Raw genomic sequence first — 109618 nt, 5'->3', positions numbered from 1 at the left:
GGCGAGCCGCCCGGCAGCCGATGCCGCCGCCGCCCTCGACGGTGTCGAGAAGGTGCTGCTGGCCGAGGATGCCGCCTACGACCACGCCCTGGCCGAACCGACGGCGGCGCTGATCGTCTCTCTCGCGGCCGATTACGACGTGATCATCGCCGCCGCCTCCACCACCGGAAAGAACGTGCTGCCGCGCGTGGCCGCTCTTCTCGACGTGGCGCAGATCTCCGACATCATGAGCGTGATCTCGCCCGACACGTTCGACCGGCCGATCTATGCCGGCAACGCGATCCAGACCGTCCAGGCCGCCGAGGGCAACAAGGTCATCACGGTCCGCATGGCGGCGTTCAAGGCCGCTGCCGCCGGGGGATCGACGGCTCCGGTGGAGCCCGTCACGGTGAGCGCTCCCGCTTCGTCCAAATCCACCTTCAAGGGCGAAGAGATCGCCCAGTCCGACCGGCCCGAACTGGCCGCCGCCAAGATCATCGTCTCGGGTGGCCGCTCGCTCGGCTCCTCGGACAAGTTCAAGGAGCTCATCGAGCCGCTGGCCGATGCCCTCGGCGCGGCCGTGGGTGCCTCGCGCGCCGCCGTCGACGCAGGCTACGCTCCGAACGACTGGCAGGTCGGCCAGACCGGCAAGGTCGTGGCGCCGGACCTCTACGTGGCGGTGGGCATCTCCGGAGCGATCCAGCATCTGGCCGGCATGAAGGATTCGAAGGTCATCGTCGCCATCAACAAGGACGAGGATGCGCCGATCTTCCAGGTGGCGGATTACGGCCTCGTCGGCGACCTGTTCCAGATCGTCCCCGAGCTTCAGGCCGAGATCGCCAAAGCCAAAGGTTGATCCGGACCGGATCAGAACGATGGAGCTCCGCCGCAGCCATCCGCGGCGGAGTTCTTTTCCCATTTAAGCGCTTGCCCGGGCTGCACCTCAGCGAGAAAATGATCTAGGAATTTTGTGCGCCGCATTTCAATTGCGGCGCCAACGCCTCGATCGCTAGGCGGGCGTTCTGCGGCCGAACCGGCCGCGCCTCAGGGGTGCGAGTTCAAGCGATGGCCATCGAGATCAAGACCGTCGGAATCATCGGCGCCGGCCAGATGGGAAGCGGCATCGCCCATGTCTGCGCCATGGCCGGACTGGACGTGCGGCTGAACGACCGCGACACCGCCCGTATCCATAGCGGGCTCGCGACGATCGACGGCAATCTGGCGCGACAGGTCTCCAAGGGTACGATCACCGACGAGCAGAGGCGCAGCGGCGTCGCCCGTATTCAGGCCGCCGAGAGCTATGACGACCTCGCCCCCTGCGATCTCGTCATCGAGGCGGCGACGGAGGACGAGGCGACCAAGCGCCAGATTTTCACGGCCCTGTGCCCCTCTCTGAACCCCGACGCCATCGTGGCGACGAACACGTCGTCGATCTCGATCACCCGCCTCGCCGCCGCGACCGACCGGCCGGAGCGGTTCATCGGCATCCATTTCATGAATCCGGTCCCCGTCATGCAGCTCGTTGAGCTGATCCGGGGCATCGCGACGGCGGACCCGACCTACGTTTCGGCCAAGGCCTTCATCGCCAAGCTCGGCAAGACCTCCACCATGTCGGAGGATTTCCCGGCCTTCATCGTCAACCGCATTCTGCTGCCGATGATCAACGAGGCGATCTATACGCTCTATGAGGGCGTCGGCTCGGTGGAGGCCATCGACACCGCGATGAAGCTCGGCGCCAACCATCCGATGGGACCGCTGCAGCTGGCCGATTTCATCGGCCTCGATACCTGCCTGTCGGTGATGCAGGTGCTCTACGAGGGGCTGGCGGATTCGAAGTACCGCCCCTGCCCGCTCCTGGTGAAATATGTCGAGGCCGGCTGGCTCGGCCGGAAGACGAAGCGCGGCTTCTACGATTATCGCGGTGAAACGCCGGTTCCGACCCGCTGAGAGTCGGCGGGCGACGCGCGGAGACCTTCGAATCGGCTTTCGAGGGCAAGGATCGAAAGCCGATCGGAGCACGTGAGGTCAGACGAAGAAGCCGGACTCCACTCCGCCGGGCGCGATGTCGTTGAGCACCACCGTCCCGCCGCCCGACAGGGTGATAAGCGCGTCACCGTAGATGTCGTGGCCGACGGTGTAGGACTGTCCCGATAGGTCGATGCGATCGCCGTCACCGAATCTGAAATCGATGATGACGTCGTGGCCGGAAGCGGTCTCGAACACGAAGCGATCGGCGCCGTTGCCTCCTGTCAGCTGGTCCGCGCCCGCGCCGCCGACGAGGACGTCATTGCCGGCGCGCGCATGGATCTTGTCGTCGCCGGCGCCGCCCCGCATGACGTTGGCGGCGCCGTTGCCCCAGAGGAAGTTGTCGAGGGTGTTACCACTCACATTGATCGCGTTGGCCCCCTGAAGAACCACGTCCTCCACATGCGTACCGGAGATCGCGAAGGAGACGCTCGTTAGGAGACGGTCATGTCCCTCGCGTCCGGCCTCGACGACGCGGTCGCCCCTGTTGTCGGCCGTGAAAATGTCGTCCCCGGCACCTCCCACCATCAGATCGGCCCCCTGCCCGCCGTCGATGGAATCGTTGCCCCGGCCTGACTTGATCGTGTCGTTTCCTGCCATCCCGAAGATGGTGTCGCTCCAGATCGTACCGTGGAGGGTCTCGGACGCGACGCCGCCGTTGATCATGTTGAGGCCGTCATCGGTCAGCCGATAGATGGTGACCGCCTCCGGGTTGGCGTCCGACTGATATTCGGTCCAGTGTGCCGCGATCTTGTCCAGGCCGTTATCGACCACCTCCATCGTTCCGGTCTGGTTGTGACTGGAAACCACCGTGAAGCTGTGGGGACCACCGTTCTGCCAATGCAGCCGCACCACGTCGCCCGGCTGAAGCTCGGATTGCCAATCGGTGTCCTCGGCGGTTCCGCGATGGGCGATGCGCCAATATCCCCCTTCGACGTTCTGCGAGGGCAGGCCGTAGGAATGGTTCGGCAGCGGGGCGCCGGCGGAGGCCGCGATGGTGTCGGCGATAAAGTAGCAATCGTTGCCGTTGGGAACATCGTGCTCGGCGACCGCCAAGGCGCGTGCGGCGGCGACGATGTCGGAGGGGTTCACGATGCCATCGTGCGCGTCCTGGCCCTTCAATTCCCCGGGGACGGTCTGAAGACGAAGATTCTGGTACTGGCCGGCGCCGGTTTTCACCGCGATCTCGACATTCGCGAAGATGAGGTTGCCGGCCTTCAGCGAATAATCGTCGAGCTGGGTCTGATTGAAGATCGTGTAGGTCTTGTCGTCTTCGAGGGTCTTGCCGTTGCGCAGCACAGTCGTCGCCGATGGTATGTCGGGGTTCCAGTAGCTGAACGGCGTATAGCCTGGCGTGGTCGCGTAGGAAATCTGCAGCTTCGTGAATTCGGCCACAGCTTCCTTGCCGTAAGCCTGTTCGAGCAATGCTCGCAGGCCGATCGTGGCTCCAGGATTGCCGAAGAAAGGAACAGGCAGGCTTGCTGGTGTGTAGGTAATCATCGGCAGTTCTCGAACGCATCGAAAAGACGCCGAGAACTCTGCGGATGAAGTCCTAACAGAGACTGACTATAAGTAGCGAGAATGATCGAGCTCAAACAATTTCCACAGCGTGGATTGTCGGCTTCGATTCTTTTACCGTACAGAAAAGTGCCACGGTATTGCGTCCGGGACGTACCCCTTGGCGTTACCGTGGCACGGCTTACCCCGAGCTTAGGATATGCTTATTTCTGGCCGCCATTGGCCGAAGGTTGGGCCGGCGCCGGGTAGGCTGGGTTGCCAGCGGGAACGTTGCCGGTATTCGCCGACGAGGTTCCGTTTCCAGACCCGTTCACGGAGCCGGTGACCTGACCACGGGAGGCGTCCTGGCTCTGCGAGGCGTAGTCTTTCGGAGAGTTCGCACCCTGCCAGGTCATCAGACCGGTGATGGCGATGGCGAGGAGGACGAGGCTGCCGATCAGGACATAGAGGACCGGCTTGCCCTTCTTGCCCTGACGCGCGTCCTGGCCGTCGAGTCGTTCTGCCATGGGATACCTTTCGAAGCTCGGCCGGGGACGGCCGTCATATTCAACCTGAGACGCGGATGTCCCATTTGGTGGATTGAACGCGACGGCCGAGCTCCCTGTTCCGAGTCGATTGGCCCTGCTCGCCGCATATGACGCAAAAGCCGCAGCTACATCCAGGTTAACCCCTGCGTCACCGCCCGGTCGTCAGCATGATCTTGCCGAGATGCGCACTGGATTCCATGAGCGCATGGGCCTCGGACGCCTTCTCTAACGGGAAGGTGGCGTGGATGATCGGCTTCATCCGGCCATCGGCGAGGAGGGGCCAGATGTCCCGGCGCAGGCCCTCGGCGATGGCCGCCTTCTCCGCTTTGGGACGCGCCCGCAGGGTCGCACCGGTGAAGGTGAGCCGCTTCATCATGATCGGCGTCATGCTGAAGCTCTCGACCTTGTAGCCCTGCATGAAGGCGATCTGCACGAGGCGTCCCTCGATCGCCAGGGAGGCGAGGTTGCGGGCGAGGTAAGGTGCACCCACCATGTCGAGGATGACGTCGACGCCCTTGCCCTCGGTGAGGCGCTTGATCTCCTCGGCGAAATCCGCCTCCCGGTAATTGATCGCCTCGTCGGCGCCGAGCTCCTTGCAGAAGGCGCATTTCTCGGCGGATCCGGCGGTCGCGAAGACACGCGCGCCGTGGAGCTTCGCCATTTGGATCGCCGTGGAGCCGATGCCGCTCGATCCGCCATGAACGAGGAAGCTTTCGCCCGGCTTCAGCCGCCCGCGCTCGATGACGTTGCTGTAGACGGTGAAATAGGTCTCCGGCAGCCCGGCGGCCTCGATCAGTGAGAGCGGCGCCGGGCGCGGCAGGCATTGTCCGGTTTCGGCCACGGCGAATTCGGCGTAACCGCCGCTGATGGTGAGGGCGCAGACCTCGTCGCCGATGGCGAAACCCTCCGCCCCCTCGCCGAGGGCCGCGACCCGGCCGGCGACTTCGAGGCCCGGGATGTCGGTGGCCCCTTTCGGCGGCGGATACTTGCCTTCGCGCTGCTGGATGTCGGGCCGGTTCACGCCGGCCGACACGACTTCGATGAGCACCTGGCCGGAACCGGGCTGGGGCAGCGGCACCGTCTCGAGCGTCAGGACGTCCGGCCCACCTGCTCCCGCGAACCGGATCTGGCGCATGGTCTCGGGTAGGTCTGGGCTTGACGTCATTGCATCACATCTCCGGTTGGCGTGACCCGTCATGTGCGGCCGGAGGGCAGGTTGGCAAGGGCGTAGTCGGTAAGCGAGGAATGTCTCAGCGGGTGCCGTACATCCGGTCGCCGGCATCGCCGAGGCCTGGCACGATATAACCGTGGTCGTTGAGGTGGCTGTCGATGGAGGCGGTCCAGACCGGCACGTCGGGATGCGTCGCCTGGAGCTTGGCGACGCCTTCCGGCGCGGCGAGGAGGCAGACGAAGCGCAGGTCGCGCGCGCCGCGCTGCTTCAGGAGGTCGATGGCCGCGATGGCCGAATTGGCCGTGGCGAGCATCGGGTCGAGGACGAGGACGGTGCGGTCGGCGAGGTCGGACGGCGCCTTGAAGTAATATTCCACCGCCTCCAGCGTCTCCGGGTCGCGATAAAGCCCGACATGGGCGACGCGCGCGGAGGGCACCAGCGACAGCATGCCGTCGAGGAAGCCGACGCCCGCGCGCAGGATGGGGGCGAGAACCAGCTTCTTCCCGGCGATCTGCGGTGCCTCCATCGCCTGGATCGGCGTTTCGATCGTCACCCGCTCCAGGGGAAGGTCGCGGGTGACCTCATAGGCGAGGAGCATCCCGATCTCGTTGAGGATCTGGCGAAAGCCTTTGGTCGAGCGCTCCTTCTGTCGGAGGAGGGTCAGCTTGTGCTGGACCAGGGGATGGTCGACCACCGTGACCGTCGCGCGGGTCTCCGCGCCGGGACCGTCCGTATTCGCCATCGCCTTCACTCCCCCGAGAACCGGCCCACCGCACCACGGACGGCACCGGACCGACCCCACGCTCTTTTGAACTCCCGCCCTTATGGCCCCCCGGGGCATGAAAATCCGATAAAGAAGCGCGGCCATGACGCGGTGAGGGGCGCGTCCCGGTCGTCGGAGCGATGCAAACAGGGTGGTCCGGGTCGTCGATGAAACTTATCCGAAACAGTACGCCCATGAGCAAGTCCGCCCGTAACGACAGGGTCCGCTATCGCGCCACGTTCCTCAATACGCTCGGGGCGTCTCTGGTGATGGTCGGCTTCTTCCTGCCGGGGATGCGGCTCTACGAAGGGTTTGACCACCGCCTGTCCCGCTCCGAGGCGTGGAGCGTCTCGCTACGGTTCTTCCAGACCGAGCCGGGTGCGGTGAGCGTGACGGCGCTGATCCTCGGCTTCTGCCTGCACTTCATCGCCCTGCATCACCTGAAAAAACTGCAGGATTGATCTCGCCGCCGAACAAACGAAAAAGGACTCCCGGCATCGCTGCCGGAAGCCCTCTTTGCCCCGAATGGGGGATCGGTCAGACGCTCTGCGTCGGGCCGCTATTGTTGCGCTTGGCCATGAAGGCGTCGAACTGCTCGCGGTCCTTGGCGCGCTTCAGTTCTTCCACGAACTCGGCGAAGGCGCGGCTCTCCTCCTGCAGCGCCTTGCGCTGGGCATTGAGCCGGTCGAGTTCGGCGCGGCGGTAATCGTCGAAGGCAAGGTTGCCGGTGCCGCGCAGGTCTGCGGCCTCGAACGCCTGGGCGAAGCGCGATTTGCGCATGCCCGCCTGCCAATCGGATCCACGGCCGATCATGCCGCGCAGTTCGGACAATGCCGGGTAACCCGCCACCTTCCAGGCGATGTAGGCCGCCGCCAATGGCCACCAGTAGAAGAACGCGACGACGACGGCGCCGATCTCGAAAGAGCGGCGGGGAAACGGACCGCTGCGGCAGGCTTTGCCGGTGGCCCAGGGAGAGGTCGAGGAAAAGCTCACGGCTCACAGCTCCGATGTTAATGTGAACCACATTTACTTGCGAATGCGACGTGGCGGTTTCAAGGGTCGTTTTCAGGAGAGTGTCAGGCCGAGGGTCGGGGGCGTCCCGCACCATGGACGAGGGCCAGCACGCCGGCGCGTAGCAGCTCGTACTTGTCTGGCATTCCGGGCCCTTTCGGCAGATGTCCGGAAGCCGAGAGCGTGGCGAGCCCGTGCGAGAGGGCCCAGACTTCCAGGGCGACGAAACGAGGCTCGACTCCGCCGAATCCGTCCGGAAACGTCGATTTCAGCGCTTCGAGCAGAAGGTCGAAGGGGCTGGGCCTGGGCGGGACGTCGGAGGCTGCAGAATCCGCTGCCATCGGTGCGCCACGCGTCTCGAAGATCGCGGCATAATAGCCGGGCTCTTCCTCCGCGAAGGCGAGATAGGCCTCGCCCATTCGGGTGAAGCGCTCGAGAGGTGTTCCGCGTGAGGTGAGGGAGCGTGCCAGGCGCTCGGCGAGGTCGGTGAAGCCACGGCCGGCCACCTCCTCCAGCAGAGCTTCGCGACCCCGGAAATGACGATAGAGCGCGGCCGGAGTCACTCCGACGAGGCGTGCCGCATCGACCAGGGTGAAACCGCCCACGCCGCGTTCGGCGATGAACCGGCGCGCCGCTTCGATCAGCGCCTCTTTGAGGTTGCCGTGATGGTAGCTGCGCCGGTCTCCCGGTCCTTCTCGCCAGGGTCGCACTGGATTCCATCCTCGGGCGATCGCCGGCCAGCGGCTGCACCTTTGCCGCGACTCTGCCGGGATGGCCCTCCCCTAACACGCGGAGCGCGCTTTTCGACCCTCCTCTGTCTACCCGTGGACAGAGATTTTCAAACGGCGATTGACAGGGACGATCCCACGAATTGTAATAGTATTACATTACATAGCGGATTTCCGATGAGCCAGCGCGATCACCGTCTCCCCGTCACCGTCCTTTCCGGCTTCCTCGGTGCCGGCAAGACCACGCTGTTGAACCACATTCTCAACAACCGCGAGGGACGACGCGTCGCCGTGATCGTCAACGACATGAGTGAGGTGAACATCGACGCCGCCCTGATCCGTGAGGGCAGCGCCAACCTCTCTCGCACCGACGAACGCCTGGTGGAGATGACCAATGGCTGCATCTGCTGCACGCTGCGGGACGACCTTCTGGCCGAAGTCCGGACGCTCGCGGAGGAAGGGCGGTTCGATTACCTCCTGATCGAAGGCACCGGCATCGCCGAGCCGCTGCCGGTGGCGAGCACCTTCTCCTTCCGCGACGAAGACGGGGCTGCGCTGAGCGACGTCGCCCGCCTCGACACCATGGTCACCGTGGTCGACGCCGTCGGTCTCCTGCGCGATTACGGTTCGACGGCGTTCCTGCGCGACCGGGGCGAGAGTGCGGGCGAGGAGGATGCCCGGACCCTTGTTGACCTTCTCGTGGAGCAGATCGAGTTCGCCGATGTGGTCGTCCTCAACAAGGCCGGTGATGTCGGGGCGGATCAGCTCGCTTTGGTCCGCTCGGTGATACGCGGGCTCAATGCCGATGCCCGCATTGTCGAGGCCTCCTATGGCCGCGTCCCCCTCGATCGGGTTCTGGATACCGGCCTGTTCAGCGAGGAGAAGGCGCAGGAACATCCGCTCTGGTTCAAGGAGCTCTACGGCGCCGCCGATCACGTGCCCGAAACCGAGGAATACGGGATCGGCTCCTTCGTCTACCGGGCTCGCCGTCCCTTCGCGCCCGAGGCGTTCGATGCCTTCACCAAGGCGACATGGCCGGGCCTCATCCGCGCGAAGGGGCATTTCTGGCTGGCGACGCGCCCGGACTGGGTCGGCGAATTCTCCCTCGCCGGTGCCGTCGCCCGGGTCTCCCCGATGGGGGCCTGGTGGGCCTGCGTGCCGAAAGCCCGCTGGCCGGAGGATGCAGAGTGGCGCAGTCATCTGTCCCGGAACTGGAGCGAGCCCTGGGGCGACCGCCGCCAGGAACTCGTCTTCATCGGGACGGCTCTCGACCAGGAAGCGATCACCGCCGCACTCGACGCCTGTCTGGTCGGTTCCGAGGAGGTGACGCGGTTCGATCCGGCGCCCTACCGCGCCCTGCCCGATCCGTTTCCCGCCTGGCAGCGTGCCGCCGCCTGATGGCATTCTTTTCCCTCAAGGATGCCCGCGCCCGCTCGGCCGCACGGTCGGCCGATGCGGCGAGGCTCAAAGGCGCGCTTCGCCTGGGTCTCGGGCTCGGCGAGGATGACGTCCTCGCCGTCAACGAAATCGCCTGTGGCGAGCCCGGCTGCGCCGATCGCGAGACCATCGTCCTGGTGATGCGGGTCGGCGAGCCGACGCGGGCGCTGAAGATCGCGCGTGGACTCGAGACGGTCGTGGCCGACGACATCGCCCGGCTGGGCGAGGAAGAGGAGGCCATGAGGCGGGAGGGCGCGGCCCCGCCCGGGGAGTCCGCGCCTACAGTTTGAAGATCGAGGATGCCCGGTCCAGCGCGGACTTCTTGCCGGTTCGGGCCGATTCCAGGCGCTCGATCTCGGCGCGCAGCAGGGCGATCCGCTCGGCGATCTCGTCGAGGGAGAGGGTGTCGAGGCTCTCGCCGATCGTATGGGAGACCGTGCGCTTCGGCCGGTCCGTGTCGTCGTCGCGCATGGCTTGTCCCCCTGTCTTCCGGCGCTCGCCTAACGGTCCCACCGCGAGACCGAGCGAACGTGCTGTTGAGTGCCGGCATATTGCTTGAGGAATGTCGTCATTTCCGACAGTTCCGGCGCTTTCGAGCGGAAGGTGACCGAGAGGGCCAGAAGCGTGTCGGCATGGTCGAGGCCGGGATAGATCCGCTCCTGCACCGGCACGCGCATCGCGCGCAGTCGCGCCGCGAGGCTCTGGGTATTCTGCGGACGGACGATGGTGTCGTTGCCGCCCGTGGCCAGGAATGCCGGCGGTGAATGAGGGCTGGCGAAGGTGATCGGCTGCGTCGCCGCCGGGTCGGGGGCCTGTCCGAACACGTCCCGTGAGGTGTCCTGGTCGAAAGGATGGAAGTCATAGGGGCCGGACAGACCGGCCACGGCCCGGATCACCTTCGGGTCGACGCCCGCCTTGCGCAGGTAGCGCGGATCGAGCCCGAGCATCAGGGCATTATAGGCCCCGGCCGAATGGCCCGCGAGAACGATGCGGCGCGGGTCGCCGCCATAGTCTGCGATGTTGTCGCGGACCCAGGCGATGGCGGCGGCGCCGTCATCGAGGAAGTCGGGGAACCGCACTTCCGGATAGACCCGGTAATCGGGGATGACGGTGACGAAACCCTGGGCCGCCAGGGCCTGACCGACGAATTCGTAATCGTCCTTCGCGCCCGATTTCCACGAGCCGCCATAGAAGAAGACCAGCACCGTCGCATCCGCCGCGCCGCCGACGGGCGTAAAGACATCGAGGCGCTGCCGCGGATGGGTGCCGAAGGCGGCGCTCTTCTGGGCGAGCCGGCCGCCCTGGTCGCGCGGACCAATGGCATCGAAGAGGGCGAGGGGGGAACAGGCCGTGACCCCGAAGGCGGCCAGTGCGAGGCAGGCGAGAGTGGCGAAGGCGGCGAAGGCGCGGGTCATGCATCTCTCAAACGGGGAAACGAACACCCGAATGACACGGGCCGCACGGCGGATTCATGACCGGAAAAAGGGTTTTTCGGATTCAGGTGCGCAGCACGATGCAGGCGCCGCCAACCTTCCGGATGCGGCCGCACAGGATATCGCCCGCCGCCCGGCTCTCGGCCGGGATGCGGATCCGGTAGAAGGCGCGCGTGCCGCGACTGCGCAGGCGCGTCCCGATGATCATCGGCCGCACCTCGCCGATCACCCCGGCATAGAGTTTCCGGGTACGGGAGAAGCTCTGGAGGGCGAGGGATTTCGAGAAATTCCCGGCGAGCTGAATACCCCACGGGGCGGCCGGCCCCTCGTTGCCGCCAAGGGCGAAGCGATCGCCGCGCGAGGGAATCCGCAACGCGGCGGTGACCTGCAGGCAGGTCTTCGGCGCTTCCGCCTTCGATGCTTCCTTCTTGGAGGCATCAGACTCTCCGTCGGCTCCGTTGACGGCCGCGCCCCCCCGCCAATCCTCCGCCGGCGCGCCGGTGATCGCCATCACGTAGGCGCGTGTCTCGGCGGGCAGGCCGCCCGTTCCGGCGAGCCAGCCCGAGACCCGGCCCGCGCCGCCATTATAGGCCGCCGCCGCGAGGCCGAGATTGCCGAACTGGCGATTGAGATCGGCGAGGAGATGGGCGGCGTGGGGGATCGCCTGTTCGGGATCGAACGGGTCGGTCAGTCCGCGCTCACGTGCCGTTCCCGGCATGAACTGCGCGACGCCCTGCGCACCGACCGGGCTCACGGCCGTGACGCGAAAACTGCTTTCCCGCCAGATCAGCCGCGTCAGGAACGGCACGGGCAGGCCGCGCACCCTGGCCGAATCCTCGATTAGGCGGCAGAGCGCCTGCTCCACGGTTTCCGTCGCCACCTCGGCCGAGGCCGGCGCGGCGGCGAGGAAACAACAGGCGAGGATCAGGCTGCGGAGGGATGTCACGGGGCGTTTGTAATGCGGTCTGGCGCCGGATCAATCGCCGTTCGCCGATCTCATCGCGCCGCGCTATAAGAACCTCGGCTTCCCCAATCCGCGGACCCGGTGCCCTTCCCTCGATGACTGACACGCTGCTCGACGTCCAAGACCTGTCGGTCGCCTTTCGCTCGCGTGAGCGTGAGACGCTGGCAGTGGATCGCGTGAGCTTCACGATCCACAGGGGCGAGACGGTGGCCCTGGTGGGCGAGTCCGGGTCGGGCAAGTCGGTGACGGCCTTGTCGATCCTGCGTCTCCTCGATGGCAGCGCCGTCCATCCCGGCGGTCGCATCCTGTTCAAGGGGCGGGACATTCTGGCCTTGCCGGAGCCGGAACTGCGCAAGATCCGTGGTGCCGACATCACCATGGTGTTCCAGGAGCCGATGACCTCGCTCAATCCTCTGCACACGATCCAGCGGCAGATCGGCGAGGTTCTGGAGATCCATCGCGGCCTGTCCGGCCGCAAGGCCCGCGCCCGCATCCTCGAATTGCTCGAACTCGTCGGCGTCCGCGACGCCGAGCGGCGCATGGGCGCCTATCCGCACGAATTGTCCGGCGGCCAGCGCCAGCGCGTCATGATCGCCATGGCGCTCGCCTGCGAGCCGGACCTTCTGGTGGCGGACGAGCCGACCACCGCCCTCGACGTCACCGTCCAGGCGCAGATCCTCACGCTTTTGGCCGACCTGCAGAAGCGCCTCGGCATGTCGATGCTGTTCATCACCCACGATCTCGGCATCGTGCAGCGCATCGCCTTGCGGGTCTGCGTGATGCTCGCCGGCCGCATCGTCGAAGCGGGGCCGGTGGACGAGATTTTTGCCAGGCCCAAACACGAATATACCCAGCGCCTGCTCGCCTCGGAGCCGAAGGGGCGCGCCAACCCGGTGGCGGACGACGCTCCGCGCCTGTTGGAAGCCGGCCCGCTCAAGGTGTGGTTCCCGGTCCGCGAGGGGCTTCTTCGGCGCACGACCTTCCATGTGAAGGCGGTGGATGGCGTGTCCCTTGCCGTCCGCGAGGGAGAGACGATCGGGATCGTCGGGGAATCCGGATCGGGCAAGACCACTCTGGGGCTCGCCCTGCTGCGCCTTACCGGCAGCGAGGGCCCTATCGTCTTCCTCGGCCAGTCCATTGCCGGGCTCGGCCCCGGACCGATGCGACCGTTCCGGCGCGACATGCAGGTGGTCTTCCAGGACCCTTACGGCTCGCTCTCGCCGCGCATGACGGTGGCCGACATCGTCGCCGAGGGCCTCGTCGTGCAGGGGGCGGTGAAGTCGCGCATCGAGCGGCGCGCCGTGGTCGCCAAGGCACTGACCGATGTCGGTCTCGATCCGGCGACGATGGATCGCTACCCGCACGAATTTTCCGGCGGCCAGCGCCAGCGCATCGCCATCGCCCGCGCCATGGTGCTGAAACCGCGCTTCGTCGTCCTCGACGAACCGACCTCGGCCCTCGATCGGTCGGTGCAGGCTCAGATCGTCACCCTGCTCCGCGACCTGCAGAAGGAGCGCAAGCTCGCCTACCTCTTCATCAGCCATGATCTCAAGGTCGTGCGCGCGCTGGCGAACTACGTGCTGGTGATGCAGAACGGCCAGGTCGTGGAGGAAGGCCCGGCGGAGGCCATCTTCGCCCGGCCGCAGACCGAGTACACGAAGGCCCTGTTCGCTGCCGCCTTCGATCTCAACAGCGCCACCACCGAAGACGTGGTCCCGGCCTGAACACGACGAGACCCATGGCGCGCGTCTTTCTCATCGTCCTCGATTCGGTCGGCATCGGAGGAGGGCCGGACGCTGCCCGCTACGGCGACGAGGGGTCGGACACGCTCGGCCATATCGCGGAATCCTGCGCCGCCGGGGCGGGCGATCGCGCGGGCCTTCGAGCCGGCCCCCTCGCTCTGCCGAACCTGACGCGTCTCGGCCTCGGTCTCGCCGCCGAGGGGGCGAGCGGCCGCATCCCGCCCGGGCTCGAGCCATCCGGTCCGGTCGATGGGGCCTACGGACATGCCGTCGAGACCGCGCCCGGCAAGGACACACCCTCCGGCCATTGGGAGATCGCGGGCGCCCCCGTCACCGAGGATTGGGGCTACTTTCCCGACAGGGTGCCGGCCTTCCCCGCCGCCCTCACTCAAATGCTGATCGAACGGGGCGAACTCCCCGGTATCCTCGGCGATTGCCACGCCGCCGGTATCCCGATCGTCGAGCGTCTCGGGGCAGAGCACGTCCGGACGGGCAAGCCGATCTGCTACACCTCGGCCGACAGCGTCTTCCAGATCGCCGCTCACGAGGAGACGTTCGGGCTGGATCGGCTCTACGAGCTCTGTCGGATCGCCCGCGAAATCTGCGACCCCTACCGAATCGGCCGGGTCATCGCCCGCCCCTTCCTCGGCTCGGAGGAGACCGGTTTCCAGCGTACCCCGAACCGCAAGGATTTCGCCACGCAGCCGCCGGGCGAAACCCTGCTCGACCGCCTCAGTGAGCGGGGACGCCCTGTGGTCAGCGTTGGCAAGATCGGCGACATCTTCGCCCACCGCGCCACGGGCCGCGAGATCAAGGCCGCCGGCAACGTTGCCTGCCTCGATGCGGCGCTGGCCGCGTTCCGCACCCTCCCCGAGGGCGGGCTGGTCTTCCTGAACCTGGTCGATTTCGACACGGAATACGGCCACCGCCGCGATGTGCCCGGCTACGCCGCCGAGCTGGAGCGTTTCGATGCGCGTGTGCCCGAGATCCATGCGGTGCTCGAGGCGGGTGATGTCTGCATCGTCACCGCCGACCACGGCAACGACCCGACATGGTCGGGGACGGAGCATACCCGCGAGCAGGTGCCGGTTCTGGCCTTCGGTCCCGGTCTCGGCGCCCGGTCACTCGGGCGTAGGGAGACCTTCGCGGATATCGGCGCCTCCATCGCGCGTCATCTCGGCATCGGCGAACTGGGACGCGGCACGTCGTGGTGGTGAGGCGGTCCCGCCCGAACCGGGTGGGATCGAAACTCAGACCTCCCAGGTCTCTTCCACCTCAGGCGGGATCGGCCTCGGGCGGCGGTCGCTGCCGATGGCGACGAAGGTGAACAGGCCTTCCGTCACCTTCATCGTAGTCTCGCTCTCGCGTTCGCGGCGCCAGACCTCGACCTGGATGCGAAGCGAGGTGCGGCCGACCTTCACGATCCAGGCATAGATGCTGACCTCGTCGCCGACGATGACCGGGCGATGGAAGGTCATGGCATCCACGGAGATCGTGGCGCAGCGGCCCCGCGCTCGCCGCGCGGCGACGTTACCCGCCGCCAGATCCATCTGCCCCATCAGCCATCCGCCGAAAATATCCCCGGCCGGATTGGTGTCCGCGGGCATCGCGATCGTGCGGACCACGGGGGAGCCGCGGTCGGTGGGCTGTCGTGGCTCGGAAACATCGGTCGACATGGGGTGGTGCGGTCTCTTGTGATCTCGGCTCTGCCAATGCAAGCGGCGCGCCGCCTGTGTCGTCCTGTCACATCCGGCCGGGCGCGAACAGGTGACCTGCTTGAAGGGTAATGGCGGTCGTCACGCCTTCATCACAGTCCGGACCGTCCCGTTCCTCCCGGCGGCGGCGAAGGCGGGCGCCTGCGCAGCATCACCGACCCGCCCGCCAGCAGCGCGATGCAGAGCAGGGCGTAGGGCAGGCCCAACAGCAACAGGAAGAACCCGGCGCTTGCCTCGCCACCACTGGCACCACCGGAATCCCGGTCGAGAAGCCAGCCCAGGACGCCCGTGACCGCCAGCAGGACGATGCCGTTCAGCAGGATGGCGCCCCCGACGGCGAGGCAGCCCCAGCCGATGCGTCGACGCTCGTCGCCCACGCGGGCAAGGAGGAGCGTCACGGCGATCACCACGCTGGCCTGAAGACCGATGGCGAGGAAGGGCAGCATGTCTAACGCCGGTCCCGGCCAGGTTATGGCGGCATCCCGCATGCCGGGGGTGGGCCGGACCATCATACCGATGAGGGCCGTCAGGGCGGGAAAGATCACCCCGCCGATCGCCCAGCCCACGAACAGGCCGAAGACGCTACTGATGACCCATCGCCGGGTGTTCGGGTTCATGCCGTCACTTCCTGCCGCCGGGCAAATACGATTGGCCCCGCTATCGACGACAGCACGCTACTCGCACGCCGTCTACGCGATGATAGCGATCCTCGACCCCCAACACGACGGTCAACCATCGTGCTGGCCAAGCTTGTGGGGGGAGCATGTCCGGCAAGGAGTCGATGACGGAGGCGCTCCTCGGCCCATCGAGGCGGATATGCGAAGTGACGAGATAACCGTCAGTCCGGCAGGGCAAACACGACGAGCGCGTCGCCGGTGCCGAAACCCGAGCCCTTGGTGAACGAGGCTCCGCCGGCCGCCACGGCCACGTATTGCCGGCCGTCCAGCGAATAAGTGATCGGCGGCCCGCCGATCCCGGCACCGCATTGGAACCGCCACAGCACCGTGCCGGTCGCCGCGTCATGGGCGTCGAGATGGCCGTCCTCCTCGCCGGAGAAGACCAGACCGCCGGCGGTGGCGAGCGTGCCGCCCGAAAGGCGGCTTCCCGCCTTTACCGACCATTTGATCGCGCCGCCCTTGGCGAGGTCGACAGCCGTGAGCGTGCTGAAGGAAGGCTCTCCCTTCGCCTCGCTCGTTTCGGTGAAACGGATCTGCGGCCTGCCGGCGGCGGCGGGAACAGTCCTCACCGTGTAGGTCGTCGCGCCGTGACGGACCTGGGCATAGGCCATGCTCGTCGTCGGATCGAAGGCGACCGGATGCCAGGAGATCGCCCCGAGGGGACCGGGGCTGACGACGGTTCCGGTCTCGGTGGGCGGTGCGTAGAGGTTCTTCTGAGTGGTCAGCGGCGCGGACTTGCCGAGGAGCGTGCCGGTCGCCCGGTCGTGGACGTAGAGCCAGCCGGTCTTGCTCGCCTCGGCGACCGCCTTCACCGGACCTTGCGGCGTCGCGTAATCGAGCAGGAAGGGCGGGCTCGCGACGTCGTAGCCCCATTCGTCATGGGGGACCTGCTGGTAATACCAGCGCAGCTTTCCGGTCTTCACTTCCAGGGCGACGAGGCTCATCGTGTAGAGGTTGTCGCCCGGCCGCGAGAGGCCGAAATTCTGCGGCGCGGGGTTGCCGGTGCCGACATAGATCAGGCCGAGATCGGCATCGTAGGCCGGGGTCATCCAGAGCGAGCCGCCGCCGACCTTCCAGGCCTCCCTGTGCCGGGGCGCGGCCGCCTTCTCGGCGGCGATATCGCGATTGAGCGGCACCCCATCGGCGGTCTTCTCCACGAAGCCGCCTTCCCAGCCGTCCTCCTTGGTCACGTACCAGCGCCAGCGCTCCTCGCCGGTGGCCGCATCGTAGGCAGCGAGCCAGCCGCGCCGGCCGTAGCCGCCCTCAATCCCGACCACGGCGCCGCCGTCGAGCCCGCCCTTTTCGTCCTCCACGTGGAGGCCGTAGCCGGCACCGGCCACGCCGACGATGACCAGTCCGTCGGCCACTAGGGGCGGCATCTTGAAACCGAGCCGGCTCGACCCCTGGATCGCGCCCGCGCCCAGCTTTCCCGCCAGATCGGACGCGGTCTCCGACTCGCCCTCCTCAGGGCGGACGGCCTCGTGGTCCCACAGGACCTTGCCGGTCTTGGCGTCGAGGGCGATGACCCGCCCGTCCATGGTCGCCTCGAAGACCTTGCCGCCCGAGACCGCGACGCCGCGATTCGAGGGCGGTCCGAAGATCTTCTCCGTCCGCGCCTTGTGGGTGTAGGTCCAGATCACCCGGCCGGTCTTCGCCTCCAGGGCAGCCACGTGGTTCTGCGTGGTGGAGACGTACATCACGCCGTCCACCACCACCGGCTCGGCCTGGAAGTAGCCGGTGATCCCGGTCTGGAAGATCCAGGCCGGACGTAGCTTGGCGACGTTGCCCCGGTCTATGTCCGTCAGCGGCGAGAAATGCCGGTTGGTATGGTCGCGGCCGAACATCGGCCATTCCTCGGCACGCGCTCCCGGGGAGATTGTCAGGGCGCCTACCATCAGCGGAAAGACGGAGCGGCGGAGCATCGCCAGCGATTTGATCATCCCGTCACGCCCCATCCATCGATCGGTTGGCTTCAGTCGACGCTCAGCCGGGCGAGCCGGATGGCCGCCTCGAGCTGAAACGGCGTGTCGGCGGCGTTCATGGAACGGGCGAGATCCGCAGCACTTTGCCCGTTGCCGTCGCGCCTGGCCGGGTCCGCACCCCGCGCCAGCAGGAGTTCCACCATCTCGGTGCGGTTGAACATCGCCGCCGTCATCAGCGCGGTGCGCGTGCCGGTTCCGGTGCCGTCGATAGTGGCGCCCTTCTCCAGCAGTAGCTCGACGATGGCCATGTCGCCCTTGAAGGCGGCGCCGGCGAGCGGGGTCTGTCCGCGGTCGTTGGAGAGTTCGGGGTCGCCGCCGTTCTCGAGGATGAGGCGCGTGGTCTCGACCTGCCCGTTATAGGCAGCCAGCATCAGCAGGCTGTCGCCCTTGTCGTTGAGGAGGTTCGCCGGGAGTCCCTGAGCGAATAGCTCTTCGAGCTCGTCCACATGCCCTGCCCGCGCATATTGGAAGACCCGGCCCGCGAAGGCCAGGGTCTCCGAGTCGAGTTCGGGAAGCGCAGGGTTGGGCGAAGCCGGCGTTTCGGATTGCATCGTCACTTTCTGTCTCAGTGAATGCTGTGTCAGGGAATGACTTTTTCGGTCCGCAACCGGCCGAACAGGTCGAGGAAACTGTCGTCGCTGGGCTGATAATCGAGGAAGCCGAGCCGGCGGCTGCGCGCCATGTCGGTGACCACCTCGATCGGTCGGCCGAGATCCGCATCGGTGTGCCATGCGGAGGCGAGACGGTCGAGGTCGGACTCGACCAACCCGTGGCGTTCAGCCAGATCCCTCCAGACCGGCCCGTCCTTGGCCATCTGCTCTTCGAGGGGTGTCGCCGCACCCGGATAGGGCGCCGGCTCCAGGCCGAACCATTCCGCGATGCGGCCCCACATCCACGACCAGCGGAAGACGTCGCCGTTGACCACGTTGAACGCGGTGTTCGCCGCGGCGGGATCGGTAGAGGCCCAGGCGAGATGACGGGCCAGCAGCCGCGCGTCGGTGACGTCGGTCAACCCGTTCCATTGCTGCGGTGAGCCCGGGAACAGGAACGGGCGTCCGGTCTCTCGACAGAGGGAGGCGTAGACGGCCAGCGTCACGCCCATGTTCATGGCGTTGCCGAGGGCATAGCCGACGATGGTGTGCGGACGGTGCACGCTCCAGCCGAACCCCTGGCGTTTGGCGGCAGCGAAGACCTCGTCCTCCTGTACGTAGTAGAAATTCTCCACCGGCAGACGGTCCTGGTCCTCGCGGAACGGCGTCTGCGGCAGCGTGCCTTTCCCATAGGCTTCGAAGGGCCCGAGATAATGCTTGAGGCCGGTCACCAGGGCCACGTGGCGCAACGGAGCCGCTTGCAGCGCGTCGAGAAGGTTGCGCACCATGGCGCCATTGACGCGGCAATTCTCGGCCTCGGTCGCCTGCCGCATCCATGTGGTGATGAAGACATGCGTCGGCGCGAGCTTGGACAAGGCCGCTTGCAGGGAGGCGGGATCGGTCAGGTCCGCCGTCACCGGGGTCACGCCCTCGATATCCACGGGCCGGCGCGCCAGGCCCAGGACGTTCCAGCCCTCGGCGACGAGGTGACGGGCGAGGTTGTTGCCGACGATGCCGCTCGCACCGGCGATGAGCGCCGTACCCTTGATCCTGTCCGACATGCTGTCTCCAATAGAGGTGCATTCCTCCTCGGCCTATCCGATGGAGGGACCGGCCGAAGAGGGAATGTGTCTATCGGAACGCGGGAGGCCGGATGTCGATCCGGCGTGGATCCGCTTCAGGCGATGGGGGTCAACTCGCCGGTCTCGCTGATCTCGTCGGTATGCACGTCGAAGCTCGCGAGCAGGGCCGTGCTGAAGCTCGTGGAGATCGCCACGTCGGTGGCGTCGCGGCCTCGCGCGATGAGGATGCGGCCGATGCGGCGCTTGTTGTTGCGGGCGTCGAAGGTGAACCAGCGCCCGTCGAGATAGACTTCGAGCCAGGCCGAGAAGTCGCCCGGCGGCACCACGGGCACGCCGATATCGCCGAGATAGCCCGTGCAGTAGCGGGCCGGGATGTTCATGCAGCGGCAGAAGGCGACGGCGAGATGCGTGAAATCGCGGCAGACGCCGATCTTCTGGGTGTAGGCTTCGAAAGCCGTGCGGGTGGCGTCGGCCTGCTGGTAATCGAACTTGATGTGCCGGTGCACGAAATCGTGGATCGCCTGGACCCGTGCCCAACCCTCGGGTGTGGTGCCGAAGAGACCCCAGGCGATGTTCGAGAGCTTGTCGGTCTCACAATAGCGGCTGCCGAGCAGGAACGGCATGACGTCGTCCGGAAGATCCTGCACCGGATACTGTTTCGCCTCGGGCACGAGTTCGTCGAGCTCGCCAGAATCCTCGACCATGAAATCGGCCGAGACCGTGATCCGACCACCGGGGGCGAGGATGCGGGTACAGACGTTGCCGAACGGATCGAGGTAGCTGTGAGCCTCCACCGGCGGCTCGATCGTCATCGTTTCCGGTGTCAGCAGATCACCAGCCCTGGATGGGTGGACGTTGAGCATCAGGGTGATCGGCGTCGGGCCGAACGTGTCGTAGCCGATCGTGTAGCCGGTCCGGATTTTCATGGGGTCGCTCGCATCGGGCAAAGGGGGGCGCGGCTCGTCTCCACCCGCCGCCGCCCTGCGCCCGAGACCGTGGGCCTCGAGCGAGCGGGTGGCGTCGAGGCGGCGACGATCTGGTGCCGCCATGCCCGCCTCGGCCGCCCCCGTTCGAGAGCGGCATCGTCTCGTCACTGGTTAGCACACGGAAAGGTTGCCACCTAACGTTTTGGTGCTCCTCAGGTTTCATCCAGGGCGGCCCGGAGATCGGCGAGGTCGAGGCGGCGGGTGAACATGGTGAGGCCGCCCTCGGCATCGCGCGGCCATTCCGCTTCCGGCCTGTCCCTGTAGAGTTCGACTCCGTTCATGTCCGGGTCGCGCAGGTACAGTGCCTCGCTCACACCGTGGTCGCTGGCCCCGTCGAGGGCGATGCCGGCCGCGTCGAGACGCTGCAGGGCATCGGCGAGGGAGGCGCGGGTCGGATAGAGGATTGCGAGGTGGAATAGGCCGGTCGTGCCGGGCGGCGGCGGGCTGCCGCCTTCGCTCTCCCAAGTGTTGAGCCCGATATGGTGGTGGTAATCCCCCGCCGCGATGAAGGCGGCCTGGGTGCCGTAGCGAGCCTTGAGGGAGAATCCGAGCACGCCGCAATAGAAGGCCAGGGCCCGGTCGAGATCGGCGACCTTGAGATGGACATGGCCGATCCGCGCCTGCGGATGGATCGGGTTCGACGTCGTCGTCATGATGGGTCTCGCTCCTGATTGGCGCGAAGCGATGGGCCGCCCTTTCCCCTTTCGTTCCGCGGGGCCATATTCCACCCATGCCTCCTGCGAACAAACCCCGCGTCTCCTCGGCGAAGGCTTCGAAGCCCGAGCTGAAACCGCTCGACGAGCACCTGGCCGCCCTGCTGAGCCCGGCGCTCAACCGTAACCGGCTGCCCGCGGTCGAGAATCCTGCGCCGCCGGCTCCGCCGAAGAAGCCCGGCAGGCCCAAGAAAGCCGCATCGCCGCCCGGCGGTTTCGGTGAAGCGCCGCAGGCCGGGTTTACCCTCGGCGACGCGGCCGAGGTCGACCCACGCCTCGCCCAGGCGCTGGGAATCACGCCGCCGGAAGACGGTCCGGCACCCGAGGCGCTGGCGAACGAGGATGAAGGTTCGCTGGCCACCGACGGCGTATCCGCCACGGTGGATGCCCTCTCGCGCCTCCTCACCGAGGGCAACCCGCTGTTCCGGGATGGCAAGACCTGGGCGCCGCATCGCCCGGAGCGGCCGAAGAAATCCGAGGGCGGCCTCGCCTTCACGTTGAAATCCGAGTTCGAGCCGGCGGGCGACCAGCCGCGCGCCATCGCCGAACTGGTGGAAGGGGTGAACAAGAACGAGCGCGATCAGGTGCTGCTCGGCGTCACCGGCTCCGGCAAGACCTTCACCATGGCCAAGATCATCGAGGCGACGCAGCGCCCCGCCCTGATCCTGGCGCCGAACAAGACCCTGGCGGCGCAGCTCTACGGCGAGTTCAAGAGCTTCTTCCCCGACAACGCGGTGGAGTATTTCGTCTCCTACTACGATTACTACCAGCCCGAGGCCTACGTGCCGCGCTCCGACACGTTCATCGAGAAGGAATCCTCGATCAACGAACAGATCGACCGGATGCGCCACTCGGCCACCCGCGCTCTGCTCGAGCGCGACGACGTCATCATCGTCGCCTCGGTCTCGTGCATCTACGGTATCGGCTCGGTGGAGACCTACACCGCCATGTCGTTCACGGTGTCGCTGAACGAGCGGATCGAGCAGCGCCAACTGGTCGCCGACCTCGTGGCGCTCCAATACAAGCGCATCCAGTCCGACTTCGCCCGCGGCACCTTCCGGGTGCGCGGCGACGTGATCGAACTCTGGCCTGCCCACTTGGAGGATCGCGGCTGGCGCATCGGCCTGTTCGGCGACGAAATCGAGTCGATCACCGAATTCGATCCGCTCACCGGCAAGAAAATCAATGACCTCAAATTCGTGAAGGTCTACGCCAACTCGCACTACGTCACGCCGCGTCCGACCCTCCAGCAGGCGATCAAGGGCATCAAGACCGAGCTGAAGCTTCGGGTGGACGAGCTGACCAAGATGGGCCGGCTCATCGAGGCGCAGCGGATCGAGCAGCGCTGCACCTTCGACATCGAGATGATCGAGGCGACGGGCGCCTGCAACGGTATCGAGAACTATTCGCGCTACCTCACCGGCCGCAAGCCCGGCGAGCCGCCGCCGACGCTGTTCGAATACCTGCCCGACAATGCCATCGTCTTCACCGACGAGAGCCACGTCACGGTTCCGCAGATCGGCGGCATGTACAAGGGCGACTTTCGCCGCAAGGCGACGCTGGCCGAATACGGTTTCCGCCTGCCCTCCTGCCTCGACAACCGCCCGCTCCGTTTCGAGGAATGGGACGCCATGCGACCGCAATCGGTCCACGTCTCGGCGACCCCGGCGAAATGGGAGATGGAGCAGACTGGCGGCGTCTTCGCCGAGCAGGTCATCCGCCCCACCGGCCTCGTCGATCCGGTGATCGAGATCCGCCCTGCCCGCTCTCAGGTGGACGATCTGTTGGGCGAAGTGCGCGAGGTCGCACAGGCAGGCTACCGCACGCTGGTGACGACGCTGACCAAGCGCATGGCCGAGGACCTGACCGAGTATTTGCACGAGAACAGCGTCCGCGTGCGCTACATGCACTCGGATATCGACACGCTGGAACGGATCGAGATCATCCGCGACCTGCGGCTCGGCGCCTTCGACGTGCTCATCGGCATCAACCTGCTGCGCGAGGGCCTCGACATCCCGGAATGCGCCCTCGTGGCGATCCTCGACGCCGACAAGGAAGGCTTCCTGCGTTCCGAGACCTCGCTGATCCAGACCATCGGCCGCGCCGCCCGCAATGCCGACGCCCGTTGCATTCTCTACGCGGACAACATCACCGGCTCGATGGAACGGGCCATGGCGGAGACCGAGCGCCGCCGCCAGAAGCAGCTCGCCTATAACGAGGAACACGGCATCACGCCGCAGAGCGTGAAGCGCGGAATCTCCGACATTCTCAGCAGCGTGTTCGAGGGCGACCACGTCCAGGTCGATACGGGTCTGGCCAAGAACGCGGCCACGATCGGCCACAACTTCAAGGCCGTCATGGCCGATCTCGAGAAGCGCATGCGCACGGCCGCCGCCGATCTCGATTTCGAGGAAGCGGCGCGCCTGCGCGACGAGCTGAAGCGCCTCCAGGCGACGGAGCTCCTGCTTTCCGACGACCCTATGGCGCGCCAGGGTGACGTGGAGCGCGATGCCGGAAAGTACGGCGCGAAGCGGAGTCGTATCTCGAAGCCGAGCCTCGACAGTATGGGCCCGGGCACCGACCGCGAATTACCCGTGGGAGGCGAAGCGCCCCTCTGGGCCGAGCGCCCGAAGGCGCGCTCGACCCAGGGGCTCGGCGGCCAGAAGCCGAAATACAAGGGCGGCGGCGGGCGCAAGCGCGACTGAAACCCGCACCGGCGTCGGAACCCCCGGCCTAGGCTCGGGCTTGGAGAAGCATGTGACGGCGCCCGAACCCGGGCGCCCCCGTGCCTCGAACCGACGGAGCAATCCCATGCGCAAGGAACCTCTCATCCGGGCGAGCCTGCTCCTCGCTGCCGGCATCTTCCTGGTGCAGACCGCGCCTGCCCAGGCAATCTCCGATCGCCGCGACCAACCGACGGCCGCCGACGTGCCGTCGGAAACCCGATCCGGCGAGACATCCGGTTCGAAGCCCATCGGCGACGTGAAGCCGCCGAGCGCCATCCGCCCCACGACGGCTGTGACCGAGGATGACGGCAAGTCGTCTCGGACCAACCCGCTCGATCATCTGCCCGCGCGCGACCGCGCCGGGACCGGCGGACGCCGGGAATAGAATTCGCCGTCAAGGCTCGCTGCTCAGGAGGAACGACCATGGGATTACTCGATCAGGTCATCGGCGGTGTGCTCGGCAACGTCCTCGGCGGTGGCCGGGGCAGCGATCACCAGCAAGGCGGCGGTTCCGGTGGCGGAGCGCTCGGAGGCTCCCTGTCACCCATCGTGCAGGCTTTGCTGATGCTGCTCCTGCAGAAGGGCGGCGGCGGGTTGAGCGACATCCTCGGCGGCGGTCGGGGAGGCCAGCCGGAAATGGAGCAGGGCCGGCGCGGGCCGCCCGAGCCCTATGACGACGGCGACCAGGGCGGCTTCAACCAGGACCCTTACAATGAGGGCCGAGACCGTGGCGGCTATGGCGGCGGATCACGCGGATCGTCGCCGGAAGGCGATTTCAGCGACCTGTCGGGGATGCTCGACGGACCCGGCGGCGGCCAGGGCTACCAGGGCTCTCGCGATCAGGGTCATTCCTCCGGCGCGGGGCCTTACAGCCGCCTCGACCAGGAGCAGGGCGACGATCTCGGTGGGTTCGACGGGTTGATCGACCGGCTCCAGCGGGGCGGTCTCGGCGACGCCATCGGTTCCTGGATTGGGCATGGACAGAACCAGCCCGTCGAGCCGAACCGGCTCGCGGACGCCCTCGGTTCGGACACGGTGAACACGCTGCAGAGCCGCACCGGCCTCTCCCGCGACGATCTGCTGTCACAGCTTGCCCAGGCGCTACCGGGCGTCATCGACGGACTGACCCCGCAAGGACGGAAGCCGGATCCCGAGGAGCGTCGCGGCTGGTAATACCGAGTCAGGCCCGGCGAACAGCAGGTTTGCCGGGCTTCGCAGGCTGGCAGGTCGCACAATAGAACGTCGAGCGTCCCGATTGCACGATCCGCGCTATGGTGCCGCCGCAGCCTTTCGCCGTGCAGGGTTCGCCGGTGCGGTCGTAGACCCGGAACGCATGCTGGAACGAGCCCGACCCGCCATCGGTATGGGCATAGTCGCGCAGGGTGGACCCGCCGGCGGCGACGGCCTCGGTGAGCACGTCGCGGATCATCCGTGCGAGCAACCGCGCTTTCGTCGTCGGGCGCCCATCGTCTTTCGCCAGGATTCCCGCCGGCAATTCGGGATGCAGCCCGGCGCGGTGAAGCGCTTCGCAGACATAGATGTTGCCGAGACCGGCAATCAGCCGCTGATCGAGGAGAGCGGCCTTCAGCGGCGTAATCTTGTTGCGGAAGAGGAGCGCCAGGCTCTCCGGGCTCATGGCCTCGCTCAGCGGCTCGATCCCCATCGCGGCGAAATGCTTACAGCCGGCGAGGTCCAGGGTCGGCACGAGATCCATGAAGCCGAAGCGGCGCGCGTCGTTATAGGTGACGGTGGCGCCGTTCGACATCGCCATCACCACATGGTCGTGCTTGGCGTTGCCGAGTGCCCCTTCGAGATAGAAATCTCCCGGCGAGACGTTTCTCCCGTCCGGCAAGGCCACGTCGAAGCGCCCGCTCATGCCGAGATGCAGGATCAGCGTCTCTCCCGTGTCGAGACCGGCGGTGAGGTATTTCGCCCGTCGCGCCAGATCGGTCACCGTGGCGCCTTCGAGCCGCTGGGCGAAGCGCTCGGGGAAGGGAAACCGCAGGTTCGGCCGGCGCAGGGTCACGCGGGAGAATCGTGCACCCACCATGGCGGGGGAAAGCCCGCGACGGACGGTTTCGACTTCGGGCAGTTCTGGCATGGAGGGGGCGAGGCTCTGGATCGGGGGACGGCGCCGACACGGCGAGGGTCGGCATCCGCCACCGATCGTCATGCACCTGTCTAACCCGGCACATGGCGATCCTTGCCGGCTTTCGCTATGACGCTCGCGCAAGAGGATGGTGACATGAGTTCGGCCGAGCGTTCGAAGGACGAGACCAGCACGCATTTCGGGTTCGAGCAGGTTGCGCTCGACGAGAAGCAGGGGCGTGTCGACGACGTGTTCCGCTCCGTGGCGAAACGCTACGACCTGATGAACGACTTGATGTCGGGCGGGCTCCACCGCGCCTGGAAGTCGCATCTCATCTCGATGCTGCGGCCACCACGCAACCGGCCTTTCCACCATCTCGATGTGGCCGGCGGCACCGCCGACATCGCTTTCCGCTGCCTGGAGGCGGGGGGTCCCGAGACCCATGTCACAGTGCTCGACATCAACGAATCGATGCTGCGGGTCGGCGCCGAGCGGGCCGGCCACCGCTATGACGGGCGGATCGATTTCGTCACCGCGAATGCCGAGTCGCTTCCCCTGCCGAACGAGGCGTTCGACGCCTACACCATCGCGTTCGGCATTCGGAACGTGCCCCGGATCGACCTTGCCCTGGCCGAGGCGCGCCGCGTCCTGAAGCCCGGCGGGCGCTTCTTGTGCCTCGAATTCTCCAAGGTAGACCTGCCGGTCCTCGACCGGATCTACGACGCCTATTCGTTCCACGTAATTCCTCGCTTGGGCGCCAGCGTGGCCGGCGACGCGGATTCCTACCGGTATCTCGTGGAATCCATCCGCAAATTCCCGACCCCTGGTCGATTTGCCGGCATGATCGAGGAAGCCGGGTTCAAGCACGTCACCCACCGGCCCCTGTCCGGCGGGATCGTGGCGATCCATTCCGGCTGGAAGATCTCGTGAAACCAGAACGGATCGATCTGCCCGATCTGGTCTTACACAGCTCCCTCATCCTGAGGTGCCGCGATAGCGGCCTCGAAGGAGGCCTCCAGATCGCAGGGCGGCCTCTGGAAACCTCCTTCGAGGCCGCCGCCGAGCGTCGGCACCTCAGGATGAGGTTCAGTGGTGGGCCGAGTGCTGGTCCTGCCGTGATCACGCACGTCGAAAGCATCCCATGCTAGGCGCCATCGTCTATCTCATCCGTGGTGCCGGGGTCGGCTTTGTGCTGGCGCGCGAAGGCGGGCTGTCGTTCATCGACCCCACCGAGCTGCCGCCGCATCTTCGCCTCGCCCTGAAGCTCGGGCGGATGCTGGAACGGCCGGGCCTCGGTGCAGGGGCGGGTCCGTTGCAGCGCGCTCTGACACGGCTCGGCCCCTCCTACGTCAAGTTCGGCCAGTTCCTGGCGACGCGGCCCGACATCGTCGGCATGAATGCAGCCCTCGATCTCGAGAAGCTGCAGGACCGGGTTCCGCCTTTCCCACAGGAGCAGGCGATCCGCGTGGTCGAGGCCGCCTTCGGCAAGCCGGTCCGCGAACTGTTCCTGTCCTTCAGCGAGCCCGTGGCCGCCGCGTCCATCGCCCAGGTCCACAAGGCCCATATCCTCGACGCGAACGGCGTCGAGCGGGTGCTGGCTGTGAAGATCATGCGGCCGGGCGTGCGGGAGCGGTTCCAGCGCGATCTTCAGGTGATGCGGTTCATGGCCCGCGTGGTCCATGCCCTGTCGCCGAAGGCCGAGCGCCTGCGCCCGCGCGACGTGGTCGAGATCCTGGCCCGCTCCGTGATGATGGAGATGGATTTCCGGCTCGAAGCCGCGGCCATGTCCGAGCTGGCGCAGAACACCAAGGACGATGCCGATTTCCGCGTGCCGAAGCCCGAATGGGAGCTGACCGCGCGGGACGTCCTGTCGAGCGAGTGGATCGAGGGCATCCGGCTCAATGATCGCGCCGCCATCGTCGCCGCCGGCCACGACCCCAAGGCGCTCGGCCTTGCGGTCATCCAGTCCTTTCTACGGCAGGCGATTCGCGACGGCTTCTTCCACGCCGACATGCATCCCGGAAACCTGTTCGTGGATGCGAGCGGCACGCTTGTGGCGGTCGATTTCGGCATCATGGGCCGGCTCGGGATCATGGAGCGGCGCTTCCTCGCCGAGATCCTGCTCGGCTTCATCCTGCGCGACTACAAGCGCGTGGCGCAGGTGCATTTCGAGGCGGGCTACGTGCCGGCCCACCATTCGGTGGAGGATTTCGCCCAGGCCATCCGCGCCATCGGCGAGCCGATCCACCAGCGACGGGCCGACGAGATCTCGATGGCCAAGGTGCTGACCCTTCTCTTCGACATCACTGCCCTGTTCGACATGAGCACGCGCACCGAACTGGTGATGCTGCAGAAGACCATGGTGGTGGTGGAGGGCGTCGCCCGGTCCCTCGACCCGCAGCTCGACATGTGGACCGGGGCGGAGCCGGTGGTCCGCTCGTGGATCGCACGCAATCTCGGCCCCCTCGGGCGAATCGAGGGTGCGGGACGTGCGGCCCTGACATTGTCCGACGTCGTCACCGACCTGCCCGATCTCGCCCAGCGCCTGCGCCGGATTCTCGTGCGTCTCGACGAGAGCGGAACCGGCGACCGCAAGGCTCTGGAGAGCATCGCCCGCAAGGAGCGTCGCCGGGCGCTCTGGTCCACGGCGGCGCTCTGGGCCATCGCGGTAGGCGCGCTGGTGATGGCGTTCCGGTAAGGGCCGGGTGAACGGGGTGGCGCGGACACCGCTGTTGTAGTCGCAGTGCCATATCCGTTCGCTGTGGACGATCACGAAGCGCGGGAGTAGCCCTCCATCATGACCCTCCCCCTCCAGAACCGACGCATCCTGCTCGTCATCGGTGGCGGTATTGCCGCCTATAAGTCGCTGGACCTGATCCGCCGCCTCCGCGAGCGCGGGGCGCGGGTGCGTCCGCTGCTCACGTCGGGGGCACAGGAATTCGTGACCCCCCTCGCCGCTGCCGCCCTCGCCGGGGAGCGTGCCCATACCGACCTGTTCGACCGGGCGGAGGAGGCCGATATCGGCCATATCAAGCTGGCACGCGATGCGGATGCCATTGTGGTCGCGCCCGCCACCGCTAACCTGATGGCACGGATGACGAGCGGCGACGCCTCGGATCTCGCCTCCACGGTTCTCCTGGCGACGACCCTCCCGATCCTGATCGCTCCGGCGATGAATGTCCGCATGTGGCAGCATCCGGCGACGCGTCGGAATCTCGCGACCCTGAAGGGCGACGGTGTCCGGGTGGTCGGACCCAATGACGGCGCCATGGCGGAAGCGGAGTTCGGTCCGGGCCGCCTCGCGGAGCCCTTGGAGATCGCCGACGCGGTCGAGGCCATGCTCGGTGAAATCTCGAAGGCATCCTCGGCGGCGACCGGGGGATTCGGATTTCTGGCCGGTCGTTCGCCGCAGAAGCCTCTCGCGGGCCGGCGCGTCCTCGTGACGTCCGGTCCGACGCATGAACCGATCGACCCCGTGCGCTACCTCGCCAACCGCTCGTCGGGGCGACAGGGCCATGCCATCGCCGCCGCTGCCGCAGAAGCGGGCGCGGAGGTCACGCTGATCTCCGGTCCCGTTTCCATCGCCGATCCGAAGGGCGTCACGATGGTGCGTGTGGAGACCGCGCGGGAGATGCTGGCGGCGGTGGAGGCCGCCCTCCCCGCCGACCTCGCCATCTTCGCCGCTGCAGTGGGGGACTGGCGCCCGGCACAGGATCACGCGTCCAAGATCAAGAAGGACGGGGCGGCCGTGCCTCCCCTCTCGCTTGTGGAGAATCCGGACATTCTCGCCACCATCGCCCAGCGCAGTGAAGGACGCCCGACGCTGGTGGTCGGCTTTGCCGCCGAAACAGATTCGGTGATCGCTCATGCCCGGGCGAAGATCGCCCGCAAGGGCTGCGATCTGCTCGTCGCCAACGATGTCTCCGCCGAGGGCGGTGTCATGGGCGGCACCGCCAACACCATCCATCTGCTCGACCGGGATGGGGGTCTGGAGACATGGCCGACCCTCGACAAGGACGAGGTCGGGCGACGACTGGTGGAGCGCTTCGCCGCGCGGCTTGCATCGTGATGCGGATCAATCCCGCGGATGCCACGTTAAGGCTTGACGAACCCTTCGCACCGCATCATGTGGGCGCAACCGCCGTTGCCCGGCATATGCTCGGCTCGGTGGATCACAGGAACTTTCGAACCCAATGCCCAGCGACAGTAGTCGATGGACCGCGCCGACTTCGGCCGACAGCGTGTTGAGCGCCTGATCGCTTGATCGGGTTCACCCGCGATCGGCCCTGACGGCCGGTCGAACGAGGTGAGCCCATGACCTTCCAGACCCTTGCTTTCCGCCGTGCCCGCTCGCGCGCTGCTTCGCCCTCCCGCGACAACAGCGTGGCGTTGATCCTTCTCGTGATGATGACCCTGGTCTTCGCACCCGTCGTCGGCATGCATCTGGTGGCGGCCTTCGCCCCCTCTTCGCTTCCTTCGACGATGATGACGCGCTCGACCGGCACGGCGATACCGCCGGGCTGAGCCCGGCGGCCGGATGCACGTCTCAGGATTGCGGCGGAATGGCTGCCGGATCCATATGCATCAGCTCCCAGACGTGGCCATCCGGATCCTGGAACGAGCAGCCATACATGAAGCCGTAATCCATGTTCGGCTTCCAAGGCTTGGCCCCGGCCGCCAGCGCCTTGGCCAGGGTATCGTCGACCTCCTGACGTGATTCGCAGGAGAGACAAGTCAGCACTTCGGTGGCCTTCGATGCATCGCAGATGTCGCCGGTGATGAAGTCACGGAAGCGCGCTTCCGTCAGCAGCATCACGAAAATGCTGTCCGACACCACCATGCAGGCCGCACTCTCATCGGTGAACGCCGGATTGAACGTGAAGCCCAGGGCGTCGAAGAACGTCTTCGAGGCTTCGAGATCCTTCACCGGCAGATTGACGAAGATCATCCGCATGTCTGTGGCTCCTTCTCATGAAACCGATGTGCATGGTGGGTCGCGAACAGTGATCAGTCCGCTTCTTGCTGCTTGGCCGCGAGGGCGAATTCGTCGGCCGTGATCTTGCGGAAGGAGGGGCGATCCTTGATCCGGGCCACGTAGGCGACGATCACGGGTTCTTCCGGGACGAGTTTGAACGCGGTCATCCAGCCGAGTGCGGCACCCCAAAGGATGTCGGCGGCGCTGAATCGCTCGCCCAGAAGATACGGCCCCTTCGACAGGCCCGCGACGATGCTGTCGAGAACCGCGTCGAAGCTGCCATAGGGCGACATCGCCATCGGGCCCGGTTCTCTTTCGAGCGCGCGGTCGATCACCGCCGGCTCGAAGCACGACCCGTAAAGGATCATCCAACGAAGATAGGGACCGCGCAGCGGGTCCCCGACCGGCGGCGCGAGGCCCTTCTGGGCGAACTCGTCGGCGAGATAGAGATAGATCGCGGCCTGCTCGGTGATGACCGCATCCCCGTGCCGGATGGCGGGGACTTTCCCCAGGGGATTGATCGCCAGATAGGCGGCCTGGCGATGCTCCCCCGCCCGCATATTGAGGACGTGCAGGCGATAGGGCACCGCGAGCTCGTCCAGCAGAATTCGGACGCCAGACGAGCGCGTGTTGGGTGAATGATAGAGCGTGATGTCGGAGGTCATCTATTCCGTTTCGCGTGCGAATCGTGGAAGGCCACTTTCTCCGAAGCCCGGTCCCGGTCAAACGTCGTCTCATCGTCGAGCGAAAAAAGACAGTCGCCGGATGATCGTGTCGGGAACGAGAGGGCTGTGTCGGGGCGCCCCGTTCGACTGTCGAGGCTGCGGATAACCTGTTCGTAGTCCGATACAATACTTGCTGTCAGCCGATTGTTTTGTTCGACCGGCGTCATTCAGTGCGGAATGTCGATGGCCCGAGCGAGGGTTCGGCAGCATCGGCGGTACGGACATTCGCGCCTGTCGCGTTGACGGAATGCCGGGGCGTGTCTATAGAGCGCGCTTCGCCGACAGGCCGCACTCACGCAGCCCGTCGGCTTCGCCATTGCCCGAACAACCTTCGCGCGTAGACCGACACACCAAGCCCGCGGGCTCGTCGGCATCGCCCTACATGAACGAGGATGCCCCATGGCCAACACCGTGTCGGCCAAGAAAATGACCCGCAAGATCGCGAAGCGGACCGCTGTGAACCGCTCGCGCCGCAGCCGTATGCGTACCTTCCTCCGCAAGGTCGAAGAGGCGATTTCCGGCGGCGACCAGTCCGTTGCGCTGACCGCCCTGCGGGCAGCCGAGCCCGAGATCATGCGGGCCGCTCAGCACGGCATCGTTCATAAGAACAACGCCTCCCGGAAGGTTTCGCGCCTCGCGGCGCGGGTCAAGGCTCTCGCAGCCTGATCCCTTCCTTCCTTGGATGACGCGAAAGAAGCCCGGCCTCAGTGCCGGGCTTCTTTCGTTTCAGGCCGTGTTTTCCCGCCTCTGTCCCAATGCTTCCGTCGTGCGAGCCCGCCGGATGTTTCGTCGCGGGTCATTGCCATCCCGGACTGTCCGGTGGGCTGTTGGTCGCTCCAATCCGAGTCGAACCGTTAACCCTACTTGCGAATCTGCCGTGTTGCGGAGTCTAGGAGGGCTGTGTAGATTAATGATGTCTCGCCAAAAGCGGGAAAATTCACACTTAATTCAAACCTATCCGAATCGTCCGCAAGGTTTCGGGCGGCTCAGGACTCGGTGCGGATCAGCGAGACTCTCAGGGCACCTCACGCTGCTTTCCCCGCAACCCCCGTTGTTAGGAGAACCGTAGCTTATTGTTGATAGGGTCTTCTCATCGGCAAAAGCCTGCGGTGGAGGTGTTGACTCCGCCGGATCTCTATGGGTTCCGCGAATTCCTTGCGGGGCGTGAAGTCAGTCCAGTGTGCGTACGTTCCGGGCGGCGGCTTCCGCCCTCGGCGCGAGGAGAGCGATGATGCATGTCGACGGTAGCGTGGCGGGTAACGCCGAGACCGGCATGAGTGGCGCAGGGGGATCGGACACGGTTGCTGCCTGGGCGCGCGTGAAGCGGCGCCTGCGGGCGGAACTGGGCGAAGACGTCTTTGCCAGCTGGTTCGCGCGTCTCGAATTGGTGGAGGTGGTCTCCGGGACCGCCCGCCTCAGCGTGCCGACTCGGTTCCTCAAGAGCTGGATCGAATCCCATTATCTCGACCGTGTCCTGGCCACGTTCCGCAGCGAAGTCGAGAGCGTCTCGCTCATCGAGGTGGGCGTTCGCGGGGCCGGTGCTCCCCCACGCGTCGTTTCGGGTGCGGTCAAGTCCTCGGCTCCCGCGAGTCCCCTCGCCCGTCTCCAGGCCGCCAGCAGCGCGCAGCCCTCATCCGGCGAGATGAGCTTCCCGGCCGAGGCGGAATCCTCCTCTCAGGCGCGCGGCGAAGCCTCCGGTGACCTCAACGGCGCGCCCCTCGACAATCGCCTCACCTTCGCGAGCTTCGTCGTCGGGCGATCCAATGCCCTGGCACACGCCGCAGCCGAGCGCGTGGCCCGTCATGACGGCCAGGGTGCCCTCTACAATCCGCTCTATTTCCATGCCGGCGTCGGCCTGGGTAAGACCCACCTTCTCCACGGAATCGGCCACGCCGCGCGCGAATCCGGCCGCCGGGTGATCTACCTCACCGCCGACCGCTTCATGTACGGCTTCGTCAACGCGCTGAAGACCCAGAGTGCGCTCGCCTTCAAGGAGAAACTGCGCGCCATCGATCTGCTGATCCTCGATGACGTCCAGTTCATTCAGGGCAAGTCGATTCAGGCTGAGTTCGGGCACACGATCAACTCGCTCATCGATGCGGGCCGTCAGGTCGTCGTCGCCTCGGATCGTCCGCCCACCGAACTCGAAGCCCTGGAAGAGCGGGTGCGGTCGCGCCTGGCTGGCGGCCTCGTGGTCGAGATCGGCACGCTGGACGAGCAGCTGCGCATGTCGATCCTGTCCGCACGGCTGGCCGCTGTGCGGGTGGCGCATCCGAATTTCGAGGTGTCGCCCACCGTCGCCACCTATGTCGCCCGTGCGATCACCGCCAATGGCCGCGATCTCGAAGGCGCCGTGAACCGGCTTCTCGCCCATGCCACGCTCACCGGCACCGCCGTGACCATGGAGACGGCGGAGACGGCGATCCGGGACCTCGTGAAGAACCGCGAGCCGAAGCGCATCAAGATCGAGGACATTCAGAAACTGGTCGCCTCGCGCTACAACGTCTCGCGTTCGGACATCCTGTCGGAGCGGCGGACCGCCGCCGTGGTCAAGCCGCGCCAGATCGCGATGTACCTCTCCAAGGTGCTGACCCTGCGGTCGCTGCCCGAGATCGGCCGCCGCTTTGGAGGGCGCGACCACACCACCGTGCTCCACGCGGTCCGCAAGATCGATAAGCTGATCGGCGAGGACAATGTGCTGAACGACGAGGTCGAGCTCCTCAAGCGGATGCTGCAGGACTGAAAGCCTGGACGAGGCGAAGCCGCATGAGCAGCTTCGCCTCGAGCTCGAGCGAAAGCTCCGGTTCGCGGTCACCGGCATTGCCGACCGAGGGCGTCGAAGAAAGCCGGGGCAAGCGCTCGGAGCGGTTGCCCTGGAGGACGTCTCTTCCGCATTGCCCTGGATAGAGCGTTTCGCGCTCTTGCGTTCGGACAGGGCCTTCGCCAAGTTCACCGGCCAAGCCGCCGGCTCCATCCGTCATCGTTTTCGGGGTCGGCGACGTTTTTCCGACTGACCACGAGTTGTTGCGATGAAAGTCACTGTCGAGCGCGCGGCCCTCCTTCGATCGCTCGGCCACGTGCATCGTGTGGTTGAGCGGCGCAATACGATTCCGATCCTCTCCAATGTGCTCCTGCGCAGCGGAACCGACGGATTGGAGTTGAAGGCGACCGATCTCGACATCGAGGTGACGGAATCCGTGCCGGCCGACATCGTCGATCCGGGCGCCACCACGGTGCCCGCCCATGTGATCTACGACATCGTACGCAAGCTCCCCGACGGGGCGCAGGTCTCGCTGGAGACCAGCGGCGAGACCGGGCAGATGACGATCCGTTCCGGCCGCTCGCGCTTCTCCCTCGGTGCCCTGCCCGAAGGTGACTTCCCCGATCTCGCCGCCGGCGAACTCGGCACCAGCTTCGCCATCGGCGCGAGCGACCTCAAGCGTCTGATCGAGAAGACCCAGTTCGCCATCTCCACGGAAGAGACGCGGTACTACCTCAACGGGATCTACCTCCACACGATCGATGTCGACGGCGCCCTCAAGATGCGTGCGGTCGCCACCGATGGCCATCGCCTCGCCCGCGTCGAGATCGACGCTCCCGACGGCAGCCGTGGCATGCCGGGCATCATCGTGCCGCGTAAGGCCGTGGCGGAGATTCAGAAGCTGGTGGAGGATGGCGGCGAGACCGTCGAGATCGACCTGTCGCCGGCCAAGATCCGCTTCCGCTTCGCCAGCGGCGTGACGCTGATCTCCAAGCTCATCGACGGCACCTTCCCCGACTACCAGCGGGTGATCCCGTCGGGGAATGACAAGTTTCTCACGGTGCAGCGCGACGAGTTCGCCCGTGCGGTCGACCGTGTCTCGACGATCTCGTCCGAGCGCGGCCGCGCGGTGAAGCTCGCCGTGCAGGAGGGCCGCCTCGCCCTTTCCGTCAACAACCCGGATTCCGGCAGCGCCACGGAAGAGCTCGACGTCGATTACGAGGCCTCCGCCCTCGATATCGGCTTCAACGCTCGCTACCTCCTCGACATCACGAGCCAGCTCGAGGGCGACACAGCTCTGTTCAAGCTCGCCGATCCCGGCTCGCCGACCCTGATCCAGGACCGCGAGGGCGCCTCGGCGCTGTATGTGCTGATGCCGATGCGGGTGTGATCGAGGTCGTTTCGCCGATTACCCTAGAAAGTTCGGGCATCGTGGATCCATCCACCGACGAACCGTCCGTCGTCGGTCTGCGCCTCACCCGTGTCATCTGCCGCGACTTCCGCAACCATGCCGATCTCGACCTCGCCGTCGGGAGCCGCTTCGTCGCGCTCGTCGGAGAGAACGGGGCGGGGAAGACCAACCTCCTCGAATCGATTTCGCTCTTCTCCCCCGGCCGTGGCCTGCGGCGCGCGGACCTGTCGAGCATGGCGCGCAATGCCGGCTCCGGCGGGTTCGCGGTCTCCCTCGCGCTCAAACAGGGCGAGGAGGAACATCGCATCGGCACGGGCTTCGAGCCCGCCGTGGGCGACGGCCGGGCCACGCGTCTGTGCCGGATCGACGGCGAGACGGTAGGTTCCCCCGTTGCCTTCTCCGAGTTCTTGAGGGTGGTCTGGCTGACGCCGGATCTCGACGGGTTGTTTCGCGGCCCCGCCGGCGACCGCCGCCGCTTCCTCGACCGTCTGGTCCTTGCCGTCGACGCGACGCACGGCGCCAGGGTGAACGCGCTGGAGCGGGCACTTCGATCCCGCAACCGCCTGCTCGAAGAACGGCCCAGCGACGGGCAATGGCTCGATGCGGTCGAGCGCGAAGTCGCCGAACTCGGCGTCGCTGTGGCGTTGGCGCGGCGCGAGACCGCCGAGCGGCTGGATCGTCTCATCGCCGAGACCCGCGACGACGCGCAGCCCTTTCCATGGGCGGGGCTGAGGCTGGAAGGCGACCTAGACGATCTCGTGGCCGTCTGGCCGGCCCTGGAGGCGGAGGACCGGTTCCGCGCCGCCCTGCGCCAGGGCCGCCACCGCGACCGTGCCGCCGGGCGCACCCTGGTCGGCCCGCAGGCCACCGATCTCGTGGTCCGCCACGGACCGAAGGACGTGGCGGCCGCGACCGCTTCGACAGGTGAGCAGAAGGCGCTGCTCATCGGCCTCGTCCTGGCCCATGCGGGCCTGGTTCAGGCCATGTGCGGCATCGCTCCCGTCATCCTGCTCGATGAGGTCGCGGCGCATCTCGATCCGCGGCGGCGGGCGGGCCTGTTCGATGCCCTGGCCGCCCTGCAGGGGCAGGTCTGGATGACCGGCGCCGATCCGGCGTTGTTTGCCGAGCTGGACGGCCGGGCTGACATGGTTTCGGTGTCCGACGGGCGTATCGTGCCTGCCTGAATCACCGCGCGATCAGCCGCTCGAACATCTCGTAATTTACCGGATTGTCGGGACACAGGCCGAACCCGCATTCTGCGAAGGTCGAGCCGGCATTGGCCAGCGCCACGACGAGGAACAGCAGGACCACGGATAGGCCTAGCGCTCCGGCCCTTGTGCCGGGAAGAACTGTCGGCGCCGTTCCGGTGGGCTGCCCGAGGACCGAGACCGTCTCCGAGCGCGACACGGCGGCCTCAGGAGTGAACTGCCGATCCCACAGGCACAGGATCGCGACGGCGACGATGATGCCGGTGAAGGCGATGAGCGCCCAGACATAGAAATGGAAGCCGAACAGATCCGAGCCGTAGGTCCCGGTTCCGGGGATGATGTGCAAAGCCGTCTGACGGGCGGAGACCGCGCCTCCCACCACGGCGCTCAGGATGACGATGGCATAATGGGACGGTCTCGGCCGGTCGCAGATATTGAGGACGAGCCCTAGGCCGACTGCCGTGAAAGCGGCGCGCTGGAGCACGCAGAGCGGGCACGGCAATTCTCCGAGGACGATCTGGAACCAGAACGCCACGAGAAGGATGAGGCTGCAGCCGAGGAGTCCCGCTGCGTTCAGCGCGCGGGCGAGGGACGATGCGGACATTCCGGGGCCTTCAGAAGACGAGCGGCAGGGCGTCGGTGGCGTGCTCGCGGAACAATGCCAGCAGCACGCCCAGGGACAGGCCCCAGAGCAGCAAGGCCAGGCCGCGTCTCCCGGCGATCGCCGCCCCCGTGGCGCCAGCGAAACCGAGGAAGGGAAGGACCATCATGGGATAAACTCGCCGGTCTTTCATCGGCCCGCGATGACGACCCGCTGACCCTTGCCCAATCTGAGCAGACATCTCCTTTCGGGTGACTTAAGATGTGAAGTCTTTGTATGCCCTGTATTGCAACTGTCGACCGGAGCAGGCGTCATTCCCATCGCGCATCTTGTCGTCTTTGCCGCCATCTATGCCGCCGCCGTAGCCTCTCCCGGACCCGGCATCGCAGCCCTGGTGGCGCGTGTCCTCGCCGAGGGCACCCGCGGCATCGGTGCCTTCGTCGCGGGCTTCATTGTCGGCGACCTGATATGGTTCGCCGTGGCGGCGAGTGGATTCGCCCTGGTGGCGCAGACCTTCGCGCCGCTTCTCGTCGCCCTGAAATATGCCGGCGCGGTCTATCTCGCTGTCCTGGCTTTCAAAGCCTGGACATCCCGGGTCGGCGTGATCGACGCGGAGCCTCTTCCTGACGAGGGAGCCTTGCGTCTGTTCGCGGGCGGCCTCGCCATCACCCTGGGCAACCCGAAGGTGATCCTGTTCTTCCTGGCCCTGCTGCCGACGGTGGTCGATCTCGACCGGATCGATGCTCTGGGGCTGGTGGAACTTGGCGCCACCATCGTTCTCGTCCTCGGCATCATCCTCTCTGGTTACGTCCTGGCGGCCGAACGGACCCGGCGCGTGATGACCTCTGCCAGGGCGCGGCGACTGCTCAACCGTGGAGCCGGAACGGTCATGGCCGGTGCCGCTGTCGCGATCGCATCCCGCTGACACGTTCGCGATCGAGGCGAGGCGGCGATCCCGACGATTGACCTCGGAGCCCGAGGCCGTCAAAGCCACCATCCTGGCAAATGACGGCCGCGACGGCGGCATTGCCGTGCCGAGGATGGCCGGCGCGACGTCCGCCTGCCGCCCTTCCCTGACTGCGATGACGGGCCCTGCATGACCGACCGCCTCGACGAAGCTCGACGCGCCCTCAAGAAGACCTTCGGCTACGACGATTTCCGGCCCGGACAGGACGAGGTGATCGGTGCCGTCCTCGATGGGACAGACGTGTTCGCGGTGATGCCGACGGGCTCGGGCAAGTCGATGACCTATCAGCTGCCGGCCCTGGTCGAATCCTCACTCACGGTGGTCGTGTCGCCGCTGATCGCCCTGATGCACGATCAGGTCCAGCAGATGATCGGTTTCGGCGTCGAAGCAGCGACCCTGAACTCATCGGTGGCGGAGGCGACGTCGCGGGAGACCTGGCGCAAGATCCGCAGCGGCGATCTGCGGCTCCTCTTCGTCTCGCCTGAGCGGCTGATGATGGAAGGGCTGATGGATGCCCTGCGCGGGGCCGGCGTCCGGCGGCTGGCCGTGGACGAGGCTCATTGCGTCTCGCAATGGGGGCATGATTTCCGCCCGGAATACCGCGATCTCGCCAAGGCGCGCGAGGCGTTGGGGAATGTCCAGACCGTGGCGCTCACCGCCACCGCTGACAAGGCGACGCGGGCCGACATCACCGAGCGGCTGTTTCCGGCCGGCCGCGACCTGAAGGCCTTCGTGCATTCCTTCGACCGGCCGAACATCCGGCTGACCTTCACGCCGAAGGACAACCCGACCCGCCAGATCGAGCGCTTCCTGCGCCACCGCCGCTCCGAGAGCGGGATCATTTACTGCTCGTCGAGGAAGCGCACGGAGCAGCTCGCGGAGGTGCTCGCCAAGGATGGGTTCAACGCCCTCCCCTACCATGCCGGCCTCGACCAGGGCACGCGCATGAAGAACCAGGACACGTTCCTGCAGGAGGATGGGGTGGTGATGACCGCCACCGTCGCCTTCGGCATGGGCATCAACAAGCCGGACGTGCGCTTCGTCTGCCACGCCGACATGCCCTCCAATGTCGAGGGCTACTATCAGGAGATCGGCCGCGCCGGCCGCGACGGCCTGCCCGCCGACACGCTCACGATCTACGGCCTCGACGACATGTCGCTCCGCCGCCGGCAGATCGACGAGAAGGACGTTCCGGACGAGCGCCGCCGGGTCGAGCGGCGCAAGCTGGAGGCGATGATCGCGCTTTGCGAGGGTGCGACCTGCCGGCGGCAATCGCTGCTCGGCTATTTCGGCGAGGCGAGCGAGCCCTGCGGGCGTTGCGACCTCTGCCGCAGCGGCATCTCGCTCATCGACGCCACCGTGCCGGCGCAGAAGCTGCTCTCGGCCATCGTCCGTACGGGGCAGCGTTTCGGCGCCGCCTATGTCTGCGACGTCGTCCACGGCAAGGAGACCGACACGATTCGGCGCAACGGCCATACGGCGCTGAAGACCTTCGGCGTCGGTGCCGACAAGCCGCTCCCGGCATGGCGGGCAATGCTGCGCCAGCTCTTTGCAGCCGGGGCCGTGGCGGAGAACGATGACGGGTTCGGCGGGCTCTCCCTGACCGAGAAGGGCGAAGCCATCCTGTTCGGCCGCGAAGCGATCCAGATGCGGCCGGACCCGGAGCCGAAGGTGGCCGAGCCGCGTGACCGCAAGCGCAGCGGCGCGGCGCGCGAGGATGCGACCCTCGATCTCGATCCGGCGACGGAAGCTTTGTTCCAGCATCTCAGGGGCCTGCGTGCCACCATCGCCCGCGGCGAAGGCATCGCCGCCTTCATGGTCTTTCCCGACCGCACGCTGATCGAGATGGCCAAGGCCAAGCCCGTCGACCTCTACGCCTTGCGGACGGTGCATGGCGTCGGTGAGCGCAAGCGCGACGCCTATGGCGACCGCTTCGTCACCGCCATCGCGGAATACCTTACGCACGGCTAGCGCTGGGCCCGAGCATGTCGGGCCGGACACAGCTCCAGCCCCTTGTTGTGCCGCGCTCTTTTCCGCCGAACTGGCATCCACGTCGGCGGAGAGCGCTCTCGACCGACACAGCCTGATGCGGTTTCGCACTCGTATCGTGCCGGCCAGTTCGTGTAGGCAGCGGATTCGGCGCCCCACTCGCGCCTGTCTTCCACACAGTCACGGATACCAGCCCCATCGCCTCCGACCCGCCGGCCCCCGACACCTTGCCTCGCCAGGTCTTCTACATGCCGGGTTTCGACCCGCGTGAGCCCGAGACCTATTGGGGCCTCTTCCGGCGGGAGAGCCGGCTGACCGCCGTCCGGCGCGGCATGACCATCACCGTGAGCGATCCGGAACGGTCCGCCGACGGATTGCGTCTCGACTGGCGCGTGGAGGCGGATGGCGCGCCGACGCGCTACACCCTGCTGCGCTGGGACGACATCGTCTGCGCCCGGTTTCCACGTTCGACCCTGCGCCGGCTCGTCGAGGTGCCCGCACTCTGGTGGCGGCTCTTACGGGACGGCTACCCGAAGCGATTCCGTCGCGAGGCGAAGCGCTTCGCCCGCGTGATCATCGGCGTCCACGCGATCTATGCCGCCCTGGTGGTCCTCTCCCTCGTCCTCGCGGCTTTGCCGGCCTGGCTCGGACCGGAGCAATGGCGACCCTGGAGCCTCGCGGCGATCCCCATTCTCGCCTACGGGATTCATCTCGGCCTGATGGCGGTGACACGGGGCAAGCCGTTCTACGTCGCCCATCTGGTGGACGACACCGCCTTCACCTACGACCATGCCAGCGGCGCCGAGACCCGGATGCGCGTGCGCCTCGACGCCTTCGCGACCGAGATCCAGGCCGCCGAGGGCCATGCCTCCGAGATCGTCGTCATCGGCCATTCCTCGTCGAGCTTTCTCGGCATCGAGGCCCTCGACCGGATCCTCACCCGCGATCCGGATTTCGGCTTGCGCGGCACGCCCGTCTCCTTCGTCAGCATCGGCAGCGTGATCCCCTGGATCACCCTCGATGCGCCGGCCAAAGAGATGCGCGCAGCGCTCTCCCGGGTGGCGGCGGCACCGGCGATTCGCTGGATCGACGTGCGCGCGAAATGGGACTGGCTCTCGGTCCACGATCGCGACGTGCTCACCGCCTCCGGTGTCCCGTCGCTTGCCGGGCACCAGCCGGTGGAGATCCATGTCCGCATTACCGATCTGATCGAGCGCAAGATCATCGCCCGGCGCAAGTGGAACCTGTTCCGCATGCATTTCCAGCTTCTGATGTCGAGCCTGAACCCGGAGGCGTTCGATTACGTCGCCTTCGTCGCCGGGCCGGAGCCTATCCACAGCATCATCGACCGCTGTCGCGGAGCGGGTGTCCTGCCCCCGTCCAAAGCGGCCTGACGGCGCTTTTCCACGAGAGCGCATGGCCGGACGCCGCGATGACGTGTTGCCAGCACAGGCGCTTACACTCTAGAGCCGATCCAACTAGGTTCACCTCGCGCGACTTCCGTCCATGGGAGGCCGCCCGAGTGGAGCCTGAGCGGTCGAGAGGGCTCGCATGTTCCGCAACGATGTTCCGATCACCCCTGAACTGGTGCGCCAGCATGGCCTGACGCCGGACGAGTACGAGCGTTTTCGTGCCCTCATCGACCGCGACCCGACGCTGACCGAACTCGGCATCGTCTCGGCCATGTGGAACGAGCACTGCTCCTACAAGTCCTCCCGCAAGCATCTGCGCGGGCTGCCTACCTCGGCGCCGTGGGTGATTCAGGGGCCGGGCGAGAATGCGGGTATCATCGATATCGGGGACGGTCTGGCCTGCGTCTTCAAGATGGAAAGCCACAACCACCCGAGCTTCATCGAGCCCTACCAAGGCGCGGCGACCGGGGTCGGCGGCATTCTGCGTGACGTGTTCACCATGGGCGCCCGGCCCATCGCGGCGCTGAACGCGCTCCGCTTCGGCTCGCCGGACCATCCCCGCACACGCCACCTCGTCTCCGGCGTGGTGGCGGGCATCGGCGGCTACGGCAATTCCTTCGGCGTTCCCACCGTGGGCGGCGCCGTCGGCTTCCACCCGCGCTACGATGGCAACATCCTCGTCAATGCCATGGCGGTGGGCCTCGCCCGCACCGATGCGATCTTCTACGCGGCGGCGACGGGCGTCGGGAATCCGATCGTCTATCTCGGCTCGAAGACCGGCCGCGACGGCATCCACGGCGCCAGCATGGCTTCGGCCGAATTCGACGACGCCTCTGAATCGAAGCGGCCCACGGTGCAGGTCGGTGACCCCTTCGCCGAGAAGCTGCTGCTCGAAGCCTGCCTCGAACTGATGGCGACGGGGGCCGTCATCGCGATCCAGGACATGGGTGCGGCCGGCCTCACCTGCTCGGCCGTCGAGATGGGCGCCAAGGGCGATCTCGGCGTGGAACTCCACATCGAGAAGGTGCCGGCCCGTGAAGAGAATATGAGCGCCTACGAGATGATGCTCTCGGAGAGCCAGGAGCGCATGCTCATGGTGCTCAAGCCCGGTATGGAAGCGGAAGCCGAGGCCATTTTCGTGAAATGGGGCCTCGATTTCGCGATCATCGGGCACACCACCGACACGCTGCGCTTCGTGGTGAAGCATGACGGCGTGACCATGGCCGACCTGCCGATCAAGGAACTCGGTGACGAAGCCCCGCTCTACGACCGGCCGCATATCGCCAATACGCACCAGCCGGTCATCGCCGCTGCCGACGTGCCCGCGCCGATCGGCAATGCCGAGGCCCTGAAGAAGCTGGTCGGCTCCCCCGACCTGTCGTCGAAGCGCTGGGTCTATGAGCAATACGACCACTTCATCGGTGGCAACACCGTGCAGAAGCCCGGTGGCGACGCCGCCATCGTGCGCGTCGAGGACGGCCCCAAGGGACTCGCCCTCACCGCCGACGTCACGCCGCGCTATTGCGAGGCCGATCCGGTCCAGGGCGGTCGTCAGGCCGTGGCGGAAGCCTGGCGCAACATCACGGCGGTGGGCGCCAAGCCTCTCGCCATCACCGACAACCTGAATTTCGGCAACCCGGAGAAGCCGGAAGTGATGGGTCAGCTGGTCGGCTGCCTCAAGGGCATCGGCGAGGCCTGTCTCGCCCTCGACTTCCCCGTCGTCTCCGGCAACGTCTCGCTCTACAACGAGACCAACGGCGTCGGCATCCTGCCGACCCCGACGATCGGCGGCGTCGGCCTCCTCGACGACGTGACGAAGCATGCCACCCTCTCGCTGAAGCGCGACGGCGACATGCTGGTCCTGGTCGGCGCGACGGAGGGCTGGCTCGGCCAGTCGGTCTATTTCTCGGTGGTCTCCGGCCGCGAAGACGGTGCGCCGCCGCCGGTCGACCTCGCGGTCGAGCGACGCAATGGCGATTTCGTCCGCAGCCTCATCGTCTCCGGACTCGTCGACACGGTGCACGACCTGTCAGATGGCGGCCTTGCCGTGGCCTTGGCCGAGATGGCCATCGCCGGTGGCATCGGCGCGACGCTGCCGGAAGCGCCGGCGGGTCTACCTGCGCATGCCTATCTCTTCGGAGAAGACCAGGCCCGCTATCTCCTCAGCGTGGATCCTGAAAACGTGCCGGACCTTCTCTACAGCGCGAACGCGCAAGGCATCCCGGCCGCTGTCATCGGCCTCACCGGGGGGCAGGATTTGACCTTGCCCGCGGGTGAAACCATATCCGTCGCGGATCTCCGCGAGGCGCATGAAGGCTGGCTGCCGACCTACATGGCGACCCGGCCTGCCGCGGTCTGAACGTCACTCGAAAGGGATTAAGTCCGATGCCGATGGATGCGCGCGATATCGAGGCCATGATCCGCGAGGCGCTGCCCGACGCCACGATCGAGATCAAGGACCTTGCCGGCGACGGCGACCACTACGCCGCGACGGTCATCTCCTCGGCCTTCAAGGGCAAGACTCGCGTGGCGCAGCACCAGCTCGTCTACGGGGCGCTCCAGGGGCGGATGGGGGGCGTGCTCCACGCCCTTGCGCTCACGACGGGCGTCCCGCAGGATTAAGGGCGATCAACGAGGCGTCCCCATGGACCAGCCGAGCCTTTACGACGACGGTGCCGTGGCCTGGGCGATGGAACAGGCTGTAGCTCTGCGCGCGCTTGGACAGCGCCCGAAATTATCGAATGTTCTCGATTGGCATAATGTAGTCGAGGAGATCGAGAGCGTCGGGCGATCCGAGATCGATCGTGTCGAGAGCGCGCTTTCCCAGGTGCTCATTCACATTTTGAAGCACGTCTCTGCGCCTATGGCTCAATCGACCCGGTCATGGCGCAAGGAGGTCATCGTTTGGCATGCGTCGGCCGCGCGCAATTACAGGCCCTCGATGCGTCAGCGGATCGACTGGCAACGCTTGTGGAGCATATCGGTAAAGCTCGCCGACGCGTCGCTCAACGTGTTTGGAGAATCCCTGCCCGGCGGCCTCCCGGACATCATGCCTTTCACGCCCGAGGAACTCACCTCGCTCGACTTCGATATGGACCGCGGTCTCGAGCGTCTTGCAGCCGTATTGAAACCGGCGCCCGACCATCACTAGATCAGGCCAGTAACAAGGAACATCGCAATGACCGACGCCAACACCGCCATCAAGACCGAAATCGATTCCCAGGACGTGGTCGTGTTCATGAAGGGCACGCCGCAATTTCCCATGTGCGGCTTCTCCGGCCAGGTCGTGCAGATCCTCAATTACCTGGAAGTGCCGTTCAAGGGCGTGAATGTCCTCGACGACATGGCGATCCGCGACGGCATCAAGGCGTTCTCGAACTGGCCGACCATTCCGCAGATCTACGTGAAGGGCGAGTTCGTCGGCGGATGCGATATCACCCGTGAGATGTTCCAATCCGGCGAATTGCAGCAGTTCCTGACGGAAAAGGGCATCCCGGTGAAGGCGACCGCAGTCGCCTGACACCAGCGAAGTCCGAATGGAGACGTCGATCAAGGGCGCGAAAGCGCCCTTTTTCGTGTCGAATACCCAGAGGAGGCGACGTCCCGATCTCGACAGGGCGACCTTTCCCAGGATCATCGCCGTGATCCCCAACGAGCTGCCGAGCTTGCTCGAACCATTGCGGTGACCATGCCCAGTGATTGAATTCGAGGTCCGAATATAGGTGTGCTCAGCGTCGATTCTATTTTTTTGACGTCTTATTAAGTCACGGTCATGTCTAGGATGCCGGGACGTACGGTTCCTGACGCAATGAGCAGAAGAATACTTGTCTTTAATCGTAAATTTTGACCGGATGACGGTTCCGTGTTCACGGCCAGGGGGCGGTCTGCATTGGAGACTTGCCAAAGAAGCGATGGCTTTACTCGGATAAGATTTTCGAATGGCGAGAACTCTGGGTCGTCGCAGTTAGAGCTTTGATCCGGTGCGCTTTCGCACTGCGAAAACTTCGTGGCAGTGCAAAAGCAAATTAAGCGTAAATAATCAGGGTGATCGGGAACTTGTTGCCGCAATCCCCATTATTCGCTTATACGAGCCCAACGACCCCTGCGAATCCGCACGGCTCAAGGTCCGGTGACCGCAATGCCAGTGTTCGAAGCCAAGAATCTCGACGCCGATCTCGAAGGCCAAGCCCTTTTGGCGGCAATCCTGTTTCCGACCCTGGAAAGCCAGGACCGTGCTCTGACGCATGGTCGGACCCGCATCACGCGTGCCAGCGCGATGGTCCATCCCATGACCATCGAGCCGCGCTTTCCGCATTCTCTGCGTGATCCGGAAATCGAGGTTCAGGTTTCCTGAAGCCGCACCCTCGCGCTCATTTCGTTCCCATCACCACGTCTGGTTCGTGATCAGCCCTTGCTTCGTCACGACGGTCCAGCCACGACCGCGCCGTTCCACCGCATCGACCTTGCCGATACCGGGAATCGTATCGCCCGGACCGACTTCCACCAGACGATGGCGACGGTCTTCGATGACGGCAACCCCGTTATAGACCTCCCGCACGGCCCAGGTTTCGATCACGGCCGGGGCGGCGACCTTCGGTTTATCCGGGATCGAGCCGGTTTCAGTCGGCTCAGCCTGATGAGGTTTTGCGGCTTGCGGCGCCACCACCGGTGCGGCCGGAGCGGGTGCCACGGCACGCTTTTCGATCTGAGCCGTTAGGGCCGCGATCTTCGCCGTCTGGTCGCGCTCGGTCTGGTCCTGGCGATCGGCGAGGCTCGTGATCTTCGTCACGATGGCCTGTTCCGATTTTCCGATCCGGTCGTTGAGCGTCGCGGAGCGATTCTTCGCTTCGCTGCGAACCGATTCGGTCGCATCCTGCACCTGAGCGAGGACCCTGCCGAGTTTCTCGATGTCGGTCTGCAGACGACCGAGATCCGCGTGGCGGGCATCGAGACGGGATTTGATCTGCGTCAGGGATTCCGAGGAAAGGTCACCGTTCGGGGATGCGAGGCTCATCGCGCCCGCACCCATGGCGAGGCCGAGAACGAGAGCCGCCGCGGCGACACCGGCGAGAAGCGGATCGATGGCCGGCAGGCGCTTGCGTGCCTCCGGTACCGGCGCCGGCCTCGTCTTGGCGCCGCTCACCGCCTGTTTCAACAGCGCTTCCGGCGACCGATCGGACGCCGCCGCCCCGATGACCTTATCCGCCATGACCCATGCTTCCCGTTTGACTGTGTCAGAAAGCATTAAGGACGTTTGTTTACCGAAAGGTTACCGTCTCTCTGTGGCGAGGTGGCATCGATCCATCGTTAAAGCTGAGCTATCCAGCATGATCGCTCGGGAATGGCGGCGAGGGAGAGGCATGGCGAGGACGATCGGGACCTATGGCCTGCTCTTCGGTATGGTCCTGACGTCGGCCGCGCCTGCTCTCGCGCTCGAGCCACTCCGCCCCGAGTCGCAGCAAGCGGCGAAACCCTGCCCCCGCCACGGCTCTGGCTTCATTCGTATTCCCGGCTCGGACACGTGCATTCGCATTGGTGGTCGGGCGACGACGGGCCTCGCTCTCCGCTCTCGCGAAGACGGTCCCGACTCGCGGCCGATCACCGGCGGCCGACTGGCCGTGGATACGCGCGTGGACACGGCTTACGGTCCGATCCGCACCTATGTGAGGATCGACGCGGGCGGGCGTTGAGCCGTCAGAGGCTGCGGGACAGAACCAGCGGCTGGCTCCGCGCAGCTGCGCCCCTGCCGTAGGGCGAAGGCGGCTGCGAGGGACGGCCGTAGACGGTCGCCGTCCTCGACCGGCTCATATCCTCGGCCAGGGACTTGACCAGGCTCTCCGACACCGTGCGCGCCGTCGCCAGGACGATCTGGCTGGTCTCGACCACCTGAGCGAAGCGCTGGTGCGCGGATTTAAGTCCCTCGATCGAGTCCGGGGCAAAGCGCGCCAGCGCGATGGCATTGGCCTTCGCGACTTCGAGGCCCTGCATATAGGACGCACCGAGAGCGGTCTTCCGCTCCGTGTCCGACAGCCCCTGGCGCAGCCGACCGGCCCTTACGTGGCTACCCTCTTCGACAAGGATGGCCTCCAGCGACTGCATCGTCTCCATGATATGGGCGATCAGCGCGTCCGCGCCGGCCTTGTCGACGATCCGTAGCGTTCTGGTCTCAGATCCGGGGTGCATTGCCGGCCTCCTGCATCTTGATCATCTCACGGTAAACCTGATCGGCAATGCCGATTCCGCCGCTCTTCACCATCTGACCCGCATATTCTTTGGTCAGCATCGAGCGGTAGACCGCTCCGCCGGTGCCGTTATCGCCTAGCGGACCGTCGGTTCCCTCCGAGGTGGTGAGGCGCTCCAGGGTCTGTTCCAGGAACATCGTCTCGAACTCGTTGGACGCTTTCCGGGCCTTGACCTCCGCCGGGGTTTTGGCGGCCGTCGCCGACAGTCTGGCAGTCGCTGACGTCGATGCGGATTTGGCGCTTTCCTTGGCCGCGTCTTCCTTCAGGCCGTTGCCGACGGTCTTGGCGATGTCGCCGATGAGCGCGCGGCCGACGCCAATGGCGGCCTTGGCGGCGAGGGGGGCGAACAGCATGGTCAGCGCCTCTTGGGTGGGAGGAAGGAAAGGGGTTGCATCACATCACCTCGATATCGGCCTGGAGGGCGCCGGCGGCCTTGATGGCCTGGAGGATCGAGATCAGGTCACGGGGCCCGACCCCCAGCGCGTTGAGGCCATCCACCAGCTCGCGCAGGGTGACGCCTTCCTTGACCATGGCGAGCTTGTTGCCGTCGCCGGTATCGACCTTGACCCCTGTGCGAGGCACGACGGTGGTGGTGCCGTTCGAGAGGGGTGCGGGCTGGCTCACCTGCGGTTGCTCGGTGATGGTGACGGTGAGGTTGCCCTGCGCGATGGCGACGGTGGAGACGCGCACGTCGCGGCCCATCACGATGATGCCCGAGCGCTCGTCGACGACGACCCGCGCCGTCTGGTCGGGCTCGATCTTCAGCTGCTCGATCTCGGTGACGAGGCGGATCATGTTGCCGTTGTATTTGGCGGGAATCTGCAGGGTCACGGTGGCCGGATCGGTGGGCTCGGCGGTGTCGGCGCCCATGAAGTCGTTGATCGCGGCCGCGATCCGCTTCGAGGTGGTGAAGTCGGGGTTGCGCAGGGACAGGCGCAGGGAGCGCATGTCGTTCATCTTGAACGCCGTCTCGCGCTCGATCATCGCCCCGTTGGGGACGCGCCCATTGGTGGGAACGCCGCGGGTGATCTTCGCGGCATCGCCTTCGGCCGAGAAGCCCGCAATGGCCACCGATCCCTGCGCCAAGGCGTAGACCTCGCCATCGGCACCGAGCAGGGGCGTGACCAGGAGCGTGCCGCCTTGGAGCGACTTGGCGTCGCCCAGCGACGACACCGTGATGTCGATGCGGTTTCCCTGCGTGGCGAAGGGCGGCAGGCTCGCCGTGACCATCACGGCCGCGAGGTTCTGGGTGCGCATGGTGGCGCCCCGCGTATTCACGCCGAGGCGTTCCAGCATCGCCTGAAGCGATTGCCGGGTGAACGGGATGTTGTTGAGCGTGTCGCCGGTACCGTTGAGACCGACGACAATCCCATAGCCGACCAGCTGATTCTGTCTGACCCCCTCGATGCTCGCGAGATCCTTCACGCGTGACAGGGCGGAAGCCTGCCCGTTCATGGCGAAGACCAGCGTCAGCAGCGCGGCTGCGCAGGCAAGGAGAGCGGAACGTTTGGGCCGGGCGATCGCGAGTGGCATGAGTCGCTTTGCTGGTCGACGGAGCATGTCGGTCAAGTCGGACATACCGGTGGGTCTGCCAGGACCGTGCCAATCGATCTTGTCGGATAAGCTATTGATAATAAATGGTTTTGTTAATTATCTCCGGTGATGCCAAGGCATGGAAGGGGCGGCCTTCCCTGCCGACCCGGCAGGTTCTGCCGGCTTGTTTACCGATGATTAACCATCGAGGGCGGAATCTGCTGGGCGGAACGATCGTCGTGCCGATGCGCGAAACGACGCCCTGATTTTCGGAGACGGCCCATGCGCGTCGATAACCGCCTCGTCTCGCAGGCTTCGGCCGCTGCCTCGCCGACCATTCGCAAGGCGGATGCGTCGCCATCCTTCATGCTAGGCCATGATACCGCGGCGACTTCCACCGCCGCCTCCACCGCATCGACCACGTCTCTGGCGGGGCTCGACGCGATCCTGACCCTTCAGGGCCAGGACGAGCAGCCCGGCGAGCGTCGCCGTCGTTTCGCCAGGCGCGGCCATGACCTTCTGGACGGTCTCGACCGGCTCAAGGCGTCGCTGGTGATGGGGCGGGTGTCGACACGTGAACTTCAGTCCATCGCGAGTCGTCTCTCGGAACGTGCGGGAACGAGCGGTGATCCGCGCCTGGATGGGCTCATCGCCGATATCGAGCTGCGTGCGGCGGTGGAACTCGCCAAACTGCAATCGGCGCAGGACAGCTGAGGGGCTACGAGCGCTCGACGACGCGCCCTCCGATCAGCTTTCCATCATCTCGCGGATGCGCCCAGCCAGGATCTCCACGGGGAACGGCTTGGTGATCATCTGCATGCCCGGATCGAGCTGGCCGTTGCCGAAGATGGCGTTCTCGGCATACCCCGTGATGAACAGCACCTTGAGGCCGGGCCGGGTTTCACGCGCCTGATCGGCGAGTTGGCGACCGTTGAGGCCGGGGAGGCCGACATCGGTCACGAGCAGGTCGACGCGCTCCTGGGTCGTGAGAATCTTGAGGCCGGACAAACCGTCGGCGGCGGAGATCGCACGGTAGCCGAGGTCTTCCAGCACATCGACGATGAGGTCCCGGACCACAGTCTCGTCTTCGACGACGAGAACCGTTTCCCCGGCGCCGAGGCGAGCAAGTTCCGCGACGGCGCCGACCGCGTCCACCTCCACGACCGCTTCGATGGAGCGGGGCAGGTAGAGCTTCACTGCCGTGCCGCTCCCCACTTGGGAATCGATCTTGGCATGCCCGTCGGATTGTCGGGCGAAGCCGTAGATCATCGACAGGCCGAGGCCGGTCCCCTGCCCCAGGGGCTTCGTCGTGAAGAACGGGTCAAAAGCACGGGCGATGACATCGGCCGGCATGCCGGTGCCGGTATCCGACACGACGATGCACACATAGGGGCCCGGCTCCACCCCCGGATGCAGCCGGGCATAGGCTCGGTCGAGTTCGGTGTTGCTGGTCTCGATGCGGAGCCGGCCGCCATCCGGCATCGCATCGCGGGCGTTGATCGCCAGATTGAGGATGGCGTTCTCGAGCTGGTGCGGATCGCACAAGGTCGGCCAGAGCCCCTTCCCCATGGCGATGTCGAGAGCGATCGTCTCGCCCATCGTCCGGCGCAGGAGATCTTCGAGCGACGCGATGAGCGCGTTGGCATCCACCAGTTTCGGATCGAGCGGCTGGCGCCTTGCGAAGGCGAGAAGCCTGTGGGTCAGCGCGGCTGCCCGGTTGGCCGAGGACATCGCCGCCTTGGCGTAGCGCTCGATATTCTCCATCCGCCCCTGCGACAGGCGGGTCTGCATCAGGTCGAGGGAGCCGACGATCCCGGTCAGGAGGTTGTTGAAATCGTGGGCGATGCCCCCGGTGAGCTGGCCCACGGCCTCCATCTTCTGGGCTTGGCGCAGGGCATCCTCGGCGAGTTCCAGGGCGGCGGCCTGTTCGCGCTCCGCCGTGGTGTTGCGCCCGCTGGCATAGATCCGCCCGTCCTCGAACGCCCCCGTCCAGGCGAACCAGCGATAGCTGCCGTCGGCATGGCGCAGGCGGAGGTCGAAAGGAGCGGTGAGCGGTTCGGCGACAATGGCCGAGAAGGTCGAGCAGACGGCATCGCGGTCTTCGGGATGGGCGAGTTCCGCGAAGGACCGTCCGGTGAGAGCGTCGGAAGTCCAGCCGAGAAGCGTCGTCCACGCCGTGTTCACCGCCGCGATCCGGCTGTCGGCTTCGGTGACCATCAACAGGTCCTGTGACAGGCGCCAGGCCCGGTCGCGCTCCTCGGTCCGCTCCTGCACCTCCTTCGTGCGGGCCTGGACCTGCTGTTCCAGCGTCTCGTTGAGGCGTCTGAGGGCATCCTCGGCCTGGGCCCGGTCGGTGACGTCGTGACCCTCGGCGAAGATGCCGCTGACCGTTCCGTCGGCTTCCGTGATCGGCTGGTAGACGAGGTTGACGACGCGCTGTTCGAGGCCGCCCTCCCGTCCGAACTGAACCGTCACGGTCATGTTACGCCCGATGAAGGGCCTACCCGTCGCATAGACCTCGTCAAGGAGCTCGAAGAAGCCCTGGCCCTCGACCTCGGGCAATGCCTCACGGACGGCGATCCCGATGATGTCGCGATGGCCGATGAGCTGGAGATAGGCCTCGTTCGTATACTCGAAAACGTGCGTCGGGCCGCTCAGGACACACATGAAGCCGGGCGCGTCCTTGAACAGAGACCGCATGCGGTCGCGCTCGGCCGTCCGCTGCCGCACCTCGGAAAGAAGGGCGTCGTTGGCCTGCCTCAGGGCTTCGGCCGCCTCCTGCCGCATGCGGACGGCTTCGGCCAGGACGGCGTTGCGCCGCCGCTCGGCCTCGTAGGCGGAAACGCTGGCGAGGCTCGACGAGATCTGGCCGGCGAGAAGCTTGAGGAAGCTGAGATAATCCGCGTCGAAGGGCCGGTGCGGATTGAGGCCGACCGTGACGATGCCCAGCGGTGCGCTTCCACCCTGTCCGACGAGGGGCAGCGTCACTGCCCTCGCCGGCGGCCTCGACCAATCGCCCGTGGGCCAGTTCTGCGCCTGATCGAGATCGATGATCCTCTCGCCTTGGGTGCCGCCGAACCATTCGGCGAGGGGGCCCGCAGGATCGATCACACCCGGCAATGCGGGATGGTCCCGGGATATTCCGGTGGTGGAGGCGAGATGGGCGAGGTTGCTCCCCTCGAAGAGATGGATGGCGCTGAAGGGGAGATCGCGGCGCGCCTCGCCTAAACTGGCCTCGACCGCACTGAGAACGTCGGGGCGGGATTCCGCACGCGCGAGGCTCTCTCCCAGAAGGCGCAGGATACCGAGCCGGCGCTCGCTGATGACCCGGTCGGTCTCTTCGCTGACCGCGCAGAACAGGCCGCCCACCGATCCGTCATCGTCGATGACGGGGCTGTAGGAGAAGGTGTGATAGGTCTCCTCGGGATAGCCGTTGCGCTCCAGAAGAAGCAGCAACCCACGGTCCCAGGTCGCTTCGCCGTGATCGTAGACGCTGCGGATCCGTGCCTCGATGTCGTCCCAGATCTCGGCCCAAAGGATCCGGGTGGGTTTGGCCAGGGAATCCGGGTGCTTGAGGCCGAGGGTCGGGCGGTAGGCATCGTTGTAGAAAAACGCGATGTCCGGCCCCCAGCCGAGCCACATCTCGAATCTCGAGGTCAGCAGGATCCGCAAGGCGACCTTCAGCGCCTCCGGCCAGCCTTCCGGCGGGCCGAGAGGGGTCAGTGACCAGTCCTTGGCCCGCATCAGGGCCGCCATCTCGCTGCCGCCTACGAAGATCTCCGAATGTTCTTTGATCGGCTTCGGCAAAGATCGGCTTTCCGGCACTCTTAGGGCCTCGGTTGCACGCTTAAGGCGAGATCGAGCCGTCGGTCACCGGACCAGCGCGAACGAGACAGGTATAGGTCACGACGGTCCAGCCGCATACCTGCGGGACTGCTCCGGCGACAGCCATTCGCGCAACCTGTCCGACTGCGTACGGTCTCGATTGCCACCGCTATGGGCCAATCTGACGCGCCGTGACCCGACCCCGAAATTCCTTGGTGACCGGTTGGAATCGCCGCCGACGGACCCGCCACCGGGGGGATGCACCCGTTGCGTGTTTGTCGCATGGTATACGCATCATGAAATCAGATGAGGTTCGGGACGTCGGGTGCGTTGTAGTGTGGGGCGCCCTCAAGTATAGGCACGCGAAACATCGCCGCGTACCGGCTGTGACGGACTTGCGAAGGGGCGAGGATGGCGACAGTCAAGATCGAAGACGGATATGTTCCGTCTGAGAACGAGCCGTTCATGAACGATCGGCAGCGTGAGTATTTCCGCCGCAAGCTGGTGGGTTGGAAGGCCGATATCCTGCGCGAGGCTCAGGATACACTCGTCGCACTTCAGACCGAGAACGAGAACCATCCCGATCTCGCCGATCGCGCGTCGTCCGAAACCGATAGGGCCATCGAGTTGCGGGCGCGGGATCGGCAGCGCAAGCTCACCGGCAAGATCGACGCGGCGCTCGCCCGTCTCGAGGACGGAAGCTACGGATTTTGCGAGGAAACCGGCGAGCCGATCTCGTTGAAGCGGCTCGATGCCCGGCCCATCGCCACCCTGTCCCTGGAAGCGCAGGAGCGCCACGAGCGGCGCGAGCGCGTCTATCGGGACGAGTAGCACCGAACCTCACGTCATCAACCGGCTCTGTCGGGGATGGCATCGGTGATCAAGCATTGCGGATACCGGAGCCCGAGCTTTCGATCCGATGATCGGGGCCCGATATCCGGCGTAAGCTTGGCAGGGCATTGATTTTCAGCGCCGGAACCTTCGCGCTCATCTCGTGATTACTGATACGACTTCGCGTCGATCAAGGATCCCGAAATGGACAATGAAGTTCTGATCCTGGTGCTTGCGCTCGCCACCTTCGCTCTCGTGATCGGGGTGGCGATGTGGCAGCGCCGCCGTGTCGCCGCGCTCAAGAAAGATCCCGAACGCTCCGCCTTCGTCGACAATCACGGTACCGCTCCGCGCCCGAACCGGCCCGGCACCGACCATTGACCGGCCTCTTCCGGCTTAGAACGGAAGCAGGATGTCGACGAGCTGCTGGCCGTAACGGGGCTGCTGCACATCGGTGATCTGACCGCGACCGCCGTAGGCGATGCGGGCCTGGGCGATCTTCGAGGAATCGATCGTATTGTCGGATTCGATGTCCTCCGGCCGGACCACGCCGGCGACGATGAGTTCGCGCACCTCGAAATTGATGCGGATTTCCTGCTTGCCCTCCACGACGAGGTTGCCGTTGGGCAGGACCTGGTTGACGATCGCCGCGATGTTGGTCGTCACCGTCTCGTTGCGCTGGACCGACCCCGAACCATCGCTCGATGAGGTCGATGTCCCGGCAATCAGCTTGTCCGGGCTGATCCCGGCGGCGGCGACGGCGGCGCTGCTCTCCAGGCCGAAAGCGTTGGGAAGGCCCATTCCTTCCGCATTGGAGCGGGAGCGCTTCGTCTCGTTGTTCAGGTTGGCGCGGTCGGTGACGTTCACCTTGATCGTCACGAGATCGCCGATCCGGGCGGCGCGCTGATCCTTGAAGAAGGCACGCGATCCCGTCCGCCACAGGGAGTTCGGTGCGTAGGAGACCGGCTGGACGTCCGGCATCGGCAGGCGCACCGGGCGGTAGCCCGGCTGCGAAGTCGGGTCCTCGATGGCCGAGAGCGTAGGCGTGGCGCCGACCTGCGACAGCCGATCGACCGTATTGCAAGCGCCAAGGGCCGACGAGACCAGCACGGCAGCGGCAAGCGAGAGCGGCTTGAAGGTGAGGCGGGTGGTGCGGTTGGTCATGGGAGCCAGCTTTTTTCCTAGAGGCGATCGGGTGGGATCAGCGGGCGGCGTCGAACGCCGCGCTGGCCTGGCGGCCGAGGCTGGCGGGCGAGCTGACCGAGACGCGGCCGGGGCCGATCACGGTGGCGGCGAGGGATTTCTTGGAGACGGGATTGGTGACGGTGATCGCGGCACCGAGGCGGCCGTTCTCGTTGGCCTGGCCGCGCAGGGAGAGGTTGAGGCCGGGGGCATCGAACACGATGGTCACGGCCTCGCCACGCTGGACCATATCCGCCGGTGCGACGTCGCCGGATCGAAGAATGGAGCCGGCACTCAGGCTGCGCTGTGCGACCTGGCCGATGGAGACGACCGACCCGGCCTGGGCGTCGGGGGGCGTCGCCTCCCGGGGGCGGCGCTCGATGGTGACGTCGGCGGCGCTCACCGTGTCGCCGCGATTGAGCGTGCGGGAGAGAATCTGGACCTCGCGGATTTCCTGCACGAGTCCGGCGACGCGCAGGGATGCCTGACGTTCACCTAGGGTGATGAGGGCGGCGACCCGCTTCAGGCGCGGATCGTAGGTGACGTCGAGGGCCGTCGCCTGTCCGTCGAGATCGAGGGGGGCGAGGAGAACGGTGTTCTCTCCATCGATGCGGATCGCGAGGTTGCGTGGATCGAGCCCGTAGGACGTCTCCAGCACGCGCTTGATCGCGGCCTCGATCTCGGTCGGGCCCACGCGCCGAGCGGCGCGCTGGACCGAGACCTGAGCCCGCCCGCCCGTCTCGATCTCGCCGAGCCCGAGGGGCGCGATCGCGTCGGCGATGCGGCGAGCCTGGATCGTGCCGGACGCCCCGAGCGCCGGCGCGTGGAACAGCGCGCGCTGAGCGAGATCTGCCGGCGCACCTTCCACGAGATCACCGAGGGTCAGGATGTCGCCGCGCGCCGTGACGTCGCCGCGGAGGCGGAGCCGCTGGCCGTTGTTCTCCGCGAGAACCTGCACGGTCATGAAGCAGAGGGCCGCCAGGGCGAAGAGGGCGCGCACCACGATGCCGGGGGTGAGCGTGGCGGCGCGCCGTGACTCGGCGGCGGGGATCTGTCTCAGGGCGTACATGGCATGACGCTTTCGGAGGCGGGGTAAAATGGAAGGACGAGGCCGGGACGTCAGGGGAGTGAGGCGCCCGCACCGTCAGGCGCGGAACATCTGCGACGTTGTCGAGAGCATCTGGTCGGCCGCCGTGACGACCTTCGAGTTCATCTCGTAGGCGCGCTGCGCGGCGATCAGGGACGAGATCTCGTTGACGGCGTTCACGTTCGCCTCTTCGAGGTAGCTCTGCTGCAGGTTGCCGAAGCCCTCGGCGCCCGGCAGGCCGTTGATGGGGGGGCCGGAGGCGGCGGTTTCGACGAATAGGTTGTCGCCGATGGATTCGAGGCCGACCTTGTTGACGAAGCGGGAGAGCTGGAACTGGCCGAGATTCTGCGGCGCGGTCTGACCCGGCACCGTGGCCTGGATCGAACCCTGCGCGCTGATCGTCACGCTGGTCGCATTGTTGGGGACGGTGATCCCCGGATCGACGAGGTAGCCGTCGCGGGTCACCAGCTGTCCCTGTGCGGAGAGGTCGAACGAGCCGTCGCGGGTGAAGGCGATGCGGCCATCGGGCATCGTGACCCGGAACAGACCCTCGCCGCGGATGGCGACGTCGTATTCCTTCTCCGTGGATGCCAGCGGACCCTGCGACATCGTCCGGGCGGTGGAGGTCGTCTTGACGCCCGAGCCGATGGCGAGGCCGGCGGGAAGCTGGGTATTCTGGTCCGAGGTCGACGAACCGGCCCGGCGCAGGTTCTGGTAGAGCAGATCCTGGAAATGGGCGGTCTGGCGCTTGTAGCCGGTGGTCCGCAGGTTCGCGATGTTGTTCGAGATGACCTGGACGTTGAGTTCCTGGGCCGCCATGCCGGTGGCGGCAGCGTAGAGGGCGCGCATCGCCTGGGTTCCTTACGCGACGTCGGCGAGGCGGCGGATCGCCGTGCCCCGCAATTCGTCCAGGCGCGAGATCACGCCCGAGACCATGGTGTAGGTGCGGTTCACGTCCATCAGCCGGGTCATCTCGATGACGGGCTTGACGTTGGAGCGTTCGAGGGCACCCGATTCGAGGCGGCCGTTCACACCGGCGGCCACCGGGGCTGCCTGGGACGAATAGAGGTTGGCGCCCTCGTTGGTCAGGGCCTGCGGGTTGGGGAAAGTCACCATCCGCACGCGACCACGGATGCCGAGATTGGTGGAGACCGTTCCGTCCGGACCGATGGCGATGCCGGTTTCCTGGGGGTTGATCTGGATCGGCCCACCCTCGCCCTGGACGGCATAGCCGTCGCTGGTGACGAGGTTGCCCTGAGGGTCGGTCTCGAACGCACCGTTGCGGGTGTAGCGGTCGCCGGTCGGAGTGCGGACCACGAGGAACGCCTCACCGCGCACGGCCACATGCAGAGGATTGCCGGTCTGCTCGATCGGCCCCTGGGCGAGGTCGAGGGCCGTGCCCTGGTCGATGACGTAGGAGACGCGCCGATCCTGCCGCTGGAACGAGTCGGCGCTCGCGACCGGCATCAGGTATTCCTGGAACCGTGAGCTGCGGCCCTTGAAGCCCGTGGTGGAGACGTTCGCCATGTTGTTGGCGATCACGTCGAGTTCACGCTGCAGGGCGACCTGACTGGAGACTCCGACAAACAGCGCGTTCTGCATGGATCGAAAGGCCTTGGGCTGCGGCGACGTTAATCATGTCCGCACGGCCCGTGCCATCCGCCGAAAAATGGATTTGATGAACAGTTTCAGATGCTTGGTGCGAGTCCGGCTTGCTCCCGTTCGCTGATCTTCCTCTCCCCACGGCAAGAACCGCCCGGCAGAATTTGCCTCCTTAACGAGGTGTTAACCGTAGCCACAGATATATCCCTCCAAGGGGTCGCGGGCACACATCGCCGAACGCACCCTGAGACGAGATCCGAAGGGGGCGCGCCATGGCCAAGAAGCCGACGAAGACCCCTTCCGCCGACGGGGAAGACGCCGAAGGCGAAGCCCCGAAGGGTGGAAAGAAGAAGATCATCATCATCGGTGCGGCCGTGCTGCTGCTGGCCGGCGGTGGTAGTGGATATTTTATGATGAAGAAGAAGGGCGGCGACGATCACGCCGCCGTCGAGGTGAAGAAGCCCCTCGTCTTCCTCGACGTGCGCGAGATGACGATCAACCTCGCCAACGACCCCGGCCAGGAAAAGCCGCGCGTGGCCAAGGTCAAGGTGTCCCTCGAACTGAAGGACGCCAAGGTAGAGAATGAGGTCAAGCCGCTGATGCCGCGCATCGAGGACACGTTCCAAGTCTACATGCGTGAGCTGCGCGCCAGCGATCTCGCCGGCTCGGCTGGCCTCTACCGGCTCCGCGAGGAATTGCTGCGGCGCGTCAATGTCGCGATCCATCCGGCACGGGCCGAGGCCGTGCTCTTCAAGGACGTGATCGTCCAGTAATCCCCCTCAACCGGTATCGAGACGGTCATGGCAGGTCCCGAAGACGAGCTCGAAGAGGACGATTGGGCAGCCGCCCTGATCGCGCAGAACGCCGAAGGCGGCGAAACCTCGCTCGCCGACGAGTGGGGCGCCGCTCTCGCCGAGCAGGGCACGAGCACGCATGCCAGCGACGTCGCCGCCGAATGGGCGACGATGATCGAGGACGGGGAGACCGACAATCTCCCCGAACTCGCCGGCAACGACCGCATCCTGAACCAGGACGAGATCGACGGCGTCCTCGGCTTCTCCTTGCGCGAATTGTCGGCATCGGGCGCCGGCGGTGTCCGCGCCATCGTGGATTCGGGCGTCGTCCAGTACGAACGCCTGCCGATGCTGGAAATCGTCTTCGACCGGATGATCCGGTTGTTGTCGACCAGCCTGCGCAACTTCTTCCAGGACAACGTCGAGGTGACCCTCGACAACATCACCTCGGTCCGCTTCGGCGATTATCTCAACGCCATTCCGCTGCCGACCCTGCTCGGGGTGTTCCGGGCCGATGCCTGGGAGAATTCCGGCCTCGTCACGGTGGAATCGAACCTCGCCTACTCGACCCTCGACCTGCTGCTGGGCGGCAAGCGCGGCGGCTCGGCGACCCGGCTCGACGGGCGTCCGTTCACGACCATCGAGATGCAGCTGGTGCGGCGCCTCGTGGAGATCATCCTCAGCGATCTCGAACTCTCGTTCCAGCCCCTCTCCCCGGTGCGCTTCGGCATCGACCGGATCGAGACCAACCCGCGCTTCGCCACGATCACCCGGCCGGCCAACGCCGCCATCCTGATCACCCTGAAGCTCGACATGGACGGCCGCGGCGGCCAGCTCCAGATCCTGTTCCCCTACGCCACGATCGAGCCCATCCGTGAACTGCTCATGCAGAGCTTCATGGGCGAGAAGCTCGGCCGCGATCATGTCTGGGAGAGCCACCTCGCCACCGAGATCTGGCAGGCCGACGCGACGATGGATGCGGTCCTCCACGAGATGATGCTGCCGCTGAAGAAGGTGCTGTCGCTCAAGGTCGGCGACACGCTGATGTTCGATACCAAGCCCACGGACCTGATCTCCGTGCGCTGTGGCGACTGGGCCCTGACGCAGGGGCGCATCGGGCGGGTCGACGACAACATCTCGGTGCAGCTCACGCGGCCGCTGCGGCGCTCACGCACCACGTTCCAGGCCTTCGAGGCTTCCATCAACAACCGCAACGACGGGTGACCGCGCCATGAGCCTCCTCGTCACCCTCGCAGCCGACATCCTCGTTGCCGTGCTGCTCGTCGCCAGCATCGTTTCGTCGGTGAGCTTGAGCCGGCGCATCACCCGGATGAAGGCCGATGAAGCGGCCCTGCGCCAGACGATCGGCGATCTCGTGGTGGCGAGTTCCACCGCCGAGCGGGCGATCATCGGCTTGCGCGCCACCCTCGACGAATGCGACCGCACCCTGGCCGACCGTCTCGGCACGGCGGAGCGCTATGCCGCCGATCTCTCCGCCCATGTCCAGGCCGGCCAGACCGTGATCGCCCGCATCTCGGCCATCGTCGCGCATTCCCAGCCGTCGCAGTTAGCCGCGGTGCCGCCCGTCGAAATCCGCCCCTCCGACATCCGCCCGACAGAGCTCCGCGCCAGCCGAACCCAGCCCGAGCAGGCGCCGGTCGCGGCATCGAGCCCTAACGGTGAGCGTCTCGGAGCCGCCGCCGCCGCCGCGCTCGCCATGTCCGAGCGCGCCCTTGGACGCCTGCGGAGCCGCGCCGCATGAAGAAGTCCGGCTTCCTCGTCCGCGCGGGGCAGAACCACCTCGGAAAGCTGCGGCCGGGCCGTAAAGGTCCCGGCCAGGTTCGGCCCTACAAGCTGCGCCTCATCGATGCAGTGACGATGGCGGCCGTCGGACTGCTCGTGCTCAAGCTCGGCGCCATCGTCGTCGACGACATGGGGCCGAGCGCGGCCTCGGCGGGCGGGCAATTGCCGGACTTCGCCAGGGTCCTCGCCAAGGCGCGGACCAATTACGAACTGGCCGACCCGCAGACCACGGGTTCGGTGACACCGAAAGAGCCGGAGAAGCCGGCGGCCGAGCCGGAGCCGCCTGCTCCACGGCCACCGCCGCCCGCGGAGCCGATGCCGGCCAGCGAGCGCGCCATCCTCGAAAAATTGTCTGCCCGGCGCGACGCGCTCAAGCAGCGTGACGAGACCCTGAGCCTGCGGGAGCAGATGCTCGGCACCGCCGAACGCAAGCTCGAAGAGGGCGTGAAGGATCTCAAACGCAACGAAGAGAGGCCCGATGGGGCCGGCGCCCAACAGGCCGAGGCCGAGAGGGCGGCCCTGAAGAACATCGTCACGATGTACGAGACGATGAAGCCGAAGGATGCCGCCCGCGTCTTCGACCGTCTTGCCCTCGACGTGCTGGTACCCATCGTCCTGGCGATGAACCCGCGTAAGATGGCCGACGTCCTGGCCCTGATGCAATCGGAGCCCGCCGAGAAGCTGACCGTGGCCCTGGCCAACCGCGCGCGTGGCCAGACACCGACGCAGCAGCCCGTCGTCATGGGCCTCGGCCCCAACGAATTGCCGGCCATCGACCAGGGCACCGGCCCGGACAAGCGGCGCTGAACCCGGCGGGTAGATCAGGCAAGGCGAACGGGTCGGATTGCCGGTGGGCGACAAATCGCGATGCCAACCGGTGCATTGCGCTCGGAGGCAGGGAGGGCTAGGCGGCAGGCGTGACTTCGTTCGAACGCCGGATGCCCGCTTGATGCGTTGGAGACATGTTTTATCCTTGGTCGGCATGATCTCGCTTGCCGCGATCGGGGATGCCTGGAACGCCGCTTACGCCCAGGAGGCCGCGCCGGAGCAGGACGCACCGGCCGCCGAGTCGACGCCGAAGCCCAAACCCAAGCCGAAACCCAAGCCCGCACCGAAACCGGCCGCTGCCGCCACAGCCGCGCCTGCGCCCATCGCCCCCGCCAAGGCGACGTGGCCGGAAGGAGCCAGCGCGCTGAGCGAGAGCTACGGCGATTGGAGCATCAATTGTTCCCGCGAGAATCAGGCGACGATCTGCTCGGTGGTCCAGGCCCAGGGATCGAAGCGCGACAATCGCCGCGAATTCGCCATCGAGCTCAAGCCGCCGGCGAACGACCGCACCGATGGACTGATCCTGATGCCGTTCGGGTTCCAGATCGAGGCGGGGTTGAGTTTCAAGATCGACGAGGCGGTCCTCGGCAAGGGCGCCCCCTATTACACCTGCAGTTCCGAAGGGTGCCTCGTCCCGGTGAGCCTGCCCACCCTCGCCACCGACACGATGAAGACCGCGAAGAACCTGCTCATTCTCGCACCGAAGCAGGACGCCACCGAACCCACGACGATCACCGTGCCGCTCAACGGCTTCGGTGCCGCCCTCGCCCGGGCCAGCGCGCTCTCGCACTGACGGCAAACAGTCAGGCGATGCGACAGATAGGTAGGAAAACGCCACCCATGAAGCAGATCTTGCTCGCCTCGCTCCTGTTCGGAAGCCTGACGCTCCCGCTCGCCGCACAGCCCGCCCCGGATGCGCCAGCGCCCCCGGACACCAAGGAAGAGCGCCAGAAGAACACCGCCGCCAAGCTCGCTGGGCTGTTGCAGTTCGTCTCGGCGTCCTGCCCCGAGGCGAAACCGAATTACGAGACCTTCAAGACGGTGGTGCGGAGCCTCGGTCTCGAGCCCGATGCCTTGGCGGGCGGCGAACTCATTCTGCGCGTGAAGGCCTATGCCGACGTCTATTCGCAGGACGTTCCGGCCAACTGCGCCAAGGCGCTGGAGAATTTCGGCGCGAACGGCAAAACCCTTCCGGGCCTCGTCGTGAAGCAGTGACCGGATCGGGTATCAGCCCGATCCGCTTGTACAGACCGTCGATCCGGGACCGTCGTCGGTCCCGGATGGGTCAAAATTCGGCCGTCGGCATACGTGTCAGGGTTTGGACGTCGCCCTGATCGACGCATCCGGGCAGTTCGGCAGGATTGCCTTGCCGACCTTGTTGTCCGGATCGCAGGCGGGAACGGCGGGGGCTCCGCCATTCTCGGCCCTTTCCGTGCGAAGCGATTCGAAATTCCAAACGCCGACCCAGATCACCGCAAGGATCGCAGCCAGACCCAGCAGCACCATGGGCATGAGGCGACGCATCAGCGAGGCGCCGTCTGCTGGACGGGCGCGGTATGTGCCGTGTCTCCGTTTCGGACGAACGCATATAGAATTCCTGCCGCAAGTAGGGCGAAGACGGCGATCAGAACGGGAAAGTAGCGGTGCATCGGTGTTCCTGAGGACGAAATGTGAGAGTGACCGGCCCGGCGGGAGACGGGCGGCGCTGTAAGGGTTCGGCCCGATGGGCTAGGAGCTTGCCACCAGGGCTACGCCTCCGATCATCAGTAGGCCGCCGACGATGCGCCACAGGGTCGCCGGATGGCGTTCGAAGCCGACCCATCCGAAATGATCGAGCATGATCGAAGCGACGACGCCCGCCGTCACGAGCATGCCGAGGAAGGGAGCCGCCCCGATCTGACGCGCCACCATAAGCTGCGCGACAACGATGCCGCCGCCCAGCACTCCGCCGAACCATGCCCACCAGGGGGCCTCGAGGACCTGAGCCGTGGTCGGCAGCGTGAGCTTGCCCGATGCAAGCCCTACGAGAAGCACGCAAGTGGCCGTTCCCGCTGCCACGACGAGGCCCGCACTCAGCGAGCCGCCGAAGCTTTTCGCCAATGCACCGTTCTGTCCCGCCTGCACAGCGTTCGCGACGCCAGCGAGCAGTACGAGGCCGTACAAATACCACATCGGTTACCGAACCCATCGATAGCCTGCGTCATCTAGGGCGGTAACGCGCCGGGGAGGTGCGACATCTGCGCAGTCGCCGTCTTTCCGGGATGATTCCGGTGCCGTGAAGCGTCTAACCCATACCCTCGGCCCCGAGGGGGATATGACGACTTCGCCCCGTCTGGCCTATGCCGGGCGGGGCTTTTACTATCGCGATCTCCGTTGTCCAGTATGGATATTTCCGCTCGCTCCCGCGTTACCTCCGGGCATTCGCAGGAGCACCTATGAAGACCTTAGCCATCACATTCTGTGCGCTCGCCGTTTCCTCTCTCGCGCTCGCTCAGATGACGACGTCCGCCGATGCGCGCTCGCGCTACTCGAAGCGCGGCCTTGGCACCCCCAGCATGTCGAACAATACTGGTGGCCGCAGCGGTCGCGATAGCTCGGCGGCGGGCGGCAATTCCAGCCAGCCTTCACGCCGGTCCGGGGGCGGAAGCGCTGGCGGTGGCAGCGGCGGAAACGGCGGTCTGTAAGGCCCATCATCGACCGGATCTGTCCCGTCCGCCCTGGGCAACGCCGACATATGCTCGAGCGTCAGGGTAGCCCAGCTTCGAAAGCCGGGGAGATGTTTGGGGTCGATGTGGTAAATGTGGGATCTCACATGATATGAAGGATCATTCCTCCCAAGGAATGTCCTTCTGAACACTGCCCCGCTTGGCGAAAGCCGAGTGGGGCTTTTTGTTTGTTCGGAGGGCGAGATAGCGCGGATCCGACGATAGCGCGCTTCGAAAGAATGCACCCGCCAGTATCGCTCGAGCGACGCGCAGTTTTGAGACAGCGCGCCAGGCGGCCGTTAGGCGGGCGTTAGCCTCGAAGGGGGAGAGTCACCGACGGTGTATCGTTTCGCGGCGGCTTGTCTTCGGCTCTCCGCGCAACCGGGTGTGGCGTAAACTGCAATGGGAATGGGGGCCGGAATCGCGAGACGTCGGCGCCACCTCATGGCCGGCTTCATGGCGACCTCGATCGTGGCGGGGACGTTCGTCTGGGCCAGCGAGGCGGAAGCCGCGCGGCTCCTGACGGTGAAGGCCAATCAGGTCGGGCGCTACGCCCGAATCGCCATGACCTTCAATTCGGCGGTTCCGGTGAAGGCCAGGATGTCCGGCCTCGTCCTCCTGGTGAATTTCGGCGAGCCCACCACTCCCGCGCCGGAAAAGATCGTCAGCGATATTCCCGAATTCGTCTCGATGGTGCGGCGGGACCCTGACGGGACCGGCATGCGTATCGCCTTGCAGAAGCCGTATCGCCTGAACGTCCAGGCGGCGGGCGAGCACGTCTTCATCGATCTACTACCTGAGGATTGGTCCGGGCTTCCCCCTCCCCTGCCACCGGAGATCGTGGCCGACCTCGTCCGCCGGGCGCAATTGGCAGAAGCCGCCATGAAGGCGGCCACGCCCATCGTGGAACCGAGGCGACTCGCCCTCGAACTCTCGCGTCTCCCGACGCTGACGCGCCTCAGCTTGCGGCTCCCGCCGGATACGGTCGCTCGCTTCGACGAGACCGGATCGGGAACACGGCTGACGATTCCCGGGGCCTGGCGCATCGATGACGGCGCTCCCCGCGGACGGACGAAGCCTGCCATCGAGGCTCTGACGGTCGAGAACGACGCGGACGGCGCCCGTCTCATGGTGAGTCCCGCCGCCGGCTACGAGATCCGGACCGGACGGGACGATGACGGCGTCACGCTGGATATTCTCCGCAAAGCTGTGCCATCGGACGCCAAGGCCGTGCCCGTCGATGGCAAACCCTCCCCTGACAGTAAGTCCTCCACCGACGGCAAGGCCGCGGATGCGAAGGCCGAACCTGCGTCGAAACCCGCCTCGCCGCTCACCGCGACGATGCAGAAGCAGGCGGGTGCCCCGCAGGTGACGGCCCCGCAGAGAACCATCATCCTGCGGCCAGCCGGCCCAGGCTTCGCCTTCCCGTTCAGCCGACAGCCGGCGGCGGCTTTGTTCGAACGCGCAGGCATCGCTACCCTCGTCTTCGAGACCGCCGAAACCGTCGTCGTGCCCGCTGGCGATCCGGTCTTCGAGACCGTCAGCCAGCCCCGGCGGCAGGGTGCCTTCATCGTTCTGAGTTTCAGGGTTCCCCGCGAGCGCCTTCTCGATCTCGTTCCGATTGGCGATGCCGACGCACCGACCGGGTGGGAACTCGTCGCCGGTGAGAATCTGTCGGCAAGCGAACCGCTTTCGGCGATCCGCAACCCGGAAGCCAGCGGCCGGATCGGCATCGGTATACGCCTGCCGCATCCGGGCGGAGCGACATGGATCGAGCGGAACGGCGAGCGGATCGGTGTCGTGACCGGTTATGGGCCCAAGCCCGCCGGGATCCCCAAACGCCAGGCGTTCGTGGATTTCGAGCTGCTGCCCAGTCGTCAGGGCGTCGCCGTCCTTGCGAAAGCCGATGACCTGCTGGTGCGGCCGGATATGGACGGCGTCGTGATCGGCCGCGAGGGCGGCATGTCGGTTTCCGGCGTCGCGCGTCCTGCCGAGCCGGCCCTCACCGCCGTGAGCGATCTCGCCATAGAGCGCACGCCCTGGGATGCGGCGAGGAGCGGCAATATCGGCGAGAACCTGCGCCAGCAACTGAACGACGTGGTGGATGCCCCACGGCCGGCGCGTGGACCGCTGCGACTGATCCTCGCGAGGGGTATGCTCGCCAACGGGCTCGACGTGGAAGCCCTCGGTGTCCTTCAGGTGGCGGCCAGCGAAGATCCGGTTCTGGCCGGACAACGCGAACTCGCCATCCTCACCGCCGTGGCAAACATCCAGATGGCGCGCTACGCCGATGCGCGAAAGGCGCTGGAGAACGAGTTCCTCCGGGCGGACCCGGAAGCACGGCTTTGGAAAGGCTACCTCGATGCGATGGCGGGTCGTTGGCCGGCCGCCGATACAGCCTTTCGCGATACGGCCGGCATCATCGAGCGCTATCCTGACGACTTGCAGGGACTGCTTCGCGCGGCGGCAGCGGAGGCTGCCATCGAGAACGGCGACTGGGCCGCTGCGGGTCGGCAGATCACGACGGCGCTGGCGCGCGCGGCGGATCGCTCCGTCACCGACAGGCTCGCCTTCCTGCGCGCACGCATCGACGAGGTGACGGGTCAGACCAGTGCTGCCCTCGACACCTACACGCGGCTCTCGGATACGGCGGACCGGCCCATCGCGGCGGTGGCGACCCTTCGCGCCGCGATCCTGGCCCATGCCCTCGACAAGATGCCGGTGGCTGAGGCGATCGAGCGGCTGGAAACCCTCCTCCTCACCTGGCATGGCGACGAGATCGAGCAGAGGACGATCGCAGCGCTCGCCAAGCTCAACATGGAAGCCGGGCGCTGGCGGCAGGCCTTTGCCGCGTCACGCAAGGCGGATGCGCTGGCGCCGGGATCGCCGATCAGCCGTGAACTCCACGACAGCGCTCAGGAATTGTTCGATGACCTCTTCCTGACGGAGAAGGGCGCGAAGATGTCCGGCGTGGAGGCGCTGGCGCTGTATTTCGACTTCAAGGATTTCGCCCCGATCGGCCGCCGTGGCGACGAGATCGTGCGCCGCCTCGCGGACAAGCTGGTCGAACTCGATCTCCTCGATTCAGCCGGTGAACTTCTCCAACATCAGGTCGATCACCGGCTGTCCGGGCCGGCCCGCGCCAGCGTCGCTGCGCGGCTGGCGACCATCAGGATGATGGACGAGAAGCCCCTTCAGGCGCTTCAGGTCATCGACGCCACATACCAGCCCGAACTTCCCGAGGATCTGCGCCGCGCCCGCGCCCTCATCCGCGCCCGCGCCCTGTCCGACCTGTCACGCACGGATCTGGCATTGGAGACCATCGAAGCGGAGTCAGGCCCCGACGCGGACCGGCTGCGTGCCGACATTCTCTGGGTTGGTCGCCGCTGGCGCGAGGCCGGCGAGGCGCATGAGGCCATGGTCGGCGAGGCATGGCGCATGCGCAAACCTCTCGACGATGCCATGCGCTCCGACATCATCCGCGCCGCCATTGCCTACGGCTTGTCGAACGAGGTGCTCGGGCTCGAGCGCCTGCGGGCGAAATTCGCCGGCCCCATGGCCGACAGCATGGACGCGCGCACCTTCGCCTTGCTCACCCAGCCGAATGCCGTGCGGAGCCAGGCCTTCCGGGATATCGCGCAGAAAGCCACCAAAGCGGATACGCTGCAGGCCTTCCTCAAAGAGTATCGTAAGCGCTACCCGGAAGTGTCCGTGCCCCAACCGGCCAACGCCGATGGCGCGCAGGTCGAGGCCAAGGCCAGCGAGCCCCCGCCCTCACCGAAGGGCTGAGGCCCGCCTTTCGGGACAAAGCCTCAGCGCCGGAACGCGACGGGGCCGTTCATGCCCGGCCAATCGGAATAGCCGTTGGCTCCCCCTCCATACCAATAGGCTTTTGGTGCTTCTGCCAGCGGCGCGCCGATGCGGAGACGCTCCACGAGATCGGGGTTGGCGATATAGGGCCGGCCGAAGCTGAAGAGGTCCGCTCTCCCTTCGGCGAGATCTTTTTCGGCAAGTTCGAGCGTGTATTGGTTGTTGCCGATATAGGCGCCCTGGAAACGCTCGCGGATCTGCCCGAAATCGACCTCGTCCGGCACGTCGCGGGTCTGTTGTGTCACGCCCTCGATCGTGTGGACGTAGAGCAGATCGAACGCGTTCAGCGCGTCGATATAGGCGCCGAACGTTCCCTTCGGATCGCTGTCGAGGGGCGTCTTGCCCGGCTCCGTGGTGGCGGGCGAAAGACGGATGCCGACGCGCTTGCCGCCCCAGACCTCCGTGACCGCCTTCACCACGGCGAGGGGAAAGCGCAGGCGGTTCTCGATGGAGCCGCCATACTGGTCGGTCCGCTTGTTGGTGGAATCGCGCACGAATTGTTCGAGCAGGTAATTGTTGGCCGAATGGATCTCGACACCGTCGAACCCTGCGCGCTTCGCATTCTCGGCGGCCTTGCGATAATCCTCGACGATGCCCGGGATCTCGTCCGTCTCTAGCGCACGGGGCGTCTCATGCGGCTTCATGCCGGATTTGGTGAAAGCCATACCCTCGGGCTTCAGGGCCGAGGGCGCCACCGGCGACTGGCCGTTCGGCTGCACGTCGGGATGCGAGATGCGCCCCGTATGCCAGAGCTGCAGGAAGATGCGGCCCTCGTTGGCGTGAACCGCCGCAGTGACGGGCTTCCATCCCTCCACCTGCGCATCGGTCCAGATGCCCGGCGTCAGGGCGTAGCCGACCGCCTGGGGCGAGATGTTGGTCGCCTCCGAGATGATGAGACCGGCATTGGCCCGCTGGGCGTAGTAATCGACCGCGAAATCCGGGGGGATGCCCTCGTCGGAGGACCGGCTCCGGGTCAACGGAGCCATGACGACGCGGTTCTTGAGGGTGAGGTCGCCGAGGGTGAAGGGTTCGAGGATCGGGCTCATGAGGGGCAAGAATCCTTGGGCAAGACGTCGGCGGAAGGCGGTGGCGCCCTCCGGTGCCGACCTCACCCGATCTGCCCGAACCATCCCGACCCGTCCGTGGGCGGTAACGCGACGGCGAAGGACCGGGGTGAGGCGGGATGAGCGGGAAAGCCCGCTTCACCACGCCTTGTTCCCCGCCCGGCCGAGCCTTCGCGACGCAGGCCCGCCCTCAATACCCTTTGGCGGCAATAGATTCCGACCAGTTCACCGCGCGGCGCGCCATGCTGATATGTTGGCGCTCGTACATGCGACCCTCTACCTTGATGGCACCCCGCTTCGCATTCTCCGGTTTGTCGAAGGCGTCGATCACCAGGGTAGCGCGGCGCACTTCTTCCTCGGTCGGGGCGAAGGAGGTGTTGGCCGGTTCGAGCTGGTTCGGATGGATCAGCGTCTTGCCGTCGAACCCGAGGTCGCGCGCCTGCCGGCACTCCGTGCGGCAGCCCTCCACATCGCCGATATCGTTCCACACGCCGTCGAGGATGGTGAGTCCTTCGGCGCGGGCGGCGGCGAGGGTGAACATCATCCAGGGCAGCATCGGCACCCGGCCCGGCACGAGCTGGGCCCAGGTGTCCTTCGCAAGATCGTTCGTCCCGAGGACGAAGCAGGTGAGCCGGGTGCGCCGGTCGCGCCGGGCCTTGGCGATCTCCTGGATGTTGAGGATCGCCGCCGGTGTCTCGATCATCGCCCAGACATCGATGCTCTCGGGGGCGTCGAGTGCTTCGAGATGGTTGGCGATGCTCTCGAGAACCGCCGGCGAGGACACTTTCGGCATCAGGATGGCGTCGGGACAGGCCTGGATCGCGGCCTTCAAATCCGCCTCGCCCCAGGGAGTCTGGGGAGCATTGACGCGGATCACGAGCTCGCGGCTACCATACCCGCCACCCTTCACGGCCGCGCAGACCTGATCCCGGGCCAATTCCTTCTCGTCCGGCCCGACCGCGTCTTCGAGGTCCAGGATCAGAGCGTCCGCCTGCAGCGTCTTCGCCTTGTCGAGGGCTCTCTGGTTCGAGCCGGGCATGTAAAGGACGCTGCGGCGCAGGCGAAGATCGGACATGAACGCATTCCAGTGGCGATGCGGTGCAGCTTAGTGCAACACGGCTGCCGCGACAGCCCTCCGGATATAAAATGCGCGCCAATGACGCGCGATTGACAAGCGGCCATGCGTGCCGAAGACCGCCGCATGGGTCTCGCGGGAAAGAGCTGAAGAGAAGACTTTCGCCGATGCTCCGCTTTTGCCTCGCGCCGGGATCGCACTGAGGAAGGGGTCTGGTGTTGCGGCTAATTGGAAGAATCTTGCCGTCGGCGGAGAGCCGTTGCCACGCCTCGGCCCTGCCATGACCGAGGCGTGTCCCTATACCCTGACTTCGGAGGGAATTCGGCTCGCCGTGCGTCTGACGCCACGTGCGAGCCGAACGGGCCTCGACGGGCTGGTCGAGACCGCCGATGGACGTGTCTGGGTACAGATGCGGGTCGCCGCGCCGCCGGTGGAGGGCGCCGCCAATACGGCTCTTATCGCTGCCTTGGCGGAGGCCCTGTCACTGCGACGGTCCGAGATCCGGATCGCGGCGGGCGAAACCTCGAGGCAGAAGATCCTCGCGCTCAGCGGAGATCCGGCCGGGATGGCCGCGCGAGTGGACGCCTGGATAGCGACCGCTCCCCGCCGGCGGTGAGTCTACATTCAGAACAGGCGGCTTCCGTCCGGCACGGCATGGTCGGGGCGGAACAGTACGACGGCACCGTTCGTATCGGCGAAGCCCAGCGTCAGGACCTCCGAGAGGAACTTGCCGATCTGGCGCGGGGGGAAGTTCACCACCGCGGCGACCTGCCGGCCGACCAGATCCTCCGGCCGGTAATGTTCGGTGATCTGGGCGCTGGAGCGCTTGGCGCCGATGGCCGGACCGAAATCGATGACGAGCTTGATCGCAGGCTTGCGCGCTTCGGGGAAAGGCTCGGCGGAGACCACCGTGCCGATCCGGATGTCGACGGCGAGGAACTCGTCGAAGCTGATCGGGGCGGCCGCCGGGGCCGCCGAATCGTGAGTCACATGCACGGCCTGTGTCTCCGCTTCACGCCGTCCGCAGTGTCCGCCGACGCTTGTCCGCCGACGACCATTGCATGAGGGCGACCATGACCAGGATCGTGCCGAGATAGACGATGACCTGCAGCCCCGTCGGGCGGTCGGTATAGCCGACGAGGGCGTGGAGCACGCGGCCGACCATGCTGCCCTCAGACAGGATGTTGGCGGTGTTCCAGAGCGGCCGGTCGAGCACGGTGACGAGCCCGGCATTGGTGAGGAACTGCGCCGCCTGCGCGGCGAGGCCGGCGGCGAGGAAGATGATGAGCGCGCTGGTGACCGAGAAGACGTAGCGGGTCGGGATCGCGGCCAAGCCGAAATAGCTCACCGCCGACATAAGAATCCCGGCGCCCACCCCGGCCAGCGCCCCGATCTGCAGGTCGGGGCCGGACGTGCCCGAGGCGACGAGGCCGTAGAGGAACAGGACGAGCTCCGCGCCCTCGCGCAGGATCGCCGCGCCGACGACGAAGGCCAGAGCGGCGGATGTGGTCTCGCCCCGGCGCACGGATTCTCCGGCGGCCTTCAATTCGCCCGCGAGTTCGCGCCCGTGGCGGCTCATCCAGGTGTTGTGCCAGATCAGCATGACGACGGCGGTGGCGAGGACGGCGGCGTTGAGGATGTCCTGACCCGCGCCCTCGAACGCGTCGGAGATCGCTTCGGCAAAGAGCGCCACGAGGCAGGCGCCGGCAAGCCCGCCGACCACGCCGAGGCCGATCCAGCGGCCGCGCCCGGTGATGCCGCGCGTGGCCGCCAGCACGATGCCGATGATGAGGCCGGCCTCGATGACCTCGCGGAAGGCGATGACGAATGCTCCGATCATGCGGAGATTTCCTTCGATGTCGCGGGCGGGCTGTGTGAGCGCCCTACCAGATCCAGAACAGAAGCACCCAGCCGGAAACCGACAGGGAGGCGGCAGCGGCGATACAGGCCGTCGCGCCCGCCCGGCGCCATCCGCCGGTGGTGAGCCCCGCCACCTGCCAGGCGAGCCACGCGCTCCACAGGCTCGCGCCGATGAGCAGCCCGGCCCGCATCTCGGCGACGTAGGGAAGGGGGAGCCCCTCCCCGCGCAGGAAGGTGACGGTGAGGGCCGAGAGGCCGAGGAAAACGCCACATCCCGCGATGGGGATCAGCGTCTGCGTTAGGTGGTGGAAACGCGACGACGACCAGGGGCCGAGAAAGCGAGTGCCGAGGGCCACGAGGGCGGAGAGGCCGAATCCGAGGATGATCGTCGCGGCGCCGATATAGGCCAGCAGCAGGCCGCCATCGAGCAGGGTCATGACGTCGTTGTGCTCGGGGTAGTTGGTGAGCACGAACCACGGCAGGGTGGTCTCCAGCGGCCAGACCATCCCGTGTTCGATGAACCAGGTGGCGAGCCATTGCTTGGCGTCGATGAACCAGGGGCTCGACGACCATTGGAAGGCACCGGCCGCGAGGCCCATCATGCCGAACAGGATCAGGATCGTCTGTTCGAGGCTCGGTTCGGTGCCGGCCACGTGGACGATCTCGTAGGCGGGGGAGCGCCGGGCGAGGCGGACCGCGCCGCGATAGCCGCTGCAGCGCCCGCACATATGGCAGGAGCCGGCCCCGCGCATGGTCTTCACTGGCACCAGGGGCGCGCAATTGAAGGTCGAGCCCTGCGGCTTGTCGGAGGCGGCCCAGGCGGGGCGGTCGACCTGGAAGCTCACTGGCGCGAGCTTGGCCAGCACCGCGAAGACCCCGTTCACGGGGCAGAGATAGCGGCACCAGACGCGCTTGTTGCGGCCATAGACGAGGCCCACCGCGATCGCCGCCACCGTCGAGCCGCCGAGGACGGCGAGCACCGGCTTCGGGTAGCCGTAGACGCTGACCATCTGGCCGTAGACCGTGGTTCCGGCGAACGCGATGAAGGGCCATCCGCCCCAAGTGATCCAGCGCGGCACCGCACGGCCGAGGCTCCAGCGGCTGGCGAATTCCGTGAGCGTGCCCTCTGGGCACAGCACCCCGCACCAGGCCCGGCCGACGAGGACCATGCTCACGAGGACGAAGGGCCACCAGATGCCCCAGAACGCGAACTGCGCGAGGACGGTCAGGTTGTTCCAGAGATGGGCGGTCCGGTCCGGCAGGGGCAGGAACGCCGGCACGGCCACGAGGATGAGATAGACCGCGACCACAGCCCATTGCACGCTGCGGATGATCCCGCCGTGGCGCTGGAGCCAATGGCCGAGTTCCGCGAGGCGCTGGTCGATCCAGGCTTCACGCAGGTCCGTCGAGACGCTCGCCGCCATCGGGCTACTTCGCCACCAGCTTGGCTTTGGCTTCTGGGTGGAAGTCGTCGAACACGTCGTAGGTGCCGGGGTCGAGGGTGCGGAACACGATTCCCGAGGTCGAGCCGGCGGCCAGGGCCTTCTCGCGCTTCAGTTCCATGCTCTCGAACTCCACCGGCGAGGTGCCGGTATTGGTGATCTCCAGCTTGAAGCGGGTATTAGCCGGCACCTCGATGATCTCGGGGATGATCACGCCGTTCTTCATCTCGACCTTGATCACCGGCATGTCATTGGCCGATGCAAAGCCGATGCCGGCTGCCATGAGGGCGCAGGCGAGTGCAAGGCTGCGGACGTGCTGCATCACGGTGCTCAATACGCGCCCTTCTTGCCGGTGCCGGCGAAGGTGAAGTCCTGGATCAGGTCGAAAGGCTTGAACCATTCGGCCACGCCGGTCTCCTTGTCCACGTGGCGGCCGAAATGCTGGTTCTTGCCGGGAGGCGCCACCGTGAGCTTGAGCCGGTAGCGGCCGGGGCCGCTCAGCTTGACGTTGTCGCCGTAATGCGGGCCGTCATTGGCGACCATCGGCATCAGCGAGCCGCTCACCTTCGGACCCGTGGCGGCCTCGCCCTCCAGCTTCGTCAGTTCAAAGCTCACGTCGAGGGAGGGAAGCCAATCGCCCTCGGCAAAGCCGTTGCGGTTGTCCTTGGCCGCGCGGATGTCGGCTTCGAGGTGGATGTCGGATTGCGCGGCGGCGCGCATCATGTCCGGCGGGTCCATCTCGATCGGCTGAAGATAGACCGCCGTTACTTCCAGCCCGTCCTTGAGCATGGGAGGGCCGATCGGCGTCTCCTTGGCCGAGGCGAAGCCGGTGCCCAGGGCCGCGAAGGCCAGCATGGAGGCGGAAATCAGTGCGGAGTGAGTGATCTTGCGCATTGTCGCTAGCGCGTAGCCCAGCGATCGTCGGAAGCAAAGCCGGTTCTTGAGAAAAACCATATATCAGAATACTTCCAATGTGTTGCACCGACAGGAAGCCAGGGCGTTCGCCCCACCTTACCGTGACGGACAGGGCTGGCGTCGGTTTTTCAGCCCGATGGCGGGAATCACCCATCATCGGGAATTTTCTAAGGCACCTTCGATACCGTTGCGGCTCATCCCACGCCGGATGGTCGGTTCGCGGCGGGCGACGGCCGGGCGTTAACGCACGCGCGACCAATCTGTGAACAATGGGATGCGCTGGCTGGGGGGCTTTGCCGGAGACATCATCTCGTCCGCTCCGTACGGTTCGGCCGGAAAATCCTCAAGCTGTTCATGACCTCGCAATCGGAGCGCGAGACGGCGCCCGAAGTGATGCATGGCATGACGGCGGCCTTCCAGGCCCTCTCCGTCACAACGGCACAACGTGTGGTTCGCATGAACGCCGCACGATATCTGGCCAGCACCAATCTTGGCTGATCGGTGCGACTTTGCGCGTGATTTTGCATGGCATATTTTGTTGACGAACAGAGACTATCCTCACGACCTATGAAGTCCAACCCCGACCGATCTTGTTGTCATGACGCAGCTGCACAAAGACATCGCGACGAGTTTCGTGAACGTTCGCATGAAGATCGAAGCTTATGCTTCCGTGGGTGAGGATTTATCTGGCGAGTTGAGGCGGTGGACAGATAGTGCGATGCGGTTCATCGAACCCGACCCTGCGATCCACGTACTTCACCGCATCGTCCTGGAAAGTACGGACGACCTTGTCGGCCTGATGATGGAGCAGCCTCGTCCACGCGCCTCGACCATCCTGACGGCCAAGACCCATCTCACGAAGGCCTTCGACGAACTCGAAGACGCCATCTTGAAGCGAGGCATTCTTTCGGTGAGAGGCGAGAAAGTCGGCCTGGGGATCGCAGGCAGGCCGATCTGAAGGCGTTGTCTTTGTCGAAGCGCGAGGCTCAGCGAGAGGCGGGATCGACCGCCATTGTCTTGGCTTCAGGCAGTGTCTTGGCTTCAGGCAGTTCGGGGGACGGCAGTTTGCGGTTCAGGGCCGAAGCAGCGCGCAGGAATGTAAGGACGACCGTCGCCAGGCGGATATGGCGGGGCAGTTGCCGAGGGCCGAGCGGACGGTAGACCAGTTTGGGGCTGACACGCTCGATCTCGGCGACCGCGAGTCCGACGAGAGGCTGCTTGGCGATCCGCACGGCATCCGCAACGGGGACCGACAGTTTCCGTGCCCAGGCCGTGGTGGTCGCCAAGGCGCTCGTGGCGTGGAGCCGACGAAGGCGGCGTCGCCACAGATAGCGGTAGAGCGCGCGCGGAACCGCCTCCATACGTGCATCGCAGAGGCTGTCAGGCACCTCGCAGCGCGCGCGTATCGTATCGGCGACGCCACCGGGCGCGCGGCCGACCAGGCGGCCGGAAACGGTGACGACCACGTCCTTGGCGTGCCGCACTCGCAGCCCGTGCTGCAGCAGGGCTGCTACGAAAGCGCCGTCCTCGCCGAGAGCGATCATCGGCATGCCCCCCACCTTACGGTAGGCCGAGAGGCGGACGGCGAGCGTGGCGCCGATCGTTGTCCGGTGGCACGGCCAGGGATCGTGCGGATCGTGATCGATCCGTGCTTCCAACTCGGTGAGGAGATCGCTGTAGGCATCTTCGAGCTTGCCCCGTGCGCGAAGCGACTTGGGCAGTGCCGCCCATTCGTCCTCATCGATCTGGATGCGCCCCGCTACGGCATCGGCCCCGGCATCCAAGGCTGCGAGGTTGCGCGCAACCCAATCCGACGGCACCCGGCTGTCGGCATCCGAGGTTAGGATCGTTCCGGCGGTGCCGTCCGGGCCGATCCATTCGGCAGCGGCTTCCATGGCCGCGCGGCGCGCCCATCCGGCATGGGCGCCATTGAAGGTCACCATCCTGACCCGGACCGGGATCGACATGTCCTGCACGAGTTCGGCAACGATCCGACCCGTGCCGTCGCTGCAATTGTTGAGAAACAGATAAAGACCGAGGCTGCCGGGACGCACGCCCTCCTGCGCGTCGATGGCGCGCAGGCAGGCCTCGATCCGCTCGGCCTCGTTATAGACCGGAATCGCGATGACGGTGTCGGGAACCGAGGAGGCGAAGCGCGACGACGTATCGATGGCGGGGGCGACGTCGGAGAGGGTGGAATAGGGCACGGAGGACTCCGATGAGGCGGCGCGGATGGATACCGGCGCCGATCCCCGGCAGGTGAGACGTGATCAGTGTATCGATCAAAGCTGAACGGCAGCAATCCGGCTCGGACGCCGACGATCAGGGCGCGCGCACATCCCTTGCCGCAGGCGCAGTATCGAAGGTCCGGCGGGCGAGCCCCGGATAGGCCAGAGCCTGACTGGCGCCGCGTGCCGCCAGCAGAATCAGGAACGAGAGCCACAGACCCATATTCCCGAAGCCTGCGGTGTGAGCGATGCCGATCGCCACGGCGTAGACGCCGGTGGCCGCGATCATCAGATTGCGCATGGCCCGTGTCCACGTGGAGCCGATGTAGATTCCATCGAAGGCGAACGGCACGGAGGCAACGAGAGGTGCGAGTGCGGCGGGCGCCAGATACGCACGCGCCGTTTCGCGCACCTCCGGGCTCGTCGTGACCGTATCGATGAAGGCCGCGCCGAAGGCCAGGAACAGTGTCGCCACCGCTAGGCCGAAGGCAACGCACCAGATCACGCTAAGGCGGGCCGCGCGGCGGAAACCGGCTTCGTCACGCGCGCCGACCGCCTGCCCGCACAGCGTCTCGGCCGCGGTGGCGAACCCGTCGAGGAAAAACCCTCCGATGAGGAAGAGATTCCACAGGACGGCATTCGCCGCCAGGATCACGTCGCCCGAGCGCGCACCGAGCGCGGAAAACAGGGCGATGGCACCGACCAGCAGCAGGGTGCGGATCATGACGTCAGCATTGACGCTGAGCATGCGCGCCAATGCCAGGGGATCGCGAATGACGGCGAACGGCACCGCGAACGGACGCGAGCCGAGCCGGGCCAGCAGGACGAGCCCGATGCCGGTTCCGGCGGCTTCGGCGACGAGCGTGGCCATGCCGGCTCCCGCGACGCTGAAATCCGCCCAGAGCACGAGGATGAGGGTCAGGACGATGTTGGCGAGGTTGATCGCCACCTGAAGCAGAAGTCCGAGATCGGTCCGCCCACGACCGAGCACCGAGCCGAGGATGGCATAGTTCGCCAGCGTGAATGGGGCCGCGAAGATGCGGATGTGGAAATAGGTCGCGAGACCCGCGATTACTGCCGGGCTCGCGCCGCTGAGCGCGAAGGCCCCGGTCGCGATCGGCACCTGAGCGGCGACAATGACGAGCCCCACCAGGATTCCGGCCGCAAGCGAGCGGGCCAGGATCCGGTCGATCTCGGCCGAGTCGCGGGCACCTGCCGCCTGAGCCGTGAGCCCCGCCGTCGCCATGCGAAGCGAGCCGAAGGACCAGAAGATCGCATCGAATACCACCGCGCCCAGTGCCATGGCGCCGAGGAGGGCGGCATCGCCGAGGCGCCCGATCACCGCCGCCCCGACGAAACCGAGGAGCGGGGTGGTGACGTTGGCGAGCGTCATCGGCAAAGCCAGCGCCAGGATGCGGCGGCTGGTGGCGGGGGTCGGGGTCGCGATACCGTTCGGGTCCGCGGTGGCGGTCAGTGACATCCGCACCCGCTTCCGCAGCTTCCCTCGCTCTTCGGAGGCTCGCTCTTTGCCGGATTGGTGGCCGGACGCCGGGCGGCATCGCGCACGAGGCCGCGCTCTTCGAGCTCGGACAGGTACGTCGCCCACCGGTTCCGGTACTCACGGCCGAGGTCGTAGAGATAGCCCCAGCCGAACAGCCCGGTATCGTGCATGTCGTCGAAGGTCAGCTTCACCGCGTAATTGCCCACCGGCTCCACCGAGAGGATCGCCACGTCGCGCTTTCCGCCGATCACCTTGCGCTCGGCGGGGGAATGGCCCTGAACCTCGGCCGAGGGGCTCGAGACGCGCAGATATTCCGCTGGCAGCGCGAACTTGCCGCCATCCTCGAAGGAGACGTTCAGCGTCCGCTTGTCGCCTGACAGGCGGATCTCGGTGGGCCACCGCTCCGGTGAGGCGACCTGCTGTCCGGTGGGGAGGGGATCGGCGTGATGCTGGCTCATACTGGAACTCTCATGCCTGTAACCGTCTCGGATGCAATATATGTGTAGAGCGTACGGGGCATGCGTCGGCATGCGCTTGCTCCCTGGCCACCAACGCCTCATATGCCAGGAATGCTAGGTTCCTCGCGCGACCACGCTTCAGAAATCTCCCCAGCCAAGAGCCACGAGTCTCCCATGGGTGTTGCCTATGCCGAACCCGCAGCTTCGAAAGCGCAAGCGCCCTTGATAGACCCGTTCCAGCGGGCGATCACCTATCTTCGCATCTCCGTGACCGATCGCTGCGACCTGCGATGCGTCTATTGCATGTCGGATGACATGACGTTCCTGCCCAAGCGTGACCTGCTCACGCTGGAGGAACTCGACCGGCTCTGTGGCGTGTTCATCGACCGGGGCGTGCGCAAGCTCAGGATCACCGGCGGCGAGCCGCTCGTTCGCCGCGACATCATGCATCTCTTCCGTCGTCTGTCGCGCCATCTGGGCACAGGCGCCCTGGAAGAGCTGACGATGACGACGAACGGCACGCAGCTCGGTCGCTTTGCATCGGAACTCGCCGAACTCGGCATCAAGCGCGTGAACGTGTCTCTCGACACGCTCGACCCGGACAAGTTCCGTGCCGTGACGCGGCGCGGCGACCTCAAGGTCGTGCTCGACGGCATCGAGAAGGCCCGCAAGGCCGGGATCAAGGTCAAGATCAACGCCGTGGCGCTGAAGGGCGTGAACGAAGACGAGATCGCCGACATGATCGCCTGGGCCCATGGCGATGGCATGGACATGACCCTCATCGAGGTGATGCCCCTCGGTGAAGTGGATGGTGACCGCACCGACCAGTTCCTGCCCCTGTCTGTTGCCCGGGCACGTCTCGAACAGCGATACACCATGATTCCGCTGCCGGACCGCACCGGTGGCCCTGCCCGCTATGTCCGCATCGCCGAGACCGGGGGGCGGCTCGGCTTCATCACGCCTCTGACCCATAATTTCTGCGAGAGCTGCAACCGTGTCCGCCTGACCTGCACGGGGAAGCTCTACATGTGTCTCGGCCAGGAAGACGCGGCCGACCTGCGCGAGGCCCTGCGCGCCTCACCGGACGACGCCCTCGTTACTCAAGCCGTGATCGATGCGATCGCGCGAAAGCCCAAGGGCCACGACTTCGTCATCGAGCGCGCCCGACCGGCTGCCGTACCGCGCCATATGAGCGTCACGGGCGGCTGAAACCGTCTCGCGTTTGACCCCTCCCGCCATCGAATCTAGACCCGCCGCAAACGTAGTGACGGATGGAGACGGATGATGGCGAAGGTCGCGTTCCTGGGCCTGGGTGTGATGGGCGGCCCGATGGCGGGTCACCTCGCAAAGAATGGCCACGACGTCACCGTCTACAACCGAACCACCGCCAAAGCGGAAGCCTGGGTTAAGGCCAATGGGGGCGCCTTCGCCAAGACCCCGCGCGAGGCCGCTGCCGGACAGGAGATCGTCTTCGCCTGCGTCGGCAACGACGACGACCTGCGCGGCGTGACACTGGGCGAGGACGGGGCCTTCGCCGGAATGGAGAAGGGCGCGATCTTCGTCGATCACACCACGGCCTCGGCCGAGGTCGCCCGCGAACTGTCCCGGGCCGCGTCCGAACTCGGCCTCGGCTTCATCGACGCTCCCGTTTCCGGCGGACAGGCCGGCGCCGAGAACGCGGCGCTCACCGTGATGTGCGGCGGGGACGAGGCCACCTACGCCAAGGTCGAGCCCGCGATCCTCAGCTTCGCCAAGGCCTCACGCCTGATGGGACCGGCGGGCTCCGGCCAGCTCACCAAGATGGTCAACCAGATCTGCATCGCCGGCATCGTCCAGGGCCTGTCGGAGGCGATCCACTTCGCCAAGCGTGCCGAGCTCGACGTGGATGCGGTGCTCGACGTGATCTCGAAAGGCGCGGCCGGCTCCTGGCAGATGGAGAATCGCGGCCGGACGATGAATGCCGAAAAATTCGATTTCGGCTTCGCCGTCGACTGGATGCGCAAGGATCTGGGCATTCTCCTCCTCGAAGCCCGGCGCAACGGCGCCAAGCTCCCGGTCACCGCCCTCGTCGACCAGTTCTATGCCGACGTGCAGGCCATGGGTGGCAACCGCTGGGACACGTCGAGCCTCATCGCCCGCCTGGAAAAATGAGGCTGGTCGCCACGGCGAGGGCCGCGTCGGGATCGGTCCAGGCCCAGTCCTCGCCCATCTGGTGGCGGAACCAGGTGAATTGCCGCTTGGCGTAGCGCCTCGTGTCGCCCTGGCCGCGCTGGATCGCCTCGGCGAGGGGGATCGTCCCGTCCAGATGGGCGATGAGGCCCGGCACGCCGTGGGCGCGCATGATCGGCAGGAGCGGATCGAGGCGGCGTGCCCGCAGAGCCGCGACCTCGTCGAGGGCGCCCTCCTCGATCATCGCCACGAAACGTCGGTCGATCCGGGCGCGCAGGGTCTCGCGTTCCGGGGCGAGGAACAGCTTGAGCAGACGTTTGCCCGCCAGCGGCCCGGCGACGCGCTCGCCATGAAACGCCGAGATCGGTCTTCCGGTGGCGGCGAAGATTTCGAGCGCCCGCATGATCCGGGCGCGGTCGGTGGGGCGCAGGGTCGCCGCTCCAGTTGGGTCGACCTCCGCGAGGTCGGCATGGAGCAGGTCGGTGGACCGGTCCTCGGCCCGTGAGCGAAGCGCGGTTCGGATCTCATCGGGGACCGGCGGCAGGTCCGACAAACCCTCTTCCAGGGCGCGAAAATACAGGCCGGTGCCGCCGACGAAGATCGGAAGCCGGCCGTTCAGATCGACGAGGAGGCGCGTGGCATCGCGGGCGAAGTGCCCGGCGGAGTAATTCACCGCGCCATCCACCTCCCCGTAGAGGCGGTGGGGCGCCAGCGCTTCCTCCTCGATGCTCGGCCGCGCCGACAACCGTCGCAGATCGGCATAGACCTGCATGGAATCGGTGTTGACCACGACGCCGTCGTGACGGCGCGCGAGTTCCGTCGCGAGGCCGGACTTGCCCGAGGCGGTAGGCCCTGCGATGAGGATCGCCGCCGGGGGCGCCTGTCTGTGTGATCCGTCCGTGACCGGCGGCAAGGCGTGGACACTCCCCGATGACCCTCGTCGCGACCCTGATAGCAAACGAGAGCCGGCCCGCCATCACCGATGCGGTTCTCGCGGAAGCCCGTTCCGTGCTGCGGACCGATCATCAACCGCGCATCCTCCATGGCGAGGTGGCGGCCGAGATCCTGTTTCCCGGCTCCGGTGAAGAGGTTTCCGCAACGGCGCGGCGGCTACGGGCGGCCTTCGCCGCCGAACCGTTCGACGTCGCCGTGCAGGTCTCCGGCGCCCACCGCCGCAAGCGCCTGTTCCTGGCCGACATGGATTCCACCATGATCGAACAGGAATGCATCGACGAGCTCGCCGACACGATCGGCCTGAAGGACCGCGTCGCCGCTATCACCGAGCGGGCCATGCGCGGTGAGATCGCCTTCGAGCCGGCCCTGCGCGAGCGGGTCGCCCTGTTGCGCGATCTGCCGGTCGGCGTGGTGGACGATCTCATCCGGGACCGCATCACCCTCACACCGGGGGGCCGCGTCCTCGTCCGGACGCTGAAGGCCAACGGCGCGCATACCTGCTTGGTCTCCGGCGGGTTCACCCTGTTCACGGGACCGATCTCGGCGACGATAGGTTTCGATGAGGCTCACGCCACCACCCTCGGGGTGAAGGACGGCCATCTCACCGGCGAGGTGCTGGAGCCTATCGTCGGCAAGGAGACCAAGCGCGCGACGCTCATTGCCCTGCGCTCGCGCTTCGGCCTCGACCGTGAGGACACGCTGGCGGTGGGCGACGGGGCGAACGATCTCGACATGCTCGGCGAGGCCGGGCTCGGGGTGGCGTTCCGAGCCAAGCCCAAGGTCGCGGCGGCGGCCGATGTCCGCATCGACCACGGCGACCTGACCGCGCTTCTCTACCTGCAGGGTTACGGGGCGAACGAGTTCGTCGCGTAGGACTACGCCGTCAGCGGACGATCCGTGCCAGGGCGATGACGGCCCCGAGGATGATCAGGGTCTGAAAGCCGATCGTCCCGAACATCCACTTGATGATGTCGGCCTTCGTGGCTTCAATCTTGGCTTCCAGCCGAGCCAGGGCTTTGCGAAGGTCTGATCTCGTGGACAGCCGAAGAGCTTCGATATCCACTCGTGTCGACAAGCGAAGTGCCTCGATGTCGACTTTAACCGATCCGATATCGGACTTCGTTGCGATGTCGCCCTGAAACAGCTCGGTGAATGCTTCCGCGAGGCCCTCGGCCTGTTCGGACGACAGCTTTGCCTTCTCGCGAAGGGAGCGGGCGAATTTCAAGGTGTCGAAGGCGACCGCCGTCATCAATTGCTAGTCTCTATAGCGTCGAGATCAGCCTACGCGCCGGCCGGCGAGTCGCACAAGACGAATGTCCCGGCTCGACGGCATAGCGAAGCCCATCCCGCGTGCGAGATGGGCTGATGCTCTCGATGGAGACAGCGCTTATTCCAGTCCGATCGCCACGAAGCGCACATCACCCGATGCGGCCGCCACGAGGAGGAGAACCGATTTGCGGTTCTCCTTCTTCAGCTGATCCACCCGCTTCGTCACGTCGGCGGGAGACGAGACCGATTCCTGACCAACCTCCACGATGACCTCGCCGGGCTTGATCTGCTTGTCGGCGGCGGTGGAATTCGGGTCGACGCGCGTGACGACCACGCCCTTCACGCTGTCCTTGATGCTGAAGCGGCGGCGCAGCTCGTCGGTGATCCCGGACAGGTTGAGACCGAGGGCCTGACGGATGGCGGGCTCCGCCTCAGGCTGCTTGGCATTGGCGAGTTGCGGCTTCTCGGGATCGTCCAGACGGCCGAGGGTGACGGATTTCGTCGTCTCGGCGCCCTTTCGGACCACGATGACCTCGACCACCTTGCCCACCGGCGTGGAGGCGACGATGCGGGGAAGGTCGCTGGAGGATTTCACCGTCGTTCCGTTAAACTTGGTGATGACGTCACCGACTTCGAGGCCGGACGTCTTGGCGGGACCCTTCTCATCGACGCCTGCGATCAGCGCGCCCTTGGCACCGCCCTTGAGGCCGAGGGCGTCGGCGGTGGCATCGTCGACGTTCTGAATGCGCACGCCGAGCCAGCCGCGACGAACCTCGCCGAACTCACGAAGCTGGTCGATGACCTGCGACGCCGTAGCGGAAGGAACGGCGAATCCAATGCCGACCGAGCCACCCGTCGGCGACAGGATCGCCGTATTGATGCCGATGACTTCGCCATCCATGTTGAACAGTGGGCCACCGGAATTGCCCTTGTTGATGGCCGCGTCGGTCTGAATGTAGTTGTCGTAGGGGCCGGACTCGATGTTGCGGCCCCGCGCGGAAACGATACCGGCCGAGACCGAGCCGCCGAGGCCGAACGGGTTGCCGATGGCGATGACCCAGTCGCCGGGACGCATCTTCTCTGAATCGCCGAAGGGCACAGCTTTCAGCGGCTTGTCGGCCTCTGGCTTCACCCGCAGAACGGCAAGATCGATCTTGGGATCCTTGCCGATGATCTCTGCTTTCAGCTTGGTGCCGTTGTGCAGGATCACCTGGATGTCGTTGGCGTCTCCGATGACGTGGTTGTTCGTTACCACGATGCCCGATGCGTCGATGATGAATCCCGAGCCGAGGGAGTTCGACTTGCGCGATTGTGGGCGCGGTGAATCCCCGTCACCGCGCTGACCACGCTTGCTGAAGAACTCTTCGAAGAGATCCTCGAATGGTGTGCCCTGAGGCAGCTGCGGCATCGTCCGGCCGGGCGTCTTCGACTCCACAGTGGTAGAGGCCGAGATGTTGACGACGGCGTCGGTCACCTTTTCGGCAAGATCGGCAAGGGATTCAGGTCCCTTCGCCAGGGCCGGAGTCGCGAGGCCCGTGAACGCCACCGCGGTGGCGAACGACACGGCGGCGAAGGCCGAGCGTGCCGTCTGGTGGAACGCTCGGGGACGTCGCGCCGTTCTGGCGCTCGCGGCGGAAATCATGGTCGACCTCTTGTTGAGACGAGGCTTAGATCGTCCGCCGAAGCGGACGATCAAGGGTAGGTCAGTCAGTGGACGCCCGTTTCAGCGGACGGTCCCGGTCGTCGGAGCCGCATCCGCCGAACCCGACGCGCGCGGTGCAGTTGCCGGAGCACGCCCCTGCGGATCGTTGAAATAACGGAAGAAATCCGAGTTCGGGTTGATGACGAGGCGTGTCTCGGGGCCCTTCAGACCAGTTTCGTAAGCCTGCATCGACCGATAGAAGGCGAAGAAATCAGGGTCCTTGCCGAAAGCCTCCACGAGAATCCGGTTTCTGTCGCCCTCGCCCTGGCCTCGCAGGGTTTCAGCCGTCTGGTTGGCCTCCGACAGGACGACGGTGACGTCGCGGTCCGCCTTCGCCTTGATGGTCGCAGAGATCTGATCGCCGTTCGCGCGGATATCGGCGGCCTCGCGGTTACGCTCGGTGATCATCCGCTTGTAGACGGCGGTCGAGTTCTGCGCCGGAAGATCGACCCGAGTCATGCGCAGGTCGACGATTTCCACGCCCAGCTCTTTCGCCTGATTGTTCACGTCACCCTGGATGACGTTCATCAGATGCGAACGCTCGGTCCGCACGATGGCGTCGCGGGTCGAACGGGCGAGCACGTTACGCAGGGCCGAGTTGGTGAAGCTCGCCAGAAGCGTGTTGGCGCGCAGGACGTTATTCGCCGACTGATAGAAGCGCAGCGGATCGACGATGCGGTAGCGGGCGAACGCATCGACTTCCAGATTCTGCCGGTCGGCAGTCAGAAGCGTCTGAACCGGAAGATCGAGATCGAGGACGCGCTTGTCGAAGAGCACCACGTTCTCGATCAGCGGAACCTTGAAGTACAGGCCCGGCTTCTCGGTGCCGGTCTGATTGAGGACCGTGCGCACGCGGCCGAACTGGATCACCAGGGCCTGCTGCATCTGTCCGACGGTGAAGACCGAAGCATAGAGCGCGACGGCGAGCACTGCGAGGAGGAAGAGGACGCCGGTGCGAAGAGCGGGATTGTTCATCGTCCAGCCCCCGTATTGGTGTTGCGATTGCCGAATTCGGTCAGCGGAAGCACCGGAACGACGCCCGCGCCCGTTGCTCCACCGGCAACGCCGGTTCCGTTCTGGTCGATGATGACCTTGTTGACCGAGCCCAGGACCCGCTCCATCGTTTCGAGGAAGATGCGCTCACGGCTGACAGCCGGTGCGAGCTTGTAGGATTCGTAGACCTGCTGGAAGCGGGCCGCCTGACCAGTAGCGTCCGCTGTCGCCTGGGTCTTGTAGGCTTCCGCGGCCTGGACGATCTGCGAGGCTTTACCGCGAGCCTGCGGAACCTCGCGGCTCGCATAGGTGCGGGCTTCGTTCTGAGCGCGTTCCGCATCCTGCTGAGCCGCGTTCACATCGATGAAGGCGGGCCGAACATCCGGCGGCGGGTTGACGGCCACGAGCTGGACGACTTCGATGCGGACACCGGCGCCGTACTCGTCGAGAGCCTTCTGGGTGATCTCCTTGACCTCCTGGGCCACGCTGGACTGCTCGTTGGTCAGGATCGCCTGGATATTCCGGCGACCGATCACTTCGCGCATGGCGCTCTCGGAAATTGCCTTGATCGTCCCTTCGGGATTCTCGAGGTTGAAGACGAAGTCCGACGCCTTCAGCGGATTGATGCGCCACTGCACCTCGAAATCGAGGTCGACGATGTTCTCGTCGCCCGTGAGCATCAGGCTTTCCTCAGGCATGTCGCGGCCCCGCGATTGGGACCCGGCGCCTGCGCGGTAGCCGATCTGGACGCTGTTGACCTGACCGACATTCGGCTTGGTGACCGCGCCGATCGGATAGGGAAAGTTGTAATGCGGCCCCTGGCCGGTGGTGTTCGTGTAGCGGCCGAAGATCGTCTCGATACCGACCTGCTGCGGCGCGACCGTGTAGATGCCGGTGGCGAGCCAGATGAACAGCACGATGCCGCCGGCCACGGCCACACCCTTGCCGCCGCCCATGGAACCGCCGGGGATGATGCCACGCAGACGGTCCTGGCCACGACGGAGGATCTCTTCGAGGTCGGGGGGCGTTTTACCGCCGCCGCCTCCACCGCCGCTACCCCACGGGCCGCCCCCGCCTCCATTGCCGCCGCCGCCACGGCCCCAGGGCCCTCCCCCGTTGCCGCCACCGCCGCCGCTTTGATTGCTCCAAGGCATGCTCGCCGATATCTCCCGCTGAGGCAGTGACGTTCGAGGTCGGACCGGCGCGTTGCCGCTTCAGGCCGATCCGTCTCACGGTACTGAGTGTCGCCACTCCGTCCTGTCAAGGCTGGCAAGTGGGCATCATGAAGGGGAAAGGCAACAGCGCCGGGCGCTCTTGCACAATGCGTCGCGGCGTAGAGTTACCGGACCCGTTCCATATCAACGAATGCGAAGGCGCATTCATCCCGATCGCCGGACGGGTGCGCGACGCGGGATGTTTCGTGGAAGGCACCTCTGTCGAAGCTGGGGAAGACGGTGTCTCCCTCAGGAGAAATGTCGACTTCCGTCATGTAGATGCGGTCGGCATGCGGTAGCGCCAGGGCATAGATCTCCCCCCCACCGGCCACCATCAGCTCTTCCGCATCGCCGGCCGCCGCGATGGCCCCTTCCCAATCGAGCACGACATTGACGTCCGCGATCGAGAGTGACTGATCGCGGGTGAGAACGATGATGCGTCGGCCGGGTAATGGTCGTCCGATGGATTCGTAGGTCTTCCGGCCCATCAGGAGCGGCTTGCCCATGGTGAGTGCCTTGAAGCGGCGCAGGTCGCTGCCGAGGCGCCAGATCAGGCCATTGTCGCGGCCGATGACGCCATTGCGGGCCATGGCGACGACGAGACTGATCAGGGGGCGGGAGGAGACAGACATCAGACCGCCACCTGCGCACGGATGGCGGGATGTGGCGCGTAGCCTTCGATGGCGATGTCTTCGAACCGAAATTCAAACAGCGAGCGGACTTCCGGATTGAGAACGAGGCTTGGCAGCGGGCGCTGCTCACGAGTCAGCTGTAACCGCGCTTGGTCGAGATGGTTCACGTAGAGATGGGCGTCGCCCAGGGTATGGATGAAATCGCCGGGCCTGAGACCGGTCACCTGCGCGATCATGGCTGTCAGAAGCGCGTAGGACGCGATGTTGAAGGGCACGCCGAGAAACACGTCCGCCGAGCGCTGATAGAGCTGGCACGAGAGCCGTCCGTCGGCGACATAGAATTGGAACAGGCAATGGCAGGGCGCCAGCGCCATCCTGTCGAGGTCGGCCGGGTTCCAGGCCGTAACGATCAGGCGACGGGAATCGGGGTTTCGCCTGATTTCGTCCACGAGCCAGGAAATCTGGTCCACCGCACCGCCGTCGGGCTTAGCCCAGGAACGCCATTGCCGGCCGTAGACCGGGCCGAGATCGCCGTTGGCGTCGGCCCATTCGTCCCAGATCGTGACGCCGTTGCCCTGAAGCGCCCGCACGTTGGTGTCACCGGTGAGAAACCAGAGCAACTCGTGGATGATCGAGCGCAGATGCAACTGCTTCGTCGTCACAAGCGGGAAGCCCTGCGCCAGGTCGAAGCGCATCTGGTGGCCGAAGACCGAGAGCGTCCCTGTGCCGGTTCGGTCGTCCTTGCGCGTCCCCTCGGAGAGGATGCGTTCGATGAGCTGATGATAGGCGTGCATCGGGATCCCATTCTTGTCTCCTGCGATACCGCGAAGCGGGTCGGGAGGCGAGCGTCAGGCGGACGCCGGCCACAGCAAGTAGGCGACGACGGCGAGATTGCTCCAGACGTGGAGCAGGATGCATGGCCATAGCCGCCCGGTCCGCCAACGCAGCCAGCCTAGCATCAGGGCCAGGGGGACTAGGGAGACCGGACGGGCGATGCTGCCGACCTGGATATGAAGCAGCACGAACAGCGCCGAGGTAGCGAGGATGGCTCCCCACGGCTTGAGGAAGCGCGATGCCCTCTCGAACATGGCCCCGCGCATCAGCAGCTCCTCCGCCACGGGAGCCAGGACGATCGTGAAGGCGAGCCAAGCGACCGCGCCCGTCCTGCTGAGCAGGGGCGACAGGCCGACATTGCGTCCGAACGCCATGTGAAAGGCATCCGCGGTCGCGATCACCCACAGAATATGGAGGAAGGGCCAGAACAGGATGATGGCGAGAAGCCTCGAAGGAGCGAGGCCGGGTGCGTCGACCGGACTGAGCGCGAGCTTGGCGCGCCAAGCCTTGCCCGCGGACCAGATCGCCGTACCGATGACGATGGTGACGATCAGGCATTGTCGCAGGATGTCGCTCGCCACCTCCCGTAGGACCATCTGTTGCGGATAGAGCCGGGGTCGGCGGACGTCGCTGGCCAGCGGATCGATACCCTGCAGGATGTCTGCGCCGACTCGAACGATGAGCATCGCGGCGATGGCCGCGACGACCATGATGGACAGCGTTACCAGGACGAGGCCGATGGCATCCCGAAACGCGGTCGCGGCCAGATGGAACGACGAGCGCCTCGACCGCCCGTCGCCTTCATGGCGAGCCATTTCAGCGATTGCCCGCTCCGCGGACATCTCCACGACAGGATCGGGCTTCAAAAGCGACGCCTCTCCCTCTATATTCAATCCGCTCGGTCGAGAGGCCGGGCTAGGCGCCTGACAGACTTCGGTGAAAGCCGATGGACCCAGGCGTTTTCAGCAGAATTCTGGGTACTTGGATACGGTGTCAATTCACCGCCCCCCGTGGCCACCACGGCGGCGACGGCGCGATTGAAACCTGGGCCCGAGTCCGGCAAGCCTTCACGTCAATTCACCGACCCGGTGCGCCACCAGCGCGATATTCCGGCAGGTACCGGGCAAAGCGACAAGCGATGGCAGACGATCTGATCCGTTACGACCTTCTGGTTCAGGATGCCCTTCGCGGCGTCGTGCGCAAGGTATTGACCGACGCGGCCCGCGAAGGCCTCGCGGGGGAGCATCATTTCTACGTTTCGTTCCGGACGGAAGCGCCGGGGGTGCGGATGTCCCAGCGGTTGCGGGAGAAATACCCTCAGGACATGACCATCGTCCTCCAGCATCAGTTCTGGGACCTCGGCGTCACCGAACATGCGTTCGAGGTCGGTCTGTCCTTCTCGGGAGTACCCGAGCGTCTGCTCGTACCGTTCGATGCTCTGAGCGGGTTTTTCGATCCCTCCGTGCAGTTCGGCCTGAAGTTCGACTTGAACGAGACGGCTGAGGATGACGCTTCGGACGATGCTCCACAGGTCCCGGGCTCGAAGAACGCGCCGCGTGGCGCCGCATCGGAGCCGAGCGAGATCATGCCGAAAGGCAATGCCGTCGCGGCGATCGGCGTAAGCGTTCCCAAGCTTCTGCCCGCGCAGGGTGCGAGCCAGAACCTCGACAAGACCGAGGATGGCTCGGACGGGAAGCCGGCCCGGCCAGCGGCCAAGAAGCCCGAGGGTGGTGAGGCCGGCGCCGAAGTTGTGAGCCTCGACGCGTTCCGCAAGAAGAACTGAGCCGAAGCGCGCTTCGCTTACCTAATAATGGTGCCGCGGGTCAGGTCAGGCCCGCTGCTTCACTCGCATCCGTAAGCCATGTTCTGGTCGGAGCGTTACGCGCTGCAACGGCGTCACCGGGGCATGATCCGCCGGCAATGTGAAGCGTACGCGACGGATCATATGCGCCAGCACGATGACGGCTTCCTGGAGCGAGAAGCTCTGGCCGATACAGACGCGCGGTCCGGCTCCGAACGGCAGGTACGAAAATCGCTGCACCGCCGCTCTGTTCTCCGGCAGGAAACGTTCAGGCATGAACGTCTCGGGCTCGTCCCATAACGTCCGGTGGCGGTGGAGCACGTAGGGTGCCACCATGATCAGCGATCCCTGCGGGATCTTGATCCGGCCGATCCGATCCTCTGCGATGGCCTGCCGGCTCATGAACGGAACGGGCGGGAACAGCCGCATCGTCTCCTCCATCACCGCCTTGGTGTAGGGGAGTGCGTCGGCATCGAACACATCACCCTGCACCGCATCGACTTCGCGCTCCACGTGAGTTCGGGAATCGTGATCCTGCGACAGACAATAGAGAGCCCAGGTCAGCGCATTCGCCGTCGTCTCATGACCGGCAGCGATGAAGGTGACGATGTTGGCGCGGACTTCGAAGTCGCTGAGACCTTTGCCGGTTTCAGGGTCCTGAGCCTGAAGCAGCAACGTCAGAAGATCGGAAGGCGCCGTTCCACCATCGAGTTGCGCCCGCCGGCGCTCGATGAGCGCGTTCACGACCTCCTCGAAGAAGCGGATCGCGGGCCTCGCCCGGAGGCGGCCAATACGCGGCACGAAGGCAGGGACACCGAATACGTCCATCGGGTCCACCGGCCCGACCGATTCGAGGAAGCGCGTGATGGCGCGGCCGAGAGCGTCGGGATCGCTGGAGAGCCCCTCGGTGAAGATGGTCCGTTCGAGCACGTCGAGGGTGACCCGGGTCGTTTCCAGCGCCACGTCGACGGTTGTGCCATCGCGTCGGGCTAGGCGACGGCCGATTTTCGCCCCGGCCTCATTCATGGGAGCGGCAAAACCGAGGACGTGGCGGGCCGAAAAAATCGGCGCGAGGGTCCGCCTCTGCAGTTTCCACTCCTCGCCCTCCGCCGTGAGAAGGCCGTTGCCGAGGCCCGGCGCGAGAACCCGGCGCTGCAGGTCGTCCTTGCGGTAATTGGCGGCGTTCTCGACGAACAGGTAGCGGATCAGGGCAGGGTCACTGACCACGGTCACACGGCCCATCGCACCCTCTCGCGCCACGACCGGCTCAACGAAATGCTCGTCGAGCCACGTGGTGATCGGATTGGCGCGCACCGCCTTCAGGAAGGCGAACAGCCCCGGCTGTTCGCGAAGCGGGCGGGGAACGGAAGGACGGAAACGCGGTCGGGCATCGGGCTCCATGGTCGCTGCGTCCACGGGCATCGGCATGTATCCTCGTTGGATTCGACGCGGGGGCGGTGCCTGACTCCGGCACGGACCTGTGACGCCTTTGGTAAAAGCACCATCGCGGTTTGGCCCCGCACCGTCTAAGTAGGGCCGCATACTCCGCCATCTAAGAGGCCACGATGTCGCCGCTCGAGAGCACCACCGAAACGTCCGCCACCCGGACCGAGTCCGACACGTTCGGCCCCATCGAGGTTCCGGCCCATCGCTACTGGGGCGCGCAGACCCAGCGCTCGATCCAGAATTTCAAGATCGGCACCGAGAAGATGCCGGCCCCCCTCGTCCATGCGCTGGGCATGGTGAAGCAGGCCGCCGCCCTGGTGAACCAGGATCTCGGCGCCCTCGACCCGAAGGTGGCCCAGGCCGTCGCCGCCTCCGCCGCCGAAGTGGTGTCCGGTGAGCACGACCAGGAATTTCCCCTCGTGGTCTGGCAGACGGGGTCGGGCACCCAGTCGAACATGAACGCCAACGAGGTCATCGCCAGCCTCGCCAACGAGCTGCTCGGCGGAAAGCGGGGCGGCAAGTCGCCGGTCCACCCCAACGACCATGTCAATCGCGGCCAGTCCTCCAACGACGTGTTCCCCACGGCGATGCACATCGCGGTCTCGCGCGAGATCAACGACCGGCTGCTGCCCTCCCTGAAGCACTTGCACGACGCGCTCCAGGCGAAGTCCGAGGCGTTCTCCTCCATCGTCAAGATCGGCCGGACCCACCTGCAGGACGCGACGCCCGTCTCGCTGGGCCAGGAATTCTCGGGCTATGTCGCGCAGGTGGCGTTGGGCACTGAGCGCGTGAAGGCGACGCTTCCGGGCGTGCTGGCGCTGGCCCAGGGTGGCACGGCGGTCGGCACCGGCCTCAACGCCCATCCGGAATTCGCCGAGAAGTTCGCGGCCAAGGTCGCCGAGCTGACCGGCCTGCCCTTTACCTCGGCCGCCAACAAGTTCGAGGCGCTGGCCACCCATGACGCCCTCGTCTTCACACAAGGCGCGCTCTCGGCCCTGGCGGCGGGCCTGTTCAAGATCGCCCAGGACATCCGCTTCCTCGGCTCCGGCCCGCGCTCAGGCCTCGGCGAACTCTCCTTGCCGGAGAACGAGCCGGGCTCCTCGATCATGCCGGGCAAGGTCAACCCGACGCAGTGCGAGGCGCTGACCATGGTCTGCGCCCAGGTGATCGGCAACGGCACCACGGTGAGCTTCGCCGGCTCCCAGGGCAATTTTGAGCTCAACGTGTTCAAGCCGGTCATCGCCAATGCGGTGCTGCAATCGATCCGCATCCTCGCCGATGCCGCCGTGAGCTTCGCCGACAATTGCGTCGTCGGCATCAAGGCCAACGAGGACAAGATCGCCGACCTGATGAGCCGCTCGCTCATGCTGGTGACGGCGCTGGCCCCCTCCATCGGCTACGACAAGGCTGCCGAGATCGCCAAGACTGCGCACAAGCGCGGCACCACCCTGAAGGAAGAGGCCCTGCGCCTCGGCTACGTCACGGAGGAGGAGTTCGACCGCGTCGTGCGCCCCGAGACCATGCTGGCACCGAGCGTCGACTGACGGGGAAGCTCATGGCCGAGATCATCAACCTGCGCTCGGTCCGCAAGGGCAAGGCGCGGGCCGAGAAGGAGGCGAAGGCGGAGGACAACCGCATCGCCTTCGGCCGGCCGAAGAAGGCCAAGACCCTGGCCGAGGCCAAGAAGGCCATCGAGTTCTCGCGCCACGAGGGCCACAAGCTCGTGGGACCGGATTCGGACGGGTGACGACCCTAAGCGCTCGCAAGTCTCCCCTCCCCCCTCTGCGGGGGAGGGTGGCCCTCGCATGAGCGAGGGTCGGGAGAGGGGAGCGCCATCTCCGGAGAGGTCGCCCCCTCTCCCGCCTGCTCCGCAGGCACCCTCCCCCGCAGAGGGGGGAGGGTTGCGCGCTCGATGACCACCGGCACTACCAAACGCTCAGTCATGATCGCCGGCCACCGGACCAGCGTGTCGTTGGAGACGCCGTTCTGGGAGGCTTTGCGCGAGATCGCCGCCGCCCGCGAGCAATCCGTTCAGGTGCTGATCGGTGAGATCGACGAGGCGCGGGGCGCGCAGAACCTGTCCTCGGCGATCCGGGTGTTCGTGCTGGCTGAAGTGCGCCGGCCGAACTGAGGCCTTGGGCGTTTATGGCCGCCGGATACCGACGAGGCTTGCCGAGGCGGGTGCACCGAATGTCTGCCGGAACGCGTTGGCGAAATGGGCCTGATCGGCGAAGGCCGCGTCGTGGGCCGCGACCGTGAAGGTTTCACCCCGAATGACGGCGTCGATCGCCCGCCGCATGCGCAGCCACGAGCGATAGCGCCGGAATGGAACTCCGACCTCGCGGGTGAACAGGTGCTGCATCCGCGAGGAGGACAGCCCAACGGATGCCGCGAGGCGCGGCGCCGACATGCCCGCGTCCTGGCAGGTGCTGAGGTCCGCCATGATCCGGGTGATGCGCCCATCGAGCGTCGGTTCGTTCCGACGCATTGCGAAACCGGCGAGATCGGCGATGGCCTGCCCGGCCCAGACCGTGGCGCGCCGGCATTCGTAGAGCGCACGAAGCGGCTCGATCTCACCCCGCATGGCGACGCGTGCGCCGTCGATGTCCTCGCCGGCGGCGATCAGGCCCAGGAGAGCCCGCGCTCCGGCCTCCGGCTCAAGATAGAGGACGCCCAAGGGATCGCCGGCACAATCGAGTTCGTGCCGCATCCCCGCCGGGACGAAGGCCGTGCGGCAAGCGATCCATGGACCGGGCCTGAACCGGATGCGGAAAGGTCCATACAGGCCGGCCAGATAGACCGGCGCACCATGCTGGTGGCTGGCGTTGTAGGCGAGCGGTCCGGCAAAGAAGGTGTGCCCGCCCTCGACGTGCCAAAGAGGGCCGAGCGCTGGGCCAGCACGTTCGTTCAAGCGGTGCCCCCTCCTAACGCGCTAGGCCGGTCATCCCCGCCTCGCGGCCCGCCGGCGCGGTGGGGTCAGCCGGAGATCCTGCGACGATGATCACATTGAGCCGACGCCTTGTCACGGGCGCCCTCGCGGGCCTCGCTCTTTCCGGCGCGAGGCCGGCCCTGGCCGGGGCGGCTGCCCTCGCCGAGGCACCTTCATCGCGACGCATCCGGCTCGGCGCCTTCACCATCACCACCTTGCTCGATGCGGACGAGACCATCGACGGGCCATGGCCGATCGTCGGCGAGGACCGCCCGAGAGAGGAGGTGCAAGCGCTGATGCGGGAGAACCGGCTCCCATCGGACCGCTTCACGCCGGGCTTCACCCCGACGCTGATCGAGACCGGCACACAACGCATTCTCTTCGATACCGGAAACGGCGAGGTCGGCTTCATCCCCAGGCCGGCGGGAGGGCGGTTGGGTCAGGCGCTACGGCGCGCCGGAATTGCGCCGGAGACGATCGACCTCGTGGTGATCACGCATTGCCATACAGATCATATCGGCGGCCTCCTGGACGGCGGCATTCCGCAATTTCCCAACGCGGCCTACGTCGTGGGAGAGGCGGAATACCGCTTCTGGACCGCGGAGGAGCGCCTGTCGGCGCCGGCGGACAGCAACACCTACCGGTCGGCCGCGGTGGTGCGCAGCCACCTCGTCCCGCTGCGCGAACGCATCCGCTTCGTCGGACCCGGCGACACGGTCGCGCCCGGCATCGACGTGGTGGCCGCCTTCGGACACACGCCGGGGCACCTTGCCTTCCATTGCGAGAGCGAGGGGCAGCGGATGCTCGTGTGGGGCGACTGCGCCCATCACGAGGTCGCATCACTCAGCCACCCCGAATGGCACGCCCTGTTCGATCTCGACAAGGATCAGGGCATCGCGACCCGTCGGGCGATCTACGCGATGGCCGTCACCGAGAGGCTTCTGGTCGCGGGCTATCACACGGCGTTCCCCTCGCTCGGCCATGTCGAAGCGCGAGGGACGGGCTTTCGCTGGATTCCGGTGACCGAATCCGGAACTCCCTGAACCCCGTCTTCCCATCCGCTGCCGATCCTAACCATCGACAGGAAATGCGCAGGTCTTGGGGAAATGGTCAGGTCTTGGCGTTCCTTCGGGGTTACTCCGCCGCCTCCAGTACCCGCGTCCCGCCCAATCCCTCGAGCACCGCCGGCTTCGGCCCGCCCGTCGCCCAGTCCAGCAGTTCCACCGTGTGCACGATGGGGATGCTGGTGCCGTTCCCGATCTGCGTGGCGCAGCCGATATTGCCGGTGGCGATGAGATCGGGGCGCATGCGCTCGATATTGGCTACCTTCCGGTCGCGGAGGCGCCCGGCAATCTCCGGCTGCAGAATATTGTAGGTGCCGGCCGAGCCGCAGCAGATATGGCCCTCGGGCACGTCCTTCACGGTGAAGCCGGCCTTCTTGAGCAGGTTCTTCGGCTCGGTGCGGATGCCCTGGCCATGCTGCATCGAGCAGGCGGAATGGTAGGCAACTACGAGGTCGCTCTCGAACAGAGGCGGCATCAGGCCGAGGTTGGCGACGTATTCGGTGACGTCCTTAGCGAGGGCCGAGACCCGCGCCGCCTTGTCCGCATAGGCCGGGTCGTCGCGGAACATGAAGCCGTAATCCTTGATCGTCGTGCCGCAGCCCGAGGCCGTGACGATGATCGCGTCGAGGCCGTCGCCGTCCATCTCGGCGATCCAGGCATCGATGGTGCGCTTGGCCTGGGCGTGGGAGGTCTCGGACTTGCCCATATGGTGGGTGAGCGCGCCGCAGCACCCCTCCCCCTTCGCCTGGACCACCTCGACGCCGTGACGGGTGAGAAGCCGGACCGCCGCCTCGTTGAAATCCGGCCGCAACACGCTCTGGGCGCAGCCGCGCAGGAGGGCGACCCGGCCGGCGCGGGCGGGTGCGACCTCGCCCTGAAGCAGGGCGCTGGCTTCCCGCGCGCGGTTGTCGGCGAGGAAGGTGCCGGGCCGGTCATTGATGGTGCGGTTCGGCAGGAGCGCGGGGGCGAGGTCGAGCATCGCCGCGAGGCGGTTGCCGACGCGGGGCAACTGCGCGACGAGGGGCCGGAACGGCGAGCCGATCTTGGCGGCGAGAAGCGCGAGGCGGAAGCGGTTCGGATAGGGCAGCACGAAGGCGAGCACGCTGCGCAGGAGTCTGTCGCTCAAGGGCCGGCGATAGGTCTCCTCGATATGCGTGCGGGCATGATCCACGAGGTGCATGTAATGCACACCGGACGGACAGGTCGTCATGCAGGACAGGCAGGAGAGGCAGCGGTCGACATGCTTGACCACTTCGGGCGTCGCCGGTTTGCCGCCTTCCAGCATGTCCTTGATGAGGTAGATGCGGCCGCGCGGGGAATCGAGTTCGTCGCCGAGGAGGAGATAGGTCGGGCAGGTCGCAGTGCAGAATCCGCAATGCACGCAAGTACGCAGGATCTTTTCCGAAGCGGCCATCGCCGGGTCGGCAAGCTGCGTCAGGCTAAAATTGGTCTGCACGGCGTTTCCTCAGGGTCCCGATATCGTTATTCTTGCTGGGTGGTCTGTCGCCGCCCAGCGCTGTTTCAAGCAGCTTAGAGAAAATTTCGGCGGAAGCCGAGCCTTGGAACGGCTCTAAAACTCCGCACACCCGGCGGGGATAGCGCGAAAGCCATTCAGGATCATGAGGCCGCTGCGGGTGAGATTGTCGCGGTCAACGTTTGGGCCGGATGCTGAAAGCTTGGTTCTGGCATCGGGCGAGAACCGGATCGCCGGGGCGGGAACCGTACGGGGGTCAGATGCCAGCATACATCCGTCCGGGATTGAAAACCCCCTTCGGATCGTGCGCCGCCTTGATCCCGGCCGTCATACGAAGCAGCGGATCTGACAGAGGCTCGAAGACGGCGGTCGCCGCGCGTACCGCATCCGGTGCCCGCACCAGGGTGGCGTGCCCGCCGGTGGTGCGGAGGACGTCGCGGATGGTCTCGGCGCCGGCATCGCCCTCGGCCGAGGTGGCCAGCCAGACGAGGCCGCCGCCCCAATCGTAGAACCAACGCGCCTGACGCTGCGCCGCGATGGCGGCTGTGACCGCAGGACCCTGCATCGGTGCGGTGGAAATTCGCCAGACGGCGGATGCGCGCGGTTCCGTCAGTGGGATGACATCGCGGATCGCAGCCCACAGAACGGCTCCGATCTCGCCCTCAATGATCTCCGGCTCTCCGAACCGCCTGAGGAGCTTGCGCAATTCGCCGAGGCGGTAATCGAGGGATTCCGAGAAACCTTCAAGGCGCATCAGAGTGCGCGGGCTCGGCCCGTCGAGGCCGCTCGGCAGGTGAGCCGCACCCGTGAGTTCGAACGGCGATCCGAGGGCGGCACTGAGAGCGGCCACCGCCGTCGCATCGTCGAGGCCGGAGAAGGCCAAGGTCGTCACCCGTTCCTGGACGGGAAGCACCTTGAATGTCACCTCGGTGAGCAGGCCGAGAGTGCCCCACGAGCCCGCCATGAGCTTGACGAGGTCGAGGCCGGTGACGTTCTTCATCACCCGCCCGCCCGATTTGATGGCCTCGCCGCGCCCGTTGACGAAGCGGACGCCGATGAGGCTGTCGCGGGCCGCTCCCGCATTGATCCGGCGCGGTCCCGCATTGTTGGTCGCTGCCACGGCACCGAAGGTCGGCTCCCCGGCCGAGCCCATCAGGATGCGATGGTCCATCGGCTCGAAGGGCAGCATCTGGCCGCGTTCCGCCAGCAAGGCCTGGACCTGCGCGAGGGGAGTTCCGGCCCGGGCGGCGACCACCATCTCGGCCGGCTCGTAGAGGGTGATCCCAGTCAGACGAAGGGAAGAGAGGGTGGCTTCGTCCTGGGCGGGGCGGCCGATCGCGGCCTTGGTTCCCCCACCGACGAGCCGCATCGGCTCGGACCGGCCGGCGGCGTCGGCGACGATGGCTTGTGCCTCGCCCTCGTCCTGAGGCTCGTATGACCGCATCGTTTCCTGCCCGCTGCGATGCTCGACGGCATCTTCAGACGACCATATGCGGGAAGGGACGCCCCGCTTTCAAGCGGTGCGTTCTGTCTCACGCCGCCGGGGTGACGGCGCGCTGCCGCAGATAGGTTGTCACGAGGCCGCGTAATCCGGCGATGTCAAACACCGCAACGAGCAGGGCATAGACCAGCACACCGAGAGGCAGGCAGATGGCGAGTGCCATGGCCGGATCCATGTGCCTGAACGGTGCCAGGCAGGCCATCATCGCCAGGGTGGCGGTACAGGCGGCAAAGATCTCCCACCAGTCGATCCGCAGGCGCTCCGGACCCGCGAGGGCCCGGACTGCGAGCCAGAGCGTCGAGGCGACGAGGCCGGCGCTCTGCGCCATGGCGATGCCGGGAGCGCCGAAATGCGCGGGGAGGACGACCAGGCAGATGGCATTCACGGCAAGGCCGACAAGGGCGGCAGCGATGACCGGCACCGTCTTGCGCCGGATCTGGAAGATCGGGTTGAGCCCGAAATTGAGCAATGTGCCGCAGAGCAGGCCGGGGATGAGGATCAGCGCATAGAGGGCGAAGGGGCCGCGATAAGCCTCCGGCACGACGAGCCCTTGGAGTGCCGGTAGCACAGCCCAGAGCCCGCCGGCGCAAGGCACCATGAGCGCCACCACGATGGCCGCATTTCGGCCGATCTGGGCCTCGGCCGCCACATGGCCCTCGTGCTCGTCCACCCGCACGGCGAGCTGGAACAGGATGAGGTCCAAGGCCGTGCCGATCATGCTGAGGCTGCGCGAGGCGACATCCGCCGCCAGGGTGAAATAACCGGCCTCCGCCAAGCCGAACGACATGGCGATGGCGCTACGGTTGAGGAACGGCGTGATCTGGTAGATCGCGTTCGCCACGATCAGCGGAAGCCCGTAGGCGCGAAACAGCCGCCAGGTCTCCCCCATCCGAACGCGGACGATCGGCACGGGCGGATCGAGCAGCGGCTTGCGAAGTATCACGACGGGTAGAAACTGGCTGAGCCCGCAAGCGACCAGCACCCAGAGCGGCTGCGGAAACAGCCAGGCTGCGCCCGCCATGAGCAGGAATGACAGGCCGTTCTTGATGAAGGTGAGCTTGAGATAGAGGCCCCCGTCGAATCGCGCGCGAGTGAGGGCTGCGTGATAATCGAACAGGCCGATGCCGAAGGCGGCGAGGCCAGCCCCCGCCGCGATGGCGAAACGGCCCTCCCTGTTCATTTCCACAGTCGCGCCGACGACGGCGCAGAGAGCCGATGCGACCAGGAGGAGGACGGCCAGGATGGCGTAGGCCCGGTCCAGCCCATGGCGGATCCAAGGTTCCTCGCGCCGGACGCGATTGGAATAGAACCGTGTCGCCGACAGCCGCAGCCACTCGAAGACCAGGGTGTTGAGCACCACGGCACCCGTGGTGGCGAGGCCGAACAGGCCGAAATCCGCCGGCCCCATGAGCTTGGCCAGAAGGAGGCCGAGGCCGAAATTGAGCCCGGCATTCAGGATGAAGGCGACGATTACGGCCATGCGGTCGACTCTGGTCGCCGGATTGCCGGCGATGCTCCCAATCCTTGCGCGCTGGGCCGAAAAGATTTCCCTAAACCCCGAAAACGCTCGATCGAACGCGCGTCAGAACCAGCCGCGCAGCTTGAAGAAGACGATGGGGATGATCGCGCTGATGACGATCAGCGACAGACCATAGGGATAGCCATAGGCCCAGTCGAGTTCCGGCATGTGCTTGAAGTTCATGCCGTACATCGACGCGATCAGGGTCGGCGGCACGCCCACTACCGAGACGACGGTGAGCACGCGAAACGTGTTGTTCTGCTCGATGTTGATGAGGCCGAGAGTGGCGTCGAGCAGGAACTGGACGTTTTCCGACAAGCGGATCTCGAACTCGTCGAGGGAGGCGATGTCCCGGCGCAGGGTCTCGAAGCGCGGCATCTCCGTGGCGCCGAGCAGGTGCTCGCACTCCCCTGCAACGAACGGGAGTATGCGCTCGAGGCCGAGCAGGCTCGAGCGGATCTTGCCGAGCGCCTTGCCCCGCCGACCGACGCTGCGGAGGATGCGGCGCAGCGCCAGGTCGCGGCGGCGCGGGGTCTTGCCGGAGTCGCCGGCGACGCCCCCTGCCCTCACGTCGAAGTCGAAGATCCGGGTCGAGAGCGCGTCGAGATCGGCGCCCATCTCCTCCAGGGCGTCGGCGAGGCTGTCCACTAGCTCCTCCACCAAGAGGAGGAAGATCTCGGTGCCGGTCTGGCAAGCGCCGTCACCGTCGCCGATGCGCTTCTTGACCTCCTCGAAGGCGCGCAGCTCATTGAACCTGACGGTGATGAGCCGGTCCCGGGTCAGGACGAAGCCGAGCGGGGTCAGCTGCGAATCCACCTTGTCGAAGGTGATCATCGGTGTGGAGAGCGAAAGACCGTTCTTGAGCCGGCGCAGGCGGCTCGAGTTCTCGACCTCGCTCAGAGCCTTTCGCGAGGGGACGCGCAGGCCGGTGGCGGCCTCGATATGCTCCGCTTCCTCGGCACTCGGATCGTTGAGGTCGATCCAGATCGCATGGCTCGGCACGCCGCCGCCATTGGCTGCGCCGGAATGCTCGACCGCGCCTTGCGGTCCCTGAAGGCTGATCATGGGGTGATTGTCATCCGTCTGTCAGCGACCGGAGAGCAGAACATGCTGCGCAAACGCGGCATGACGCGTCGTCCGCGTCTTGACTCGCAAGGAGCTTGAGCCTACCTCCGCCCTTGCTTTGGCACTCTTCGCTCGGGAGTGCTAACAGCCTGGGTTGGGCGAGCCCTTCGGCCGCATCAACGCCATCCATGAATTTGAAGCAAGAGGGCAGCTCATGAAGTTCCGTCCGCTGCACGACCGTGTCGTCGTCCGCCGTATCGAAGGCGAAGAGAAGACCAAGGGGGGCATCATCATCCCCGATACCGCCAAGGAGAAGCCGCAAGAGGGCGAGATCGTCGCCGTCGGCCCTGGCGCCCGTGACGAGGCCGGCCGCGTGAACCCGCTCGACGTCAAGGCCGGTGACCGCGTCCTGTTCGGCAAGTGGTCCGGCACCGAAGTGAAGATCGACGGTCAGGACCTCCTGATCATGAAGGAATCCGACATCATGGGCGTCGTCGCCTAAAGCGACCCGGCCCTCTTCCTTCTTCCATTCGAGCCTTTCGAGCGCGCCCTTCGGTGAGCGCCTCAAGGCTCTCAACCTGATGAGGATCTATACATGGCAGCGAAAGAAGTACGCTTCGGCTCAGATGCCCGCGAGAAGATGCTCCGCGGCGTCGACATCCTCGCGGATGCCGTCAAGGTGACCCTCGGCCCCAAGGGCCGTAACGTCGTCATCGAGAAGTCCTTCGGCGCTCCGCGCATCACCAAGGACGGCGTCACCGTCGCCAAGGAGATCGAGCTCGCCGACAAGTTCGAGAACATGGGCGCCCAGATGGTGCGCGAAGTGGCCTCGAAGACCAACGACATCGCTGGCGACGGCACCACCACCGCCACCGTCCTGGCCCAGGCCATCGTCCGTGAAGGCGCCAAGTACGTCGCCGCCGGCATGAACCCGATGGACCTGAAGCGCGGCATCGACCTCGCCACCACTGCTGCCGTGAAGGACATCACGAGCCGCGCCAAGAAGGTCGCCTCGTCCGAGGAAGTTGCCCAGGTCGGCACCATCTCGGCCAATGGCGACAAGGAAATCGGCGAGATGATCGCCCACGCCATGCAGAAGGTCGGCAACGAGGGTGTCATCACCGTCGAGGAAGCCAAGACCGCCGAGACCGAGCTCGACGTCGTCGAGGGCATGCAGTTCGACCGCGGCTACCTCTCCCCGTACTTCATTACGAACGCGGAGAAGATGGTCGCCGAGCTCGAGGACCCCTACATCCTCATCCACGAGAAGAAGCTCTCGTCGCTCCAGGCGATGCTGCCGGTTCTCGAGGCCGTGGTGCAGACCGGTAAGCCGCTCGTTATCATCGCCGAGGACATCGAGGGTGAGGCTCTCGCCACACTCGTCGTTAACAAGCTGCGCGGTGGCCTCAAGGTCGCTGCCGTCAAGGCTCCGGGCTTCGGCGATCGCCGCAAGGCCATGCTTGAGGACATCGCGATCCTGACCCAGGGTCAGATGATCGCCGAGGACCTCGGCATCAAGCTGGAGAACGTTACCCTCCCGATGCTCGGCCGCGCCAAGCGCATCCGCATCGAGAAGGAGACCACCACGATCATCGACGGTCTCGGCGAGAAGGCGGACATCGAAGCCCGCGTCGGCCAGATCAAGGCGCAGATCGAGGAGACCACCTCGGACTACGACCGTGAGAAGCTCCAGGAGCGCCTGGCCAAGCTCGCCGGCGGCGTCGCGGTCATCCGCGTCGGCGGCGCGACCGAGGTCGAGGTCAAGGAAAAGAAGGACCGCGTCGACGACGCGCTCAACGCCACCCGCGCTGCGGTGGAAGAAGGCATCGTCCCCGGCGGCGGCACCGCCCTCCTCCGTGCCCGTGAGGCCGTCCGCGCTCTCCAGAGCGACAATCCGGACGTCCAGGCCGGCATCAAGATCGTGCTGAAGGCCCTCGAGGCCCCGATCCGCCAGATCGCCGCCAACTCGGGCGTCGAAGGCTCGATCGTGGTCGGCAAGATCACCGACAACACCTCTTCGATCACCTACGGCTTCAACGCCCAGACCGAAGAGTATGTCGACATGATCCAGGCCGGCATCGTCGACCCGGCCAAGGTCGTGCGCACCGCTCTGCAGGACGCCTCCTCGATCGCCGGCCTCCTCGTCACCACCGAGGCCATGATCGCCGATGCTCCGAAGAAGGACAGCGGCGCTCCCCAGATGCCGGGCGGCGGCGGCATGGGCGGCATGGACTTCTAAGTCGTCCCTATCGTCACGTGGAATGGATGCTCTCGCGGTTACCGCCGCGAGAGCGGAGAGGGTCGTCGCAAGACGACCCTCTTTTCGTTACGGATGATCGGACAAGACCGGGCGCTGGGCGGTTAAATGTCGTCGCGCGGACGGATTTGGCCGAATTGAATCCGTGAAACCTTCGCCCGACATTTCAACCCGTCATGGCGAAGAGATCCGGCGAGACTTCAGTATCGGCGGTGTTTACCCTGCGCGGCGATTGCACCGGACGTAAGAGGCGTCGCCCTTGGCGCTCGACCATGTCAGACGGTCGCCTTCGACGATCAGCTTCACTTGGGATGTCCAGCGCCGGCCGCCATCGCTGCAGGATGCCGCCACGCTCCAACTCGCGCCCATGCGCCGCCCGTCGCGGAAGGTACAGACGGTGTTTCCCGCCCGCGCGCCATTCTCGGTGATCCGCGCCGGAATGTATCCACGGCGCCGCGCGCCGCGGCGGCATGCCACCTCGTTCGGCCCCCAGACGCCGATATAAGCCGCCGCCTCGATCGGTGGAGAAGCGGCAGCGGGGGCATCGGCGCGGGGCGTCACTTCCGTATCCTGCTTGAGCGCGACCGGCCGGATGCCTGGCTGGGCAGGGGATGCAGCGAGCCTGTCCCGGGCAGGCGCTCCAGCGTGAGCAGAGCCAAGCCCCACATCCGACCAGGGCGCATTGGCACGGGGCAGGCGTGAGGATGCCGCCGTGTTCTCGAACGGACCCGGCTCGTTCAAGGCAGCCTGTGCCGTGCCGGTCTCAGGGCGGACAGGTGTATCGTTCGTCAACAGAACTGTGCTGTAGCCGAGGAGAACGCCCCAGCCCATGGCGAGGGATACTGGGAGTATCAAGGCACGGCGCGACCCTCCCGACGGTCCGGTCACCGTCACTGACGGCGTGCCGTCCTCGTTTCTCATATCCTCGCTTTCGATGCCGGCGGCCATCGTTGTCTCCCGTCAAGCCCGACCCTGAGGCCGAGCCAATCCCGTGCGCGCCAATTTCTCGGCGGCACCCACCACCTCACTATTCCGCGACATTCGATCCCCCACCCCGTCCGACATGCAGGCCGTTATCATTCTCAAAGTTGGCTCTCGTCAGGACAGGTGTGTGATTATTCTGTCTCGGTGCGTTTGATAGCGGTGGATAGACTCCGGGAATAGGGCGAGCGAACGGCAAGGCCTTCCCGTCGCTTGCCAAAACTGCCATGCTCAAGCTTGTGAGAAACATACCAGCGCGCAGATCCATCGTGACGAGACGCCTCGCCATCGCCGTCTGCGTCGTCATCGCCACCTCGGCCGGCGCTCAGACGCCTCCCTCCACTCCGCGGATGTCCTGCGCGGACGCGATGGCGCTCGTGAAGCGCGACGGATCGGCGGTCCTGTCCTGGTCCGTGGGCAAGGCGGATAGGTCCGGCAGGGGGGAGCAGCCGGTAAAGACGGAACGCTTCGTCAGCGATCGCAGCCTTTGCGGCCTGACGGAAATCGCCGAGCTCCGTTTCGTCCCGACCCGCGATAATCTGGAATGCCCCGTGGGGTACCGCTGTCGCGAGCCCGCTTACGGCGACTGGGATTGGCCCTGATCCGATCTGACGCATCCGGCGGGTGAAGCCCTCGCCACGATCTCGCCACGACCGGCCGTCACTGCCGCCGTCACGATCGGGTGCTAATCCGGCGGGCGAAGACCAATTCGCACATTTGAATTTACCGAGTTGAGGAGACGCGCGTGGCCGTACTCAGGACAGGCCTCGGCCTGCAGGCCGCCATAACGGCGCTCTTTGCCCTCGTTCTTCTGATCCTGCCGGGCACCTCGACACCGCTCTACGTCAGCCTCAGCGGCTTCGCGATGGTGGTGATCCTTTTTGCCTCCGCCAAGCTCTCAGATTATCTCAAGGTGTTCGTTTCCGTCTACGGTATCGGGTATTTGTTCCTAGCCGGTGCTAAGCAACTTGCAGCATCCGGTTTTCTGCCGGAGACGCTGGCGGCACTGCTGCCGCCTGCCTTCGCGGCCACGGGCGCGGTGGTCTTCGCAGGTATCGTGTTCGGAATTTCCCATCTCGAACCCATCCGCGCGATCACTCGTATCGCGGATCCGTTCTTCGCCGCACGCGAGGAGCCGAACCGGGAAATCCGACCGTTCCGTTTCTTCGGCAGTACCGAAGGCCGGGTCGCACGGCGCCTCGTTGCGCTTTCGATCTTCATCACCTTTGCGCAGGTTGCGCTACAACTGCGCCTGAACTTCTGGTACCGCGACCTCTTCAACGCGCTGCAAGAGTATAACGCCGACGCATTCTGGTATCAGCTCGTCTGGATCTTCGTGCCTCTTGCGACGATCTGGGTCATCATCGGCATGTTCGACACTTTCGTCGATGCTTCGCTGCATATCCGCTGGCGCACTTGGCTCGCACGCAGCCTCTACAGTCGCTGGCTCGATGGGGGCACGCATTACCGCATACCCTTCACCGACGAACCGGCCGACAACCCGGATCAGCGCATCCAGAGCGACGTCAACCTCTTCATCCAGCAGACGACGAGCCTGTCGATCCGGCTCCTGTCCCAGGCCGCTACCCTGGTTTCCTTCATGGTTATCCTTTGGGGGCTGTCGCGGGATTTCGTTCTTCCCTTCACCGACATGGTAGTGCCCGGCTTCCTGGTGTGGCTGGTCATCGTCTACGCGGTGGTCGGAACTTGGCTGACCCATCTCATCGGCCGCCCGCTCATCGGTCTCGACTTCCGGCAGGAAAAGGTAGAGGCCGATTTTCGCTTCTCACTCGCGCGGACCAGGATCTATTCCGAGCAGATTGCCCTGCTGCGCGGTGAGCGGTCGGAGACCTTGCGCCTGCGCGAGCTGTTCCGGGAGATCATCGAGAACTACCTCGCCATCATTTACCGGCGGATCAAGATCGGCAGCTTCACCCTGTCCTACAACCAGATCAGCGTGGTGTTTCCCTACATCCTCGCCGCTCCATCCTACTTCCTGAAGAAAATCACCCTCGGCCAGTTCCAGCAGACGGCGAACGCCTTCAGCAGCGTCCAGGGTTCCCTGTCCTTCTTCATCGATTCCTACACCACCATCGCGTCGTACCGCGCCAATACCAACCGCCTGACGTCATTCAAGCGGGCGATGACGAAGGCGGAGGCCCTGTCCGGTGCCGGATACGGCTTGGTGCAGGGCAGTGGACCGGGCCCGGCCGTGACGGCGTCCGGCATGACCCTGGCGCTGCCCGATGGTCGTGAGATCGTCTCCGCCAAGTCGTTCACCCTCACCAAGGGTACCGCCACTCTCGTCACCGGCCCGTCTGGATCGGGCAAGTCGACCCTGTTCCGTGCGATCGCCGGGATCTGGCCGTTCGGCAAGGGCCGGATCGACGTGCCCGAAGGTCAGTCGGCGCTGGTGCTGCCGCAGCGGCCGTATATTCCACTCGGAACCCTGCGTGGCGCGGTGGTCTATCCCAGCACCACCGACCAGTTCTCCGACGAGGCGATCCGCGAAGCCTTGATTGCCGCGCAACTGCCGCAGCTGGCCGACCGTCTCGACGAGATCGATGCCTGGGACCAGCGCCTGTCCGGCGGTGAACAGCAGCGTTTGGCCATCGCCCGCGCCGTGCTGGCGAAGCCCGCGTGGCTTTTCCTCGACGAATCCACCGCCGCCCTCGACGAGCCGAGCGAAGCTGGCATCTACCGCATGCTGCGCGAGCGGTTGCCGGGGACGACCATCGTTTCCATCGGCCATCGCTCGACGCTGCACGCCCTTCACGACACGCGCATCGACATGAAATCGGGCCAGGACGGCCGCTTCATCCCGACAGAAATTACTGAAGCTGCGCTCGCCAAATAGGGGGGTGACGTCAGCGCAAAAACGTCACGGCGAGCGGTGCGAGGATCGCCGTGATGAAGGCGTTGAGACCGAGTGCGATACCCGCGAAAGCACCCGCCACCTCGTTGACCTGAAACGCCCGTGCGGTGCCGACACCGTGCGCGGCGAGACCGGCGGCGAAGCCTCGTGCCCGCATGTCCTGAATGCGGAGCAGATTCATGAGCGGCGTCACCAGGATTCCACCGGTCATACCCGTCAACATCACCAGCACGGCTGCGAGGGTCGGATCACCGCCGAGATTCTGAGCAATCCCCATCGCGACACCGGTCGTCACCGATTTCGGGACGAGGGCGATGATGACGTCGTGCGGGATGCCGAAGGCCGTGCCCAAGGTCACGGCAGAGATGAGAGCTACGACGGAGCCTACGAGGAGAGCTGCCAGCATTGGCGCCAGCGAGCGGATCACCGTGGCGCGATATTCGTAGAGCGGGATCGCCAGGGCCACGGTGGCGGGCCCGAGCAGGAAGTGGACGAATTGGGCACCGTCGAAATAAGTCGCGTAGGGCGTTCCGGTCAGCTTAAGCACGCCAGCCATCAGGATGATGGCGACGACTACGGGATTCGCCAGAGGATGCCTGTTCGTTGCCGTGGCGATGCGGTCGGCCACCGCATAGACCATCAGAGTCACGGTCAGCCACAGCAGGGGCGTGCGCGAGAGATAGACCCAGAGCGCGAAATCGCCGGTCATGGCTCCCTCCCCGGGGCGACCCAACGCTTGACGGCGACGAAGGTGAGCGCCGTCGCCGTAAGGGTTGCCAATGTCGAGACGACAACGACGCAGGCCAGCGCCACGCCGTGAGCTTCGAGCACGTCGAGCCGTCCGACGATACCGGCGCCAGCCGGGATGAACATCAGCGACAGATGGGCGAGCAGCCCTTTCCCGGAGCGCTCCAGGGTGCCGTCCACGAGGGGCGCAGCGAGGACGCGTGAGGCAATGCCGGACCAGCGGTCGCGCAACACCATGAACAGGAGAAGCAGTGCCATCCCGATGACCGGACCCGGGACTGAGAGGGCCGTGGCACGTGCGAGCACCTCTCCGACGAGTTGGGCCAGGAGGATCAAGGTGAAGCTGACGATCATCGCGCCGCGATTCTTTCTTCCGGCCTGATCCGGCCCGGCGAAGCCGAGGATCGTCTGCCGAGCTGCCGCTAGGAGACCGCCCCCGATTCTGCGCCGGCCCTGGCGAGACGGATCGCCGTGTCATCGAACCGGAGCAGGCGACCGAGCCGCCAGACCAACGCCTCTTCGAACTCATGAACCGTGCCATCGGCGCCGGCCACCGACCATGCCATGGAGAGCAGCCGCGCGCGCTCCGTCTCGCCGAACTCGTGGCCCATCATTTCCACGAGCAGCGCCATGTCGCGGGTCTGGGCATCGACACCGGCCGCGCGAGCGATCAGCGCTTCGGCCTCCTCGCGGTTGCCGGCATAGCGTCCCTCGACCAGGCGGCAGAGCCGCTCCGACTCGGCCCCGTCGAGAACTCCATCCACCCGTGCCACATGGACGAGAAGGGCAATCGCCGCCAAGCGCTCATCTACAGCTTCCGAATCGTCCGGGCTCGCGGACAGGCCGAACGCGTCGGCAGCATAGGCACGCAAGCGGGCGATGAGGGACATGGCTTTTCCTGAAACGTGCCGCGAGCCTTCGAAGCCGCATCGCTCCGCGTCAAGGCAGCATGGCGCATCGCGGGACCGTGATGCACCGTCCGTGGCACAGTTGCATCACGAAGACGACGCGGGCCGCCTTGCCATCGGTCGAGCGTGCGGATATGAAGCCGCAACGATCCGAAGCGACACCAGCCGTCGCACTACGGATCTCGCCGCAATAGCTCAGCTGGTAGAGCACCTCATTCGTAATGAGGGGGTCGGGGGTTCGAATCCCTCTTGCGGCACCAACACTTAGCTCACTTCCTGCTTACCGGCCAGCGCCTCCGGTAAGCGTATGGTAAGCACCACGCGAAAATCGATTTCGGTAAGCAGCGACCTCGGAAGTTCGGTTCCGTCGCATGCGGCATCCCAGACATAGCGGCTTGGTCGGCATCCACAGTGACCCTTGCCCGCCGCATCCCCGCGCCTACCCTAGCCTCATGAACACCCCCACCGACCTCCGCGCCACAGCCGCCCGCCTCGCCACGATGACCCAAACGGGCGCGTTCATCCCAAAGGA

Annotated in this window: 113 protein-coding genes and 1 tRNA gene (2 of these 114 cut by a window edge); 54 read left to right on the top strand and 60 right to left on the bottom strand. The window is 66.0% G+C overall.

What is annotated here, in order from left to right:
- Both RQI43_RS08745 and RQI43_RS08740 read left to right on the top strand, forming a co-directional pair.
- Nucleotides 1–835, top strand: partial view of an FAD-binding protein gene (locus tag RQI43_RS08745; protein ID WP_311274897.1) — the 3' portion only. It extends 116 nt beyond the left edge of the window; 835 of the gene's 951 nt are visible here — the last part of the coding sequence; its start codon lies off the left edge, out of view; it ends in the stop codon at nt 833–835.
- A 209-nt stretch (nt 836–1044) separates the two neighbouring features.
- Nucleotides 1045–1926: a 3-hydroxybutyryl-CoA dehydrogenase gene (locus RQI43_RS08740; RefSeq protein WP_056424857.1), complete on the top strand. Its 882-nt coding sequence runs from the start codon at nt 1045–1047 to the stop codon at nt 1924–1926.
- Between the two features lie 78 nt (nt 1927–2004).
- Here the strand turns inward: RQI43_RS08740 and RQI43_RS08735 are convergent, their stop codons facing one another.
- From RQI43_RS08735 to upp, 4 genes are all read right to left on the bottom strand, one after another.
- Nucleotides 2005–3504: a calcium-binding protein gene (locus tag RQI43_RS08735; RefSeq protein WP_311274896.1), complete on the bottom strand. Its 1500-nt coding sequence runs from the start codon at nt 3502–3504 to the stop codon at nt 2005–2007.
- 221 nt (nt 3505–3725) lie between these two features.
- Nucleotides 3726–4028, bottom strand: a complete 303-nt coding sequence (locus tag RQI43_RS08730; RefSeq protein ID WP_056424851.1) for a hypothetical protein — start codon at nt 4026–4028, stop codon at nt 3726–3728.
- Between the two features lie 169 nt (nt 4029–4197).
- Entirely contained in the window at nt 4198–5214 is a 1017-nt protein-coding gene (locus tag RQI43_RS08725) for an NAD(P)H-quinone oxidoreductase (protein WP_311274895.1), read from the bottom strand.
- A gap of 85 nt (nt 5215–5299) precedes the next feature.
- Nucleotides 5300–5962 (bottom strand): uracil phosphoribosyltransferase, encoded by a 663-nt coding sequence (gene upp / locus RQI43_RS08720; protein WP_056424845.1) that lies wholly within the window; start codon nt 5960–5962, stop codon nt 5300–5302.
- A gap of 215 nt (nt 5963–6177) precedes the next feature.
- On the opposite strand from upp, the gene RQI43_RS08715 reads away from it, so the two are divergent.
- The gene (locus tag RQI43_RS08715) at nt 6178–6444 is read left to right on the top strand and encodes a hypothetical protein (protein WP_056424843.1); all 267 of its coding nucleotides are present in this window, start codon (nt 6178–6180) and stop codon (nt 6442–6444) included.
- A 76-nt stretch (nt 6445–6520) separates the two neighbouring features.
- On the opposite strand, the gene RQI43_RS08710 is transcribed toward RQI43_RS08715, so the two are convergent.
- Complete coding sequence (locus RQI43_RS08710) at nt 6521–6976, bottom strand: DUF2852 domain-containing protein (RefSeq protein WP_056424840.1); 456 nt, start codon at nt 6974–6976, stop codon at nt 6521–6523.
- An 83-nt stretch (nt 6977–7059) separates the two neighbouring features.
- Nucleotides 7060–7704 carry a TetR/AcrR family transcriptional regulator gene (locus tag RQI43_RS08705; protein WP_056424838.1) on the bottom strand — a complete coding sequence of 215 codons (645 nt, stop codon included), beginning with the start codon at nt 7702–7704 and terminating at the stop codon, nt 7060–7062.
- 195 nt (nt 7705–7899) lie between these two features.
- Here RQI43_RS08705 and zigA point away from each other — a divergent pair, with 195 nt between their 5' ends.
- Together zigA and RQI43_RS08695 are read left to right on the top strand one after the other, a co-directional pair.
- Entirely contained in the window at nt 7900–9120 is a 1221-nt protein-coding gene (gene zigA, locus RQI43_RS08700) for a zinc metallochaperone GTPase ZigA (RefSeq protein ID WP_311274894.1), read from the top strand.
- Entirely contained in the window at nt 9120–9449 is a 330-nt protein-coding gene (locus RQI43_RS08695; RefSeq protein ID WP_311274893.1) for a hypothetical protein, read from the top strand. Before zigA ends, RQI43_RS08695 begins: the two co-directional genes overlap by 1 nt.
- Here RQI43_RS08695 and RQI43_RS08690 read toward each other — a convergent pair.
- The 3 genes from RQI43_RS08690 to RQI43_RS08680 form a co-directional block, all read right to left on the bottom strand.
- Complete coding sequence (locus RQI43_RS08690) at nt 9439–9630, bottom strand: DUF1192 domain-containing protein (RefSeq protein WP_207412625.1); 192 nt, start codon at nt 9628–9630, stop codon at nt 9439–9441. The two genes, RQI43_RS08695 and RQI43_RS08690, sit on opposite strands and share 11 nt — an antisense overlap.
- A gap of 29 nt (nt 9631–9659) precedes the next feature.
- On the bottom strand, nt 9660–10574 hold the full coding sequence (locus RQI43_RS08685; RefSeq protein WP_311274892.1) for an alpha/beta hydrolase: 915 nt from the start codon (nt 10572–10574) through the stop codon (nt 9660–9662).
- A gap of 82 nt (nt 10575–10656) precedes the next feature.
- A complete protein-coding gene (locus RQI43_RS08680; protein WP_405030580.1) occupies nt 10657–11538 on the bottom strand; it encodes a lytic transglycosylase domain-containing protein in 882 nt (293 codons plus the stop codon).
- 113 nt (nt 11539–11651) lie between these two features.
- Here RQI43_RS08680 and RQI43_RS08675 point away from each other — a divergent pair, with 113 nt between their 5' ends.
- Together RQI43_RS08675 and RQI43_RS08670 are read left to right on the top strand one after the other, a co-directional pair.
- Nucleotides 11652–13280, top strand: a complete 1629-nt coding sequence (locus tag RQI43_RS08675; protein WP_311274891.1) for an ABC transporter ATP-binding protein — start codon at nt 11652–11654, stop codon at nt 13278–13280.
- Nucleotides 13281–13294: 14 nt separating this feature from the next.
- On the top strand, nt 13295–14515 hold the full coding sequence (locus RQI43_RS08670; RefSeq protein ID WP_311274890.1) for a phosphopentomutase: 1221 nt from the start codon (nt 13295–13297) through the stop codon (nt 14513–14515).
- A 33-nt stretch (nt 14516–14548) separates the two neighbouring features.
- Here RQI43_RS08670 and RQI43_RS08665 read toward each other — a convergent pair whose 3' ends face one another.
- The 7 genes from RQI43_RS08665 to RQI43_RS08635 form a co-directional block, all read right to left on the bottom strand.
- Complete coding sequence (locus RQI43_RS08665) at nt 14549–14974, bottom strand: acyl-CoA thioesterase (RefSeq protein WP_311274889.1); 426 nt, start codon at nt 14972–14974, stop codon at nt 14549–14551.
- 131 nt (nt 14975–15105) lie between these two features.
- Complete coding sequence (locus RQI43_RS08660) at nt 15106–15630, bottom strand: hypothetical protein (RefSeq protein WP_311274888.1); 525 nt, start codon at nt 15628–15630, stop codon at nt 15106–15108.
- A 221-nt stretch (nt 15631–15851) separates the two neighbouring features.
- Entirely contained in the window at nt 15852–17585 is a 1734-nt protein-coding gene (locus RQI43_RS08655; protein ID WP_311274987.1) for a PQQ-binding-like beta-propeller repeat protein, read from the bottom strand.
- 77 nt (nt 17586–17662) lie between these two features.
- Nucleotides 17663–18223 (bottom strand): ankyrin repeat domain-containing protein, encoded by a 561-nt coding sequence (locus RQI43_RS08650; RefSeq protein WP_207412675.1) that lies wholly within the window; start codon nt 18221–18223, stop codon nt 17663–17665.
- A 29-nt stretch (nt 18224–18252) separates the two neighbouring features.
- Nucleotides 18253–19311, bottom strand: coding sequence for an SDR family oxidoreductase (locus RQI43_RS08645; RefSeq protein ID WP_311274986.1), 1059 nt, complete (start codon nt 19309–19311; stop codon nt 18253–18255).
- Between the two features lie 128 nt (nt 19312–19439).
- Nucleotides 19440–20270: a transglutaminase family protein gene (locus RQI43_RS08640; RefSeq protein ID WP_311274985.1), complete on the bottom strand. Its 831-nt coding sequence runs from the start codon at nt 20268–20270 to the stop codon at nt 19440–19442.
- Between the two features lie 212 nt (nt 20271–20482).
- Nucleotides 20483–20983, bottom strand: coding sequence for a VOC family protein (locus RQI43_RS08635; RefSeq protein ID WP_056424800.1), 501 nt, complete (start codon nt 20981–20983; stop codon nt 20483–20485).
- A 77-nt stretch (nt 20984–21060) separates the two neighbouring features.
- Between RQI43_RS08635 and uvrB the strand changes: the two genes are divergently transcribed.
- The 3 genes from uvrB (at nt 21061) to RQI43_RS08620 (ending at nt 24942) form a co-directional block, all read left to right on the top strand.
- Complete coding sequence (uvrB, locus tag RQI43_RS08630) at nt 21061–23748, top strand: excinuclease ABC subunit UvrB (protein ID WP_056424798.1); 2688 nt, start codon at nt 21061–21063, stop codon at nt 23746–23748.
- Nucleotides 23749–23854: 106 nt separating this feature from the next.
- On the top strand, nt 23855–24154 hold the full coding sequence (locus tag RQI43_RS08625) for a hypothetical protein (protein WP_056424796.1): 300 nt from the start codon (nt 23855–23857) through the stop codon (nt 24152–24154).
- Between the two features lie 38 nt (nt 24155–24192).
- On the top strand, nt 24193–24942 hold the full coding sequence (locus RQI43_RS08620) for a YidB family protein (protein ID WP_311274887.1): 750 nt from the start codon (nt 24193–24195) through the stop codon (nt 24940–24942).
- Nucleotides 24943–24949: 7 nt separating this feature from the next.
- Here the strand turns inward: RQI43_RS08620 and mutM are convergent, their stop codons facing one another.
- A complete protein-coding gene (mutM, locus tag RQI43_RS08615) occupies nt 24950–25870 on the bottom strand; it encodes a bifunctional DNA-formamidopyrimidine glycosylase/DNA-(apurinic or apyrimidinic site) lyase (RefSeq protein WP_207412635.1) in 921 nt (306 codons plus the stop codon).
- A 144-nt stretch (nt 25871–26014) separates the two neighbouring features.
- On the opposite strand from mutM, the gene ubiE reads away from it, so the two are divergent.
- From ubiE to RQI43_RS08595, 4 genes are all read left to right on the top strand, one after another.
- Nucleotides 26015–26788, top strand: coding sequence for a bifunctional demethylmenaquinone methyltransferase/2-methoxy-6-polyprenyl-1,4-benzoquinol methylase UbiE (gene ubiE / locus RQI43_RS08610; RefSeq protein WP_056258230.1), 774 nt, complete (start codon nt 26015–26017; stop codon nt 26786–26788).
- A 211-nt stretch (nt 26789–26999) separates the two neighbouring features.
- A complete protein-coding gene (ubiB, locus tag RQI43_RS08605) occupies nt 27000–28556 on the top strand; it encodes a 2-polyprenylphenol 6-hydroxylase (protein WP_056424785.1) in 1557 nt (518 codons plus the stop codon).
- Nucleotides 28557–28655: 99 nt separating this feature from the next.
- The gene (locus RQI43_RS08600) at nt 28656–29927 is read left to right on the top strand and encodes a phosphopantothenoylcysteine decarboxylase (protein WP_311274886.1); all 1272 of its coding nucleotides are present in this window, start codon (nt 28656–28658) and stop codon (nt 29925–29927) included.
- 245 nt (nt 29928–30172) lie between these two features.
- On the top strand, nt 30173–30382 hold the full coding sequence (locus RQI43_RS08595) for a hypothetical protein (protein WP_311274885.1): 210 nt from the start codon (nt 30173–30175) through the stop codon (nt 30380–30382).
- Nucleotides 30383–30404: 22 nt separating this feature from the next.
- Here the strand turns inward: RQI43_RS08595 and RQI43_RS08590 are convergent, their stop codons facing one another.
- Nucleotides 30405–30812, bottom strand: coding sequence for a VOC family protein (locus RQI43_RS08590; RefSeq protein ID WP_056424778.1), 408 nt, complete (start codon nt 30810–30812; stop codon nt 30405–30407).
- A gap of 53 nt (nt 30813–30865) precedes the next feature.
- A complete protein-coding gene (locus RQI43_RS08585) occupies nt 30866–31498 on the bottom strand; it encodes a glutathione S-transferase family protein (RefSeq protein ID WP_311274884.1) in 633 nt (210 codons plus the stop codon).
- Nucleotides 31499–31957: 459 nt separating this feature from the next.
- On the opposite strand from RQI43_RS08585, the gene rpsT reads away from it, so the two are divergent.
- From rpsT to recF, 4 genes are all read left to right on the top strand, one after another.
- On the top strand, nt 31958–32224 hold the full coding sequence (rpsT, locus tag RQI43_RS08580; protein ID WP_018042629.1) for a 30S ribosomal protein S20: 267 nt from the start codon (nt 31958–31960) through the stop codon (nt 32222–32224).
- A gap of 565 nt (nt 32225–32789) precedes the next feature.
- Entirely contained in the window at nt 32790–34301 is a 1512-nt protein-coding gene (gene dnaA, locus RQI43_RS08575; RefSeq protein ID WP_207412677.1) for a chromosomal replication initiator protein DnaA, read from the top strand.
- Between the two features lie 286 nt (nt 34302–34587).
- On the top strand, nt 34588–35709 hold the full coding sequence (dnaN, locus tag RQI43_RS08570) for a DNA polymerase III subunit beta (RefSeq protein WP_311274883.1): 1122 nt from the start codon (nt 34588–34590) through the stop codon (nt 35707–35709).
- Nucleotides 35710–35750: 41 nt separating this feature from the next.
- Nucleotides 35751–36914 carry a DNA replication/repair protein RecF gene (gene recF, locus RQI43_RS08565; protein WP_311274882.1) on the top strand — a complete coding sequence of 388 codons (1164 nt, stop codon included), beginning with the start codon at nt 35751–35753 and terminating at the stop codon, nt 36912–36914.
- Between the two features lies 1 nt (nt 36915).
- Here the strand turns inward: recF and RQI43_RS08560 are convergent, their stop codons facing one another.
- Nucleotides 36916–37542: a disulfide bond formation protein B gene (locus tag RQI43_RS08560; RefSeq protein WP_056424762.1), complete on the bottom strand. Its 627-nt coding sequence runs from the start codon at nt 37540–37542 to the stop codon at nt 36916–36918.
- Between the two features lie 10 nt (nt 37543–37552).
- Complete coding sequence (locus tag RQI43_RS08555; RefSeq protein ID WP_018042624.1) at nt 37553–37708, bottom strand: DUF5993 family protein; 156 nt, start codon at nt 37706–37708, stop codon at nt 37553–37555.
- A gap of 117 nt (nt 37709–37825) precedes the next feature.
- Between RQI43_RS08555 and RQI43_RS08550 the strand changes: the two genes are divergently transcribed.
- The 8 genes from RQI43_RS08550 (at nt 37826) to RQI43_RS08515 (ending at nt 46261) form a co-directional block, all read left to right on the top strand.
- On the top strand, nt 37826–38464 hold the full coding sequence (locus RQI43_RS08550; protein ID WP_311274881.1) for a LysE family translocator: 639 nt from the start codon (nt 37826–37828) through the stop codon (nt 38462–38464).
- A gap of 171 nt (nt 38465–38635) precedes the next feature.
- The gene (gene recQ / locus RQI43_RS08545; protein WP_311274880.1) at nt 38636–40477 is read left to right on the top strand and encodes a DNA helicase RecQ; all 1842 of its coding nucleotides are present in this window, start codon (nt 38636–38638) and stop codon (nt 40475–40477) included.
- Nucleotides 40478–40743: 266 nt separating this feature from the next.
- Entirely contained in the window at nt 40744–41889 is a 1146-nt protein-coding gene (locus RQI43_RS08540; protein ID WP_311274879.1) for a hydrolase, read from the top strand.
- 157 nt (nt 41890–42046) lie between these two features.
- Nucleotides 42047–44266, top strand: coding sequence for a phosphoribosylformylglycinamidine synthase subunit PurL (gene purL, locus RQI43_RS08535; protein ID WP_311274878.1), 2220 nt, complete (start codon nt 42047–42049; stop codon nt 44264–44266).
- 26 nt (nt 44267–44292) lie between these two features.
- A complete protein-coding gene (locus RQI43_RS08530; protein ID WP_018042619.1) occupies nt 44293–44529 on the top strand; it encodes a BolA family protein in 237 nt (78 codons plus the stop codon).
- A 22-nt stretch (nt 44530–44551) separates the two neighbouring features.
- The gene (locus RQI43_RS08525) at nt 44552–45058 is read left to right on the top strand and encodes a DUF29 domain-containing protein (protein ID WP_311274877.1); all 507 of its coding nucleotides are present in this window, start codon (nt 44552–44554) and stop codon (nt 45056–45058) included.
- A 27-nt stretch (nt 45059–45085) separates the two neighbouring features.
- Nucleotides 45086–45427 (top strand): Grx4 family monothiol glutaredoxin, encoded by a 342-nt coding sequence (gene grxD, locus RQI43_RS08520; RefSeq protein ID WP_056424753.1) that lies wholly within the window; start codon nt 45086–45088, stop codon nt 45425–45427.
- A 618-nt stretch (nt 45428–46045) separates the two neighbouring features.
- Nucleotides 46046–46261: a hypothetical protein gene (locus tag RQI43_RS08515; protein WP_056454960.1), complete on the top strand. Its 216-nt coding sequence runs from the start codon at nt 46046–46048 to the stop codon at nt 46259–46261.
- Nucleotides 46262–46291: 30 nt separating this feature from the next.
- Here the strand turns inward: RQI43_RS08515 and RQI43_RS08510 are convergent, their stop codons facing one another.
- Nucleotides 46292–47116 (bottom strand): hypothetical protein, encoded by an 825-nt coding sequence (locus tag RQI43_RS08510; RefSeq protein ID WP_311274876.1) that lies wholly within the window; start codon nt 47114–47116, stop codon nt 46292–46294.
- Between the two features lie 151 nt (nt 47117–47267).
- On the opposite strand from RQI43_RS08510, the gene RQI43_RS08505 reads away from it, so the two are divergent.
- A complete protein-coding gene (locus tag RQI43_RS08505; protein WP_311274875.1) occupies nt 47268–47597 on the top strand; it encodes a porin in 330 nt (109 codons plus the stop codon).
- Between the two features lie 4 nt (nt 47598–47601).
- Here the strand turns inward: RQI43_RS08505 and RQI43_RS08500 are convergent, their stop codons facing one another.
- From RQI43_RS08500 to RQI43_RS08490, 3 genes are read right to left on the bottom strand one after another with little or no spacing between them, the layout of a single operon-like run.
- On the bottom strand, nt 47602–48090 hold the full coding sequence (locus tag RQI43_RS08500) for a hypothetical protein (RefSeq protein ID WP_311274874.1): 489 nt from the start codon (nt 48088–48090) through the stop codon (nt 47602–47604).
- The gene (locus RQI43_RS08495) at nt 48074–48502 is read right to left on the bottom strand and encodes a rod-binding protein (protein WP_311274873.1); all 429 of its coding nucleotides are present in this window, start codon (nt 48500–48502) and stop codon (nt 48074–48076) included. Before RQI43_RS08495 ends, RQI43_RS08500 begins: the two co-directional genes overlap by 17 nt.
- A 40-nt stretch (nt 48503–48542) precedes the next feature.
- Nucleotides 48543–49682, bottom strand: a complete 1140-nt coding sequence (locus RQI43_RS08490; RefSeq protein WP_056424736.1) for a flagellar basal body P-ring protein FlgI — start codon at nt 49680–49682, stop codon at nt 48543–48545.
- Nucleotides 49683–49964: 282 nt separating this feature from the next.
- Here RQI43_RS08490 and RQI43_RS08485 point away from each other — a divergent pair, with 282 nt between their 5' ends.
- Entirely contained in the window at nt 49965–50396 is a 432-nt protein-coding gene (locus tag RQI43_RS08485) for a flagellar assembly protein FliX (RefSeq protein WP_311274872.1), read from the top strand.
- Between the two features lie 33 nt (nt 50397–50429).
- On the opposite strand, the gene RQI43_RS08480 is transcribed toward RQI43_RS08485, so the two are convergent.
- Nucleotides 50430–53438 carry a PAS domain-containing protein gene (locus RQI43_RS08480; RefSeq protein ID WP_311274984.1) on the bottom strand — a complete coding sequence of 1003 codons (3009 nt, stop codon included), beginning with the start codon at nt 53436–53438 and terminating at the stop codon, nt 50430–50432.
- 480 nt (nt 53439–53918) lie between these two features.
- On the opposite strand from RQI43_RS08480, the gene dksA reads away from it, so the two are divergent.
- Together dksA and RQI43_RS08470 are read left to right on the top strand one after the other, a co-directional pair.
- A complete protein-coding gene (dksA, locus tag RQI43_RS08475; RefSeq protein WP_056424729.1) occupies nt 53919–54338 on the top strand; it encodes an RNA polymerase-binding protein DksA in 420 nt (139 codons plus the stop codon).
- A 204-nt stretch (nt 54339–54542) separates the two neighbouring features.
- Entirely contained in the window at nt 54543–54719 is a 177-nt protein-coding gene (locus RQI43_RS08470; RefSeq protein ID WP_200919058.1) for a hypothetical protein, read from the top strand.
- 15 nt (nt 54720–54734) lie between these two features.
- On the opposite strand, the gene flgH is transcribed toward RQI43_RS08470, so the two are convergent.
- From flgH to flgF, 4 genes are all read right to left on the bottom strand, one after another.
- Nucleotides 54735–55502, bottom strand: a complete 768-nt coding sequence (flgH, locus tag RQI43_RS08465) for a flagellar basal body L-ring protein FlgH (protein WP_056424727.1) — start codon at nt 55500–55502, stop codon at nt 54735–54737.
- Between the two features lie 37 nt (nt 55503–55539).
- Nucleotides 55540–56589 (bottom strand): flagellar basal body P-ring formation chaperone FlgA, encoded by a 1050-nt coding sequence (flgA, locus tag RQI43_RS08460; protein ID WP_311274871.1) that lies wholly within the window; start codon nt 56587–56589, stop codon nt 55540–55542.
- Nucleotides 56590–56664: 75 nt separating this feature from the next.
- Entirely contained in the window at nt 56665–57456 is a 792-nt protein-coding gene (gene flgG / locus RQI43_RS08455) for a flagellar basal-body rod protein FlgG (RefSeq protein WP_056424719.1), read from the bottom strand.
- 12 nt (nt 57457–57468) lie between these two features.
- Nucleotides 57469–58209, bottom strand: a complete 741-nt coding sequence (gene flgF / locus RQI43_RS08450; RefSeq protein WP_056424716.1) for a flagellar basal-body rod protein FlgF — start codon at nt 58207–58209, stop codon at nt 57469–57471.
- Nucleotides 58210–58481: 272 nt separating this feature from the next.
- Here flgF and fliL point away from each other — a divergent pair, with 272 nt between their 5' ends.
- The 6 genes from fliL (at nt 58482) to RQI43_RS08420 (ending at nt 62849) form a co-directional block, all read left to right on the top strand.
- Nucleotides 58482–58982: a flagellar basal body-associated protein FliL gene (gene fliL, locus RQI43_RS08445; RefSeq protein ID WP_311274870.1), complete on the top strand. Its 501-nt coding sequence runs from the start codon at nt 58482–58484 to the stop codon at nt 58980–58982.
- 27 nt (nt 58983–59009) lie between these two features.
- Entirely contained in the window at nt 59010–60227 is a 1218-nt protein-coding gene (fliM, locus tag RQI43_RS08440) for a flagellar motor switch protein FliM (protein ID WP_056424709.1), read from the top strand.
- A gap of 7 nt (nt 60228–60234) precedes the next feature.
- On the top strand, nt 60235–60765 hold the full coding sequence (locus RQI43_RS08435) for a DUF6468 domain-containing protein (protein ID WP_056424706.1): 531 nt from the start codon (nt 60235–60237) through the stop codon (nt 60763–60765).
- The gene (locus RQI43_RS08430) at nt 60762–61613 is read left to right on the top strand and encodes a hypothetical protein (protein ID WP_311274869.1); all 852 of its coding nucleotides are present in this window, start codon (nt 60762–60764) and stop codon (nt 61611–61613) included. The genes RQI43_RS08435 and RQI43_RS08430 overlap by 4 nt, the downstream gene beginning before the upstream one ends.
- A 175-nt stretch (nt 61614–61788) precedes the next feature.
- On the top strand, nt 61789–62427 hold the full coding sequence (locus RQI43_RS08425; protein WP_311274983.1) for an invasion associated locus B family protein: 639 nt from the start codon (nt 61789–61791) through the stop codon (nt 62425–62427).
- Nucleotides 62428–62474: 47 nt separating this feature from the next.
- Entirely contained in the window at nt 62475–62849 is a 375-nt protein-coding gene (locus RQI43_RS08420; RefSeq protein WP_056424699.1) for a hypothetical protein, read from the top strand.
- A 96-nt stretch (nt 62850–62945) separates the two neighbouring features.
- On the opposite strand, the gene RQI43_RS08415 is transcribed toward RQI43_RS08420, so the two are convergent.
- Both RQI43_RS08415 and RQI43_RS08410 read right to left on the bottom strand, forming a co-directional pair.
- Nucleotides 62946–63158 carry a hypothetical protein gene (locus tag RQI43_RS08415; RefSeq protein WP_056424696.1) on the bottom strand — a complete coding sequence of 71 codons (213 nt, stop codon included), beginning with the start codon at nt 63156–63158 and terminating at the stop codon, nt 62946–62948.
- Between the two features lie 204 nt (nt 63159–63362).
- Nucleotides 63363–63806 (bottom strand): DMT family transporter, encoded by a 444-nt coding sequence (locus RQI43_RS08410; RefSeq protein ID WP_056424691.1) that lies wholly within the window; start codon nt 63804–63806, stop codon nt 63363–63365.
- A gap of 977 nt (nt 63807–64783) precedes the next feature.
- Here RQI43_RS08410 and RQI43_RS08405 point away from each other — a divergent pair.
- Nucleotides 64784–68128, top strand: a complete 3345-nt coding sequence (locus tag RQI43_RS08405) for a hypothetical protein (protein WP_311274868.1) — start codon at nt 64784–64786, stop codon at nt 68126–68128.
- 23 nt (nt 68129–68151) lie between these two features.
- Here the strand turns inward: RQI43_RS08405 and RQI43_RS08400 are convergent, their stop codons facing one another.
- Both RQI43_RS08400 and RQI43_RS08395 read right to left on the bottom strand, forming a co-directional pair.
- On the bottom strand, nt 68152–69255 hold the full coding sequence (locus RQI43_RS08400; protein ID WP_311274867.1) for an alkene reductase: 1104 nt from the start codon (nt 69253–69255) through the stop codon (nt 68152–68154).
- A gap of 208 nt (nt 69256–69463) precedes the next feature.
- Entirely contained in the window at nt 69464–70348 is an 885-nt protein-coding gene (locus RQI43_RS08395) for a CoA ester lyase (protein ID WP_311274866.1), read from the bottom strand.
- A 280-nt stretch (nt 70349–70628) separates the two neighbouring features.
- Between RQI43_RS08395 and RQI43_RS08390 the strand changes: the two genes are divergently transcribed.
- Nucleotides 70629–70964, top strand: coding sequence for a DUF167 family protein (locus RQI43_RS08390; protein ID WP_311274982.1), 336 nt, complete (start codon nt 70629–70631; stop codon nt 70962–70964).
- 8 nt (nt 70965–70972) lie between these two features.
- Here RQI43_RS08390 and RQI43_RS08385 read toward each other — a convergent pair whose 3' ends face one another.
- From RQI43_RS08385 to RQI43_RS08365, 5 genes are read right to left on the bottom strand one after another with little or no spacing between them, the layout of a single operon-like run.
- Nucleotides 70973–71344 carry a tRNA-binding protein gene (locus RQI43_RS08385; protein WP_311274865.1) on the bottom strand — a complete coding sequence of 124 codons (372 nt, stop codon included), beginning with the start codon at nt 71342–71344 and terminating at the stop codon, nt 70973–70975.
- Nucleotides 71345–71360: 16 nt separating this feature from the next.
- Entirely contained in the window at nt 71361–72188 is an 828-nt protein-coding gene (locus RQI43_RS08380) for an FTR1 family protein (protein WP_311274864.1), read from the bottom strand.
- A 43-nt stretch (nt 72189–72231) separates the two neighbouring features.
- A complete protein-coding gene (locus tag RQI43_RS08375; protein ID WP_311274863.1) occupies nt 72232–73632 on the bottom strand; it encodes a 4Fe-4S binding protein in 1401 nt (466 codons plus the stop codon).
- A gap of 4 nt (nt 73633–73636) precedes the next feature.
- The gene (locus RQI43_RS08370; protein WP_311274862.1) at nt 73637–73972 is read right to left on the bottom strand and encodes a cupredoxin domain-containing protein; all 336 of its coding nucleotides are present in this window, start codon (nt 73970–73972) and stop codon (nt 73637–73639) included.
- 8 nt (nt 73973–73980) lie between these two features.
- On the bottom strand, nt 73981–74544 hold the full coding sequence (locus RQI43_RS08365; protein ID WP_405030579.1) for an iron transporter: 564 nt from the start codon (nt 74542–74544) through the stop codon (nt 73981–73983).
- Between the two features lie 375 nt (nt 74545–74919).
- Between RQI43_RS08365 and RQI43_RS08360 the strand changes: the two genes are divergently transcribed.
- Nucleotides 74920–75063: a hypothetical protein gene (locus RQI43_RS08360; protein ID WP_311274861.1), complete on the top strand. Its 144-nt coding sequence runs from the start codon at nt 74920–74922 to the stop codon at nt 75061–75063.
- Between the two features lie 148 nt (nt 75064–75211).
- Nucleotides 75212–75523 (top strand): hypothetical protein, encoded by a 312-nt coding sequence (locus RQI43_RS08355; RefSeq protein WP_311274860.1) that lies wholly within the window; start codon nt 75212–75214, stop codon nt 75521–75523.
- Between the two features lie 28 nt (nt 75524–75551).
- On the opposite strand, the gene RQI43_RS08350 is transcribed toward RQI43_RS08355, so the two are convergent.
- From RQI43_RS08350 to RQI43_RS08340, 3 genes are all read right to left on the bottom strand, one after another.
- A complete protein-coding gene (locus tag RQI43_RS08350) occupies nt 75552–76772 on the bottom strand; it encodes a glycosyltransferase (RefSeq protein ID WP_405030578.1) in 1221 nt (406 codons plus the stop codon).
- 115 nt (nt 76773–76887) lie between these two features.
- Nucleotides 76888–78273 (bottom strand): MATE family efflux transporter, encoded by a 1386-nt coding sequence (locus tag RQI43_RS08345; RefSeq protein WP_311274859.1) that lies wholly within the window; start codon nt 78271–78273, stop codon nt 76888–76890.
- Complete coding sequence (locus RQI43_RS08340) at nt 78264–78752, bottom strand: DUF971 domain-containing protein (RefSeq protein WP_311274858.1); 489 nt, start codon at nt 78750–78752, stop codon at nt 78264–78266. Before RQI43_RS08340 ends, RQI43_RS08345 begins: the two co-directional genes overlap by 10 nt.
- Nucleotides 78753–78926: 174 nt before the next feature.
- On the opposite strand from RQI43_RS08340, the gene moaA reads away from it, so the two are divergent.
- Nucleotides 78927–79961: a GTP 3',8-cyclase MoaA gene (gene moaA, locus RQI43_RS08335; RefSeq protein WP_311274857.1), complete on the top strand. Its 1035-nt coding sequence runs from the start codon at nt 78927–78929 to the stop codon at nt 79959–79961.
- A 75-nt stretch (nt 79962–80036) separates the two neighbouring features.
- A complete protein-coding gene (locus tag RQI43_RS08330) occupies nt 80037–80903 on the top strand; it encodes an NAD(P)-dependent oxidoreductase (RefSeq protein ID WP_311274979.1) in 867 nt (288 codons plus the stop codon).
- On the opposite strand, the gene miaA is transcribed toward RQI43_RS08330, so the two are convergent.
- Entirely contained in the window at nt 80881–81834 is a 954-nt protein-coding gene (gene miaA / locus RQI43_RS08325; protein WP_311274856.1) for a tRNA (adenosine(37)-N6)-dimethylallyltransferase MiaA, read from the bottom strand. The genes RQI43_RS08330 and miaA overlap by 23 nt on opposite strands.
- Nucleotides 81835–81851: 17 nt before the next feature.
- Between miaA and serB the strand changes: the two genes are divergently transcribed.
- Nucleotides 81852–82748: a phosphoserine phosphatase SerB gene (gene serB / locus RQI43_RS08320; protein ID WP_311274855.1), complete on the top strand. Its 897-nt coding sequence runs from the start codon at nt 81852–81854 to the stop codon at nt 82746–82748.
- 10 nt (nt 82749–82758) lie between these two features.
- On the opposite strand, the gene RQI43_RS08315 is transcribed toward serB, so the two are convergent.
- From RQI43_RS08315 to RQI43_RS08285, 7 genes are all read right to left on the bottom strand, one after another.
- Complete coding sequence (locus RQI43_RS08315) at nt 82759–83124, bottom strand: DUF1640 domain-containing protein (protein WP_311274854.1); 366 nt, start codon at nt 83122–83124, stop codon at nt 82759–82761.
- A gap of 138 nt (nt 83125–83262) precedes the next feature.
- Nucleotides 83263–84786 carry a DegQ family serine endoprotease gene (locus tag RQI43_RS08310; protein WP_311274853.1) on the bottom strand — a complete coding sequence of 508 codons (1524 nt, stop codon included), beginning with the start codon at nt 84784–84786 and terminating at the stop codon, nt 83263–83265.
- Between the two features lie 81 nt (nt 84787–84867).
- Nucleotides 84868–85821, bottom strand: a complete 954-nt coding sequence (locus tag RQI43_RS08305; protein ID WP_311274852.1) for a protease modulator HflC — start codon at nt 85819–85821, stop codon at nt 84868–84870.
- The gene (hflK, locus tag RQI43_RS08300) at nt 85818–86993 is read right to left on the bottom strand and encodes an FtsH protease activity modulator HflK (RefSeq protein WP_056424630.1); all 1176 of its coding nucleotides are present in this window, start codon (nt 86991–86993) and stop codon (nt 85818–85820) included. Before hflK ends, RQI43_RS08305 begins: the two co-directional genes overlap by 4 nt.
- 185 nt (nt 86994–87178) lie before the next feature.
- A complete protein-coding gene (locus tag RQI43_RS08295) occupies nt 87179–87685 on the bottom strand; it encodes a dihydrofolate reductase (RefSeq protein WP_056424627.1) in 507 nt (168 codons plus the stop codon).
- On the bottom strand, nt 87685–88479 hold the full coding sequence (locus RQI43_RS08290; protein WP_311274851.1) for a thymidylate synthase: 795 nt from the start codon (nt 88477–88479) through the stop codon (nt 87685–87687). Before RQI43_RS08290 ends, RQI43_RS08295 begins: the two co-directional genes overlap by 1 nt.
- A gap of 54 nt (nt 88480–88533) precedes the next feature.
- Nucleotides 88534–89334, bottom strand: a complete 801-nt coding sequence (locus tag RQI43_RS08285; RefSeq protein WP_311274850.1) for a CPBP family intramembrane glutamic endopeptidase — start codon at nt 89332–89334, stop codon at nt 88534–88536.
- 323 nt (nt 89335–89657) lie between these two features.
- Between RQI43_RS08285 and RQI43_RS08280 the strand changes: the two genes are divergently transcribed.
- The gene (locus RQI43_RS08280) at nt 89658–90302 is read left to right on the top strand and encodes an SspB family protein (RefSeq protein ID WP_311274849.1); all 645 of its coding nucleotides are present in this window, start codon (nt 89658–89660) and stop codon (nt 90300–90302) included.
- A 45-nt stretch (nt 90303–90347) separates the two neighbouring features.
- Here RQI43_RS08280 and RQI43_RS08275 read toward each other — a convergent pair whose 3' ends face one another.
- Nucleotides 90348–91742 (bottom strand): cytochrome P450, encoded by a 1395-nt coding sequence (locus RQI43_RS08275; RefSeq protein WP_311274848.1) that lies wholly within the window; start codon nt 91740–91742, stop codon nt 90348–90350.
- 143 nt (nt 91743–91885) lie between these two features.
- On the opposite strand from RQI43_RS08275, the gene fumC reads away from it, so the two are divergent.
- The 3 genes from fumC (at nt 91886) to RQI43_RS08260 (ending at nt 93897) form a co-directional block, all read left to right on the top strand.
- On the top strand, nt 91886–93310 hold the full coding sequence (gene fumC, locus RQI43_RS08270; protein ID WP_311274847.1) for a class II fumarate hydratase: 1425 nt from the start codon (nt 91886–91888) through the stop codon (nt 93308–93310).
- 11 nt (nt 93311–93321) lie between these two features.
- Nucleotides 93322–93513, top strand: a complete 192-nt coding sequence (locus tag RQI43_RS08265) for a DUF4169 family protein (protein WP_207413679.1) — start codon at nt 93322–93324, stop codon at nt 93511–93513.
- 165 nt (nt 93514–93678) lie between these two features.
- Entirely contained in the window at nt 93679–93897 is a 219-nt protein-coding gene (locus RQI43_RS08260) for a ribbon-helix-helix domain-containing protein (RefSeq protein WP_056424607.1), read from the top strand.
- 12 nt (nt 93898–93909) lie between these two features.
- Here the strand turns inward: RQI43_RS08260 and RQI43_RS08255 are convergent, their stop codons facing one another.
- A complete protein-coding gene (locus tag RQI43_RS08255) occupies nt 93910–94677 on the bottom strand; it encodes a helix-turn-helix domain-containing protein (RefSeq protein WP_311274846.1) in 768 nt (255 codons plus the stop codon).
- 86 nt (nt 94678–94763) lie between these two features.
- On the opposite strand from RQI43_RS08255, the gene RQI43_RS08250 reads away from it, so the two are divergent.
- On the top strand, nt 94764–95738 hold the full coding sequence (locus RQI43_RS08250; RefSeq protein WP_311274845.1) for an MBL fold metallo-hydrolase: 975 nt from the start codon (nt 94764–94766) through the stop codon (nt 95736–95738).
- 91 nt (nt 95739–95829) lie between these two features.
- On the opposite strand, the gene RQI43_RS08245 is transcribed toward RQI43_RS08250, so the two are convergent.
- From RQI43_RS08245 to RQI43_RS08230, 4 genes are all read right to left on the bottom strand, one after another.
- Nucleotides 95830–97215 (bottom strand): heterodisulfide reductase-related iron-sulfur binding cluster, encoded by a 1386-nt coding sequence (locus RQI43_RS08245; protein WP_311274844.1) that lies wholly within the window; start codon nt 97213–97215, stop codon nt 95830–95832.
- A gap of 274 nt (nt 97216–97489) precedes the next feature.
- Nucleotides 97490–98677 (bottom strand): FAD-binding protein, encoded by a 1188-nt coding sequence (locus tag RQI43_RS08240; RefSeq protein ID WP_311274843.1) that lies wholly within the window; start codon nt 98675–98677, stop codon nt 97490–97492.
- An 88-nt stretch (nt 98678–98765) separates the two neighbouring features.
- Complete coding sequence (locus RQI43_RS08235) at nt 98766–100214, bottom strand: polysaccharide biosynthesis C-terminal domain-containing protein (RefSeq protein WP_311274842.1); 1449 nt, start codon at nt 100212–100214, stop codon at nt 98766–98768.
- A gap of 102 nt (nt 100215–100316) precedes the next feature.
- Nucleotides 100317–101318: a magnesium transporter CorA family protein gene (locus RQI43_RS08230; RefSeq protein WP_056424594.1), complete on the bottom strand. Its 1002-nt coding sequence runs from the start codon at nt 101316–101318 to the stop codon at nt 100317–100319.
- Nucleotides 101319–101532: 214 nt separating this feature from the next.
- Between RQI43_RS08230 and groES the strand changes: the two genes are divergently transcribed.
- Nucleotides 101533–101820 carry a co-chaperone GroES gene (groES, locus tag RQI43_RS08225; protein WP_018042554.1) on the top strand — a complete coding sequence of 96 codons (288 nt, stop codon included), beginning with the start codon at nt 101533–101535 and terminating at the stop codon, nt 101818–101820.
- Nucleotides 101821–101913: 93 nt separating this feature from the next.
- Nucleotides 101914–103557 (top strand): chaperonin GroEL, encoded by a 1644-nt coding sequence (gene groL, locus RQI43_RS08220; protein ID WP_056424589.1) that lies wholly within the window; start codon nt 101914–101916, stop codon nt 103555–103557.
- 234 nt (nt 103558–103791) lie between these two features.
- Here groL and RQI43_RS08215 read toward each other — a convergent pair whose 3' ends face one another.
- The gene (locus RQI43_RS08215; protein ID WP_311274841.1) at nt 103792–104523 is read right to left on the bottom strand and encodes a hypothetical protein; all 732 of its coding nucleotides are present in this window, start codon (nt 104521–104523) and stop codon (nt 103792–103794) included.
- 302 nt (nt 104524–104825) lie between these two features.
- Here RQI43_RS08215 and RQI43_RS08210 point away from each other — a divergent pair, with 302 nt between their 5' ends.
- Both RQI43_RS08210 and RQI43_RS08205 read left to right on the top strand, forming a co-directional pair.
- On the top strand, nt 104826–105158 hold the full coding sequence (locus RQI43_RS08210) for a hypothetical protein (protein ID WP_311274840.1): 333 nt from the start codon (nt 104826–104828) through the stop codon (nt 105156–105158).
- Nucleotides 105159–105301: 143 nt separating this feature from the next.
- Complete coding sequence (locus tag RQI43_RS08205) at nt 105302–107413, top strand: ABC transporter ATP-binding protein/permease (protein ID WP_311274839.1); 2112 nt, start codon at nt 105302–105304, stop codon at nt 107411–107413.
- A 10-nt stretch (nt 107414–107423) separates the two neighbouring features.
- On the opposite strand, the gene RQI43_RS08200 is transcribed toward RQI43_RS08205, so the two are convergent.
- The 3 genes from RQI43_RS08200 to RQI43_RS08190 form a co-directional block, all read right to left on the bottom strand.
- A complete protein-coding gene (locus tag RQI43_RS08200; protein ID WP_056424577.1) occupies nt 107424–108140 on the bottom strand; it encodes an LrgB family protein in 717 nt (238 codons plus the stop codon).
- Nucleotides 108137–108532 carry a CidA/LrgA family protein gene (locus RQI43_RS08195; RefSeq protein ID WP_311274838.1) on the bottom strand — a complete coding sequence of 132 codons (396 nt, stop codon included), beginning with the start codon at nt 108530–108532 and terminating at the stop codon, nt 108137–108139. Before RQI43_RS08195 ends, RQI43_RS08200 begins: the two co-directional genes overlap by 4 nt.
- A 68-nt stretch (nt 108533–108600) precedes the next feature.
- Nucleotides 108601–109068: a TerB family tellurite resistance protein gene (locus RQI43_RS08190; protein ID WP_056424570.1), complete on the bottom strand. Its 468-nt coding sequence runs from the start codon at nt 109066–109068 to the stop codon at nt 108601–108603.
- Between the two features lie 202 nt (nt 109069–109270).
- Between RQI43_RS08190 and RQI43_RS08185 the strand changes: the two genes are divergently transcribed.
- Nucleotides 109271–109346, top strand: a tRNA-Thr gene (locus RQI43_RS08185).
- Nucleotides 109347–109538: 192 nt separating this feature from the next.
- On the top strand, nt 109539–109618 hold the 5' portion of the coding sequence (locus RQI43_RS08180) for a hypothetical protein (protein ID WP_311274837.1). It continues 70 nt past the right edge of the window; only the first 80 of its 150 coding nucleotides appear in the window; its start codon is at nt 109539–109541; its stop codon lies beyond the right edge, outside the window.

The organism is Methylobacterium sp. WCS2018Hpa-22, assembly GCF_031843785.1.
Classification (GTDB): domain Bacteria; phylum Pseudomonadota; class Alphaproteobacteria; order Rhizobiales; family Beijerinckiaceae; genus Methylobacterium.
The sequence above is the reverse complement of the archived record's forward strand: the minus strand, read 5'-3'. Positions and strand labels throughout refer to the sequence as shown.

What these genes read in the sequence shown, in the direction of transcription:
- RQI43_RS08740 (WP_056424857.1), top strand. Translation starts at nt 1,045, where the DNA reads ATGGCCATCGAGATCAAGACCGTCGGAATCATCGGCGCCGGCCAGATG.
- RQI43_RS08735 (WP_311274896.1), bottom strand. Translation starts at nt 3,504, where the DNA reads ATGATTACCTACACACCAGCAAGCCTGCCTGTTCCTTTCTTCGGCAAT.
- RQI43_RS08730 (WP_056424851.1), bottom strand. Translation starts at nt 4,028, where the DNA reads ATGGCAGAACGACTCGACGGCCAGGACGCGCGTCAGGGCAAGAAGGGC.
- RQI43_RS08725 (WP_311274895.1), bottom strand. Translation starts at nt 5,214, where the DNA reads ATGACGTCAAGCCCAGACCTACCCGAGACCATGCGCCAGATCCGGTTC.
- upp (WP_056424845.1), bottom strand. Translation starts at nt 5,962, where the DNA reads ATGGCGAATACGGACGGTCCCGGCGCGGAGACCCGCGCGACGGTCACG.
- RQI43_RS08715 (WP_056424843.1), top strand. Translation starts at nt 6,178, where the DNA reads ATGAGCAAGTCCGCCCGTAACGACAGGGTCCGCTATCGCGCCACGTTC.
- zigA (WP_311274894.1), top strand. Translation starts at nt 7,900, where the DNA reads ATGAGCCAGCGCGATCACCGTCTCCCCGTCACCGTCCTTTCCGGCTTC.
- RQI43_RS08695 (WP_311274893.1), top strand. Translation starts at nt 9,120, where the DNA reads ATGGCATTCTTTTCCCTCAAGGATGCCCGCGCCCGCTCGGCCGCACGG.
- RQI43_RS08690 (WP_207412625.1), bottom strand. Translation starts at nt 9,630, where the DNA reads ATGCGCGACGACGACACGGACCGGCCGAAGCGCACGGTCTCCCATACG.
- RQI43_RS08685 (WP_311274892.1), bottom strand. Translation starts at nt 10,574, where the DNA reads ATGACCCGCGCCTTCGCCGCCTTCGCCACTCTCGCCTGCCTCGCACTG.
- RQI43_RS08675 (WP_311274891.1), top strand. Translation starts at nt 11,652, where the DNA reads ATGACTGACACGCTGCTCGACGTCCAAGACCTGTCGGTCGCCTTTCGC.
- RQI43_RS08670 (WP_311274890.1), top strand. Translation starts at nt 13,295, where the DNA reads ATGGCGCGCGTCTTTCTCATCGTCCTCGATTCGGTCGGCATCGGAGGA.
- RQI43_RS08665 (WP_311274889.1), bottom strand. Translation starts at nt 14,974, where the DNA reads ATGTCGACCGATGTTTCCGAGCCACGACAGCCCACCGACCGCGGCTCC.
- RQI43_RS08660 (WP_311274888.1), bottom strand. Translation starts at nt 15,630, where the DNA reads ATGAACCCGAACACCCGGCGATGGGTCATCAGTAGCGTCTTCGGCCTG.
- RQI43_RS08655 (WP_311274987.1), bottom strand. Translation starts at nt 17,585, where the DNA reads ATGGTAGGCGCCCTGACAATCTCCCCGGGAGCGCGTGCCGAGGAATGG.
- RQI43_RS08650 (WP_207412675.1), bottom strand. Translation starts at nt 18,223, where the DNA reads ATGCAATCCGAAACGCCGGCTTCGCCCAACCCTGCGCTTCCCGAACTC.
- RQI43_RS08640 (WP_311274985.1), bottom strand. Translation starts at nt 20,270, where the DNA reads ATGAAAATCCGGACCGGCTACACGATCGGCTACGACACGTTCGGCCCG.
- RQI43_RS08635 (WP_056424800.1), bottom strand. Translation starts at nt 20,983, where the DNA reads ATGACGACGACGTCGAACCCGATCCATCCGCAGGCGCGGATCGGCCAT.
- uvrB (WP_056424798.1), top strand. Translation starts at nt 21,061, where the DNA reads ATGCCTCCTGCGAACAAACCCCGCGTCTCCTCGGCGAAGGCTTCGAAG.
- RQI43_RS08625 (WP_056424796.1), top strand. Translation starts at nt 23,855, where the DNA reads ATGCGCAAGGAACCTCTCATCCGGGCGAGCCTGCTCCTCGCTGCCGGC.
- RQI43_RS08620 (WP_311274887.1), top strand. Translation starts at nt 24,193, where the DNA reads ATGGGATTACTCGATCAGGTCATCGGCGGTGTGCTCGGCAACGTCCTC.
- mutM (WP_207412635.1), bottom strand. Translation starts at nt 25,870, where the DNA reads ATGCCAGAACTGCCCGAAGTCGAAACCGTCCGTCGCGGGCTTTCCCCC.
- ubiE (WP_056258230.1), top strand. Translation starts at nt 26,015, where the DNA reads ATGAGTTCGGCCGAGCGTTCGAAGGACGAGACCAGCACGCATTTCGGG.
- ubiB (WP_056424785.1), top strand. Translation starts at nt 27,000, where the DNA reads ATGCTAGGCGCCATCGTCTATCTCATCCGTGGTGCCGGGGTCGGCTTT.
- RQI43_RS08600 (WP_311274886.1), top strand. Translation starts at nt 28,656, where the DNA reads ATGACCCTCCCCCTCCAGAACCGACGCATCCTGCTCGTCATCGGTGGC.
- RQI43_RS08595 (WP_311274885.1), top strand. Translation starts at nt 30,173, where the DNA reads ATGACCTTCCAGACCCTTGCTTTCCGCCGTGCCCGCTCGCGCGCTGCT.
- RQI43_RS08590 (WP_056424778.1), bottom strand. Translation starts at nt 30,812, where the DNA reads ATGCGGATGATCTTCGTCAATCTGCCGGTGAAGGATCTCGAAGCCTCG.
- RQI43_RS08585 (WP_311274884.1), bottom strand. Translation starts at nt 31,498, where the DNA reads ATGACCTCCGACATCACGCTCTATCATTCACCCAACACGCGCTCGTCT.
- rpsT (WP_018042629.1), top strand. Translation starts at nt 31,958, where the DNA reads ATGGCCAACACCGTGTCGGCCAAGAAAATGACCCGCAAGATCGCGAAG.
- dnaA (WP_207412677.1), top strand. Translation starts at nt 32,790, where the DNA reads ATGCATGTCGACGGTAGCGTGGCGGGTAACGCCGAGACCGGCATGAGT.
- dnaN (WP_311274883.1), top strand. Translation starts at nt 34,588, where the DNA reads ATGAAAGTCACTGTCGAGCGCGCGGCCCTCCTTCGATCGCTCGGCCAC.
- RQI43_RS08560 (WP_056424762.1), bottom strand. Translation starts at nt 37,542, where the DNA reads ATGTCCGCATCGTCCCTCGCCCGCGCGCTGAACGCAGCGGGACTCCTC.
- RQI43_RS08555 (WP_018042624.1), bottom strand. Translation starts at nt 37,708, where the DNA reads ATGATGGTCCTTCCCTTCCTCGGTTTCGCTGGCGCCACGGGGGCGGCG.
- recQ (WP_311274880.1), top strand. Translation starts at nt 38,636, where the DNA reads ATGACCGACCGCCTCGACGAAGCTCGACGCGCCCTCAAGAAGACCTTC.
- RQI43_RS08540 (WP_311274879.1), top strand. Translation starts at nt 40,744, where the DNA reads ATGCCGGGTTTCGACCCGCGTGAGCCCGAGACCTATTGGGGCCTCTTC.
- purL (WP_311274878.1), top strand. Translation starts at nt 42,047, where the DNA reads ATGTTCCGCAACGATGTTCCGATCACCCCTGAACTGGTGCGCCAGCAT.
- RQI43_RS08530 (WP_018042619.1), top strand. Translation starts at nt 44,293, where the DNA reads ATGCCGATGGATGCGCGCGATATCGAGGCCATGATCCGCGAGGCGCTG.
- RQI43_RS08525 (WP_311274877.1), top strand. Translation starts at nt 44,552, where the DNA reads ATGGACCAGCCGAGCCTTTACGACGACGGTGCCGTGGCCTGGGCGATG.
- grxD (WP_056424753.1), top strand. Translation starts at nt 45,086, where the DNA reads ATGACCGACGCCAACACCGCCATCAAGACCGAAATCGATTCCCAGGAC.
- RQI43_RS08515 (WP_056454960.1), top strand. Translation starts at nt 46,046, where the DNA reads ATGCCAGTGTTCGAAGCCAAGAATCTCGACGCCGATCTCGAAGGCCAA.
- RQI43_RS08510 (WP_311274876.1), bottom strand. Translation starts at nt 47,116, where the DNA reads ATGGCGGATAAGGTCATCGGGGCGGCGGCGTCCGATCGGTCGCCGGAA.
- RQI43_RS08505 (WP_311274875.1), top strand. Translation starts at nt 47,268, where the DNA reads ATGGCGAGGACGATCGGGACCTATGGCCTGCTCTTCGGTATGGTCCTG.
- RQI43_RS08500 (WP_311274874.1), bottom strand. Translation starts at nt 48,090, where the DNA reads ATGCACCCCGGATCTGAGACCAGAACGCTACGGATCGTCGACAAGGCC.
- RQI43_RS08495 (WP_311274873.1), bottom strand. Translation starts at nt 48,502, where the DNA reads ATGCTGTTCGCCCCCCTCGCCGCCAAGGCCGCCATTGGCGTCGGCCGC.
- RQI43_RS08490 (WP_056424736.1), bottom strand. Translation starts at nt 49,682, where the DNA reads ATGCCACTCGCGATCGCCCGGCCCAAACGTTCCGCTCTCCTTGCCTGC.
- RQI43_RS08485 (WP_311274872.1), top strand. Translation starts at nt 49,965, where the DNA reads ATGCGCGTCGATAACCGCCTCGTCTCGCAGGCTTCGGCCGCTGCCTCG.
- RQI43_RS08480 (WP_311274984.1), bottom strand. Translation starts at nt 53,438, where the DNA reads ATGGCGGCCCTGATGCGGGCCAAGGACTGGTCACTGACCCCTCTCGGC.
- dksA (WP_056424729.1), top strand. Translation starts at nt 53,919, where the DNA reads ATGGCGACAGTCAAGATCGAAGACGGATATGTTCCGTCTGAGAACGAG.
- RQI43_RS08470 (WP_200919058.1), top strand. Translation starts at nt 54,543, where the DNA reads ATGGACAATGAAGTTCTGATCCTGGTGCTTGCGCTCGCCACCTTCGCT.
- flgH (WP_056424727.1), bottom strand. Translation starts at nt 55,502, where the DNA reads ATGACCAACCGCACCACCCGCCTCACCTTCAAGCCGCTCTCGCTTGCC.
- flgA (WP_311274871.1), bottom strand. Translation starts at nt 56,589, where the DNA reads ATGTACGCCCTGAGACAGATCCCCGCCGCCGAGTCACGGCGCGCCGCC.
- flgG (WP_056424719.1), bottom strand. Translation starts at nt 57,456, where the DNA reads ATGCGCGCCCTCTACGCTGCCGCCACCGGCATGGCGGCCCAGGAACTC.
- flgF (WP_056424716.1), bottom strand. Translation starts at nt 58,209, where the DNA reads ATGCAGAACGCGCTGTTTGTCGGAGTCTCCAGTCAGGTCGCCCTGCAG.
- fliL (WP_311274870.1), top strand. Translation starts at nt 58,482, where the DNA reads ATGGCCAAGAAGCCGACGAAGACCCCTTCCGCCGACGGGGAAGACGCC.
- fliM (WP_056424709.1), top strand. Translation starts at nt 59,010, where the DNA reads ATGGCAGGTCCCGAAGACGAGCTCGAAGAGGACGATTGGGCAGCCGCC.
- RQI43_RS08435 (WP_056424706.1), top strand. Translation starts at nt 60,235, where the DNA reads ATGAGCCTCCTCGTCACCCTCGCAGCCGACATCCTCGTTGCCGTGCTG.
- RQI43_RS08430 (WP_311274869.1), top strand. Translation starts at nt 60,762, where the DNA reads ATGAAGAAGTCCGGCTTCCTCGTCCGCGCGGGGCAGAACCACCTCGGA.
- RQI43_RS08425 (WP_311274983.1), top strand. Translation starts at nt 61,789, where the DNA reads ATGATCTCGCTTGCCGCGATCGGGGATGCCTGGAACGCCGCTTACGCC.
- RQI43_RS08420 (WP_056424699.1), top strand. Translation starts at nt 62,475, where the DNA reads ATGAAGCAGATCTTGCTCGCCTCGCTCCTGTTCGGAAGCCTGACGCTC.
- RQI43_RS08415 (WP_056424696.1), bottom strand. Translation starts at nt 63,158, where the DNA reads ATGCGTCGCCTCATGCCCATGGTGCTGCTGGGTCTGGCTGCGATCCTT.
- RQI43_RS08410 (WP_056424691.1), bottom strand. Translation starts at nt 63,806, where the DNA reads ATGTGGTATTTGTACGGCCTCGTACTGCTCGCTGGCGTCGCGAACGCT.
- RQI43_RS08405 (WP_311274868.1), top strand. Translation starts at nt 64,784, where the DNA reads ATGGCCGGCTTCATGGCGACCTCGATCGTGGCGGGGACGTTCGTCTGG.
- RQI43_RS08400 (WP_311274867.1), bottom strand. Translation starts at nt 69,255, where the DNA reads ATGAGCCCGATCCTCGAACCCTTCACCCTCGGCGACCTCACCCTCAAG.
- RQI43_RS08395 (WP_311274866.1), bottom strand. Translation starts at nt 70,348, where the DNA reads ATGTCCGATCTTCGCCTGCGCCGCAGCGTCCTTTACATGCCCGGCTCG.
- RQI43_RS08390 (WP_311274982.1), top strand. Translation starts at nt 70,629, where the DNA reads ATGACCGAGGCGTGTCCCTATACCCTGACTTCGGAGGGAATTCGGCTC.
- RQI43_RS08380 (WP_311274864.1), bottom strand. Translation starts at nt 72,188, where the DNA reads ATGATCGGAGCATTCGTCATCGCCTTCCGCGAGGTCATCGAGGCCGGC.
- RQI43_RS08375 (WP_311274863.1), bottom strand. Translation starts at nt 73,632, where the DNA reads ATGGCGGCGAGCGTCTCGACGGACCTGCGTGAAGCCTGGATCGACCAG.
- RQI43_RS08370 (WP_311274862.1), bottom strand. Translation starts at nt 73,972, where the DNA reads ATGCAGCACGTCCGCAGCCTTGCACTCGCCTGCGCCCTCATGGCAGCC.
- RQI43_RS08365 (WP_405030579.1), bottom strand. Translation starts at nt 74,544, where the DNA reads ATGCGCAAGATCACTCACTCCGCACTGATTTCCGCCTCCATGCTGGCC.
- RQI43_RS08360 (WP_311274861.1), top strand. Translation starts at nt 74,920, where the DNA reads ATGACCTCGCAATCGGAGCGCGAGACGGCGCCCGAAGTGATGCATGGC.
- RQI43_RS08355 (WP_311274860.1), top strand. Translation starts at nt 75,212, where the DNA reads ATGAAGATCGAAGCTTATGCTTCCGTGGGTGAGGATTTATCTGGCGAG.
- RQI43_RS08345 (WP_311274859.1), bottom strand. Translation starts at nt 78,273, where the DNA reads ATGTCACTGACCGCCACCGCGGACCCGAACGGTATCGCGACCCCGACC.
- RQI43_RS08340 (WP_311274858.1), bottom strand. Translation starts at nt 78,752, where the DNA reads ATGAGCCAGCATCACGCCGATCCCCTCCCCACCGGACAGCAGGTCGCC.
- moaA (WP_311274857.1), top strand. Translation starts at nt 78,927, where the DNA reads ATGGGTGTTGCCTATGCCGAACCCGCAGCTTCGAAAGCGCAAGCGCCC.
- RQI43_RS08330 (WP_311274979.1), top strand. Translation starts at nt 80,037, where the DNA reads ATGGCGAAGGTCGCGTTCCTGGGCCTGGGTGTGATGGGCGGCCCGATG.
- serB (WP_311274855.1), top strand. Translation starts at nt 81,852, where the DNA reads ATGACCCTCGTCGCGACCCTGATAGCAAACGAGAGCCGGCCCGCCATC.
- RQI43_RS08315 (WP_311274854.1), bottom strand. Translation starts at nt 83,124, where the DNA reads ATGACGGCGGTCGCCTTCGACACCTTGAAATTCGCCCGCTCCCTTCGC.
- RQI43_RS08310 (WP_311274853.1), bottom strand. Translation starts at nt 84,786, where the DNA reads ATGATTTCCGCCGCGAGCGCCAGAACGGCGCGACGTCCCCGAGCGTTC.
- RQI43_RS08305 (WP_311274852.1), bottom strand. Translation starts at nt 85,821, where the DNA reads ATGAACAATCCCGCTCTTCGCACCGGCGTCCTCTTCCTCCTCGCAGTG.
- hflK (WP_056424630.1), bottom strand. Translation starts at nt 86,993, where the DNA reads ATGCCTTGGAGCAATCAAAGCGGCGGCGGTGGCGGCAACGGGGGAGGG.
- RQI43_RS08295 (WP_056424627.1), bottom strand. Translation starts at nt 87,685, where the DNA reads ATGTCTGTCTCCTCCCGCCCCCTGATCAGTCTCGTCGTCGCCATGGCC.
- RQI43_RS08290 (WP_311274851.1), bottom strand. Translation starts at nt 88,479, where the DNA reads ATGCACGCCTATCATCAGCTCATCGAACGCATCCTCTCCGAGGGGACG.
- RQI43_RS08285 (WP_311274850.1), bottom strand. Translation starts at nt 89,334, where the DNA reads ATGGCTCGCCATGAAGGCGACGGGCGGTCGAGGCGCTCGTCGTTCCAT.
- RQI43_RS08280 (WP_311274849.1), top strand. Translation starts at nt 89,658, where the DNA reads ATGGCAGACGATCTGATCCGTTACGACCTTCTGGTTCAGGATGCCCTT.
- RQI43_RS08275 (WP_311274848.1), bottom strand. Translation starts at nt 91,742, where the DNA reads ATGCCCGTGGACGCAGCGACCATGGAGCCCGATGCCCGACCGCGTTTC.
- fumC (WP_311274847.1), top strand. Translation starts at nt 91,886, where the DNA reads ATGTCGCCGCTCGAGAGCACCACCGAAACGTCCGCCACCCGGACCGAG.
- RQI43_RS08265 (WP_207413679.1), top strand. Translation starts at nt 93,322, where the DNA reads ATGGCCGAGATCATCAACCTGCGCTCGGTCCGCAAGGGCAAGGCGCGG.
- RQI43_RS08260 (WP_056424607.1), top strand. Translation starts at nt 93,679, where the DNA reads ATGACCACCGGCACTACCAAACGCTCAGTCATGATCGCCGGCCACCGG.
- RQI43_RS08250 (WP_311274845.1), top strand. Translation starts at nt 94,764, where the DNA reads ATGATCACATTGAGCCGACGCCTTGTCACGGGCGCCCTCGCGGGCCTC.
- RQI43_RS08240 (WP_311274843.1), bottom strand. Translation starts at nt 98,677, where the DNA reads ATGCGGTCATACGAGCCTCAGGACGAGGGCGAGGCACAAGCCATCGTC.
- RQI43_RS08235 (WP_311274842.1), bottom strand. Translation starts at nt 100,214, where the DNA reads ATGGCCGTAATCGTCGCCTTCATCCTGAATGCCGGGCTCAATTTCGGC.
- RQI43_RS08230 (WP_056424594.1), bottom strand. Translation starts at nt 101,318, where the DNA reads ATGATCAGCCTTCAGGGACCGCAAGGCGCGGTCGAGCATTCCGGCGCA.
- groES (WP_018042554.1), top strand. Translation starts at nt 101,533, where the DNA reads ATGAAGTTCCGTCCGCTGCACGACCGTGTCGTCGTCCGCCGTATCGAA.
- groL (WP_056424589.1), top strand. Translation starts at nt 101,914, where the DNA reads ATGGCAGCGAAAGAAGTACGCTTCGGCTCAGATGCCCGCGAGAAGATG.
- RQI43_RS08215 (WP_311274841.1), bottom strand. Translation starts at nt 104,523, where the DNA reads ATGGCCGCCGGCATCGAAAGCGAGGATATGAGAAACGAGGACGGCACG.
- RQI43_RS08200 (WP_056424577.1), bottom strand. Translation starts at nt 108,140, where the DNA reads ATGACCGGCGATTTCGCGCTCTGGGTCTATCTCTCGCGCACGCCCCTG.
- RQI43_RS08195 (WP_311274838.1), bottom strand. Translation starts at nt 108,532, where the DNA reads ATGATCGTCAGCTTCACCTTGATCCTCCTGGCCCAACTCGTCGGAGAG.
- RQI43_RS08190 (WP_056424570.1), bottom strand. Translation starts at nt 109,068, where the DNA reads ATGTCCCTCATCGCCCGCTTGCGTGCCTATGCTGCCGACGCGTTCGGC.